Consider the following 115,343-nt stretch of genomic DNA (forward strand, 5'->3'; position numbering starts at 1 on the left):
CATTCCGATGACACTTACAGAGCTTGGAATAGATGAGGAGCATTTTGAAGTAATGGCAGATCATGCGAATGAAGAAGGATATTTAAAGGATGCATATGTGGCGTTGACAAATGAAGATATTATCCAGATTTACAAAGCATGTTTATAAGTGGATGTAGATGTGGTAAAAATTAAAAGTATACTAGGAGAGTAAAAAATGACGGTAACAGAGATTGCAAAGCTTGCCGGTGTGTCAAAAGCTTGTGTGTCAAGATATTTTAATCATGGATATGTAAGTGAAGAGAAGAGAAAAAAAATAAAAGAAGTTATTGAGCAGACAGGATATGTTCCTAGTAAAAAAATGCAGTCGCAGCTACAAACAGTGAAACCAACAATCGGAGTAATTATTCCAAAGATAAATTCGGAGAGTATATCGCGGGTTATTGCCGGAATATCCCAGGTTTTAAATCGTGAAGGATATCGTATGTTGCTCGCAGATACAGAAAATAGTATAGAGAAAGAAATCCAGTATTTGCAGTCATTTAAGCAGGATAATCTGGCAGGAATCATATTTAGTGCTACGATTATTACAAAACAGCATCTTGAATTGTTACAATCGTTGACAGTTCCGATTGTTATTTTAAGCCAGAATGTGCCGGAATTTTCGTGTGTGTATCATGATGATTATGGGGCTGCGGCTGCGATGGCAGAAAAGCTGATCGGGCTTAAAAGAAAGAACTATGGAGCAGTTTTGGTTACTTCCGAAGATAAAGCGGCAGGAGATGCGAGATGCAATGGATTTATGGATACGATGAAGAAAAATCATATTCAGCTCAATGATAAAGCAATTACGTATTCTGACTTTTCGTTGGAGTCAGGGTATGATGCAGCAGAAAAACTCTTTTCACAGGCTCCGGATACAGAGGCTGTTTTCTGCGCAACAGATACGATTGCAATTGGAGTAATACAATATTTAAAAGGAATTGGAAAGCGGATACCGGAAGATGTTGCAGTTACTGGAATCGGGCATTCGCGTATGACAGAAATTATATCACCAACAGTGACAACAGCACATTTATTCTATAAATCTACTGGAATTGAAGGTGCTGATATGTTGATAAAAATAATTGACAGTGGAATAGACATGAAGAACAAATTGAAAATGGGATTTGAAGTGATACAGCAAGAGTCTTGTTGATATGAAACAAAGAAAGATGAAATATAAGCTAAATATGAAACAGCGTTTCATATTTAGCTTTTTTCGTACAATTTTAAAAAGTGCGATTGATTGTTAAAAATCAAGAGGGGCTGTGAAAACATAGTAATGCATCTGTCACAAAGAATATGAATTTGGCATTATGCATAATTTTCGATGTGAAAAATTATGAAATAATTCTAATTGAAAATATGAAACAATGTGGTACAATATGAAATAGATATGAAACAAATATAAAAAATATATAAAACATGAAGGAGGTATTCAGGTGGATTACAGAAAAGCAGCATCAGAGGTTATTCGTTTGATTGGTGGAAAAGATAACATTGTATCAGCAGCACATTGTGCAACAAGATTACGCATGGTAATTGCCGACAACAGCAAAGTTTCAAAAGAAGCACTGGAAGAAGTAGAGGGAGTGAAGGGTGTTTTTGAAGCGTCCGGGCAGTTGCAGATCATTTTCGGGACAGGAGTAGTAAATAAGGTTTATGATGAATTTATTGCAATCGCCGGAATTTCAGCAGCAACAAAAGAAGATGTTAAGAAAGACGCGGCAAGCAAAGGAAATCCTTTCCAGCGTTTTATCAAGACACTCGGAGATATTTTTGTTCCAATCATTCCAGCAATCGTAGCATCAGGTTTTTTGATGGGAATTATGGAATCATTAAATTTCTTGATTAATAATGGATATATTTCTATGTCAAATGAAAGCAGTCTTTTTGTTTTGGCAAATATGTTCTCAAATACAGCTTATGTATTTCTGCCTGTATTGATCGGATTTTCGGCAGCAAAAGTATTTGGCGGGAATTCATTTTTAGGTGCTGTTATCGGTATGATCATGGTTCATCCGAATTTGCAGAATGCATGGACAATGACAGGCGGAGTAGAACAGTATCTGGATGTATTTGGTCTTTGGAAAGTTCCGCTTGTTGGTTATCAGGGACATGTTATTTCAGTAATCATTGCAGTTTTTGTTATGGCAACAATTGAAAAATGGCTGCATAAACGAGTACCGGCAATGTTTGATCTGTTTGTTACACCGCTTGTATCTGTTTTTGTGACAGGATTTTTGACAATGACAGTGATCGGACCTGTTTTCAACTTTGTGGAATCAAGCATTATCAACGGAATTCAGGCATTGATTACAATTCCTTTTGGAATCGGTTCATTTGTAATGGGAACATTATATGCACCGACAGTTGTAACAGGTATTCATCATATGTATACAATTATTGACCTGGGACAAATCAAAGAATTTGGCTGTACATACTGGCTTCCACTTGCATCAGCAGCAAACATAGCACAGGGTGCCGCAGCGTTGGCAGTTGCATTAAAAACAAAAGACCAGAAATTGAAAGCAATGGCATTGCCATCTTCTTTATCAGCATTTATGGGAATCACAGAACCAGCTATCTTCGGTGTAAATATGAGATTTTTCAAACCATTTATCTGCGCTTGTATCGGTGGTGGATGTGGAGCGATGTTTGCATCAATTACATCTCTTGGAGCAACAGGAACTGGCGTAACAGGTATTTTTGGAATCCTTCTTTGTCTGAATACACCTGTTAAATATATTTTAATGTTCTTAATTGCAGCAGGTGTCGCATTTGTTCTTACATGGATCTTCGGATACGAGAATAAAAAAGAGGACGATAAAAAAGTAGAAAAGGATACTTTGAAAGAAACAGTGGTAAATAGCGCAAATGATGATAAACAAGTACTTTCTCCGGTAGAAGGAAAAGTTGTTGGATTATCTGAAACAGGAGATGAAACATTTGCTTCTGAAGTATTAGGAAAAGGAATTGCAATTGAGCCGGTAAAAGGTGAAGTATATGCACCATTCAATGCGACAGTCAGCACACTTATGGGGCATGCAGTTGGTCTTGAAGGAAAAAATGGAGTGGAATTATTGATTCATATTGGGGTTGATACAGTCCAGTTGAATGGAAAATATTATACATCGCATTGCAGTGAAGGTCAGGAAGTAAAAGCGGGTGATTTGCTTATGGAGTTTGATATGAAAGCAATCAAAGAAGCGGGATTTAAAACAATCACACCGGTTATTGTTACAAATACAGATGATTTTGCAGATATAAAGGTGGAACATGAAGGGGAGATTCTCGTGGGAGAGACGCTTCTTGATATAACAAAATAAAAGAGGATTAAAACGTGAAAAAAGATTTATTATATCAGAAAATCAAAGTAGCCGAAGAACTTGCACTTTCCAAAATGAATAACGATAAATTCAGACAAGGGTATCATTTGATGCCTTTGTCTGGATGGATGAATGATCCGAATGGTCTATGTTTTTATAAAGGAAATTATCATGTGTTTTTTCAACATAGTCCATTAGATGCTAATCGAGGCGATATTTTCTGGGGGCATTATACAAGTAAAGATTTATTGAACTGGAAAAAGCATCCGACATTTTTATATCCGGTAGATTCATGGGATATAAATGGAGTATATTCAGGATCTGCACTTGCGGAAGATGATGCACTGTATTTATATTACACAGGAAATGTAAAGCATCCGGGAGATTATGATTATATTTATGAAGGGCGTGGTCATAATGTAGGGCTTGCGATTACAAAAGATGGAATTTTGCCGGATAGTAATCAGTGCATTTTAGAAAATAAAGATTATCCGGATGATTTGAGCTGCCATGTCAGAGATCCAAAGGTCTGGAAAATGGATGGAAAATACTACATGGTACTTGGTGCAAGAACGCGGCAGGACAAAGGTGAGTTATTGATTTTTGAATCAACGGATAAATATAATTGGAAGCATATCAATGTAATTAAAACAGAAAACGATATGGGATATATGTGGGAGTGCCCGGACATTTTTTGCGTAGATGGACAATGGATCGTGATGACATCTCCACAAGGGATGCAGCCTCATGATGATATTGGTCAAAATGTGTATTCTTGTGGATATTTTCCTTTAAAAGGTGATTTTAGAGGAGAATATGAATTGGGAGAATATTATGAAGCGGATATGGGATTTGATTATTATGCACCGCAGACTTTCGAAGCACCGGACGGACGGCGCATTGTGATTGGCTGGATGGGAATGCCGGATGCAGATTATATCAATCCTACAACTGAAAATATGTGGCAGCATTGCATGAGTCTTCCAAGAGAATTACATTGGGAAAACAATAGGCTGATGGCAAGACCTGTTGAGGAATTGAAAGCACTTAGGAAAAATGAATTTAATTTTGTATGTGAAAAGCAAGTTGGGTTAAAGTCAGAAAAATACAGTGAGTTTATTTTTGAAAATCAAGGTGCTGCGTTGGAAATTCAAATCGGTAAAGGTGTTTGTATTAGTTGGAGAGATGGCGTGGTTAAACTGGTAATGGACGAAAAAACAGGTGCCGGACGTACAGAACGCTTTATAAATCTTCCATCGCTGAATAAAATACAGATTTTTATTGATGCATCTTCGATAGAAGTGTTTTATAATGAAGGTGAGTATGTTATGAGCACACGTTTTTATCCTGAGCAGCCGGAAGAGATACAAGTATATGGCTGTGGTAATGGTGTGCTGTATGAACTTGAACCAATGAAAATTCAGTGGAAGGAATGATTGAATATGAAAAAGTATGATGTAACAGCACTTGGAGAATTGTTGATTGATTTTACGGAAAACGGAGTAAGTGGTCAGGGCAACCCTCTTTTTGAAGCTAATCCGGGTGGGGCACCATGCAATGTTCTGGCTATGTTGACAAAGCTTGGACATAAAACAGCATTTATTGGGAAAGTCGGAGATGACTTCTTTGGAAAGCAGTTAAAAGAAGCAATTGAGGAAGTAGGAATTGATTCAACAGGATTGTGTATGGACAAAGAAATTCATACAACACTTGCGATGGTACATACTTATCCGGACGGTGACAGGGATTTTTCTTTCTACCGTAATCCAGGCGCTGATATGATGCTGAAAGAGTCTGAAGTAAAAGAAGAACTGATCAAAGAGTCTAAATTGTTTCATTTTGGAACCTTGTCAATGACACATGAGGATGTGCGAAAGGCAACAAAAAAAGCCATTCAGATAGCAGAAGAAGCAGGAGATATCATTTCTTTTGATCCAAACCTGCGTGAGCCTTTGTGGAATTCGTTGGATGAGGCGAAAGAACAGATTTTGTATGGACTTTCTCATTGTCATATTTTAAAGATTTCTGATAATGAAATTCAATGGCTGACAGGTCAGGAAGATTATACAGATGGAGTGAAGTGGATTTTAGAAAGATACCAGATTCCATTGATTCTTGTATCGATGGGAAAAGAAGGAAGCCGTGCTTATTATGGCGGGAAAATGGTTGAAGTAAAACCATTTATCCAGAAAAATACAATTGAAACAACGGGGGCAGGAGATACGTTCTGTGGCTGTGTATTGCATTATATTTGTGAGCATGGACTGGAAAACCTGACAGAAGAAAATTTATTTGAAATGTTGCAGTTTGCAAACGCGGCAGCTTCAATCATTACAACAAGAAAAGGTGCACTTCGTGTAATGCCGGAAGAAAAAGAAATTGCCGGATTATTAGGATAATGGTTTTGACATTTCTAAAGAGACGTATTATTTTTCGTGTCTTAAAGGAGTTAGATAAATGACAAAATTTACAGAAATGATTCGGGATTTATTTGAAGAGACAGAGCAGAAACAATTGGCAACGTTTGACGAATCCATAACCAACCCGGATAATGTAGTGATATACGAACAAATACAATATGGTGCAGAAAAGCAATGGAATACATTAGATATATACAGACCAAAGGACAGTGTAGGTGAATGCCTTCCAATATTGGTGAATGTCCATGGAGGAGCCTGGATGCAGAGTTCAAAAGAGCGATACAAATATTATTGCTGGAAACTTGTGCAGAAAGGCTTTGCTGTGGTTAATATCAATTATAGACTTGTTCCGCATGCGTATTTTCCGGCACCTGTTGAAGATTTAAATACTGTAATGACCTGGATTTTGGAGCATGCAAAAGAATATAATATGGATCCGTCTCATATTTATGGAACAGGTGATTCAGCTGGCGCCCAGATATTAGGGCAATATGCCGCAATCAGTTCTAATGAGAAGTATGCCGGGCAATTTACATTTCAGATACCGAAAAAAAATGTGTTTGAGGCAATTGTATTAAATTGCGGAGTATACCAGGTAAATTACGAATGCAGACGATCTGACCTTGTTCGAATGATTGCATTTGAATATTTGAATTTAGAAAATAAAAATCCAGAGCAGATAACAGAAGAGGAATACCACTCGTTGTATGAACAGAAAATAGATTTGTTTGAATTTGGCAAATATGTTACATCACAGTTTCCGGATACTTTGCTTGTGACATCTGAGACAGACTTTGTGAAAATGCATAGTCTTGAATTGATGCGCTATTTAATGGAACAAAATGTTAATGCCAGATTGTATATGTGTGTTTCAAAAGAACATGAATTAAATCACGTGTTCAACATCAATTTGAAGCTTCAAGAAGCAGAGCGGTGCAACAATGAGGAAATGGAGTTTTTGATATGTCATACAAAGCAAAATTAATCATAGCGGATGCAGAACATATACTTCAATACGAGAAAAAGATACTCTCTCAGATAGCACCTCAATATGTGAAAAAATACCGGGAGCATAAGATTGAGGAAGATAAAAAACAAGAATTAATGGCAGGATATCTGTTGAAAATGTACTTAAATATTGAGCATGAGGAACAGCTTATCATAAATGAAAATGGAAAACCATTTCTTAAAGCCGGGGAGCCTTTTTTCAATCTGTCACACAGTGGTAACTATGTGGTACTTGCAATTGCGGATTGCGAGATAGGTGTAGATATAGAACATATTATGCAGTGCCATGAAGCAACCGTAAAGAAAGTATACTCACCTCGAATGCAGGAAGAATTAACTGATTTATCGGGAGAAGAAAAAAATGAGAAATTCTCACAGCTATGGACGGAATTTGAAGCAAGATTAAAGTTAAAAGGAATCGGATTTGAAGAAGGCTGGAAAGAGCTTCGAGATATGAATTGTTATATAGATACCAGAAGAGTGGAGAATTATTTTATTAGTGTCGCAACGGAAGAAGAAATATTTCTTGAGGTAATATTTAAATCGATATAGACTATTAAAGGGGAAATCAGTAAATGCAAATTTCCCCTTTTTTCTTCTTATATTTTTATAGTGTTAATTGACAATATCCGCTGTTGAAAATCCTCTTTAAGACTATTCTAATAATATGGGAACAATTTCAACCGATTCTCACCGGAACGATCCGGTTTCTTTAAAGTGACTTCACCGGTAGCGGCCCATTCAACACCGCGTACAAGCATTGTAATGAAGTTAAATCGATCCAGAGCCTCCCAATGACCGATTGATGTGACGAATACACGCCCTTTTCCGTATGTATTTGTCCAGATAACAGGAGTATATTCATTGACTCCAGGCATATTCTCAAGCTTGCCGCCCGGAATTTCAACAGGATGATGAGCAGGTGGAAAACCTGGAATACGATAATTTTCTACGTCATCATAAACAGATGCCAGAACGTGCACATCAGCTTCAGGATGAATGATAAGCTGTGTAAACAGATCATCGAATACATTCATCCATTTATTATCAATTCCTTTGGTGATTGGATGATTTTCATCCATCGTTTCTACATAAAAGTCATCTTTCGGGCAGCGTCTGCAGCCTTTGTCCATAGAACAGTATCCTCCAAGGAGTTTTCGCCATTCATCAGGCCAGTCAGAATCTACCCAGATTGAGGAATGATAGAACACGATACCTTTTCCTTTGGCAACAAAATCATAGATGGTAGACTCTGTCTGTTCACCGAAGCGGCGGGCGTGGTCGGTCGGCCATGTTTTACCATCATAATCAACAAACAGAACATCATATGGCTCTAAAAAAGCCGGAGTGATATTGCGGAATTCTTCTACGATAGCAACGTGGAATCGTCCGGTGGCTTCCATAAGATCGCGTAGGCGCTGTGTGATTTTACGTCCTTGATGCTCGGCTGTAAGCAGGCCGGTTACTAATAATACGTTTAATTTATCCATAAGTACATCTCCTTATAACTGGTAAAATGATTGCTACCACCCTATATTGTTTCATATCATATAGGGTGACAGCAATTGTTTTAGATTATTTATTACTCATCAAGTTCAAAGAAAAGTGTTGTATATCTTCCCATATCGTGAAAAACAGGACGGACTCTTACAGGGAGTTTATCCGTGATTTCTCGAGCTTTCTTTTTGTTGATGCCAAGAATAACGGCATTGATGGAAGGACCTTCGTCTAATTTTACTTCACCACAAACATACTTTAATCCTTGATCTTCAAGCTCAAGTCTTGCATTTAAAGCACCTGTGAATACAAAAGTAATTAATTCGCCTTTCCCGGACAATTCAGTCCATTCTGTCTCGTGATAACCACAAGAATTACATGCATGATGAGGTGGAAATTCAATCGCACCACATTCTTTGCATTTCTTTGCGTATATTTTTCCGTCTTTTAAACCATTCCAGAACTTTTCTACAACATGTTCCGGATTCCAGAATTCTTCTGTGCTGATTCTATTCAAATCCATGATAATCCTCCTTTAGAAATTGGCTCTCAAAATCGTTGCACGGACATTCTGTGCACCGCCGAAACCTCTTAAGAATGTATGCTTAGGCATTTTCTTGACCTGACGTTCTCCGGCTTCACCGCGCATCTGAGTTACAGCTTCGAATACATCGGCCATTCCGGATGCACCAAATGCATGACCATAAGAAGTGCGGCCTCCATTTGTATTCATCGGTTTGTCACCATCAAATGCAAGACGTCCGTCTAACGCATATTTCCATCCTTCACCTTTTGGAAGATATCCAATCTCTTCTGCAGCAAGAAATGCAGATGATCCGATAAAATCATTTACGAATACTAAATCCATGTCATCAGCAGTAAGTCCGGTCATTTCAAATACCTGACGGGCAGCCTCAGCAGTAGCTTTTTTCTCAAGGTGCGGAACGATAGCATCCAGTACAGAAGCACCTGTTCCTAAAACTTCGATTGGTTTGTCCGAAAACTTGTGTGCGATTTCAGTAGGAACTACGATACAGCAGGCAGCTCCGTCGGCTACACAAGAATCACTGGATGTTCTTAAGTATTGAGTCATTTTTGGATTGTGAGGGGATTTCATATACTCCCATACATCATCATATCCTGCATCTTTAGCAAGCTTATCATAAGGTGTTCTGCGGATGGCTCTAGGGCAAAGTTCAGCAGCACGGCGGAAATGATATGCCTGATGATTCAAAACATCATCAATCTGTTCAGCAGACAGATGGTTTTCTTTTGCATAGAAATTAATCCAGTCATCGTGATTCATACCAGGACCGCCACCGAGATATCTTCCGTATGCACGGTCAAAGATAGAATCCAAATCCGGGAAAAGAACTTCTGTGGTAAGTGCTGTACGCATGTGGTCAGGAGTATTTCCGTCAGGCATGCCTGTTCCTTGATCGCAACAGCCTGTAAGGACAACATCATACGTACCACTGGCTACAGCAAACACAGCTTCTTCCAGCGCAATGTATCCGGTGCAGCAGCCTTCTGAGTGGGAGAGAGAACCTTTTCCTCTCATGCCGAACCAGTCAGCAACCTGAAGATTTGGGGTAATACAGTTATTTAGCACATGTGGATTTGCAGAACCATGGAAGAAATACTGCACATCACGTGGCTCAACGTGAGCATCTTTCATTGCATCCAAAGCAGCGTATCCAAATAATTCTCCGTTGGTAAGTCCTTTATATTGAGGATTTGTAACTCCGTTAAAAAATGGTGTTGCACCAACTCCGACAATGGAAACACTTCTCATATTTTTACCTAGTTTTACATTGTGTACCATAATGCCACCTCTTACATCTCTTCAATAACGAAGTCTGCCAGATCGCCGATTGTTTTATACTTTCCGAATCTTGCAACAGGAATCATTACATCAAAATCATTTTCAATGGATGCACTCATAGCTACACGCTGTGTAGAAGCTACACCTAATTCCTCTGCGATATCTGTGTTTTCATTGATTTTGTCTGCATCTGCATGAAAAGCCATTGCAGCATATTCAATTAATTTTGAAATTACTTCTTCTCTTGTCATATTTCGTCCCTCCAAAGATTTAATAGTTTATAGATTTATTTTATAACTGAAAATAGGAGAGATACTAGAACACTATTTTGGAAAGTGTATAAAAATATTATTCGTTATCTTCAGGAATGTTCATTTTAATATCGAAATCCGGTCTGGTAGATTGAAAATAATGAAGATAATTAGCACCGACACGCATCGTATTTAAGAGATTGAGAATATCAGTTGTCGAAAGAACATCCGCCTCATCCTCTTCTTCCAGCCAGTAACGGGCTGCAAGGAAATGCATCTCAATCAGGAGATTTGTGAAATAACGGCGAAGGGTGTCATCAGGCAATCCATCATCATCCATCATTTGATTAATATGTTCAGATAGGATGTTTTTCAATTTCTTCATAAAATAAATATCCGAATGTTTTGGGTCAAGCATGACAGCAATTTCCTTTTTGTTTTTCTTACAGAATTTAAACCAGGCAGTCATAAGCTGCGGTGGAGCATAATCAAAGCTGTCTTCAAATTTTCCTGTGGAACAAGAAGAGGAAGGCTGTGACTTTGAAGCGGCATTATAAAAGCGATTGACGTCATCTAAAAGAGTGTTTTCAATTTGCTCCATTAAATCATAGATGTCGGAATAATATTGATAAAAAGTACCACGAGTAATATTTGCCTGAGCACAAAGCTCTTTGACTGTTATTTTATCCCAGCATTTTGATGGGATTAGCTTTAGATATGTATCGATAATGTTCTGTTTTGTCTGTTCTGATTTTGGCTTTTTGGTAATTATGTCTGCCATAAGCCGCCTCCTTTACAAATTGATTTTTTACAGAAATAAATATGTAAATATTATATCTCAATCGTATTTTTTTAGCAAGGAATGGGAAAGTACGTGGAAAAGTACATTCCTTGTCTTGACATTTTTAAAGCAAACATTCAGAATAGTAGAAGTATAGGAAATATGTAACTAAAATAAGAGAAAATGAGGAGCTAAAGATTATGAGAATTGGAATTGGTAATGATCATTCTGCGCTGGAGCTGAAAGCAGAGATTATTGAGTTCTTAAAAGAGAAAGGTCACGAAGTTGTTGATTATGGAACAAAAACTTCGGAAAGCTGTGATTACCCTGTTTATGGAGAAATCGTTGGAAGAGCGGTTGTTTCAAAAGAGGTTGATTGTGGTATTTTAATCTGTGGAACAGGACTTGGTATTTCACTGGCAGCAAATAAAGTAAAAGGTGTACGTGCAGCTGTATGTAGTGAACCATATACAGCAAAGATGTCACGACTTCACAATGATTGTAATATCCTTGCGTTTGGGGCAAGAGTAGTCGGCGCTGAGCTGGCAAAAATGATTGTTGAGACATGGCTGGATACAGATTTCGAAGGTGGAAGACACCAGAGAAGAGTCGATCTGATCATGGATATCGAAGAAAAGAACGAGTAATTTTACGGCCAGAGTTACGCGGGATTAAAAAACAGAGAAAATTAAGAAAGACTTCATGTATGATGATATGCTGCTTGTCAGGCAGACAAAGCAAATATCATATACATGAGGTCTTTTGCAATTATAAGATGGTATTTAATATATCTTCAAGAACATCTTCTACACAGTCTGTAACATAAGTTGCGTGGTAAGAGACACCGGGAGCACAGTTGGACATTGCATAGCTTGTACCGACATACTGAAGCATCTCAATATCGTTGTACTGGTCACCGAAAGCAATACATTCTTCCGGTTTGATATGAAGTACATCCAAAAGCTTAGAAAGGGCAGTGCCTTTATTTGTGCCAGGAGCAATAAAATCAATCCAGATATTACCGGAAGTGACAACCTTTATCTCAGAACCAAACATATCTTGAAGATATTTGAGATATTTATCAATAATATGAGGCCCATCTATCATATTACAGATTGCGATTTTTAAGATAGGTCCGTCTACAGAGCGAATATCGTCAACGATTGTTGTCGTATTATGCATTACATTTACAATATGATTTACAAAATCAGGATGTACATCTTCAATAAAGCAAGAATCTTCACGGGAAACAACAATATCAAAATGGGCTTCTTTTTTTACTTCGTTCAAGATTCTTGAGCAAAGATCCGGGTCGATTGTGGAGCGGGAAATAACCTCACCGTTATGAATGCATACGGAACCATTCTCTGCGATATAAGAAATATCATCTTTTAAAGCATGAAATACACGGCGTTCATTGTCATATTGACGTCCACTGGCAGCTACAAAGTGGATCCCTTTCTGAGTAAGTTGTGAAATCAAATCAATGGCGCGTGGTGTCAATTCCTGTGCTTCATTTTGTAATAATGTGCCGTCTAAATCACTGGCGATTAATTTTATCATAAATAATTCCTCCGAATTGTAGATTTTTACTTGTGAACAGTAACATTTTACTTCATTTTATATTTTTTGTACACAACATTTTGGGTTGTATCTCGGAAAGAAAAAGAATATAATAAAACATGAACTTGAAAGAGAACCTTAAGAGAAAGATTATAAATGGGGTATTAATTATGGGAAAATATTTCGGAACAGATGGATTTCGTGGAGAAGCAAACGTTGTATTAACAGTAGAGCATGCATTTAAGGTAGGACGCTTCCTGGGATGGTATTTTGGACAGGAGCATCAGGCTCGTATTGTTATTGGTAAGGATACAAGAAGAAGTAGTTATATGTTTGAATATGCACTGGCAGCAGGACTGACTGCGTCAGGTGCAGATGCTTATCTGCTTCACGTAACAACAACACCAAGTGTTTCTTATGTAGTAAGAACAGAAGATTTTGACTGTGGTATTATGATTTCAGCAAGTCATAATCCATATTACGATAACGGAATCAAAGTAATCAATGGTCAGGGACATAAGCTGGAAGCAGAAGTAGAAGCGAAGATAGAGGCTTATATTGATGGAGAAAGCGGTGAAGTTCCACTTGCAACAAAAGAGAATATTGGACGTACTGTAGATTATGCAGCAGGAAGAAATCGTTACGTAGGACACTTGATTTCAATTGCAACACGTTCATTCAAAGATAAAAAAGTTGGATTAGACTGTGCAAACGGAAGTTCATCTGCGATTGCAAAGAGCGTATTTGATGCATTGGGCGCTAAGACATATGTTATCAGTAACGAGCCGAATGGTGTGAATATCAATACAAACTGTGGATCTACACACATCGAACAGATGCAGGCATTTGTAAAAGAAAAACAGCTGGATGTAGGATTTGCTTATGATGGAGATGCAGACCGTTGTATCGCAGTAGATGATAAGGGTAATGTTGTAGATGGAGATTTAATTCTCTATATATGTGGAAAATATTTGAAAGAACAGGGAAAACTGGTTGGAGATACAATTGTTACAACAGTTATGTCTAATTTGGGTCTGTACAAAGCTTGCGATAAGATTGGTATGAAATATGAGCAGACAGCAGTTGGAGATAAATATGTATATGAAAATATGCTTCAGAACGGATTTATCCTTGGAGGAGAGCAGTCAGGACATATTATCTTCAGCAAACATGCGAGAACAGGTGATGGTATATTGACATCTCTTATGATTATGGAAGTAATTATGGAGAAAAAACAGAAATTATCTCAGCTTTGTGAGGAAGTAAAGATTTATCCACAGTTATTACAGAATGTACGTGTGGTAGATAAGAAGACAGCAACAGAAAATCCAAAGGTACAGGCAGCTGTTGAGAAAGTAGCAGAGGAACTTGGAAGCGACGGAAGAATTTTGGTTCGTGAGAGTGGAACAGAGCCAGTGATCCGTGTTATGGTTGAAGCTGCAACAGATGAGATTTGCCAGAAATATGTAGCACAGGTTGTTGATGTGATCAAAGCAGAGGGACTGGAAGCATAAAAACATATTGAGAATGGCTATTTTTAAGTACAAAAAGGATGATGTTCAATCTTGTATCAGATTGAACATCATCCTTTTATTGTTAGTGAACAGTTGATAATCAGAACAAATACGACAAGCTTAATCGATTTGGTTCTTTTATACAGTCACAATCCAGGTTTGATAACCTGCCCGGCGAAGTCTCTGTTCCATTGCGACAGCCTGATCCAGAGTTTCAAAATCGCCGACACGTATCCGGTAGAAACCATCTTTTTCTTCAATTTCTGCAGGAAAGTCCATTTCCAATAACTCGTTTAACATGCGTTCTGCATATGCCGGATTTCGATAAGATGCAACCTGTACATGAAATCTTTTTGGTTTGGCAGAGGCATTGAGCTGATTGAGTGTATCTAAGATACCAGATGCGATTGCCTGTGCAATGTCAGAGAAATTTTCATCAAATAATTGATTGTCAGTTTTTGAATTGATGAATCCAACTTCTACAAGCACCGCCGGCATTTTTGTGCGTTTCAGTACGACCAGATTTGGACGTGCCTTGACTCCGAGATTAACAAATCCCACCATTTCTAATTGCTCATTGATATTTTCAGCCATTTGTAATTTGATTCCAGAGAGACTGTAGACAAGAGACTCGACGCCGGATACGACATTGTCGGTAGGAAAAGAATTGCGATGGATAGAGATGAAAAAATCTACTCCTGCATTGTTGGCTTTCATCGCTTTCTCATATGGCGTTTCGTAAATATCGGTTGTTCTGGTATATTCTACATCGATGCCGTCATTTTGAAGAATTTCTCCGATTGCAAGAACGAGCTGCAGGGTATCGTCTTTTTCCTGACGGCCGTTATATACAGCACCAGGGTCACGACCGCCATGACCGGCATCCAACATAATTGAATAAGGCATAAAGATACCTCATGTGGGAAGTTTCTATTTATAGTATGCAGGGCATAGAAAAAGGTTCGCAATCAAATCACGAACCTTCTTAATTATATGGAATATATTTTATTCTAATTAGATTCTGTATTAGTATCATCTACTGAATCAGATGTCTCGTTCTCTTCTGTGGAAATATCATGAACAATCTCCGGCAAGTAGACATGTACCAACTCTACTCGGTTTTTGTCCAGTTTCTCTACTACCATACGAATACCGTCTTCGGTAGTGAACTCATCGCCGACTTCCGGTAATCGATCCAGATGCTCAATCATAAATCCACCGAGGGAATCAAAGTCTTCGGATTCCAATTCCTGATGTCTGACATCCAGTTTCAGACGATCGTTCAAATCAACGAGACTGACAGAACCTTCAATGATATACTCTAAATCGTTTATCTTACGAATGAAATCTTCTTCGTTCTCATCGTATTCGTCATGAATCTCGCCGACAATCTCTTCCAAAATATCTTCCAGTGTGATAATACCTGCAGTTTCGCCATATTCGTCTAAAACAATCGCAATATTAATGGATGCATCACGCATCTCAACGAGTAATTCAGAAATATTCTTATATTCATAAGTGAAATAAGCTTCTCTCAAAATATCGCGGACTTTGAAATGTTCTCTGTCGTCAAAGAGCAACAAATCCTTCATGTTAATCGTACCGATTACATTGTCTGTTGTATCTTCATAAACAGGAAGGCGGGTAAACTTATCCTCTTTATAAATGTCAATTAATTCAGTGTATGTATTGTTCACATCGGCAAATGTTACATGAACACGAGGAACCATAACATCTTTTGCTTTTGCATCACCTAAGTCGAACACATTATATATCATTTCCTTCTCTTCAGATTCAATGACACCATCTTCGTGGCTGACATCTACGATTGTACGAAGTTCGTCTTCTGTCATTGCCTTATTGGCTTCATCCGGATTGATTCGTAATAATACAAGAATACCGCGTGAAAATAAATTCACAATAAAAATGAACGGTGTCAAGATCGTCATTAAAAAGTGAATGACCCTGATATAAGAGAGAGAAAACTTAACAGCACGAAGTGTTGCCATACTCTTAGGAGTAATCTCTCCAAATACAAGAATCAATACTGTCAGTACAGCTGTGACAATACTGACCATGTATCCACCGAAACTGTAAGCTAATGTAGTAGCCAGAGAAGAGGCAGAAATATTAACAATATTGTTGCCAATCAAGATTGCACTGAGCATCTTTGTCTTCTGGTTTTCAATAACATCCAGAACCAATGCTGCCCGCTTATCTCCGTCATCTGCCATAGAGCGCATAGTAATCTTGCTGACAGTTGTTAATGCCGTCTCAGCAGAGGAGAAAAATCCTGATAAAAATAATAAAATAATAAGTACTATAAATTGTATCGCGTCACTCGAGTCCAATGTTTTAATCAACTCCTTTGAAATCTATTTTTAAATACGAGTACACGAATCTAATATACATCATTTCTATGAGTTTTGCAACACCTGTAGGCTTTGTATAGTTGAATTTCAGCACAAAGTATTGTATTATGTAAACTGTTTAGAGCTCCTCATAGAGCGAAAAATGAGAGGAAGATAATTAGATGAATATATATGAAGAATTATGTAAGATTGTTTCTGAAGATCAGATTTTAAAAGACGAGCCGATGGATAAGCACACAACATTTCGAGCCGGCGGCAAGGCGGATTATTTAGTGATGCCTTCAAATGAAGAACAGGTACGGGATTTGGTGTTGTTATTGAAAAAGGAAAATGTTCCTTATTATGTGATGGGCAATGGAAGTAACCTGCTTGTCAGAGATAAGGGATTTAAAGGTGTGATCATTCAAATCGCACGCAAGATGAATCAGATCCGCGTAGAAGGTGAGACGATTTATGCACAGGCAGGAGCTTTACTTTCAAAAATTGCAGCACAGGCATTGGGAGAAGGACTGACTGGTTTTGAATTTGCATCAGGTATTCCGGGAACCTTAGGTGGTGCAGTGATGATGAATGCGGGTGCATATGGTGGAGAGATGAAGCAGGTTATTGTGAACGCATGTGTGTTAACTTCAGCAGGTGAGATTGCTGTAATTCCGGCAGATTTGATGGAACTGGGATATCGTACCAGTGTATTTGCAAAGAATCAGGATATTATATTGAGTGCTCAGCTGAAACTGGAATATGGGAATGAAGCTGTTATCCGTGAGTATATGGATGAACTAAAAGAACGGAGAGTGAGCAAACAGCCGTTAGAATATCCAAGTGCAGGTAGCACATTTAAAAGACCGGAAGGATACTTCGCAGGAAAATTAATTCAAGATGCAGGACTTAGAGGTTTTCAGGTCGGTGGAGCCCAGGTGTCAGAAAAGCATTGTGGATTTGTAATCAATAAAGATCATGCAACAGCGACAGATATCTTGTCATTGATGGAGCAGGTGTCTGATAAAGTAGAGGCAAAATTTGGCGTACGATTGGAACCGGAAGTAAAGATTATTGGTGAAAAATAAAAGAGGTATGAAGATGAAATTAGTAATTGTGACGGGTATGTCAGGAGCAGGAAAATCAATTGCATTGAAGATTCTGGAAGATTTGGGCTATTTTTGCGTCGATAATCTTCCGATACAGCTGATGCCAAAATTTGCAGAGATTTTGACAACTCCAAATTCAGAATTGAAGCAGGTAGCACTTGGGATTGATGTGCGAAGCGGACAGGCTTTGGATGGATTAGAAGAACAGCTGAATGCGATGGATAAGGCCGGGATTGATTACGAGATACTGTTTTTGGATGCACAGGACGATGTCCTTGTGAAGCGTTATAAAGAGACAAGAAGACAGCATCCGCTTGGAGGAGCCGGTCATATAGATGTCGGGATTGCAAAAGAACGTGAGAAGATTTCGTTCTTAAAGATGCGTGCAACCTATATATTAGATACAAGTAAGATGCTTACAAGAGAGTTGAAAAAAGAGCTGGAGCAGATTTTTGTAGATGGCAAAAATTTTAAAAATCTATATATTACGGTAATGTCATTCGGATTCAAATATGGAATCCCACAGGATGCGGATTTGGTTTTTGATGTACGTTTTTTACCGAATCCATATTATATCAGTGGATTGAAAGAAAAAACAGGAAATGACAGAGAAGTGCAGGAATATGTGATGAACAGTCCGCGGGCAGAAGAATTTTTAAAAAAGTTTACGGATTTGATTCAATTTTTGCTGCCAAATTATATATTAGAAGGAAAAAACCAGTTGGTCATTGCAATTGGATGTACAGGAGGAAAGCATCGTTCTGTTACTGTGGCAAATGCATTGTATCAGGTTGTGAAGCAGGATGAAAATTATGGTGTTCGTATTGAACACCGAGATATTGAGAAAGATGCTATTACAAAGGCAAAATAGAGGTATAACATGTCATTTTCGGGAAATGTAAAAGAAGAACTGTCAGAACACTGGAGCAGTGCAAGACACTGTCAGATTGCAGAACTGGCAGCAATTCTTGGACTATGTGGCTCGATCATTATTAATAGTAGAAATGAATATCGGGTAAAAGTACACACAGAAAACAAAGCGGTTGCAAGAAAAGTCTTTACATTGATTAAAAAAACATTTAATATAGAGTCTGATATATCAATAAGGAGAAACATTCAAAAGCAAAGCGTATCGTATTCGGTTGTTGTAAAACAGCACCAGGATGCACTTCGAGTATTACAGGCGGTTAAGTTGATAGATGAACATTTGGATGGATTTGAAGAGGTCCGGATTGTGAATCCTATCGTGGTACAACAGACCTGCTGTAAGAGAGCATTTATTCGGGGAGCATTCTTGGCAGCGGGTTCCATGAGTGATCCTAAGAAAGCATATCATTTTGAAATTGTGTGTGCTGCAGAACCAATGGCAGAACAGATACGGGAATTAATGAGCAGCTTTTCAATGGATGCAAAGATCGTCCAGAGAAAGAAATCATATGTCGTATATCTCAAAGAAGGCTCACAAATCGTTGATATATTGAATATTATGGAAGCGCACGTTTCGTTGATGGAACTTGAGAATGTACGAATTTTGAAAGAAATGCGCAATACAGTAAACCGAAAGGTGAACTGCGAGACGGCAAATTTGAATAAAACCGTATCAGCAGCGGTTAAGCAGTTGGAGGATATTACATATCTAAGAGATACGATTGGATTAGAAAAGCTGTCAGAGGGATTAGAGGAAGTGGCATTAGCCAGACTTTCGCACCCAGATGCATCATTAAAAGAATTAGGAGCTCTTTTGTCGCCGCCGGTTGGAAAGTCAGGAGTGAATCACAGACTTAGAAAACTGGGAGATTTGGCAGAAAAGGTTAGAAAAGAGCAAGGAGGAGTATTATGATTGAAACACCGGTTATCGTGAAACATGAAAAAGGATTAGATGCAAGACCTATTGCTTTGCTTGTACAGGAAGCAAGTCAGTACGCAAGCAAGATCTTTATTCTGGTTGATAATAAGAAGATTAATGCAAAGAGCATCATGGGTATGATGAGCTTGAATTTATCGGATGGTGAAGAAGTAACTGTTTTGACAGATGGGGAAGATGAAGTGAAGGCAGCAGAGGGAATTAAGACATTTCTTGCAGAAGTAAAATAGAAGGCATCTTTTGTTCGGATAACAGATGTGAACAAAAGTGAAGTATTCACGAAAACAAATAGAATATAAAAAGAGGTTGTGTGTAAAGCACAGCCTCTTTTATCACCTGCAGAAACGTTCGACTTGAACAGATTTCAGCAGGATGTTTTGGCAACTTAAAAAGTGGAAAGGAGCGGATGAATATGAAGAAACTATTATTTATTTACAATCCAAACGCAGGAACCGGTATGTTAAAACCTAAATTGGCAGATGTCCTTGATATATTTACCAAGGCAGGTTATGAAGTTACAGTGTACCCGACACAGCGTTATCACGATGGACTTGCTAAGACTTTATCTTATACAGGCGATTATGATCTGGTAGTGTGCAGCGGAGGAGATGGAACATTAGATGAAGTCGTGACCGGTATGGCACAGAGAGATAAGAAAGTACCGATCGGATATATTCCGGCCGGAACGACAAATGATTTTGCAAGCAGCCTGCATATTTCAAAGGATATGCTTGGAGCAGCCGACACAGCGGTAAATGGAGTACCATTTCCATGTGATATCGGTCATTTTAATGATGATTATTTCGTATATATTGCAGCTTTTGGGCTATTTACGGATGTATCATACGAGACAGATCAAAATATGAAGAACGTTCTGGGACATCTGGCATATGTACTGGAAGGAACAAAGCGTATTTTCAATATTCCTTCTTACCATATTAAAGTGACACATGACGGAGAGACAATCGAAGATAATTTTGTGTATGGAATGGTGACAAACTCCAGATCAGTAGGTGGTTTTAGAAGTATTATCGGGAGAAATGTAGCGTTTGATGATGGTGTGTTTGAAGTGACATTGATTAAAACACCGAAGAATCCGATTGAGTTGAACGAAATCGTAGCGGCATTGCTGGTAAAACAGATTAATTCGGATCATATGTATTCTTTCCGTTCCGGTCATGTTAAGTTTGAATCGGAAGAGGAAATTCCATGGACTTTGGATGGAGAATATGGTGGAAGACATGATGAAGTTATTGTGGAAAATCTGAAACAAGAATTGGAAATTATGGTAAAACCGACTTCAATCGGTCATTTGGAACGAAAAAAAGAGTTGGTCCGCCAGGAAGAAGAAAGCGAAGAACAGTCGTAAATTTACAGGATGATAGCTTCTTCATATTGAAAAAATAAAAAATATAAAAAAATGAAAAAAACACTTGCATTATGTGAAATAGTGTGATAAAGTATATCTTGCTTGCGGGTGAGAAATAAACAAGCAGGCAAGATAATTAAATAAGGCTCCGTGGTCAAGCGGTCAAGACGCTAGCCTCTCACGCTGGAATCAGGGGTTCGATTCCCCTCGGAGTCACTAAAGAGTGGGTTGTTACTCAAAGCAGGCAAAACCGGATTTTTAGACATAGAATATGAGTTCTATTCTGAAAATCTGGTTTTTTCTATTTCTGCGAAATATAGATTTGGGGATTCAAGTCGAACGTCTGTGAGACTTGGCGCGTAGGGATAGAATATGAAGGACTGTATCTGAGGAAAACAAGCTCTGCAATTAAGACTTTTAAAGTATAAGGAGGAATGGGTTATGAAGATTATCAGAACCAAGGATTACGAAGAAATGAGTCGAAAAGCAGCGAATTTAATTTCCGCACAGATTCTGCTGAAGCCTGACTGTGTATTAGGGCTTGCAACAGGATCTACTCCAATTGGTATTTATGATCAATTAGTTGAGTGGTATAAGAAAGGTGATTTAGATTTCTCCACAGTTAAGACAGTGAACTTGGATGAATACAAAGGCCTGACAAGAGACAATGAGCAGAGTTATTACTATTTCATGCATCATCATTTGTTTGACAGAGTAAACATTGACGAAGAGAATACACATGTACCGAACGGAAAAGTTGAGAATGGTGATGAAGAATGTCTTCGTTATGAAGCATTGATCGAATCTATGGGGGGCGTCGATCTTCAGTTACTTGGATTAGGAAGAAACGGACATATCGGATTTAATGAGCCTGCAGCAGATTTTCCAAAGATCACACATTGTGTAGATTTGACAGAAAGCACAATCGAAGCAAATAAGCGTTTCTTTGCTTCAGCAGATGAAGTGCCAAGACAGGCTTACACAATGGGAATTGGGACAATTATGAAAGCAGACAAGATTCTTGTTGTGGCAAATGGAGAAGACAAAGCTGATGCAGTTGCAGCGATGGTACAAGGTAAAATCAATCCGGAGGTGCCGGCATCTATACTCCAGCTTCATAATAATGTAATACTTGTAGCTGATGAAGCAGCACTTTCTAAATTAAAATAAAACAACGAACAGTGTTAAAAAAATAACAAATTGTTAAAAATAAGATGGATTTCGGACATTTTATTGTGAGAATTAGAGATTGTCTTTTTTTACATGATGGGCTATAATGGTTACAGATTTAAAAGAAATAGTACTTGCTGTAATCGGGCAAGCCTTAAGAAGTGGAGGAAAGAAATATGTTAGTATCAGCAACAGAGATGCTTCAGAAAGCAAAAGCAGGACATTATGCAGTAGGACAGTTTAATATCAACAACTTGGAATGGACAAAAGCAATCCTGACAACAGCAGAGGAATGCAAATCACCAGTTATCCTTGGTGTATCTGAAGGTGCTGGAAAGTATATGACAGGTTACAAGACAGTTGTTGGAATGGTTAAAGGTATGATGGAAGAACTTGGAATTACAGTTCCTGTAGCATTACACCTTGATCATGGTAGCTACGAAGGATGTCTGAAGTGTGTAGAGGCTGGATTCTCATCAATCATGTTTGACGGATCACACTATCCAATCGATGAGAACGTTGCTAAAACAACAGAGTTAGTTAAAATTGCTCATGACAATGGTATGTCTATCGAAGCAGAAGTAGGATCTATCGGTGGAGAAGAAGACGGAGTTATCGGTAGAGGTGAATGTGCAGATCCAGAAGAGTGTAAGAGAGTAGCAGATCTTGGTATCGACTTCCTTGCAGCAGGTATTGGTAATATTCATGGTAAATACCCAGCAAACTGGGAAGGACTTAGCTTTGAAACTCTGGATGCAATCCAGCAGAAAACAGGTGATATGCCACTCGTACTTCACGGAGGAACAGGAATTCCGGACGATATGATTAAGAAAGCAATCAGCCTTGGAGTAGCTAAGATTAACGTTAATACAGAGTGTCAGCTTTCATTTGCAGCTGCTACACGTGAATATATCGAAGCAGGAAAAGATCTGGAAGGAAAAGGATTCGACCCAAGAAAACTCCTCAAACCAGGTGCAGACGCAATTGCTGCTACAGTAAAAGAAAAGATGGAACTGTTCGGATCAGTTGGAAAAGCTGAGTAATTTTAGTTCCTGAGTATATGAGATGATTTCTCGTAAATAAAGAAAAAACATCGGTCCCGGCAAATGTCGGTACCGATGTTTTTTATATAATCTTGATATTATCATAATTCTGATAAATTTTAGATAAATTGGAATCTGTCAAAATGATACAGTCTGTAAAATCAGCAAATGTAACAGAAGAAATAACTCCAAATTTTGAACTATCACAAAGAATATAAGATTCTTTGCAATGAGCGAAGGCAGATTCTTTTACCTTTGCTTCTTGAACATCCGGAGTTGTGCAGCCCTGTTGGATTGTCAGTCCGTTGCTGCCAAAAAATCCTTTTGTAAAATGAAATTTTTGTATTGCTTCACAAGTGTCAGCTCCAATTAATGCTTCCGTATGCATCTTTACCATTCCACCCGGAAGATAAACTTCGAACCCACGATTGCAGAGTTTTCGTGCATGGGCAATCGCATTTGTTACAAACACGGCTTTAGAAGCCGAAATATATTCGATAATATATCCGGTCGATGTGCCGGCATCAAGATATACAACATCTTTGTCAGTGATTAGTGAGGCAGCATATTGTGCAATTGTAATTTTAGAATCACGGTTTAGAATTTCGCGTTCAGAGACGGAAATATCCTTCGTGATTTCCTTTGAGGATGCAAGTGCACCACCATGTACCTTTACTAATAATCGTTTTTTATCCAATTCTGTAAGATCTCTTCGAATTGTAGATTCAGATGCATCAAAAAGTTCCATTAATTCTTGTACGGTTGCTTTTCCATTTTCATTTACAAGCTTTAAAATCGCATTTTTTCTTTCATCAATCAGCATAATCTTTCGTCTCCTTCGTTTTGAATGAATGATAATGACAGATTTTGATTCTTATTTCATTATAAAAGAATCAAAAATGAATGTCAAACAAAGCGAAACGAGCATTTTGCACGAAAACAAGGATTAAATTTTGTCTATATTTACATGAATGAATATGACTGGAAGTGATTGACAATGACTGAAAACGAGAATATAATCAAAGCATAAAGCAAATCTCGTCAAAAACATTTAAAAAACGTCATAAGAAGGCAGGAGGGAATAATGAATGGTTTATACAGTAACATTTAACCCATCACTTGATTACATTGTGAATGTTTCTGATTTTAAATTAGGTCAGGTGAACAGAACAGAAAAAGAGGTGATGTTTCCGGGGGGAAAGGGAATTAACGTATCCATCGTTTTAAAGAATCTTGGAATGGAAAGTACAATCCTGGGATTTACAGCAGGATTTACCGGTGAAGAGATTCAGAGAAGAGTCAAAGAAATGGGATGCGTAGAAAAACTGATTCCTATCGCAAATGGCTATTCAAGGATCAATCTAAAACTTCGTTCCAACGAAGAGAGTGAGATCAATGGTATGGGACCGGAAATCGGAAAAGAAGATATCGACAAGCTTTATCAAATGTTAGATACATTAAAAGCAGGAGATGTACTTGTTCTTGCAGGAAGTATTCCGGCATCTATGCCATCTACAATGTACAGCGACATTATGGAATATCTTCAGAATAAAGAAGTTATGATCGCAGTAGATGCAACAAAAGATTTGTTGGTAAATGTACTGCCATTTCATCCATTTGTAATCAAACCGAATAATTATGAGCTCGGAGAGATTTTCAATGTAACATTGAAAGATAAGAAAGATGTCATTGTTTATGCCAAAAAGTTACAGGAACAGGGGGCAAGAAATGTTCTGGTGTCTATGGCAGGTGACGGAGCGGTGCTAGTTGCAGAAGATGGTTCTGTATATGAAAGCGAAGCTCCAAAAGGAAAGGTTGTCAATTCTGTAGGAGCAGGGGATTCAATGGTAGCAGGCTTTTTGTATGGATATCTGACGACACAAAATTATGAGATAGCATTTAAAAATGGTGTTGCAACAGGAAGTGCGAGTGCATTTTCAGAAAATCTTGCAACAAAAGAAGAAGTGGAAGCAATTTTAAACACATTATAAAAAATGGGAGGTTTCAGTTATGAGGATTCGGGATTTACTTGCACCGGAAAGCATTTGTCTGAATGGAGCCGCAGCAGACAAAAAAGATGTACTAAATCAGATGGTCGATCTGATGGCAAAAAGCGGAAAGGTATCTGATAAGGAAAATTATCTGGCAGCTGTATTTGCAAGAGAAGAGGAAGGGACAACAGGAGTAGGAGACGGAATTGCAATTCCTCATGGAAGATGTACAGGAGTAAATAAGCCGGGACTTGCAGCTATGGTACTGCCACAAGGAGTTGAGTATGAGGCTCTGGATGATGAGCCGGTTAATCTGATCTTTCTTATTGCTGCACCGGAAGGGGCTGGAAATGTACACATCACAATTTTGAGCAAGTTGTCGATGATGCTGATGGATGACACATTTACAGAATCTCTTCGCAAAGCAAAATCAGTAGAAGAGTTTCTTAATATTATAGATGCAGCAGAGACAGAAAAGGATGATGCGGATGCTGCAAAGGAAAAAGCGGCAGCCCAGACGGATCTTGCAGCAGATAAAGAGAAAGACAATCAGAAATTAATTCTTGCGGTAACAGCATGTCCAACCGGAATTGCCCACACATATATGGCAGCTGAGAGCATTGAGAAGGCAGCAAAGAAAAAAGGATACCTTGTAAAAGTAGAGACAAGAGGATCCGGTGGAGCTAAAAATGTTTTGACAGAAGAAGAAATCGAAGCCGCAGACGGAATTATTGTAGCAGCAGATACAAATGTTCTGATGGATAGATTTGATGGAAAAGCATTGATTGAATGTCAGGTTTCACATGGAATCAACAAGGCTGATGAGTTAATCGATACAATTGTTTCAGGACAGGCAGAAATTTATAAGGCGGCTGCACCTGCAAAAAAATCAAACGCACAGTCAATGAGCGGCGGTGTGGGTCATACAATTTACAAACATTTGATGAATGGTGTATCTCATATGCTTCCATTCGTTGTAGGCGGAGGTATCCTGATCGCGATTGCGTTTTTGATTGATGGGTTATGTATAGACTTAAATGCTTTGAGTGCGGCAGAGAGAGCAAACTTTGGTACAATCACACCAATCGCAGCAACATTTAAAACAATTGGTGGCGTTGCATTTGGATTTATGCTACCAATCCTTGCAGGATTTATCGCAATGAGTATTGCTGACAGACCGGGACTTGTGGCAGGTTTTGTAGGCGGAGCAATCGCAGCAAACGGAACATCGGGATTTCTGGGAGCATTGGCAGCAGGTTTCCTTGCAGGATTTATTGTAAATCTGATTAAAAAAGTATGTGAAAAATTACCGGATTCACTGGAAGGTATCAAACCGGTATTACTCTACCCTGTATTTGGCGTACTATTGATGGGATTGAGTATGACATTTATTATTGAACCAATCGTTGGAGTTATTAACACTGGATTGAACAATGGTCTGGGAAGCTTAAGTGGAATGAATGCAGTTCTTCTTGGAGCAATCCTCGGAGGAATGATGTCAATCGATATGGGTGGCCCATTCAACAAGGCAGCTTATGTATTCGGTACAGCATCTATCGCAGCAGGAAACTATAACATTATGGCAGCAGTTATGGTAGGAGGAATGGTTGCACCATGTGCGATCGCTCTTGCAACACTCTTATTTAAAAATAAATTTACAGTGGAAGAACGTAAATCCGGACCTACAAACTTTGTTATGGGCCTGTCATTTATTACAGAAGGAGCAATTCCATTTGCTGCATCAGATCCGCTGCATGTACTTCCAGCTTGTATTGTCGGATCTGCACTTGCAGGAGCTTTGTCTATGGCATTTAACTGTACACTGATGGCACCTCATGGTGGAATCTTTGTATTCCCTGTTGTAGGTAATCCGATCATGTATGTGGTTGCACTTGTGGCAGGAACTATTGTAGGAGCAATTTTACTTGGTATATTGAAAAAAACAGTAGAAAATGAGTAGAATTGTAAAAATGTACAGAGTTTTCATAAAAATAAGCGTAATATAAGAAAAAATGAATGAAATTTTACCGGGGGTAAAATTAATGCTTGCCTTTTAAAAAGGTTTGAGTTATATTGAAAGCAGGAAATGAAACAGGGGCGTTCCAAGGATACTTGGAGTGCCTCTTTTTTTTCTGGACATAAATTATTTTGGGAAAAGGAGAAGAACAATGAGCACAGAATTAATTAATGTGGCTGACATTTTTGGAGAAAACGTATTTAACGATACGGTTATGCAGGAACGTTTACCAAAAAAGATTTATAAAAACTTAAAGAAAACAATTGAAGAGGGAAAAGAGCTGGATCTTGAGACAGCAGATGTCATTGCTCATGAGATGAAAGAATGGGCAATCGAAAAGGGAGCAACACATTACACACACTGGTTTTTACCATTGACAGGTGTTACAGCAGAGAAGCATGATTCATTTATTTCTGCTCCACTTCCAAGTGGAAAAGTATTGATGAGTTTTTCAGGAAAAGAACTGATCAAAGGTGAGCCGGATGCATCTTCATTCCCATCAGGCGGACTTCGTGCTACATTTGAGGCAAGAGGATATACAGCATGGGATTGTACTTCACCTGCATTTGTCAGACAGGATGCAGCGGGAGCTACACTTTGTATTCCTACAGCATTCTGTTCTTATACAGGAGAGGCTCTTGATCAGAAGACTCCACTTCTTAGATCAATGGAAGCTATCAATACACAGGCACTCAGACTTCTCCGTTTATTTGGAAATACAACATCAAAAAAGGTAACTCCATCTGTTGGTGTTGAACAGGAATATTTCCTGGTTGATGCAGAGAAATTTATGCAGAGAAAAGATTTAATTTATACAGGACGTACATTGTTTGGAGCTATGCCTCCAAAAGGACAGGAGTTGGACGATCACTATTTCGGAACAATCCGTCAGAGAATTGCATCTTTCATGAGAGATGTTAACATTGAGCTGTGGAAAGTCGGTGTATCTGCAAAGACACAGCACAATGAGGTTGCACCTGCACAGCACGAGCTTGCTCCGATTTATGCAGAAGCGAATATCGCAGTAGATCACAACCAGATCATCATGCAGACATTGAAGAGAGTTGCATGTCAGCATGGTATGAAGTGTCTGCTTCATGAGAAACCGTTTGCGGGAGTCAATGGTTCAGGTAAACATGATAACTGGTCTATCACGACAGATGATGGAATCAATATGTTAGAGCCAGGTAAGACACCTCACGAAAATACACAGTTTTTACTTGTACTTGCATGTATTTTAAAGGCAGTATACAAACATGCAGATTTGCTTCGTCAGTCAGCAGCTGATCCGGGAAATGACCACAGACTTGGAGCAAATGAGGCACCACCGGCAATTATCTCTGTATTCCTTGGAGAACAGCTTGAGGATGTAAGACAGCAGCTGATCAGCACAGGTACAGCTACACACAGTTTGAAAGGTGGAAAATTGGAAACTGGTGTTGCAACACTTCCAGATCTTTCTAAAGATGCAACAGACAGAAACAGAACATCACCATTTGCATTTACAGGAAATAAATTTGAATTCCGTATGGTTGGCTCTCGTGACTCTGTCGCAAATCCAAACATCGTACTGAACACAATCGTTGCAGAAGCATTTGCGGATGCTTGTGACGTTCTTGAGAAGGCAGATGACTTTGAACTTGCAGTACATGACCTGATCAAAGAATACATGGTCGAAAGTGATAAAGTTGTATTTAACGGAAATGGTTATTCTGATGAGTGGGTAGCAGAAGCAGAGAGACGTGGACTTCCAAATATTAAGTCTATGGTAGAGTCTATTCCTGCAATTACAACAGATAAAGCAGTTGCATTGTTCGAGAGATTTAGTGTGTTTACAAAAGCCGAGCTTGAATCACGTGCAGAGATTGAGTATGAAGCATATGCGAAAGCAGTCAATATCGAGGCTCGCACAATGATCGATATGGCAAGTAAACAGTTTATCCCGGCTGTTATGAAATATACAAAACAGCTTGCGGATACAGTGATCGCTGTAAAAGAAGCAGGAGTGGACGCAGAAGTTCAGGCAGAAGCACTTACAGAAGTTTCAGTACTTTTAAAAGAAACAAAAGAAGCACTTGCTACATTAAAGAAAGTAACAGAAGAAGCAGCAGAAAAAGAAGAAGGAGAAGTTCAGGCAACATACTATCATTCAGAAGTTGTTCCTGCAATGGAAGCACTTCGTGTGCCGGTTGACAAGCTGGAAATGATCGTGGACAAAGAAGCTTGGCCAATGCCTTCTTATGGAGATTTGATCTTCGAGGTTTAATACATAAAAAATATATAAGGTCAGAAGTTCTGATAACAAAGAGAAGCGGATTCCGAAATGGAGTTCGCTTTTTCTGTTGCATTATAAACTGACAAAACAACTAAGATTCTGTTATAATGATAAACAGTGACAATTAAACGGAGGAAATGGTATGGAAATGTATCAGGAATTATTAAAAGAGACGGAGAAAAATGGAAGTGCAGCACTGATAACTACATTGGGAGAGTCATTAGAAAAGAATGTGTTTCGAAAAGAAGAGGCATCTGAGATTATCCAAAATGCGGTCGAGGAAGCGAAAATGGAAGGGGAACCGCGTCTTGTAGAAGCCGGCGATAAAAAGTATTTTGTAGAATCATTTTGCCGTGAAGAGCGCCTGATTATTCTTGGAGGGGGACATGTAGGACTGGCATTGGCAGAGTTTGCTGCAAGAACCGGTTTTCAGGTATGTGTGGTGGACGACAGACCATCATTTGCAAACACAGTGCGTTTCCCGTGGGCAGCAGAAGTATTGTGTGAGGGATTTGCAAGTGCAATTGAAAAGCTTCAGATAAATGAATATGACTACATTACAATTCTTACAAGAGGACACAGACATGATGGGGACTGTCTGCGTGCATTGTATAAACAGAAAAAAAGTGCATATCTTGGTATGATTGGTTCCAGAAGACGAGTAAAACAGTTGAAAGGACAGCTTCACGAAGAAGAGAACATTTCACAGGAATGGTTAGATTTTATTCATTCCCCGATTGGATTGAGCATTGGAGCAGTCAGCCCGGAAGAAATTGCGATTGCAATTTTAGCAGAGATCATTCAGGTGAAGCGTACAGAACAAAGAACCGATAAGGTAATGTCGTCAGATGTGGATATGAGAGTGATGGAACGATTGGCTAACCCGGATGAAAAACGAAAAGAACAAGGGAAGGCCGTTGTGACAATTATTGAGACAAAAGGTTCTACACCGAGAAAATCAGGAGCAAAGATGATCGTATATGAAGATGGTACAATTGAAGGTACCATTGGAGGTGGATGTGCAGAAGCAGGTATATCACAGACAGCAAGACAGATTATTCAAAAAGGCGGTTATCTGATCCAGCATATAGATATGACAGGAGCAGTAGCGGAAGATGAAGGAATGGTTTGTGGCGGTGTTATGAAAGTGTTAATTGAGAAGGCATAAAAGACAGCAGTGACAGGATGGAGGAAGTTATAGAAGATGCAGTCAGCAGCAGAATTAAAACAATTATTAGACAGAATTGATCACAGAGGATATCCGGCATATAAAGATACAAAAGGACAATATCAGTTCCAAGGATATGTCTTTTCCATTGATCATGTGCAGGGAGACCCATTTGCATCCCCATCAAAGGTGAGTGTACAGGTGAAGGGGAGTACAGCAGGATTTCCGGAAGAATTATATAAAGGCAGACACCAGAGGGCAGCACTGCAAGATGAGATGACGCGTCAGTTTTATCGTGCAATTCAAAAGTATGCTTTTCGGGCAAAAGGCTCTGGGAAAAGCGGATTGATATCCGTGAGTAAATGTGGTCAGGAAGTGTTGGAACGTACTGCGTGTGAAATAAATCCAAAAAACGGAGATGTTAAGCTTCGTTTTGAAGTAGGATTCCCGGCAAATGGACGTACGATCAATGCACGAGAACTGGAAAAGATTGTATTTGGATTTCTTCCGGAGTGTGTGGAACAGAGTCTGTTTTATAAAAATTGTGATAAGAAACGTGTTCGTTCTATAATTGATCTTGCAGAGGATCAGCAATATATCAGAGACGAATTAGAAAAGAATGATTTGATTGCATTTGTGGCAAATGGAGCAATCCTTCCGAGAGAATCCGGTGTTTCGGATAAACCGATGAAGGGGGCGGTGAGATTTCAGTCGCCTAAGGAAATGGAAGTTACGATGAAATTGCCACACAAAGGAGAGATTTCCGGGATGGGAATCCGGCGAGGTATTACATTGATTGTCGGTGGTGGCTATCACGGAAAATCAACGTTGTTAAAAGCATTGGAACTGGGGGTGTATAACCATATAAAGGGGGACGGAAGAGAGTATGTGATCACGAAAGACGATGCAATGAAGATTCGGGCAGAAGATGGAAGAAGCATCAAAAAAACGGATATTTCGATGTTTATTAATGACCTTCCAAATGGAAAGGATACGAGAGGATTTTACACAGAAGATGCAAGCGGAAGTACGTCGCAGGCGGCAAATGTTATTGAAAGCATGGAAGCCGGGGCAAGTGTGATGCTGATTGATGAAGATACAAGCGCGACTAATTTCATGATTCGTGACGAATTGATGCAAAGAGTCATTCATCGGGATATGGAGCCGATCACTCCATTTATCGATCGAATTTTAGAACTGTATCAGGTATATGGCATTTCTACGGTGATAGTAGCAGGTAGTTCAGGTGCATATTTTCATATTGCGGATACAATCATCCAGATGGATCGTTATGAGCCAAAAGAGATTACAAAGCTGGCAAAAGAGACAGCGAAAGATTTTCCGGCGATGAGCGGGATGGAAAATCCGGCGGAAAAACCGGTTTTCATAAGATGTCCAAGACAAGGCAGAGGATTTAAACCGAATGACAGAATCAAAATGAAAACGATGGGAAAAGAGATGGTTCAACTTAATCGGGAGAACATTGATCTTAGATATGTGGAACAATTGGCAGATACCGAGCAGGTCAGTGCATTAGGATACTGTGTGAGATATGCGGAAAAGCATTTATTCCAGGGGAAAGATAGCATACAAAATGTAGTGGATAAACTGGAAGAAAAGATTTGCAGGGAAGGTCTTTCGAGTCTCTGTGAGAGTAATGCAAGTGTGGCAAATCTTGCAATGCCAAGAAGACAGGAAATATTTGCATGTCTGAATCGATATCGGGGGTTAAATCTATGAGATTTTTTCATTTATCTGATCTGCATATTGGAAAGCAGCTTCATTCATATAACCTGAGGCAGGATCAGGAGCATATTTTGCAGGAAGTAGTATCTTATGCAGAAAAAATAAGACCAGATGCAATTGTATTTGCCGGTGATATTTATGATAAATCGGTGCCATCTGCGGAAGCTGTGAGGATATTTGATGAGTTCCTCACAAAGCTTTCGAGTCTGGAACCTGCGATTCCGATTTTGATAATCGCAGGAAATCATGATTCTGCACAGAGGCTGAATTATGCCAGTCAGATATTGAAACGGCAGAACATTTATATAGCCGGAAATGTACCGGAAACAGAGGATGAATATTTAAAAAAACTGACTTTACAGGATGAAGAAGGCAAGGTGAATTTTTATTTTCTTCCGTTTTTGAAGCCGGGATATGTCAGAGGTGTGTTCGATGAAGAGATTCCGGAGAGTTATGAAGCGGCGGTAAGAAAAATACTGGAGCGGGAACATATTGATTGGAATGAGAGAAATGTATTGATATCCCATCAGTTCTATGCAGGAAGAGGACAGAAGATGGAGCGGTCAGAGTCTGAGACAGCATCAGTGGGCGGTCTGGATCTGATTGATAGCAGTTGCGTACAGAATTTTGATTATGTGGCACTGGGACATTTGCATGGGGCACAAAGAGCGGGAGCAGAGCATATCCGTTATTGTGGAACTTTGTTAAAATATTCGGTCAGTGAAGCGAATCAGAATAAAACACTGCACTTAATTTCACTTGGAAAAAAAGAAGATGCAGTACAGGTAGAAGAACTTCCATTACATCCGCTTCGGGATGTGCGAAAAGTAAGAGGAGAGCTCGAAGAAATCATTGCGGATGCGAAGCTTGAGAATAAAGATGATTATATCAGTGTGACATTGACAGATGAGGTGGATCCTTATAAACCAAAAGAGCAGCTAGAGAGAGTATATTCGCACATTTTAGAAGTACGTATGGATAATACAAGAACCCGAAAAAAACTAGAAGAGTTTGAAGAGGAAGCAGTGGTGTCAGACCCGCTGACTGTATTTGAAGAATTTTTTGAGGAAATGCAGGGAAGAGCGATGAATGAGGAAGAGAAGTCCCTTCTTGTAGAAGTATTAGAAGAAGCAGGAGAGTGAGAAAATGAGACCAGTCAAATTAATAATGTCAGCATTTGGTTCTTATGCAGGAGAGGAGATTGTTGATTTTTCAAAATTAAATACAGGACTTTTTCTCATTAGTGGGGATACCGGTTCGGGAAAGACAACCATATTTGATGCGATCACATATGCGCTCTACGATAAGACAAGCGGTGGAAAGCGTGAAGGAAATATGATGCGAAGCCAGTATGCTGAGGATGATGTGGAGACTTATGTGGAGTTTACATTTTCATATCGAGAGCAGATTTATACTATCCGAAGAAATCCAGAATATCAAAGACTTGGAAAACGGCGTCTGGCAGATGGCTCTCCACGTTACGTGAAAGAAACTTCAAAGGTAAGTCTGCTTATGCCGGATGGAAAAGAATTCAGAGGAAAGAAAAGGGAAATTGATGCAAAGATTGAAGAAATCATGGGATTGGATGCAAATCAGTTTATGCAGATTGCAATGATTGCGCAGGGAGATTTCTTAAAATTATTACATGCTGAATCAAAAGAACGAAAACTGATATTTTCAAAAATATTTCAGACAAATTTGTACTATCGGGTTGAGGAAAAACTAAAAGAGCGTGCAAAGCAGCTTTATATTCAGGTGGAGGAAACCAGAAAAGACATATTGAGAGAGATGGAGCGGGTAGAACTGCCGGACGAAATAGAAGACCGGGAAGAACTGGAAAAGAGATGGCTGCTCTTATCGAGTCTTGATATGCCTCCAATTGAGGAAGTGATGGATTGTCTGAGAGACATTGTGGAAATAGGCAAGAACTGGGAGAAAGAATCCGAGAAGCAGACCAATGCATTGCAGAAAAAAATCGAGACATTAAATCTTCAGATTCAAAGACAAGAGGAAATCAATGCATTGTTTCAGGCATTGGAGAAGGCACAGCAGGAGGAAGAAAAATTAAAGGAAAAAACGTCAGAGATTGTATTGCTTAAAGCCCGGATTACAGAGAGTAAATCTGCACAGAAGATTCTGGTGGAAGAACTGAAATTGCAGAAATTAAAGTCAGAATATGAGAAGGTTGAAAAGGCAGTAGGGGAATTAAAAGAATGGTTTGAAAATGTGATGCAAAAAGAATTAAAGTTGCAGGAAATTTATGAGAAATCACAGGAAATGTGGGAGAACAATAACGATTCACTGCAAGAACAGATTATTTGCCTATCTAATCTACTGCCGCATTATGAGAAAATCCGAAAACTGGAACAGGATAAAGAAAATGCAGTTGTGATTTTGAAAAAACATATGGAAAACAGCAGAACGGCATCTGAGAAATATGAAAATCTATATCAGCGATTTTTTGAAGAGCAGGCCGGAATTTTGGCAGGACAGCTAAAAGAGGGAAGAGCGTGTCCGGTGTGCGGCTCCATGACACATCCACACCCTGCAAGGATTAACCAGGATGCGCCGAATCAGCAGCAGGTAGAGAGCGCAAAGAAGGAGCGTGATGCTGCAGAAAAAAAACGTTCACAGGCGACAGAAGGTTTTCAGCAAATTCAGGGAGAATTAAAATCAGAATATGCACAGCTCGAGGAAGTTCTGGAGATGCAAAAGAAGGATGCAGAAGAAAGATGGGATGAAGAGCGTGTCCGGGAAAAACTAAAGGTCTTAAAACAAGAGCGTAATATTTTGCAATCGGACTATGAAAAAGCACAGAAAAATATGCAAAAGTTCAATGAGGAAAAAACGCATAAGAAAGGTCTGTTAGAGAGTAGGGAAGAGCAGCGCTTTGAGCTTGCGCAGAGTGTATCTGAACAAACAAAAGTGTGGGAGCAGGTATTTAAGGCAGAAAAATTCCAGAGCATAGAACGCTATGAACAGGCAAAGACCGGAATTTCAAAGATAGAAAAGCAGGAGGCGGAAATTCAGAAATATGAACAGGAGTGTGTTCGCGTTCAGACAACGATTCAGAATTTGAAAGAGCAGACGGCGTCAAAACAGCGGATAGATGTGAAAGAAGAACAGGAAACAGCAGCGAAATATCAGACCGAGTGGAAGGAATGGAAAGCAAAGCATCTGGCAAGACATAGTGTGCAGAATAAAAATAAAGAGGCACAAAAGAAATTGAAGAGCTATGCAGAAAAATCCGGCATACTTCAAAAGCGGTATGAGATGGTTGGCAACTTAAGCAGGACTGCAAATGGAAATCTGGCAGGAAGTGCAAAATTAGACTTCGAAACATATGTGCAGCGGAAATATTTCAAACAGATTATTGCAGCGGCAAACAGAAGGCTTGTAAAAATGACTTCCAATGAATTTATTTTACAGTGTCGGGAAGTGAAAAACTTAAGCAGCAGAGGAGAGGCCGGTCTGGATTTGGATGTGTACCATATGGTAAGTGCAACTACAAGAGATGTAAAGACATTGTCAGGAGGAGAGTCCTTTATGGCAGCACTTGCAATGGCATTGGGACTTTCTGATATAATCCAAAATACAGTGGGAGCAGTACAGCTTGAGACGATGTTTGTAGATGAAGGGTTTGGTTCATTAGATGATGAAGCAAGAGAACGTGCAGTACAGATACTCAAAGAGCTGGCGGGAGAAAAAACTCTTGTGGGAATCATTTCCCATGTAAATGAACTGAAAGAAGAAGTAGACTGGCAGCTACAAGTAAGAAAGACCGAAAAAGGCAGCCAGGCAAGATGGAATTTTTAATAGGTGTCAACGGGGAATGCCAACGGGGAGGAGAGTGTGAAACTTTTTCTGTAAAATAGTATTTAGAAGGTTCTTCTATGAGGGGAGTGCCAATCGGGGACGGAGTTTAGTGGCTTTTTTTGCTCGCAAAAAAAGCCACTAAACTCCGTCCCCGATTGGCACTCCCCTCCCCGTTGGCACTCCCGTCCCCTCTTCACTTTCAAAACATCCTCACACTTCTAACACAGAACGTTCACAAAAATCTGTTACCTTTGTATCAGTTTGATAGATTAGGGAGGTAAAGCGTTGATAGAGGTAAAAGATTTAGTGAAAAAATACGGAAGTCATCTGGCTGTGGACCATCTGAGTTTTACATTGGAATCAGGTAAGATTTATGGTTTTCTGGGGCCAAATGGTGCCGGGAAATCTACAACAATGAATATCATGACAGGATATCTGGGTGCAACACAGGGAAGTGTTCTGATTGACGGGCATGACATTTTGAAGGAGCCGGAAGAGGCGAAGAAACATATCGGGTATCTGCCGGAGCTTCCACCATTATATATGGATATGACAGTACAAGAGTATTTGGAATTTGCGGCAGAGTTAAAGAAATTGCCAAAAGAGAAAAGAGAATCCGATATCAGTGAAGTAATGAAATTGACAAGACTTCAGGATGTTTCAGATCGTCTGATCAAGAATCTTTCAAAAGGATATAAACAGAGAGTTGGGCTGGCACAGGCTATTTTAGGGTTTCCGGAGATTATTATTTTGGATGAGCCTACAGTTGGGCTGGATCCAAAACAGATTATAGAAATTCGTGAGCTGATCAGAACACTCTCAGAGAAGCATACTGTTATTTTAAGTTCACATATTCTTGCAGAGGTAAGAGAGGTATGTGATTATATTCTGATTATTTCAAAAGGGAAATTAGTTGCAAGCGATACACCGGAGAATCTGGAACTGTTAAGAAACGGAGCGTCCAGCCTGGAGTTAGAGGTGAAAGCTGCACCGGAGACTGCTCGGGCAATTTTGTCAACAATTGATGACATTGATGCGATGGAAATGCATAGTGAAAATGAAAATCTTACGAGAGTAAAGCTTGAGACAAAAAATGGGGCAGATATCCGTGAAGCAGTATTTTATGCATTTGCAGAAGAAAAGTGCCCATTGTTGGAAATGAAGACTGCAAAGGCAAGTCTGGAAGACATCTTTATGGAACTGACACAGAAGGAGGAATCGAACGATGCTGGCAATTTATAAAAGAGAATTCAAGTCCTATTTCCAGTCTATGGTGGGATGTGTTTTTGTTGCATTTCTCGTTGCATTTACGGGAATCTATTTTACCGCATATAATTTGAACGCAGGATATCCGTATTTTTCTTATACATTGTCTGGCTCGCTGATCGTATTTATTGTAGGGATTCCGCTTATCACGATGAGAAGCTTTGCGGAGGAAAGAAAAAACAAAACAGATCAGTTGTTGTTAACGGCACCGGTGAGTCTTACAAAGATTGTGTTAGGAAAATATTTGGCAATGATTTCAGTTGTCGCAATCCCAAATCTTATCTTTTGTCTCTTTCCGCTATTGATCAAGATGAATGGAACAGCATACTTAAAGACAGATTATATTTCAATCGGAGTCTTTTTCCTTCTGGGATGTGTTTATGTAGCGATAGGGATGTTTATGTCAGCATTGACAGAGAGCCAGATGATTGCATTTATCACAACATTCGGACTTTTATTGATATTATATCTGTGGAACGGAATCATCGGATTTCTCCCATCCTCTGCGATTGGTTCGCTGATCGGCTTGATTGTTGTTTTCACGCTCATAATTGCTTATGTTTATCATATGACAGAAAACTGGATGCTTAGTGCGGTTTTAGAAGCGCTCGGTATTGTAGCGAGTGTTGCTACATACATTGTGAAATCCAGTTTATTTGAAAACCTGTTAACAAAAATACTCGGAAAGCTTGCATTGGCAGACGTATTTACGGATATTACGAATAATCATATTGTTGATATTACAGGAATTGTACTGTATTTGTCTGTAATTGCGATATTTATTGTTCTGACGATACAGGCAATCCAGAAGAGACGTTGGAGTTAGGAGGTTCGGGCTGTGGAAAAGATTAAGAAATTATTTCAGACAACAGGAACGAAACAAGGCTCATTTAGCATAGGAGTAACGGCAATTGTAATAGCGATTGTAGTAGTTACGAACATGATTATAGGCCAGTTACCTGAAAAATATCGAAATATTGATGTGAGCAGCACAAAAATATATGAAATCAGTGATACAAGTAAAGATTTGCTGAAAGAACTGGATCACAAAGTAACATTGACAGTACTGGCTGTGAAGGATGAGACAGATGATCGTATTACAACATTTTTAAGTAAGTATGCAGGACTTTCAAAAAATGTTTCTGTAAAATGGATTGACCCGGTGCTGCATCCGTCTGCATTGACAGAGAATAATGCAGAAAAAGATACAATTGTTGTAAAATGTGAAGACACAGGAAAAAGTACGACAGTAGCATTTAGTGACATCATCGTGCAGGATATGTCATCCTATTATTATACAGGAAGTGCATCGGAGTCAGAGTTTGATGGAGAAGGTCAGCTGACAAGTGCAATCAATTATGTGACAAGTGATGCCAGCCAGACGGTTTATAGAACATCTGGGCATGGAGAGTCTACATTTTCAACAACAATATCAGATTTAATGAAGAAGAACAATTATAATGTAGAGGAATTGAATTTGGTTATGAATACAGAAATCCCGGATGACTGTGACCTTCTTATGATGTATGCACCGACAAATGATCTGTCACAGGAAGAGGCGGACGTCTTGAAGAATTATCTGAAGTCAGGCGGTAAAGTGATGCTGATTCTTGGAGATACAACTTCAGAGCAATTGCCGAATTTAATGGGTATTTTATCTGATTACGGAATGAAAGAAGCTGATGGATATATCGCAGATCCAAAGCGTTGCTATCAGGGAAATGCATATTATCTCTTCCCACAATTATCTGTGTCCGGGGACTTGGCAAATGGAATTTCATCTCAGATGGTTCTTCTTGCAAATACACACGGTCTGGAATTGAGTGACCCTGCAAGAGATACGATTTCAGTAAATGCATTTATGTCTACAACAAATAATGCATATGCGGTGACGGAGGATGCGCAGACAGAAGGCAGTTATACACTTGGAGTTGTCGCGACAGAGAGTATCAGTAAGGATGATGGAGATGATACCAAGGACGAAAATAGTACAGATGACAGTGAGACACGAAAGAGCCGTCTGACAGTGATTTCTTCAGCAAGTATGATTGATTCTCAGATTACAGATGCATTTACGACATTAGAAAATACAACATTATTTATGAATGCAGTGACAGCAAACTTTGATGGTGTCAAAAATATTTCCATTGAGCCAAAAAGTCTTTCCGTAGAATATAATACAGTGCAGCATTCAGGTCTTTTGAGTCTGCTGGTAATCTTCGGGGTTCCAATCGTACTTTTGATTGGTGGATTTTCAGTATGGTATCGCAGAAGAAAAGCGTAATTACAAATTAAAATCTGAATAGAAAGAAAGGCGTGCCGTATGGATAAAAAGAAAAAGCAGATGTGCATACTTTGTGGCGTGTTACTTCTCTTGCTGATAGTATATTTTGGAATTCAGACAATGATAAAGCATCAGGAGAAGAAAACAAAGGAAGAAAAAGAAGCATCGACAATTTATATAACAGATGTAGAAGATGTGTCTCTGATTAATTACGATGTCGGAGAAGGGACGCAAACATTTGAAAAACAGGATGGAAACTGGGTCTATGTAAAAGACCCGGATTTCCCGTTAGACGAGAGCTATCCAGAACAGATTGTAGAAACCTTTGGAAAGTTGAAAGCAGAACGTGAGTTGGAAGACGGAGATGAGCTTGCAGATTATGGTCTGGATGACCCGGCTTATCGGATTCAATTGACAGATGAAAATGGAGATAAGACATCGGTTTATTTTGGAAATGATTCCGGGGATGATTCATATTATGTAACGGTGGATGATACAAAGAAGGTCTATACAGTAAACAGCGAGGTACTCCAGGATTTACAGCATAGTCTGGAAGATATGGCGAAGTTAGATGAATACCCGACGATTGGAAGCGGTAATCTTAAGAAAGAAGTCATTACACAGAACGGACAGACAACCACATATGATTCGGAAAATGATGATGATACCGAGAACATCGCAGCGGTAGCAGGAGGACTCGGAGTAGTGAGTCTGGATAAAGTTGCGGATTATTCCGTGGAAGACGAGCATTTGTCAGAGTATGGGCTGGATGAAAAATCCAGAATTACAGTAGAAGCAACCTATTCAGAAGAGAAAAAAGAAAAGGTGCTGACTCTTTATATTGGAAAAGAGGATGGCAGTGGAAACCGTTATGTGATGATCAACGATTCAAAGATTGTATATTTGATTTCAACAGAAATATGTAACAACATTTTGAATGTAGAGGATTAAGAAACATTTTCAGTGTGTTAAAAAGCAGCGTGGCAAATGTTTTAAGAAACATTTTAGAAATAATTTATTGACTTTCAGTTAAAAAGAGAGGAAAATGTCCTTCTATAGGAAAGCGAGGTTGAAATCAATGAGAGATAAAATGATGCGGTTTTTGCAGGGAAGATATGGAGTGGATGCATTGTCAAAATGCTTACTGGGAATTGGATTGATAGCCGTGATACTGGCAGGATTTTTTGGAGGAAAGGCTGCAGGAAATATATTGTATATCCTTGGCTGGGCTGCAATCATTTATTGCTATTTTCGTATATTTTCAAAAAACATAACAAAACGTTATGCGGAGAATCAAAAATATCTCGCAAAGACATATAAGCTTCGTAGTTTTTTCTACAAGCAGAAAGAACTGATGAAACAGAGAAAAGTTTATCATATTTATAAATGTCCGAGTTGTAAGCAGAAAATCCGTATTCCGAGAGGGAAAGGAAAGATTGAGGTGCGTTGCCCGAAGTGTGGAACGACATTTATAAAGAAAAGCTGATGTATAAGTGAATTATGAGAACATTGGAAAACGGTGCCAAAGATTATTGGTGCCGTTTTCTAAAATTATGATATAATGAGCGAAAAAGAAAAGGAAGCGACGCCGCAGGCGGCATTTACTTTTCTTGAGCCATTAGTGAGCGAACAGTCTGCGAAGCAGACGGTAGAGCGTGTAAGCGCGGGTTCGTGATATAATAAATTACAAATGCGGTAGAAACGGAGAAAAGAGATGATAGATCCATATCAGATACTTGGGGTGTCGCAAGATGCGTCAGAAGATGAGATAAAAAAAGCATATCGTTCGTTGAGCAGAAAGTATCATCCGGATGCGAATATTAACAATCCAAATAAAGAAGAAGCAGAAGCTAAATTCAAGGAAGTGCAGCAGGCATATCAGAAGATTATGGATGAGCGTGCAAGAGGATATTCTGGAGGTGGCACATACGGGAATGGAAGTCCGTTTGGCAATACATATGGGGATCCGTTTGGCGGCATGTATGGCAATCCATTTGGCGGTGCATATCAGGGCAATCAAGGTGGAGCAGGTGCTTCGGGAGAGTCAGAGACAGACATGCATCTTCGTGCAGCGGCAAACTATATTCAAAGCGGACATTTTGCAGAAGCATTGAATGTATTAGATGGAATTAAAGAAAGAAGAGCATTGTGGTATTTTTACAGTGCGTCGGCAAATTCCGGAGTTGGAAATAATGTGACCGCACTCGAACATGCACAAAAAGCGGTAGAATTGGAACCGAATAACCTGCAGTACCAGATGCTGTTGCAGCGTCTCCAAGGTGGCGGAGGCTGGTATCAGCAGAGACAGGGAATGTATGGATATCCTGTCGGTACAGGAGATGCCTGTATGAAGGCTTGCATAGCAACGGCATTGTGTAATCTGTGTTGCGGTGGAGGGTGCTGTTATGTGCCAATTTCTCCGGGCGGAGGTTACGGTGGAAGATTTATGTAACTAATAGGGACGGAGTTTAGAGCCAGTTGGCTTTCTATTTGTATATTTTGCCAAAGAATCTATAGATACTAAATGTGGATTTGTAAGACTTTTTTTGAAGAAAGTATTTACAAACCACATAAAACAATATATAATACAAACATAAACCACATAAAACGATATTGCAAAACAGAATAAACCACATAAAACAACAAATAGCGTGGCTGCATAAATATAAGGAGGAACAGGTACTATGAAAATTTTAGATTCAAAATTCGTACAGGACTTTATTAAAATGGCAAATGATGGTTATCTTCAGGGATGGCATGAGAGAAATGGTGGAAACTTAAGCTATCGTTTGAAACCGGAAGAGGTTGAGATGATCAGACCTCGTTTGAATGCACCGGGAGAATGGACAGCTATCGGAACAGAAGTACCTGGATTGGCAGGAGAATTCTTCCTTGTGACAGGAAGTGGTAAATACTTCAGAAACATTATTGTAGACCCGGAAGTGTGTCTTGCAATCATCGAATTGGATGAGGCAGGAGTTAATTACAGAATTCGTTGGGGATTGGTAGAAGGTGGAAGACCTACAAGCGAGCTCCCGACTCATCTGATGAATCATGAAGTAAAGAAAAAACTGACAAATGGAAGACATCGTGTTATTTACCATGCACATACAACAAATACAATTGCACTGACATTTGTTCTTCCATTGGATGATCAAGTATTTACAAGAGAACTTTGGGAGTCAGCAACAGAGTGTCCGGTTGTATTTCCGGACGGAGTAGGTGTAGTAGGCTGGATGGTTCCGGGAGGAAGAGAGATTGCAGTTAAGACAGCAGAACTGATGAAAAAATACGATGTAGTTATATGGGCTCATCATGGTATGTTCTGCTCAGGAGAAGATTTTGACCTAACATTTGGTTTGCTTCACACAGTAGAAAAATCTGCTGAGATTCTTGTTAAGATTCTTTCTATGTCACCCAAGAAACTTCAGACAATCACACCGGATAACTTCCGCTCATTGGCTAAAGATTTCAAGGTAAGCCTTCCAGAAGAATTTTTATATGAGAAAAAGAAATAATTGATCCAAACAGGGACGGAGTTTTCTGGCTTTTTTCGTAGAAAAAAAGCCAGAAAACTCCGTCCCTATGTGGTATAATAAAATATCAAAACATCTTGGAGGAATAAATGAAAACAAAGAGGTTGGATCAATTACAATTTTTAAGATTTATTGCATTTGGATTTATATTCCTTTTTCACGCATTTGGAACTAATCTGGAACCATACTTATATACAACGAATGCAGCCTATGCAATGGTAAGCTTCTTCTTTATATTATCAGGATTTGGTTCGGGATATTCGTCAGCAGACAGAAGAGAGAAACCGACAGTGAAAGCAGTTTGCTATCATTTGTGGAAAAAAATAAAGAAGATTTATCCATTATTGTTTGTAACAACTATTTACTTTGTATTACAGTCCGACTTGCCACAGGCAATCAATACAGGAAATTTGGAATTGTTGAAAGAAAACGGATGGAATTTAATGAAATGCCTTCTTATGATTCAATCTTGGGGAAATCCGTTTCTTTTTTATAATGGTGTTACATGGTTTATATCTACAATTTTATTTTTGTATCTCTTTGATCTGCCGGTAAGATATTATTTAGATAAGGCTCATGAAAAGAAAAATGAGAAGACAATACTTATATCATTGAGTGTGGTTTTAGCAATTGCAATTTTCGCGATAGCAACCTTAGCAAAAAACAGAGCAGATATCGGATATTGCCTCTATGCATTTCCACCATCACGAGTATTAGAATATTTGCTGGGAATGTGCATGGGAAGATGCTTGTATCGAATAAATAGTGAGAGGAAGTCAGATGGAAATATTGTTGTGTTTACGATATTAGAAGGCATTGCATTACTTTTATGGGTGGTATTATTTACACTTCCAATCCCGGTTAATTCATATAGCATGCAGACATATTGGCTTATACCAAATGTTTTTGTATTAATCATTATGGCAATTGGAATGGGAGGATTCTCGAAGCTGTTTAGCATGAAACTGCTGAAGGGTGCAGGAGATATAAGTATGGAATGCTATTTGCTGCATCAACCAGTATTGATGACATATATGGCATTCGTTCAGATGGAAAATACAGTAAAAGGGACGTTATTTTATATCATATTTAATCTAGGATTTATAATGCTTTTAGCATCGATGATTCATAAAAAGCAGTGAAGCAGATAGAGTGAACCAGATAGGGACGGGGATTAATGGCTCTTTTGCGAGCAAAAGAGCCATTAATCCCCGTCCCTATCTGGTTCATGATATTATGAAAATAAAAAACGGAATTTATAGAGAAAAGCACATGTCAAAGAAGCTTTGCGTAACTGTATATTTCAAATGTATAAAGGGAGGCGAATGAGGTGAAAATTGTTCGAGGAATAGATTTTATAGAAGGAAGCAGAGAAGAAGAATTACCAAATTTTGAATCAAATTTTCCATATCTTGCTTCTCGTGTAGAATTAAATCAATATGCAGAAGATAGTATTCCATGGCATTGGCATAAAAGCGTAGAAGTGTTTTATGTAGAGCAGGGAAACCTTGAATACCGTACGCCTAACGGACATTATATTTTTCCGCATGGCTCAGGAGGCATGGTTAATTCTAATGTTCTTCATACAACGAAGCCACAAGAAGACAATACGGTACAGTTAATTCATATTTTTGATCCATCATTTATTGGCGGTGAAACAGGAAATATAATTGTGAAAAAATATATTATGCCAATTATCACATCTGGAGAATTGGATATGATTCCATTATATTCTAATAATTTGGAACAAAAAGAAATATTAGATCTTATAAGGAATGCATTTAATTTATCAGAAAAGGAATTTGGATATGAACTAAAACTGCGTGAGCGATTAACTGAAATTTGGCTATCACTTTTCAAAATGTCATTTTCTGTGATTGAAAAAAAGAAAACTAATACGAGAGCGAACGACAGAATAAAATTGATGATGGTTTATGTTTATGAAAATTATGCAGATAAAATTACTGTTTCTGATCTTGCAAAAGCTGGTTACATAAGCGAGAGAGACTGCTTTCGAGTTTTTCAAGAGTGTCTTCACATGACGCCGTTAGAATATATCACAAACTATCGGCTACAAAAAGCCTGCTATATGTTAGTACATACCAGAGATACTATTTCTGTAATTAGTCAGGAGTGCGGATTAGGAAGTAGTAGTTTTTTCGGAAAGACTTTTCGAGAACATATAGGAATGTCACCAACGGAATATCGCAAAAAAATGGCAGAATAGTGACATATAATTGCACAAAAAAGATATTTATTCCTTAAAATTGCAGTATAATGATAATTGAGAACAAAACATATCTTTTATGAAAGGATAATGTTTGGATTGGAAGTGGTAGCAATTTTTTGTCTGGAGTTACAATCGGTAAAAATAATGTTGCGGTTAGCAATCCATGTAAAGTAATTCGTTGCATAAGGGAGTAGAAAAGAAATGAATCAGGTAAAAATTATTTTTTTTGATATTGATGGAACATTGTTGGAGATGGGAAAAACAGAGATAACACCGAATACGAGGAAGGCGTTATGTTCATTAAAACAAAATGGTATAAAAATATGTATCGCAACAGGGCGTTCGTTCGCTACCATACCAATGCTTGAGGGAGTTGTATTTGATGCGATTTTGGCATTTAATGGATCTTTCTGCGTTGCAGGTAATCAGGTAGTGGCAAAATGTCCTATTCCGAAAGAAGATATAGAAATAATTATTGAAAATGCAAAGAGAATGGAAAGACCTGTTTCTATTGCAACAGCGGAAGAGATTGTTGCAAATGGAAGCGATAAAGATTTAGAAGACTATTTTGCGATTGCACATCATAGGGTGAATGTATCCGAGAAATTCGAAGAATATGTGGACAAAGATGTGTTTCAAATCATGTTGGGATGTGACTTAGAAGAACGTAAGTATATATTAAAGGGAACGAAAAATGCCAAATTAGCAGCGTGGTGGGATAGAGCCATAGATATTATTCCAAAAGAAGGTGGAAAAGGAGCTGCGATTGAACAGGTTCTTGCACATTATAAATTCTCAAAGGAAGAAGCCATTGCATTTGGAGATGGAGAAAATGATATTGATATGTTACTATCCGTTGGAAAAGGGATTGCAATGGGAAACGCAGCTGAAAAAGTGAAAGAAATTGCGACTGATATTTGTGAAAGCGTGACAGATGATGGGATTTATTATTATCTGAAAAGCCAGAAGATAATAAATGAGTAAAAGGTAGGTGGAAAATGCTCTGGCAGAGTTTTTCGTACATATAAGCACAAATTAATCTGCCAGAGCATTTGGTTTAAGTGTTGTTTCGATTGAAGCATGTCCAAGTTGATTCATGTATTATACATATGCACATCAAACAGCGGAAAGCAGTTCTAATCATAAGAACAGGAAAATCTCTACTTTTTCATTTGATTCCGATATTCACGAGGTGATGCATGATAACGTTCTTGAAATACACGGTTGAAAGTCCTCTGACTCTCAAAACCTGCCTGAATGCAGATATCCAAAACAGTATGATTGCTGTGTAATAACAGGTTACATGCATAATCGAGTCTGGCTTCATTTAGATAACGATTAAAGTTCATATGAAATGTACCAGAAAATACACGGGACAGAGAGGACTGGCTTATTCCAAGATCATGAGCCATCTTTGGTAAAGTCAGTTCTTCTGTATAATGTGCAGCAATATAGGAAACAGTCTGATAGATGATATCATCACTTTCTACAGTGCTTTTGTCAATCAGATGAAATAAAGGAAAGGTGCGGGCAAGAATAATCTGAATAAATGCCTGATGAAGAACATGCTCCTGTGAAAGTGCCGGATAAACCAGCATACTCCGAAGAGCATAATTTACATCAGGATGTACATCAGGAGCTGGAATTACAGGATTCGCAGGGCACATCTGCTGTAAGTCTTTGGTATAGCCAGATCCTAAAATAGGAGAGGCAAGTGCGTAAATTGCTTTGCATGAGTTCTGATTGAAAACCTGATAATGATGGATCAGTTCAGGAAAAATAATTGCAAAATCGCCCTTCTCCATATGATAAAGTTCGGTTCCTATACCAAGTTCCAAAGTTCCCTCTGTTACAGAAACAAGTTCCATAGACTTGTGAAGATGCGGAGAAATATGACTAGAAATATTCTCTGAAATCTCTAAAGTTTCTTCATTTTCTTCATAAATTGGTCTCATTAAAAAAATACCTCGCAGAATTTGGCTACTTTTTAGCCGGATTTGGCAAGAATTATATCGCAAAAAAAACTATAATGCAAGTGTAAAGAAAAAGGAGGTAAAAAATAATGAGCAAAATGAAAAAATGGTTAAACAATTGGTTTAAGGAATCTGTAGAGTTCTATGGTTCAATGTTTCGTTATGGAATGTATTACAGATAGGACAGAGGAAGAAAACAAACTATGAACCGTACAGAGAATCAAAAAAAGCAAGGTATCATGAAATAAAGAGTTGCATCTTGGCAAAAAGGTGTAGCTCTTTTTTTGTGGAAAAATTGACAGAAGATAAGAGAATCGAATTGCAAGATTCTATCCCCTAAAATGCTGATATTTGTTGAAAAATCAGGCTTTTTGCAAGCAAAAATGAAAAGGCTATATATAGGTAGCCTGCGAAACTGGAATTGCCCATTTTGAGCCTGATTTTAAGAATAATGTCCTGACAGAGAGCAATGGAATGATTCTCTGCCCGGGATTCAAAAGGAATGGGAAAAATGCAGGAGAAAATCAAACGAATGCTGGTTACAGAAGCAAGCCGAATAGCAATGTATTTAAAATTAGGTGGATGTAATTGAAGAAAAATATGATATCATATGAGTAATAAAACAGAATTTAAGGAGGAGACTGTAAATGAAATTATCAGATTTAGCAACAGGTTCTGATTGGACAGTGTGGATTGTCTTTGTGATATTTGCTGTACTTTCTATTATTTTACTTTCTGGACACGGAAGCTGGTTCATTTCTGGATATAATACAGCTTCAAAAGAAGAAAAGGAAAAATATAATGAAAAGAAGTTATGCAGAACAATGGGAATTGGAATGTCTATTATAGCAATTCTTCTATTAACTAAGGGCTTGTTTGAAAATATTTTACCTGCATTTTTTGTATATATTGCATCGGGAATTATTTTGGTTGATGTCGTGGTAATTATCATTTTAGGAAACACGCTATGCAGAAAGTAACAATTATTTACTACTCCAGAAACAACGGCTTTATTTGGAAATAAAAAGGCGAGATTTATCGGAAGAATATTAGGTATGATACTTATAGCAGTTGGAATATGGGTAGGGTTTATTTGATGACAATTTCAGTCTTTGGAGCAAATTAATCAGAAGTTGAGAGGAGAACTTTATAATGTTTATATTTTTATCTGTGTGTTCACTTTTAGTACAGCTATCTATGATTATATTGGGATATACGTGGAAAGATAAGCCTCCTAAAGATCGGCAGGGGAGTTCGGGATATCGAACTACTATGTCAAGGATGAATGATGAAACATGGAGATATGCACACAGATGTTGGGGCTGGATAAACTTTGTTTTAGGAATTATCTTGGTGATACTATCGATTTTTATTTTGATTTTAACGAAAGATAATACAAACTTTGAAATGATTTCTGTTTATTTGGTGTTTTTACAATTAGGAATTATGGTGCTTACAATTATTCCGACAGAATTTTTGTTGCATAAGCATTTTACAAAGCAAGGAATGAAAAAATAGCTAACTTCCAATTGGCGAAAATGAAAATCGGAATTTTAAGGAGACTGGAATGGAGTGGTTGAAAGAACAGAAGAAATAGGTAATTTACTGGTAACAGTTGCTAATGTATATCCGAAGGATAAGAGTGTTTCATTCCATGTAACGTCATTTATTAAAATTGTTAATGGTAAGATTATTTCATTGGATGAGTATTGGGCTGATGATAGTGATGCTCCGCAATGGAGATTGGATAAGCATATTGGAACTGTGATAAAATGTGAACCAGATAGGGACGGGGATTTCCGGCTTTTTTCATAGAAAAAAATCCGGAAATCCCTGTCCCTATCTGGTTTGCGATGTTAAGTGGTGTGTTTGATAATTACTGGAATCAGACAGAAACCTACGAGGTATTAAAATCCTATATAAAGTTAAATTATGAGGGTCTGAAAGATGCAGTGGTACGGATGCTTGCAGGAGATAAAGTTCAGATTAATACGGGAACATTTTCTAATGATATGACGAGCTTTCAAGGAAAAGATGATGTGTTGACATTGTTAATTCATCTGAGATATTTGAGTTATCATTGGCCGGATAAGACAGTTACAATTCCAAATAAAGAAGTTTCACAGGAATATATTAATGCAATTAGTACAATGGACTGGTCAGAAGTGACAGCATCTGTTGAGGCTTCAAGATTAAGGAAAAGAAATATATAGATACTTTAAATCATTATCGGGGGAATTTGCTGTTGGTTGGAATCAATTATGATAAAATTACGAAAGAGCATACGTGTGTGATAGAGAAGGAATACAAAGTTGAAATCGGATTTCTTTGGATTTTTCAGACGTTCATCATTAAGGACGAATCCCTATCTGGTTCCTGGATAAAATAAAAAAATCATGCATTCATATGGGTTTCTGCCTAATGCGTAAGAAGAGTCTTGAACCTTGTGCCGCATCGGAAACACTAATAGAAAGGGGATTTCCACACATCATCATGCCCAGATAACCATAGTGGTAACCAAAATATACTAAAAAGATGGGTTTGTGGCGAATTCTGTAAATTTGAGTAAAGGCTTAATCAATAAAATTCCTACGAATGCCAAATTAATAACCTTAAAATTATTAAAAATTAAAGTAACAGAAAAAAATAACTGCACATATTGCATAAAAAAATAGAAAAAATATTGTATAATATGACAAAATGAACAAAACAGATTGACACATATGTTAGATATATGTATTATAAAAATTAGAAAGTGTTATTTTTAAAGAAAAAATGAACCGGTTCACTTTTTGAAAACACGAAAACAAAAGATTCAGGAGGATGTTTATGAAAGCAAAAAAAGTATTAGCTATGACGTTAGCTACAGCAATGACAGTTGGTATGCTTGCAGGATGTGGATCTACAGGAGAGAATAAAGAAAGTGGTTCAGATAGTGAGCAGATCACATTAAATTATTGGACATGGTTCCCAAGTAAGGATCAGATTCAAGAAACAGTTGATGCGTTTGAAAAAGAAAATCCTAATATTAAGATAAATATGACAGTAATGGAAAGTAAAGCTTTCCAAGAGAAAGTCCCGCTGGCATTAAGTACAGAGGAAGATATTGATGTTATTGGAGTTCAGCCATCAGCATTTGCAGAAGAAGTTCAGGATTATCTGGCAAATCTGGATGAATTAATGCCAGAGATTGCTGGTGCAGATTGGAAAGATGCTTATTCAGAAAAATGTCTTGAGCAGGGAAATCAGCTGACAAGTGGAGATACAAAGATGCTTGTGCTTACAAATTCTGGTTCAATGGTAGGATTTTATAATGCAGCCCTGTTAAAGGATATCGGAGCAGAAGTTCCAAAGACATTTGCAGAGTACAAAGCAGTGGCAGAAGCATTTAAAGCTAAATATCCTGATAAGTATGTAAGTGTATTTGCCGGAAAAGACTCTTGGGTTGTAGACGAAATGATGCTGACAGTTCTTGGCCAGCAGGGAGATTATTATAATAAGTGGAGATATGAAGGTGCCCCTGTTGACAGCGAAGAATTTAAACAAGCAATCAATGGATTAAAGAAATATTTTGATGAAGGAATCTTCTCAGCAGATGTTCTTGACCTGGATTATGCAAGTGCAACAGAGGAATTCACAAATGGTGATGCTCTTGTTTACTATATGGGTTCTTGGGAAGCACCATTATTATCTAAGACATTAAGAGAAGGAAATGGAATCGAACTTGAAAATGTTGGAGCAATGGCTCTTCCGACAGCAGAGGATAATGGACAGCTTACAGTACGTTCTTATATCGACTCCGGGATCGGTGTAGTTGATTATTCAGAGAAGAAAGAAGCAGCAGCTAAGTTTGTTGCTTACCTTACATTAGGAGATGGAGCTGACATCTTTGGAAAACAGCTTACAGGAACTTCCGCTAAAAAGGATTTTACAGTAGATGCTTCTTTATTTGATACAGATGAATCCAAGGCTGGATGGGATACAGTTGTTGATCTGATTAATACAGCTACAGCTGACAGAAATAACGTTTCAGGATATTCTGATATTGAAGGTGCTGCAGTACAGAGTGTACTTAACGGATCTGCAACTACAGAGAGTGCATTGAAAGATCTTCAGAAAGAATGGAAAAGTGGAAAATATTAATCAGTAAGACAATTGAGGATCTGATGTTAATATAAAAAGGGGGCTTTCAGCTGCATGACTGGTATGAAAAACAAGTAAAGCAGTTGATGGTCCCTTTTTTTACAGGAATTGAGGATATAAACATGACAAGTAAAAAGACAAAATCAAAGGTGATGAAAAGAAATAACAAGGCGGGATTTTTATTTCTCCTTCCGCTGATTGTTATTTTTATAGGATTATTAGGATATAGTTTTTATTTTCTAATTTCAAATAGTTTTAGAGATGTAACGATAACATTTCGCAGATCCGAATTTGTCGGTTTAGCGAATTATCAAACAATATTCAAAGATAAAAGTTTTTGGAAATCACTTTTAAATACTTTTATTTTATCAACGGCTAATATTTTTTGTGGTTTAACTTTTGGATTTATTATAGCAATCATACTGAATTTTAAAATTAAAGGAAAAAGATTTTTTCATGCATTGTTTTTTATTCCGTCAATGCTTCCGATTGCATTGATGGCAACAGTTTTTGGATCAATGCTCGAGTATAAGAATGGTATTGTGAATCAGATTTTAAGAGGAGTTGGACTTGGTGCACTTGCACAGAGATGGCTTGCAGATCCAAAACTAGCAATGGGAGCTGTATGTTCCGTATCTATTTTTATGATAGGTATTCCGATTATGTATTATACGGCTGATTTAACAACAATCAGCAGAAGCATTTTGGAGGCAGCTACAATTGATGGTGCAGGTATGAAAGACCAGTTATTACTTATTATTTTCCCAGTTTTGAAAAATACACACAAAACAATCATTCTTTCCATGCTTCTTGGTGGATTTAGAGAAATGGAACGTGTTTATTTGATGACAGATGGAGGTCCAGGAGGAAGCACAGAGATTATCGGAACCTATATTTATCGTGCTACACGATCAGCAGGATCAAATATAGGGCTCGTGTGTGCAGCTGCGATTATTGTATTAATTGTTGCATTTATTATTTCATTTATTCAGTTAAAGATGACATCAAAGAATGGGTAGGTGTTGGATATGAGAAAGAAAAAAGAAAAAGACTATGAACTCGAACAAGATTTATTTGCGATTTCAAAAGCGAACAGAAGAGTAATGATCATCTTCCTTATCATAATGTTAGCTTTGTGGTGTGTGCCTATTTATTCTTTGTTGAAAGATTCTTTAAAGGTACATGGAATAGAGAACTACTGGTATGTTCTTACAAATGAAGTAAATGGTGTTCCATTTTACCAATACTTTGTAAACTCCATTATCAATGCAGTATTTGCATCTGCATTACTGGTTCTAATCTGTTCATTTTCAGGATTTGCATTTTCTAAAATTGAATTTGCGGGAAGAAAAGTGATTTATAATCTTGTTTTAATGTGTCTTGCAATTTCAGGACCGATTTTGATTATACCTTTCTTCTATATTTATAAGACTGCACATTTGTATAATACACATTTAGCAATTATTCTTTCAGAGTGTTTGATTACAATTCCGTTTGGTGTACTTATGATGAAAAATTTCTTCGATGGACTTCCGACTGAATTGATGGAATCAGCAAATGTTGATGGTGCGTCTATCCAGCGTTGCTTTTTCAGTATTTATTTACCATTGGCAAAACCAGCGATCATTAACCTTGCTGTATTGCAGATTATGTGGTCTTTCCAGGATTTCCTTTTCCCATTGATGTTCCTTACGAAAGACAAGGCATATACAACAACAGTTGCAGTAAATGCATTTAAGGGAGCTTATGGAATGACACCGCAAAATTTGGGACGATATAATGCAGCTCTTGTATTGATATCTATTCCAAGTATCTTGATATTTACTTTTGCACAGAAATTTATTGTAAATGGAATTACTTCAGGTGCGGTAAAAGAATAGATATGAAAGGTTTAATGCTATGAATAAAACATTAAAATATATTTCACCGGCAAAATCATTTACAGAAGCGCTGCCACTAGGAAATGGATCTCTTGGAGCAATGGTTTATGGAGGCGTTCCAGAGGAAAAAATCACTTTAAATTATGACACATTTTGGTCAGGAACAGGACATAGAGAAGAAAAAGAAGTTGATGCAAGTACACTTGAGCAGGCAAGAAAATTAATCTTTGAAGGAAAATTCTGGGAAGCAGAAGAGTATATGAAGAAGAATATGCTCGGATTTTATAATGAGTCTTATATGCCTTTAGGAAGTCTCAGTTATGTGTTTGAAAAGGTCGATAAACCAGAAGAATATGTGCGATTCCTTGACTTAGAAAATGCTATATTTACTTCAAAATTCAAAAATCATGAAACAGAATATATCTCTAAGATGTTTATATCAAATCCGGCAAAAGCACTTGTAATTAAGATTACAGCCAGCGGAAAGGACAAACTGGATTTAAAAGTGAAGCTTGATAGCGAAGTGCAGCATACAATCAAGACAGAAAAGGATTGCTGTTTGTATGTAAGCGGAAATGCGCCGTCTAATGTACAACCTAATTATGTTGCTTGTGAAAATCCGATTGTATATGATGAGAAGAATCCAGGAATGGCATTTTGTTGTTATTTGCAGGTTACTCATAAAGGTGGAACTGTTAGTGCAGATTTAGACGGCTTGAAAATTCAAGAAGCTGAAGAAGTAGTGTTTTACTTGACAGCAGCGGATGGATATAAGAAGTACAATCAAAGGATTGAAACGAATCCAGAAGTGTGTGAAAAGAGTTGCGGTGATCAGATTCAGAAGTTGAATTCAAAAACATATAAAGAACTTGAAGAAGAACATATAGCAGATTATCAAGCTGTTTATAAAAATGTATCCCTTGAATTAGAAGAAATAGAAAATGATCTACCAACAGATGAACGTTTGAAACATGTTCAGAATGGAAAACAGGATTTGGGGTTGTCATGTCTGTTTTTCCATTATAATCGTTATCTGATGATAGCATGTTCACGAAAAGGAACTCAACCGGCAAATTTACAAGGTATTTGGAGCGAAAGTATAAGACCTGTATGGAGCAGTAACTGGACAGTTAATATTAATACCGAAATGAACTATTGGCTTAACGGCCCATGTAATCTAATTGAAAGCTTTACACCATTTGTAGATTTTGTCGAAGAATTAAGTCATGCCGGAGAAGAAACAGCAAAGAAACAGTGTCATTGTTCAGGTTGGACAGCAAATCATAATGTTGATATATGGAGGCAGACTGGTCCAGTAGATGGCGAGCCTAAATATGCGTACTGGCCGATGGGTGGTGTATGGTTGTGCTCACAAAGTTATGAATACTATAGATATTCAAGAGATTTGGAGTACTTGAAAAATAAAATATATCCATCATTGAGAGGATCTGTTATGTTTTGTCTTGATTGGTTACAACAAAGAGAAGATGGGCTTTATTATACAGCACCTTCTACCTCGCCAGAAAATACATTTAAAGATGGGGAAGGACACGCTTGTGGCGTGAGTTACATGACAACAATGGATTTAGCAATTATAAAAGAATTATTTGCTAACTATTTGGAAACATGTAATGTTCTTGGAATCAAAGAGGATTTGATTGAACAAGTGAATGAGCGCAGTAAGTTATTACCAAATTATCAGATTGGAAGAACAGGAAAGATTCAGGAATGGATTAAAGATTTCGAAGAATTTGATGTTGGACATCGACATTTCTCTCCGGTATTTGGATTCCATCCGGGACACTCAATAAAGAAAACAGATACTGAATTAGTAGAAGCATGTCAGAAGTTCATTGAAGAAAAGGTTGCAAACTATAAACAGCAAATAGGATGGAGTTGTGCATGGCTCATTAACTTGTGGGCAAGATTAGGTGATGGAACAAAAGCTAATTACTATTATGAAGAGTTGTTGCGACAATCGGTTTATAACAATCTTTTTGACCTTCATCCGCCATTAGGTGAAACGGAAGGAGAACGGGAAGTATTCCAGATTGACGGTAATTTTGGAAGTGCAAGTGCTGTTGCTGAAATGCTTTTGAGCAGTGAAGATGGAAAAATTACTATTCTTCCAGCATTACCATGTAGTTGGGAAAGCGGAAAAGTAAAAGGTCTTCTGGCTGTAGGTGGAGTTGAGGTGGATATCGCATGGAAAAATAGAAAACCAATTTCAATTTCACTTCGTTCTTCTTTAGATCAGTCTATAAATATTTTTTATGGAAATAAGAAGTTAACGGAAAAAATAGAATTAAAAAAACAGGAGCAGCAAATCATAGATCTGCACTCCTGTGAATGGATTTAATTATGTTAATTGACGGATGCTTTCCTTATAATGCATGGTTGGTTTGTGCATTATCGTTTTTGGATAATCAGAGTAGTCACCACAAATACGTCTGTAAAGAAGTTTTCCAGCCTCTGTGCCCATGACATTAGTAGGCTGTTCTGCAAAAGACAGAGGTGGATTCACTACATTCGCAAGTGGAAAGTTGTCAAATCCAATAACCGAGATATCATCGGGTATTTTTAATCGTAAATAGTTAATTGCAAGATAAGCACCAATAGTCATATCATAGTTACTGATGAATATGGCTGTTGGTCTTTTTGAGAGTTTACACAAACGCATCATAGCTTCATAACCACCGTCTATACAGTAATCTCCGCATTGAATATAATCATCCGTAATCGGTAAACCAGCGTTTGTTATAGCTTTTTTATATCCGTTTAGACGTCCATTACTGGTATAATGATTCGGACTTCCGGTGATAATAGCAATATCTTTATGCCCTAAATCAATCAAACGTTGGGTAGATTCATATCCAGCCAGTTCATTATCAAGAACGATACAATCAGTTGCATGATCCTGGATTTCCTGGTCAAGTAGAATTAATGGAATATTACTTTTCTGAATCATCTCAATTTGTTTGCCATCGGAGGCATACGGAATCAGAACAATCCCATCAACCATACGATCAATTAGATACTGGGTTTTTCGCAATTCCATTTCTGCATTGTTGTGGCATTCGCATACAATAACACTATATCCTAAAGGTAATAATGTTGATTCGATTGATGAAATCATAGAAGTACAAAAAGTAGAATCTAACATTGGCAACAAAATAGCAACAGAGAAAGATTTTGCATTACGTAATCCTTTTGCTATGTTGTTTGGATGAAAATCAAGTTCTTTGATTGCTTCTTCTATAGCTAAACGAGTATTTTCTTTTACAGTTTTGCCATTAATGTATTTAGAAACTGTACCGACAGAGAGCCCGGCACGAGCGGCAACATCTCGAATTGTTGAAGCCAAAATAATGCCTCCCTTCGTAAATATGATAGTTATATAAAAATTTTAGCATAATTGATAAAAGAAATCAAAGGTTATGAAAAATGCTGTCCGTCTTCATAATATTTCATTTTGCGTAGACGATAGAATAACGGGAAATCACTCGACTATATATACTAGGTGTGTTAGTATATATGAAATAAATAAACTTATTAAAATGGGGAAAATAAAATGAGAAAAAGGCATAGTTTAAAGAAAGAATTAACTGTTTTTATACTGATGGCATCATTAGTAACTTTGTTATCAGTGGCGATAGCAGTATGCTATGTGTTTTTCTCATTTTTTTTCAAAAATACGCAGGAAGATATAGAATATGTACTCAATAATACAACACAACAGTACCAGTCACATATGCAATTTATAGAAGATGGAGCAATTGCTATAAGACATAATAGTCTGCTGGAGAGTTTTTTTCAATGTGATGAATATGATTCAGAAGAAGCCAAAAAACAATTAGTATATAGTATGGAATTGTTTGCGGAAAGAAATAGAGTCAATCAGCAATATCCATTTGTTACGAGTATGTATCTGTTTAATAATCAGGAACAGTGTGTGAAAGAGCATTATTATGCTATAACACTGAACAGTGAAAAGGAAGAGGAAATATATTATCAAAATATGCAACAGTGGTTCAAATTAGAAAAAAATAGATATGCATGTGTTACAGATAGAGAGAATCTGAATATTCTTTTTCGTATCTATGATGATAATATGAAAGAGAAAGGAATCGGCATAGCACAAATTAGTTGTGATGCAATTCGAGAAATATTTAAGGAGGTAGAAGACTATCAGGATTATTCTTGGATTGTATTATCTAATAATGATTTGATGTTGCTATCAGGTGGAGATGAGAAACAAAATGAGCTGATGAAAGAAACATCTGTAGCTTGGACGGGAAATAAGGAAATAGACGGAATAAAAGTAATAGGGAGTGCGGATTCGAGCGGATTTGGAACAAGAACCGTTATTGCTGTGGGACAGAGTAATATTTTAGCAATTTTACGGCCAACGTTATTTATCTTCTTGGCCGGACTTGTTATTGTAATACTCTTTACATTTTGTGTTTCCTACGGACTTAGTTATCGCTTTTCAAAACCAGTGACGAGGATGATCTCAAATATTCGTGCATTTGGAAAGCAGAACCTGGATGTGAGAATGGAGGATTCTACAATACAGGAATTTCATGACATTGGACAAGTGTTTAATGAGATGGCAGATCGAATAGAATATTTGATCACAGAGGTATACGAAAAGCAGTTATTGGCTACTAAATCACAGGTGAAATATCTTCAATCGCAGCTTAACCCTCATTTTCAGTTTAATATACTTGCGATGCTCAGTCTTAAAGCGAAAATGTCGGGCAACGAGGAATTATATGAAAGTTTGAATGCTTTTTCTAAATTAATGCAAGGTAAAATTTTCCGTGATAAGGAAATAAAAATAAAAGTGAAGGAAGAGCTGGAAATTGTTCAATTCTATTTATTTTTGCAAAAAGAACGTTATCAAGATAAATTGATGTATGAAATTAATTTATCAGACGAACAGATAAAAGAGAATCTTATTCCGCGACTTTTGATTGAGCCACTTGTGGAAAATGCTGTCTCACATGGATTGGAACCTCAAAAAGAGAGAGGAATGATAAAAGTATGTTTGTATGAGGAAAGTTCGTCAGAGAAATCTTCAAGGGAAGAAAAAATCAATAATACAGAACAAAAAAAGAGACTTCATATCATTGTTGAGGACAACGGAGTTGGAATGGATTATGAAAAGCTAAATGAGAATTATGAGAAAGAAACTTTGGAGAATGGGGAAATAGGTCATACTCATACAGGATTAAAAAACACACAAAGAATGTTACGGATTTTGTATGGCGAAGATTATGAACTTGACATTGAGAGTAAAAAAGGAAAAGGAACTAAAATTGAAATTATTCTTCCGTCAGAAAGGGGGACAATGTTATGTGGAAAGTAGTTGCGGCAGATGACGAAGGTTATATAAGAGAAGCATTAAAAAAACTCATTAATTGGGAAAAAATGGATTGTAATTTGATAGAAGTGTTAGAGGACGGACAAGAGCTTATCGAATGTATCGAAAAAGAATCACCGGATATTGTTATTACGGATATTCAGATGCCGGAAGTAAATGGACTTGATGTGTGCAAATATTTATATGAAACCAGACCCGAAACACAAGTAATAATATTAACGGCATATTCTAACTTTGATTATGCAAAATCTGCAATCAAATACAGTGCATGTGAATATGTTTTGAAGATTGCGATTATGGATGAACTTCCGGAAGCGTTAGGAAAAGCAATAGGAAAGCTATTAAAACTGAAAAAAGAAGTCGAGAAAGAGGAAGTTGTAATACCAGAGCAAAAGACACTTCTTCAGCAGATTGAACAATATGTAGAGCAAAATTATAAAAGCAAGATTTCTTTGGATGAAATAGCAGATGAATTGCATGTCAATAGAAGTTATCTAAGTAGATTTTATAAAAATAAAACAGGTGTAAATCTTTTTGACGAGATATTAAAGCTTCGAATAGAGTCGGCAAAAGAATATCTCTTAAAAACAGATATGAAAACTTACGAAGTTTCGGAAGCGGTTGGATTTGAAGATGCAGGTTATTTTTCAAAGATGTTTAAAAAAATTATGGGTGTTTCACCGAAGGAATTTAGGAAGCGAGAAAAGGATGAAAAAAAGAATTAGGCAAGTTGCATTTGTATTGGGAATACTGATAAGCTGCTGTTTGCTAGGTGGTTGTGAAGGCGAAGACAAACATAATGTCTCAATTACTTTAATTCATGCCTGGGGCGGTACAGAAAAAGATCATGCTGAAATGAGAGATATTTACGCTGAGTTTCAAAAAGAGTATCCGGAGATTGACTTACAGATTATTTCGATGCCGACGAGTGAAGAGATGATGAGAAAGGTAGAAGATATGGTAATGGTTGGTAATGTTCCGGATATTATCTCTTTTAGTGGAGTTGGTGAAAATTGTCTGTATGATTTTTTAGTTGAAAATGATATGGCATTAGATATTCAGCCATATATAGAGCGAGATAATGATTTTTCCCAAAGCATATCAGATGTGAATAGGGAATATTGGAAAACCAAGAATGGAGAGTTGTATTCTGTGTCAGATGTTCTTATGTTAAGTGGTGGATATTGGTACAATGAGGATATTTTAAATGCAGCAGGAATTGAGCAAGTGCCGAAAAGTTGGGATGAATTTCAGATGATGTGTAACCAGATCAGTGATTGGGCATTGAAAGAAGGAACAGAGATAACAGCACTTCAACCAGCGGCAGAGGGATATTTATATTGTATAGATCATATGCTTTCAGGTAGTGAACAAGCCAGGACAAAGGGACAGCAGTTTGTATATCAAGAGGAAGAGTTCACTACTGCGATAAATCAGCTGAAACAATTGTATAGTTTATCTGTTTCAAAAACTCCAGAGTATAGTTATCGAGATGAAACGAATCTCTTCAATGAAGGAAAACTGGCAATTTACATCAATGGTGTATGGAGTGCTCCAATGATTTCAGATGATATTAATGCAAAGTATGCTTTACTTCCATCATGTACAGAAAAAACTGTATCATGTGAATCTTCAGGTCTTGGATATGTATTAGGAAAGAGTGGAAATGAAGAAAGACAGGAAGCGGCAGTAAGCTTTTTAAAGTATATGCTTAGCAAAGACGTTCAGTTACAGATTCTTGAGAGGACGGAACAAATTCCGGCGAATCCGGATGTTTCGGTAGAGCTATATAAGGAAAATAAAGATAAATTATATCAAGCGGTATCATTGGTTCTTGAAGCTGATGAAAAAATAGAAGTTCCAAGTAACATCTGGTCACTAGAACAAAAAAATTATTTTACTGAATCAATTTTTGATTTATTGGCGGGAACAATCTCAGTACAAGAATTTGAAGAAAATATAAAAATGAAATAGTTGGAGAGAGTGCATATTGACTTAAAGTGAGTTGATGCGCACTCTTTTTTTGTACAAAACATGTAAAATATTGACACGAGGTAAAAATAATCCATGCTTTGTTCGGCAATGTGTAAATAACATGCATGTTATTGTCAATACCATACATTCAAAATGCACAAAAAGTAAGGTAGAATTAATTCAACAAATAAGGAGAAACACGGGAGGAAAAAAGATGAGAAAGAAATTGGTAAGTGTACTTCTAGTAGCAGCAATGGGTGTATCCGTATTAGTAGGATGTGGAAGCAGTTCAGGAAACGAAGGAGATAAGAAAGCTTCCGGTGATGAAAATGTTTTGGAGTTTTATCATGGATATTATCAGGATGAAAGTGAATGGCCGGCAGCACAGGTAATGAGAGATATCTATGATGAATTTGCACAGGAACATGCAGACGGAGATGTAACTTTTAAACCGATTGCTGTTGAGAACAGAGATGATATTGTTAGTGCACAGGTTGCTGGTGGATCATACCCGGATATGGTAGATGTTGGAGGAAATGGAGTACCACAGGCTGCAATTTCACAGGAGCTTGTTTATGATCTGAAGCCATATATTGATGAAAATAATCTTCAGGACGCAGTAGGACTTAACTATACACAGCATGATCTAGATGGTCATATTTATGCTGTACATGATCAGATTGAAAGCCGTGGTCTTTGGTATAACGCAGCGCTGTTTGAAAAAGCAGGTGTTTCTGCAGATGCATTTGCAGACTGGAATACATTCAAAGATGCAATGACAAAGATTGCAGGTTTAGGTGATGAATCTTATGGATATATTGCCGGACAGGGATCTGGATGCATTATAAATGCAATTATGGCATCTACAGACGCTGGAAAGAAGATGGTAGAGTCTGAGTTGACAGAAGATATTATTAATTCTGATGAGTTTGCTAATGCATTCAAGACAACAGCAAAATTAGATCAGGCAAATGGTTCAGAGCATACAACAGATGATAATGGAAATCTGATGGCTGAGTTTAATACAAATGGAAAAGTAGGAGTACTTTTCAATGGTGTATGGAACGCAAGTGGAATTGATGAATCTTTAGTTGATGCTATTGAGCCTGCACTGTTCCCGGGAAATATCTCTATTTCATCAGCAGGTGGCGGACTTACAGTTGCAAACAACATGAGTGAAGAGAAAACAGCACTTGCACTTGAATTTGTTAAGTATATGACAAGTGCGGAAGTTCAGGAAAAAATCTTTACAGGTGTTCAGGCAAACCCATGTAACACAACAGTTGATCTGAATGCACTTGCAGAGGCGAGTGGAGATGCTGCCACAATGAAACTTGCTAAAGCATGTGCTCAGGTTAATGAAGCAGATACAATTGTAATCGACATGAAATATACATGGGGATCTGACGTTAACAAAGCGATTATAAACGCACTTATGGAGTGTGCTGTTTCAGGAACAGACATCGATGCAAGATTTGAGGCACTCCAGAAAGAATTACTTGCATTAATCGGTTAATTATAAATGATCTAGTTTCAATGGGGGAGGGGAGCTATTGTCCCTTCCCATTTTTGTTGGAGGTATTAAATTGAAAGAGAATCTTAGCTATAAGAAGAAAAAAAGTAAATTGGGTATAAGGCGCACAGGATTTATTATTGCTTTTTTGGCACCGACAATTCTGGCGTTTTGTGTGTTTTATCTTTATCCAATTATTACAGTATTTGCGACATCCTTCTGTAAGTGGGATTACAGTAATATTACATCTCCAGAATTTTTTGGGTTTCAGGATTTATGGAATAACTATGAGTATATTTTTAAAAAATATCCATTCTTTTGGGAAGCACTTAAAAACTCTGCAACTTGGGCACTCCTTGGTGCAATAGTTCAGATTCCGATTGCTACCTTAATAGCACTTGCATTATCAAGAAAAGTAAAGGGAATCAAGTTTGTACGAAATGTTTACATCATTCCGAATATGATTTCTACAGCGGCGATGGGAGTGATTTTCTTACAGTTATATAATCCATCTTATGGAATTATCAATCCTATTATCAGATTATTCAATAAAGATTTTACAGATAGTGTGCTGCTGTTAAAAGGACCGGCATTTATAGCTATGACATGTGCATATATCTTCTTTACAGGAACAACAACATTAATGATACTTGGTAATATCATGGCAGTTCCGGAAGAAGTGAGAGAAGCTGCGATGTTAGATGGAGCCAGTGGATTAAAGCAGGATTGGTACATTACAATTCCAATGATTAAAGGAACACTGAAAACAGTATCTGTGCTTGCCGCAACTTCAGGATTCCTTCTTTACAACGAAGTTTATTTCCTGACAAAAGGAGCAGCAGGAACATACAGTATTAGTTATGTGATTCGAGAGTTAGCAATCACAAGTCCGAGAACTCAGTTTGGACGAGCAAATGCGGTGGCTATGATACAGATTTTAGCAGGTATGGTCATTATTCTTGTAATTAATTTCGCATACAGTGTTTCATTCAAAAAAGAGAAACATTAGGGAGGAGCGTGATAAATAATGAAAAAATCTTTACATGGAAAAAAAGTAAAAAATATGCCGACAGGGACTAAAATCGTTACATATATCTGTTTAGCATGGGCACTGATTGTATCACTCGTACCATTAGTATGGTTGGGATTATCAAGTTTGAAAAAAGATCCTATGGCAAGACCAGGATTTCAGCTTCCGGAGTCGATTTGCATTGATGGATATATTTCTACATTTAAAGACCTTCATGTACTTCGTTATTTTGGAAACAGTTTGTTTGTTGCAGGCGTATCTGTATTGATCAGTGTGGTTATGATCTCTATGTCAGCTTATGTAGTGGCAAGAATGGAATTTCGTGGTAAAGCACTGGTAAATATTCTTTTATATTCCACTATGTTTATTCCCGCAACAGCTTTAACATATCCGGTATATAACCTTATTAATAATCTGCATTTATATGATACTCGTGCAGCATTAATTTTAATTTATTCTTGCAGTGGTATCGCAGTCAGCTTCTTTGTTATAAAAAATTATTATGACAATATTCCAAAAGAGTTGGAGGAAGCTGCAAGAATTGATGGTTGTACTTATTTCCAAACATGGGTAAAAGTTATTTTCCCAATTGCACGACCGGGAATTATGACAGCTGCAGTTTTAGCTTTCTTAAGTAACTGGAATGAATATTACTGGGCATCACTTGTACTGATCACAAGAGAAAAATTAACAGTTCCGGCATTGCTGTCAACATTTACAACATCATTTAATACGAACTATAACGGACTGTTTTCAGCAATGGTTGTTATCATTCTTCCACCGGTAATCTTATATTGCGTATTTAGTAAATTCTTTATTGAAGCATTATCCGGCGGTGCTGTGAAAGGGTAATTGTAGATAATTGAAAGACGAGGAGAAAATAAATGAATCAGGAAATTAGAGAACGAACAAAGTGGTTTATGGATGCACGATTTGGAATGTTTATACATTGGGGATTATATTCGATTCCAGCCTGTGGTGAGTGGGTTATGTCAGAAAAAGAGATGACTGTAGAAGAGTATAGAACGTATTTTGAACAGTTTGATCCAGTAGATTATGATCCGAAAAAATGGGTTCGATTAGCCAAAGAAGCAGGAATGAAATATGTAGTATTAACTGCAAAACACCATGATGGTTTTTGCTTGTTTGATTCCAAACTTACAGATTATAAATCAACAAATACAAAAGCCGGACGTGATCTGGTAAGAGAATTTGTAGATGCATGTAGAGAAGAAGATTTAAAGGTAGGACTTTATTTTTCCATTATTGACTGGAAACATCCAGATTTCCCGAAATATGGCGATCGTCAGCACCCGATGAGAAATAATGAAGCATACAAGGAGGAAAAAATCGATTTTGACAGATATTTGGATTACATGCACGGACAGGTAAAAGAACTTGTTACAAATTATGGAAAATTAGATTTATTATGGTTTGATTTTTCTTATGATGATATGACAGGTGAAAAATGGAAAGCAACAGAATTGATCAAAATGGTACGTCATTATCAGCCGGATGTAATCATTGATAATCGTTTGGAAGGTGCTGGAGATAACCATGGAAGTATTGCAACAGATAATCCATTGATTTACAGTGGTGATTTTGCAAGTCCGGAACAGATCATTCCGCCAAAAGGTGTATGTGATATCAATGGAGAGCCAATTCCATGGGAACTTTGCGCAACAATGAATAATCACTGGGGATATTGCAACTTCGACCATCAGTATAAAACACCTGAGATGCTGGTGAGAAAACTTGTAGAGTGTGTTAGCAAGGGTGGTAACATGATTTTGAATGTAGGACCTGATGCGAAAGGAAACATTCCAAAGGAAAGTGTTGAAATACTCAAAGAAGTTGGAAACTGGATGGATAAGAATAAAGAAAGTATTTATGGATGTGGAATATCAGATCTTGAGAAACCTGATTGGGGAAGATATACAGAGAAAGACGGAGTGATTTATGCACATGTTTACGAGACACCTTTAGGAGCACTTCCGCTCTATGGAATCAGTCCTGAAAAACTGGATAGAATTACATATTTAGCTGATGGAAGTGAAGTGAAAAGAGGAGAAGCATGGAATACAGCTCTTTATACAGATGTTGCATTTGTATCATTTGGAGATGATCCGGTATTTACTTATCCATTGCCAGATGAAAAAGACACTGTATTAAAAATTCAACTCAAGAATTGAGAATGAGGAAGGAAGAAAAACGATGAAGCAGGTAACCAGTATTTTGATTGGGGCAGGATTGAGGGGTGGCTATGTATATTCTCAGTATGCATTGGATCACCCAGATGAATTTAAAGTGGTAGCTGTGGCAGAACCAGACCAAGAACGTAGAGAACTTTTTGCAGCAAAACATAATATTCCAAAAGAGCTACAGTATGAATCATATGAAGAATTATTACAACAAGACAAAATTGCAGATTGTGCTATGATTTGTACACAGGATAAAATGCATTATGAACCGGTTACTATGGCATTGCAAAAAGGATATCATGTTTTATGTGAAAAACCGATGTCTCCAAATAAAGACGAAATTGTAAAAATGGGAGCAATGGCAAAGAAATATAATCGAATATTATCAGTATGTCATGTTTTGCGCTACTCACCTTTTTTCTCAAAAATAAAAGAAATTTTAGACGAGGAAAGAATTGGAAGAATGATGTCAATTCAGCATATTGAGGAAGTAGGATATTGGCATCATGCACATAGCTTTGTGAGAGGAAATTGGAGAAATAAAGAAGAATCAAGTCCAATGATATTGCAGAAATGCTGTCATGATATGGATATTATGTTATGGTTAGCTGATAGTAAGTGTAAAAAAATTAGTTCTTTTGGAGAACTTACATATTTTACAGAAGAAAATGCACCTGTAAATGCACCGAGATATTGCATGGACGGATGTGAACATAGAGATAAATGTCCGTTTTATGCACCACGTTTTTACTTAGAACATCCGAAAGCTGTGGAAGACGGACTTGTATATGCAGTAACTGATCAGGCAGATTCAGAACATGTCCTAGAGGAGTTAAAGAAAGGACCTTATGGAAGATGTGTGTTCCATTCTGATAATACAGTTGTGGATCATCAGACAGTAGATATCGAATTTGAAAACCAAGTTACAGCTTCATTTTTGATGACAGCGTTTACAAATCAGTGCGCAAGAAGAATTCGAATTATGGGAACTAAAGGCGAATTAAAAGGTGATATGGAGGCAGGAACAATAGAAATCATAGATTTTGTAAGTGGAACAAATGATTTGATTCAACTTCATACACCTTCAAAGGGACATAGCGGAAGTGATATGAATATGATGCGTGAGTTTGTTCGTATGGTTGGAGAAGGAAAAACAGGAAAAACAGATGCGTCAGTTTCTGTGGCAAGTCATTTGATGGCTCTTGCAGCTGAAGAAGCCAGAATTAGAAAAACTGTGATTGATTTTGAAGAATACAGTGCCTACGAGACAAAATAGAAAATGAAAAACATAAAATGATGAAGGGATTTATCCTCAGCATTTATGGGAAGGGAGTAAGTGATGAATAGAGTATCAGAAGAACAGTTGAAAGAAGCAATTAATGGATTTCAGTTTGAAGGTAATCTTATCAGTATTAAGCCCTATGGAAGTGGCCATATCAATGATACATATTTGTTGATGTATGAGATTGGAAAAATGGGATCAATAAGAGTGATTTTGCAAAGAGTGAATCAAGAGATTTTTACTAACCCAGTTGAATTAATGCGGAATATTGAAGGAGTCACAACATACTTAAAGAAAATAATAAAGAAAAATGGAGGAGATCCAGAGAGAGAAACATTAAATTTGATTCCGGCAAAAGATGAAAAATATTATTTTGTGGATTCCAAGGGAGAGTACTGGAGATCTTATAAGTATATTACAGATGCAACAAGCTATGATCTTGTGGAAAATCCGAAAGATTTTTATGAAAGCGCAGTAGCATTTGGACATTTTCAAAAATTATTGTCAAATTATCCGGCAGAAACACTGAATGAAACAATTAAGGGATTTCATGATACAGAATCTAGATTGAATGCATTTAAGGAGGCTGTTGAAAAAGATAGCTTTGGACGTGCAGCAAAAGTACAAAAGGAGATTCAGTTTGTCCTTGAGCGTGAAGAAATAGCAAGTGTTTTTGGAAAACTATTGGCAAAAGGCGAGATCCCATTACGAGTAACACATAATGATACAAAGTTAAATAATATTATGATAGATTACGCTACAGGAAAAGGACTCTGTGTAATAGATTTAGATACGATTATGCCAGGACTGGCGATGAATGATTTTGGCGATTCTATTCGCTTTGGTGCGAGTACAGCAGCAGAGGATGAAAAAGATTTAGAGAAGGTTACTTGTAGTATGGAGTTATTTGAACTTTATACTAAAGGTTTTCTTGAAGAATGTAGAGAACAATTGACAACAAAAGAAATAGAACTTTTGCCAATGGGAGCTAAGGTGATGACTTTTGAATGCGGAATACGATTCCTGACGGATTATCTTGAAGGAGATCATTATTTTAAGATTCATAGAGAAGACCATAATCTGGATAGATGTCGAACACAATTTAAGCTTGTTGCAGACATGGAAAAGAAATGGGATTTAATGCAGAAGATTGTTGAAAAATACCAATAACAAGGGAAAATATATATGAGAAATATTGTATTTCATAAAGAGACAAAGACATTTCATTTATATAATGATAAAATAAGCTACATTATGTGTGTGTTAGAAAACAGACATATGGGCCAGATTTATTTTGGAAAGAAAATTCATGATAAAAAGGATTTTTCTTATCTGGTAGAGAAAATAGAACGTCCGATGACTTCCTATGTATATGAAGGGAACAAAAGTTTCTCATTGGAGCATATTCGACAGGAATATCCGGTATATGGGACAACGGACTATCGTCATCCTGCGATTGAAATATTACAGAAAAATGGAAGCAGAATCTCAGAATTTAAATATGATGGATATCAGATTTTACCAGGAAAGCCAAAACTTCAGGGACTTCCGTCTACTTATACAGAAACTGAAGAAGAAGCGATGACGCTTAAGATCTTTTTGAAAGATTCTCTTACGGGGATTGTAGTGGAATTGCTGTATACGATCTTTTCTGAATACAGTGCGATTGCCAGAAGTGTCTGTATAAAAAACACAGGGACAATGCCGGTACATTTGCTTACAGCAATGAGTTTAAATCTGGATCTTCCGGATAAAGATTATGTTTGGATGCAACTGTCTGGTGCATGGGCTAGAGAACGGTACGTGAAGATGAGGACTTTGGAACAGGGCATTACGGCAATTGATAGCATGCGTGGAAATTCTTCGCATGAACAGAATCCGTTCATGGTTCTTAAAAGAAAAAATACAGATGAATCTAAGGGAGAAGCAATAGGATTCAGTTTCATTTATAGCGGTAATTTTAGGATTCAGGCAGAAGTAGATACACATGATGTGACGCGAGTTACAGTAGGAATTAATCCAAATGGATTTGACTGGAAATTAGAATCAGGAGAAAGTTTTCAGACGCCAGAGGCAGTGATGCTTTACTCGGATAATGGACTTAATGAGATGAGTCAGAATTTTCATAAATTATATGCAAAGCGTCTTGCACGAGGGTATTGGCGTGATCGCGTCAGACCAATATTGAACAATAATTGGGAAGCAACGTATTTTGATTTCACAGAAGAACGTTTGGTGAAAATTGCAGAGAAAGCAAAGGAATGCGGCATCGAATTATTTGTTCTTGATGATGGATGGTTTGGTGAACGTAGAAATGATAGTGCCGGATTGGGAGACTGGATAGTAAACAAGGAATTGCTTCCGAATGGGATTGAAGGTCTGGCAGATCGCATAGAAAATCTTGGTATGCAATTTGGTTTATGGATTGAACCAGAAATGGTAAATAAGGATTCAGACCTATATCGTCAACATCCAGATTGGATCTTACAAACACCGGGAAGAACGAGTTCACATGGACGTAATCAATATGTATTAGATTTCTCAAGAAAAGAGATTGTTGATTACATCTATACAATGATTTCAAAGATTCTTTCGAATGCAAAGATCTCATACATAAAATGGGATATGAACAGAAGCATTACAGAGTGTTATAGCATTGCTTATCCAGCAGAACGACAGGGAGAAATATTCCATCGTTATATACTTGGAGTGTATGATTTGTATGAAAGATTGACATCGGAATTTCCGAAAATCTTATTTGAGTCTTGTGCAAGCGGAGGAGGACGATTTGATCCGGGAATGCTTTATTATGCACCACAAGGATGGACAAGCGATGATTCTGATGCTATTGAAAGATTGAAAATCCAATATGGAACATCGATGTGTTATCCAATCAGCAGCATGGGAAGTCATGTGTCTGTAATACCAAATCATCAGGTATTTCGAAATACACCGTTACATACAAGAGCAAATGTGGCCTATTTTGGAACATTTGGTTACGAGTTGGATTTGAATAAATTATCTGATACTGAAATTGAAGAGGTAAAGGCACAAATTTTATTTATGAAAAAGTATCGTCAGTTGATACAATTTGGAACATTTTACAGATTGAAAAGTCCATTTGAGGGAAACGAAACCATTTGGATGGTAGTTAATGAAGAGAAAACGACAGCACTTGTAGGATATTATCGAGTGTTGAATGGAGTAAATCAACCATATAGCAGAATTAAGCTTCAGGGTCTTGATTCTAATAAGCTCTATGATAATATATTAGCAAAGACAGAGCATTATGGGGATGAATTGATGAACTTTGGTCTTATTACAACAGATGTTACAGCAGGTCAAGTTCCAGGTGATGCGATACCTTGTACAGATTTTGAATCAAGGATTTATATTTTAAGAGAAAAAAACATATAGAACCAGACAGGGACGGAGATTTCCGGCTTTTTTCATAGAAAAAAAGCCGGAAATCTCCGTCCCTGTCTGGTTATGCAAAATAAAAAACCCATGCATACACATGGGTTTCTGCCTAGTGCGGAAGAAGAGACTTGAACTCTCACAGGATAAACTCCCACTAGAACCTGAATCTAGCGCGTCTGCCATTCCGCCACTTCCGCTCGACATGTGATAGTATATCAATAATTGGATAGTTTGTAAACCCTAAAACTCTAAAAAAATAAAAAAAGTTAATTTGTTCAAATAATATAAAAAATCAGAAAATTTAGAAAAAAAGTAGGAATGTAAAAATTATTGTTATTTTTTTGACCTTTTCAATAAAATGAGGTACAATAACACTTGTAGCAAAAATGAAATCGAGTCAGAATACTTGAATATTTATTAGGAGGGAACAAGTAATGGCAAGAAAAACATTAAAAGAGCAAAAAGCAGCTAAAGCGTTAAAGACAGCAGAACAGACAGCGTTAAAGAATGAGACAGCAGCAGAGGCAACAGCAGAGGCAGCAACATCTTCTATAAAAGAAACAAAGACAACAGAGACAGTAAAAGAAGAAGTTAAAAAAGTTGAGACTAAAAAAGTAGAACCTAAGAAGGTAGAAGCAAAACCAGCTCCAAAGGCAATCTCAACTCAGAAAGATACAACAAAAGGAATTGAGACAAAAGCAGCAGTTCTTGTAGATGCACCGGCAAAAGAAGAGAAAGCACCTGCAAAGAAAACAGCAGCAAAGAAAGCACCTGCAAAGAAGACAACAGCAAAGAAAGCTGAAGTAAAAACAGAGATGTTCCTTCAGTTCGCTGGAAAAGAATATACAGAAAAAGAAATCTTCCAGAAAGTAAAAGACGTTTGGACAAAAGTTCTTAAGAATAAAGTTGGCGATTTGAAAGACGTTAAGATTTACTTAAAACCAGAAGATTCAGCAGCTTACTATGTAATCAACGGAGATACAACAGGTAGAGTTGAACTGTAAGATTAAATAAGAAAAGTGTAAGAACATACATAAAAGGAGAAGTGATATTGACAGGATATCATTTCTCCTTTTTAAGTTGCCATGCATACGACAAAAGGAGTAAGATAGAGTTATTAGAAAAGTAATGGAGGCTTAAAAGATGAATCGATTAGAGAAACAGCTTCAATTTATTTTGGAAATTGATAAAGTGAAAAAGATTATACGTCAGACACCGCTTTCAGATGCATCACGCAAGGAGAATGATGCAGAGCATTCCTGGCATATCGCATTGATGGCATACCTGCTTCAGGAATACGCAGAGGAACCGGTTGAGGTATCAAAAGTAATGTTGATGGTACTGATCCATGATCTGGTGGAGATTGATGCCGGTGATACCTATGCATATGATGAGGAAGGTGCAAAAACAAAGGATGAGCGAGAAAGAAAGGCAGCTGACCATATTTTTGGAATGTTACCAGAAGATCAAGGAATGTATTTAAAAGCCTTGTGGGAAGAATTTGAAGCGTACGAGACAGCAGAGGCGAAGTATGCACATTTGCTTGATAATTTCCAGCCATTATTGTTAAATGATGCCGCTGGTGGAATTAGTTGGACAGAGCATCAAGTGAAGAAATCACAAATTTATAAAAGAAATGAAAAAGTAGAAGAAACATCTGCGACTATCTGGAAGTGTATGCAAGATAAAATAGATAAGCACATTCAGGCAGGTCATGTTTTGGATGAGTAATGTAAGTTGGGCACTTTATAGACGTGCAGGAGATTAATACAAGGGGTGATATGTGATGTATGAGAAAGAAATAGAACAGTTACAGAAGATGATAGATGAAAGTCAGAATATTGTCTTTTTTGGAGGCGCAGGAGTATCGACGGAGAGTGGAATCCCGGATTTTAGAAGTGCGGATGGTATTTATCATCAGTCTTATAAATATTCACCGGAACAGGTAGTGAGTCATTCTTTTTTTATACAGCATACAGAAGCTTTTTACGAATTCTATAAAGAAAAAATGATGATGCTGGATGCGAAGCCGAATGCGGCGCATAGAAAGCTTGCAGAGCTGGAAATGGCAGGGAAGCTGAAAGCAGTTGTAACACAGAATATCGACGGGCTACATCAGGCAGCAGGAAGCAAAACAGTATATGAATTACATGGAAGTATTATGAGAAATTATTGCATGGATTGTCATGAATTTTATGATGCGGAATATGTGAAAAGTTCTGATGGAATACCAAGATGTAAAAAATGTGGAGGGATTATTAAACCAGATGTTGTCCTTTATGAAGAAGGATTGGATTCTGCAACGATCCAGGGTGCTGTAAATGCAATTGGTCAGGCAGATATGTTAATCATCGGAGGCACTTCATTGGTCGTATATCCGGCGGCCGGATTTATTGATTACTTCAATGGAAAATATTTGGCAGTGATCAATAAATCGGAGACCGGAAGGGCTGTGCGGTCGAATTTGACGATTTCAGCCCCGATTGGAGAAGTGATGGAGAAAATTTTTGTTTGAGCTATTTGCATGTGATATTAAAAGCAGTTAAATTTGCAACGTTCTCAATCATGAAAAATAAATTATTTTGTTGTATTACGGCGAATTAATACAGGGGCAATTTGTTTATGAACAGGTTCACCTAATGGTTTGGGAACACGCTTTTTCTGCTCTTCCATCTGTTGGACAAGAAGATCCATGGCAGTCTTTACAATCACATCAATCTGCTGGCCGATGGTTGTGATCGGAAGGATTGCCTCGCTGGCAATCGGAGAGTTGTCAAATCCAACAATCTCATAAGTAGAAGGAAATGTTCCATATTTTTGGAAAATTAAATTAAGAAACATATTAGCATAGGTATCATTCGCAAGAAAGATACCTTTTTTTTGATTGGGGTATTTTGCTTCTATTTTATTGAAAATCTCTCGGATTACGTTTAAAATCTCATGATAAGAATCACCTTCTACACTAAGATCTATATCATATGGAACATGATATTCTTCGCAAGTAGCCTGAAAGGCCCGGATTCGGTCATAAGCCGGGGCGGATTTATTCACATTGACATTTATATGAATTAATATGTCACATTTATCCCGAATCAACAGGGAAGTAGCTTGAAGTGCACCCATATAGTTATCAGTATTGACACTGCTGATATATTTTGCTTCGCGTTCAATCGCGATGACAGGAATCTGATAGGAAGCAAGTTTCTCAGATGGAAGAGTGTGACTTAAAACAATCAGTCCTTCAATCTGATAAGACAGAAGTTCTTCAATGTACTGTTGTTCTTCTTCAGCACCATGTTCACTGGCGAAAACAAGAAATTTATAGTGATAATCACTGTAGCTGGAAAGGAATTGTGTCAGCATCTCAGAATAATAGTGCAGGTAAAGGTTTGGAACAATGATTCCGATAAATTCGCTTTTTCCATTTGCCAGAACCTTTGCCAGCTTATTCTTTTTATATCCAAGTGTATCAAGAGCCTGTGAAATCTTTTCCTGGTTTTCAACCGTCAGTGAATCCGGGTGATTGAAATATCTTGATATTGTAGTTTTTGAAAAATTGGTGTATTCCGCAATATCTGCAAAAGTTACCTGTTTTTTACTCATAAAATTGAATCTCCTCCAATATGATGGCTGATGGTTAATAATATCTTTCAGTATAGCAATTTTCATGGAAAAATGCAATGCTAAAATAACCGGTTGCGTAACCGGTTATTTTAGCGCACAAAAGTGTTGACAGAAAGAGAAGAATATAGTAATATCAAACTACAAAGTAACCGGTTACGTAACCGGTTTTTCATAAAGTTAAAGGAATGGAGGAAGAAGTGCATGAAAAGAATGCAAAATCAAGCAAAGTCCGTAAGCAAACGAACGTGGAGAGAAAAGATGATTTATATGAAGAAAAACTGGCAGTTATATCTTTTCTTCCTAATGCCAGGGCTTTTACTGACAATTATTTTTAAGTATCTCCCAATGGGTGGTCTCCTGATAGCGTTCGAAGACTACAATGTAATAAAAGGAGTTCTAGGTAGTCCATGGGTAGGACTTGAGTATTTTAGGCGATTTTTATCTTCACCAGATTTTATGAATTATCTGATGAATACATTAAAATTGAGTATCTATGGACTGTTGTGGGGGTTCCCGGTTCCGATTATTCTTGCATTGCTTCTGAATCGCATCCGTAAGACAGGGATTAAAAAGAAAGTTCAGCTTTTGATCTATATGCCGAATTTTATTTCAGTCATCGTACTTTGCGGTATGGTTCGTATGCTTTTATCACCTGTAGGACCGTTGAACAAAGCGCTCGGAATTAGCACAAACTGGATGACAATGCCTTCTGCATTCCGAACAATTTATATTGCAAGCGGAATCTGGCAAGCAGCAGGATGGTCATCTATCATGTATACAGCAGCATTGGCAAATGCAAGCAAGGAGCTGGAAGAAGCAGCGATCATGGATGGAGCTAATCTTCTGCAGCAGATCTGGTATGTAGAGTTGCCGGCAATTAAAAATATTATTGTAATTCAGTTTATTTTACAGGCCGGAAATATTATGAGTATAGGTTTTGAAAAAGCATATGCTTTACAGACAGACATGAACTTGCCAGCATCAGAAATCCTGTCTACATATGTATATCGTATCGGACTTCTGAACGGAGATTATGGATATTCGACAGCGGTAGGTCTCTTCAATTCGGTTGTAAATGTTATCTTGTTGATCTTTGTAAACTGGGTTGTTAAGAAACTGAATGACGGAGAAGGATTATAGAAAAGAGGGAGAAGAGATGGAGAAAAAAAAGAAGAAAAAATATTCAAGGACAGACCAAGTAATCCTTGGAATCGGATTTACCATTCTTGGTTTATTCGTCCTTTCTATAGCAATACCGATTATCTATGTAGTACTTGCATCCTTTATGGATCCGACTGTTTTGAATAACCAGGGATTGAGTTTTAATATTAAGGACTGGACATTAGATGCATATCGAAGAGTATTAGAGAATGAAATGATCTGGCGTGGCTTTTTAAATTCCTTCCTGTATTCACTTGCATTTACAGTTATTTCTGTTTTTGTGACATTATTGGCAGCGTATCCGTTGTCCAAAAAAGAATTTGTAGGAAGAAAGATTTTTAATATTATTTTCTTAATTACTATGTTTTTTGGCGGTGGAATGATTCCTACATTCATTTTGATCAATCAACTGCATATGGTTAATACAGTGTGGGCAATCCTGATTCCAGGAGCATTTAATGTATGGAATATGATTCTTGCAAGAACTTATTATCAGTCAATTCCAAAAGAATTAAGAGAAGCATCTGCGATTGATGGAGCGAATGAAATCCAACATTTCTTTAAAATTATGATTCCGGTATGTAAGCCAATCATTGCAGTACTGGCGCTTTGGTCTTTCGTTGGAATGTGGAACAGTTATTTCGACGCAATGATTTATTTGAATGATGCGAATTTGCAGCCATTACAGTTAGTGCTCCGTTCTATCTTAGTACAGAATACACCACAGCCGGGCATGATTGCCGATATTCAGAGCACAGCGGAAATGGCAAAAATAGCAGAACAGCTCAAATATGCAACCATTGTAGTATCAAGTTTACCACTGTTAGTAATGTACCCATTCTTCCAGAAGTACTTTGACAAAGGAATTATGGTTGGATCGGTAAAAGGCTAATAAGAAAGGAATGATACAGATATGAAGAAAAGAAAAGTAAATGCATTACTTGCAATTGTACTATCTCTGACGATGCTGGTGGGAGTTACAGGTTGTGGAAAAGAGCAGCAGCTTGAAGCTGAAATCAACCCGGACACACCTGCAACGGAAGTGCAGTTTCCATTGAAGGAAACTGCAGAACTTTCATTTATTACAAGTGCACCGGCTACATCAACACAGGAGCCAAATGAACGAGTAATCTTTCAGAGAATGGAAGAGCAGACGAATGTTCATATTGATTGGACTTGTTTTGTATCGGATCAGTTTTCTGATAAGAAAAATCTGGCACTTGCTCAATTTGGAAATCTACCGGACGGATTATTCAATGCAGGTATGAGTGATTATGATCTATTGCGTTATGCAAAGCAGGGTATCATTATCCCATTAGAAAATCTGATAGATAAATATATGCCGAATTTACAGGCAGTATTTGATAAATATCCAGAATATAGGACAATGTGTACAGCACCAGATGGACATATTTATTCATTCCCTTGGATTGAACAGCTTGGAGCCGGGAAAGAAGCCATTCAGGCAATCGGAGATATTCCATATATTAACAAAAAATGGCTGGATTATCTAGGACTTGAGATTCCGACAACAACAGATGAATTGGAACAGGTATTGATTCAATTCCGTGATCATGCAGATGAGCTTGAAAAAGAATTTTCAATTGAAGGTAATGTGATTCCAATGTCATTTATTATCAATAATGGGGACCAAGATCCGGCAATTTTAATCAATGGGTTTGGAAAAGGTTATGGAGATACGGGAGATCATTTCGCTGTAACGGATGAAGGAAAAGTTATTTACACAACTGTTCAGGAAGGTTATAAAGAAGGAATTGAATGGTTACATAAACTTGTGACAGAGGATTTAGTTGACCCAGAAGCATTTACACAAGAGTGGTCTACCTATGTAGCAAAAGGTAAGAACCATCGATACGGTCTCTGTTTTACATGGGACATTGCAAATATTGATAACAATGAAGATTATGTGATGCTACCGGCGCTGACGGGGCCGAATGGCATGAGAAATATCACGAGACAGAACAACAGTGAAACAAGTGGATTTGACCGTGGAAGATGTGTTCTTACATCAAGTTGTCGGAATACAGCACTTGCTGCTGCATGGATTGACCAGATGTATGCACCACTTCAATCACCACAGAATAACTGGGGAACTTATGGAGAAAAGGACTCCTTTAACATTTTTGAAATGTCTACAAACAAAGATGGTGGAAAAATGCTAAAGCATATGGATCTTGGAAAACAGTCTCCGGTAGAAGTGCGTGAGGCACAATCGGTAAATGGCCCTCTTGCAGTTTTAAATGAATATTATGATGTATATGTAACACAGCCAGAAGATGCAAAATGGCGTTTGGATAATATGCATGAAACTTATTTACAGGATATGAACAGTAAATATGTTTATCCAAATGTGTTTATGAGCATTGATGATACGAATAAAGTATCTCAGTACGATACAGATATAAAAAAATATGCAGAACAGAAGAAAGCAGACTGGATTCTGAATGGAGGAATTGAAAAAGAGTGGGATTCCTATCTGAAGAAAATGGAACAGTATGGACTTTCTGATTATCTTTCAATTAAACAGAAATACTTTGATCAGTATCAGGAGTCAGTGAGTGAAGAAAAATAACGATACGAACAACAGGAGAATTTGCATGAGTGAGATGTTAGAAAAGGCTAGAAAATATGAAGAAGAACAAGGGAAGCAGATAAAAGCAGAAGACAGACCGGCTTTTCATGTGAGTCCATATGTCGGATGGATGAATGACCCGAATGGTTTTTCATACTATCAGGGAGAGTACCATCTTTTTTATCAGTATTATCCATATGATACACACTGGAACAGTATGCATTGGGGGCATGTGGTTAGTAAAGATTTACTGCATTGGGAATTTCTTCCAGCAGCTCTTGCACCAGATGAAGAATACGATAAGGTTGGATGTTTTTCGGGAAGTGCAATAGAGTTGGATGACGGTAGACAATTGCTTATGTATACAGCTGTAGATCATGAAACATTAGAAGATGGAAGTAAAAGAGATATACAGACACAGGCGGTAGCTGTCGGAGACGGAAGAGATTATGTGAAATACGAGAAGAATCCGGTTTTAACAGAAAAGAATCTTCCGGAAGGTGCAAGTAAAGTAGATTTCCGTGATCCAAAAATCTGGAAAGGAAAAGATGGAAACTTCTATTGTGTGATTGGAAGCAGACCGGCAGATGGAAGCGGTCAGATTCTTCTTTACAGAAGTGAGAATGGATTTGACTGGGAATTTGTCAGCATCCTTGCAGAAAATAAGAAACGTTTTGGAAAAATGTGGGAATGTCCGGATTTCTTTGAACTGGATGGAAAACACATTCTCCTGACAAGTCCGCAGGATATGTTGCCGGAAGGCTTGGAATATCATAACGGAAACGGCACTTTATGTATCATAGGAGAAATGGACAAGGATACATATACCTTAAAAGAGCAGTTCGCTCAGTCTGTGGATTATGGAATTGATTTTTATGCAATGCAGACGGTGAAAGCACCGGACGGACGCAGAATTATGATTGGCTGGATGCAGAACTGGGACACATTGGCTCATCGTGATAATGATTCGAAGTGGTTTGCACAAATGAGTTTGCCGAGAGAATTGTCTGTGAAAAACGGAAGACTTTATCAAACTCCAATCAAAGAACTCGATGCACTGCGCAAAAACAGAGTTGAGTACAACGATGTAGTAATAGATAATGATACGATCACATTAGATCGCGTCGAAGGACGAACCATCGATATGGAACTTGTGATACGTCCGGAAGATAAAGAAAATATGTATAAGAAATTTGGATTACGCTTTGCGAAGAATGAGAAGTTTTATACAGAACTGAGCTTCCGTCCTGATGAGTCTGTACTGAAAATTGATAGAAAATTTTCAGGAACCGAAAGAGCGTTGGTTCATCAGAGAAGATGTCTGGTAAATGGAGATGCCAATGAATTAAAACTCCGTGTGATTTTAGACAGATTCAGCGCAGAGATATTTATTAATGATGGCGAGCAGGTTATGTCTGTAGTTATATTTACAGAACAAGAGGCAAAAGGAATTTCGTTCTTTGCTGATGGTGCAGCTAAAATCGATGTAGTGAAATATGATCTGATTTAGAAAATACATGATTGAACTTACATTGAGATTGAAAATGCATGGATAATGATAGGGGGATTCCTGGAATGGGAATCTCCTTTGTAGTATAGGAGCATAGTATCGATGATAGAAGAAATGTAGTCGTTTTATGACGGCAGAATGGAGAAAGTGATGAAGAAATATGATGTAGTGGCATTAGGAGAATTATTAATTGATTTTACAGAAAATGGAAAAAGTGCTCAGGGAAACCCACTTTTTGAAGCAAATCCGGGAGGCGCTCCGTGCAATGTACTTGCAATGTTGACAAAACTTGGACGTAAGACAGCATTTATCGGAAAAGTTGGGGAAGACTTTTTTGGAAAACAGTTGAGAGATGCGATAACAGAAGTTAGGATTGATGCTTCTGGATTATGCACAGACAAGGAAATCCATACAACACTGGCGATGGTGCATACTTATCCGGATGGGGACAGAGATTTTTCATTTTATCGAAATCCGGGAGCAGATATGATGCTGAATAAAGAAGAAATTTGTGAAGAACTTATCAAAGAAACAAAAATCTTCCATTTCGGAACATTATCTATGACACATGAAGGGGTACGTGAAGCAACAAAAGAGGCAATTCGCATCGCAGAAGAGTCCGGTGCACTTATTTCCTTTGATCCGAACTTACGTCCTCCGCTTTGGAATTCTTTGGATGAGGCAAAGGAACAGGTGTTATATGGATTAGCACATTGTCAGATTTTGAAAATTTCAGACAATGAGATTCAGTGGCTGACTGGTGAAGAAGATTATACTGAGGGTGTGAACTGGATTAGAGAAAGATATCAGATTCCGCTAATTCTTGTATCTATGGGAAAAGAAGGAAGCCGTGCATATTATAACGGAATTATGGTAGAGGTAAAACCATTCCTTCAGAAAGATACAATTGAGACGACAGGGGCAGGAGATACATTCTGTGGTTGTGTATTACATTATATCTGTGAACATGGAATGGAAGGCTTAGAAGAAAATCTGAAAGAAATGCTGACGTTTGCAAATGCGGCAGCATCTGTGATCACAACAAGAAAAGGTGCACTGCGCGTAATGCCGACAAGAGATGAAATCCAGAATCTGCTGGACGAACGGATGTAATATTCAAGTCGAAAGCAAAACCACCAGTGGTCTGGTGGCTGAAAAGTCATTTATATGGTTTCGTGGGAGGCAATCCTGCGGAACCATTTTTGTGGAAATTCAAAAACAAACAAAATACCAAGTACAATTGCAACGGCAATTTTTAAGGTTAGAAATCCGCGGGCAGAAGCTTTGGCAAGCTGGTCTGTCACTGCATAGTAGGCGGTCCAATAGATGCCGGCTCCTGGAACCAGCGGGAAAATGCCGGCAATCAAAAAGACTGTTACCGGACAATGGCGATGAACTGCACTGAGGCGGGAGAGGAAAACGACAAGAACGGTCGCAAAAAAGGTAGAAGCGAAAAGTCCGCATCCAGAAAGAAGCAATTTATAACAAAGCCATCCACATCCGCCGATTATACCGCAGTTTACATAATATTGTTTTGGTACTTGAAAAAGCAGGGCAAACGCCATTGTACCAACAGCAGCGTTAAGAAATTCAAAAAATAAATGCATAGACATAACGCAAAGGTCTCCTTTGTAAATATAAGTGTTGTGTGTCATAATGATTAAATTTAAGGAAGAAGCATACTGCCGACAATCTGGTGATATCCGATTATAATAAGTCCTACTCCCATGGCAATGCTGAAAGTAACAAGAAGAGCATCCAGCATTCGAACAGCTCCGGCGATATAATCTTGGTCTGCAATGTCGCGGATACCATTTGTAAAGGCAACACCGGGAACCAATGGGATAATAGCACCGATGATAATCTCATTTAAATGATGTCCAAGCCCCATTTGGTAAATGAGTACGGCGATTAAAGTTACGACCATACCGCCGGAAATATTTGTTGCGATTTTTGAGAGGCGTCCTTTTACAAGACATAATAAATAGACATATAAAAGCAGTCCGGCTATAAAAGAAACGATACTATCAATAGCATCACCGCCAAACAGATAGCAAAAGCATCCACTTCCGATACCGGAAGCAAGAATCTGGCACCATTTGGCCTTTGCCGGTGTTTTCTGGATTGCCTGGAGCTTCTGATATGCTTCAGTGGGACTGTAAATACCCTGCTCAATTTCGCGTGATAATTGGTTGACGGCTGTAACGCGATCTAATCGTGTCGCACTCAGAGGAATATGTCTTACCCAGGCAAAGTTCTGATCAGAATTACTGTCAGCAGTGAGAAAGAATCCACTGCTTAAGACAAAAGGATCACAAGATTCAATACCATAGGCACGGGCAATTCTGTTAATTGTCTCTTCTACACGAGAAATCTCAGCACCGCTTTCCAGCAGGATATCGCCTGCAAGAGCGGCTGTGTTCAATGCCATTCGATTGTCTTCTTTTTCAAAAGTTTCCAAAATAAATTTCCCCCAGTTATTCTTGTTTTACAAAAAAGCGGATACAAAACGAAAATAGAATCCGAAGTGTATCCGCATCTTTTAAGATTATAGCACATTTTTTACAATTAATCCTGAAATAATTTCATTCCCATCCAACCCTTCATATGTCGGAGCATTTCATCATCAGGATCGAACAAGACAGTACAGAGGGTCTGATTCAATGTAATGATGATAGCATATGTGTTGGCATTTGCATTTCCAGAAGAGAAATCATAGCGTTTTGTTGTGTGGTAAGAGTCCAGTCTGTGAGAGTTTTTCGGCGCTATAATTTCTGCATGCTGAATATCAATAGAAAGCTTGTCTTTTCTATTTGCTTTGCTGTAAATTGCTGCAATATCGAGTTCGTGGTTTAACAAGTCATATTCATATTCCACATTAAAACGAGGAAAGATAAAATAATAGGCAAGAACAGCATATAAAGCAGCTAACATAAATGCAAAAAATCCTAAAAACGGAAATCCAAAGAGGATAAGAATCAGGATTGGGAGAAAGGAAAGTACACGTAAAAGTGCAGTCTTTCCGGTTGGTTTACAAGTTACCAGTTGTTCATAATAAGTGTCATTCATGTTAAGAATTCCTTTCTGAATATAAATAATTTATAACCATACTTGCAAGCTTGAAGGTCATAGCATCTTCAAATTTGCGAAGGTCGAGACCTGTCTTTTTCTCTACCTGGTCAAGTCGGTAAATAAGAGTATTGCGGTGCATATGTAATTGTCTGGAAGTCTCGGCAATATTCAGGTTGTTTTGAAGAAATCTGGTAATTGTTATATCTGTTTCGTTATCAAATGAATCAGGAATATCATCACCAAATACTTCATGTAAAAATCCCTCGCAGATTGAAATTGGAAGCTGGTATAGCAAGCGTCCGACTCCAAGCCGGTTATACGGAAATACTGTTTGTTCTGAATAAAATAAATTTCCAACCTTTAAAGCGAGATAGGCACTTTTATAAGCTTCTGAGCATTCCGTAAGGGAATAAAAGCATCCGCTGTAAGCCACCTGGATAAAAGAGAGAGCCTCCATATTCAGTGTATCGACAATCGTACGTGCAATCTGTAAAAAATCGTTTTCTGTTTCCGAATCCTTCACAGGACGAAGGACGACCATGCTGGATTCAGTTAAAGGAACCAGATAAGAGTGCGTCTGTGGTGGAAACAGATTCTTTAAAATCTCCGGAATTATTTCATCTAGAGGACCTTTGGTCTTTAATAAAAACAGAATGCGTCGTTCCTCAAGATTGATATGCAGTCGAGAAGCTCTTTCTAAAATATCATATATCGGAATCGTTCCGGTTACAAGCCCCTGTAAAAAATAGGTCTTGTTATATTTTTCCTGATAAGCATTACAAAGACAACGTATCTGTGTGAGTGCCTGAATTTCCTCTTCTTCTGTATCAGCTTTTACATCCAGGGTGATGCCTGTAAGCTGTCTGAGATTTTTTAATGCATGTTCAAGTTCTGTGCTATGTTTCATGAAAGCCTCCGTTTATATCTCACTAAGTGTTGCAGATAAAGAGACAAAGGGAGGAGTTGTACAAAAGTACAACCCCTCTCTTATATGTAACCTCGTAATCGCTTGATTCTTTGTGATTACAGGGCGAACTCTTTCTTTTATAATAAACTACTAGTTTGTAATCGTCAACTCAGTATCTTTGTCGAAAAGGTGAATCTTTTCCATATCAAGAGCGAAGATTGCATCATCTCCTGTTCTCAGAGTTGTACGTGGATTAACACGTGCTGTCATCTGAGTTCCTTCTAAGTCGAAATACAAGAATACTTCTGCACCAAGCAATTCATAAACTTTGATCTTAGATTTGATCACGCTGTCAGGAGAGTTGCTGATAAATGCCTGTGAATCATGTACATCTTCAGGACGAATACCAAGAACAACAGTTTTTCCATCATAACCGCCATCGATCAGAGCCTGTTTTTTAGATGCAGGAACTTTTAATACATGCTCACCTACTGTTAATGTAACATCATTTCCATTTACATTAACAAGTGCATCCATGAAGTTCATCTGAGGTGATCCGATGAATCCGGCAACGAACTGGTTACATGGTGAATTGTAAAGGTTCTGAGGAGTATCTACCTGCTGAACAATTCCGTCTTTCATAACAACGATTCTTGTACCAAGTGTCATAGCCTCTGTCTGGTCATGTGTAACGTAGATGATCGTAGCACCTAAATTCTCATGCAGTTTGGAAATCTCGATACGCATCTGAACTCTCAGCTTAGCATCCAAGTTTGAAAGAGGCTCATCCATAAGGAATACCTTAGGATTACGAACGATAGCACGTCCCATAGCAACACGCTGTCTCTGTCCACCGGAAAGAGCTTTTGGTTTACGGTCAAGCAGTTTTTCAAGGTCAAGGATTCTTGCAGCCTCGCGAACTTTTTTATCAATCTCATCTTTTGGAACTTTACGAAGTTTCAAACCGAAAGCCATGTTGTCATATACTGTCATATGTGGGTACAGAGCATAGTTCTGGAATACCATTGCGATATCACGGTCTTTAGGCTCTACATCGTTCATTTTCTTTCCGTCAATTTCAAGAACACCACCGGAAATGTCTTCCAGACCTGCGATCATACGAAGTGTAGTAGATTTACCACATCCTGATGGTCCTACGAAAATGATGAATTCTTTATCTTCGATTTCAAGATTGAAATCTTTTACTGCGTGAAATCCGTTTGGATATATTTTTTCAATTCCTCTTAATGATAAACTTGCCATTTGAAATAGCCTCCTTAAAAATATAGTAATGAGTGTTAAAAGTTTTTGTTTTGTTCTGAGATAAGTATACAAATAAAGCGGGAAATGAACAATGTAACGAGTAACCAAAAAAATAAGAGATGGATGTACATTTTAACCATAAGGAGAAATTGAATGTCCGGATGCAGTAATATTTGACGGAAAGATAAGAATCCGTTACAATGAGCCTTAGAACACCTTATTTTAAGTGTTCAGAGTAAGGTAGAAAAGAGGATGAATGATTATGGCAAATCCAATCGTAACATTTGAGATGGAGAATGGAGACATTATGAAAGCAGAACTGTATCCGGAGATCGCTCCTAATACAGTGAATAACTTTGTATCATTAGTTCAGAAAGGATTCTATGATGGACTGATCTTCCATCGTGTTATCCGTGGATTTATGATCCAGGGAGGATGCCCGAACGGAACAGGTATGGGTGGTCCGGGATATTCAATCAAAGGAGAATTTTCACAGAACGGATTCGAGAATAATCTGAAACATGATCCGGGAGTGCTTTCTATGGCACGCGCAATGCATCCGGATTCAGCAGGATCACAGTTCTTCATCATGCATGAGAAATCACCACATCTGGATGGCGCTTATGCAGCATTTGGTAAGATCACAGAAGGAATGGATATTGTAAATAAGATTGCTGAGACAGCAACAGATTACAGTGACCGTCCACTGGAAGAACAGAAGATGAAGAAGGTTACAGTTGAGACATTCGGCGAAGAATTTCAGGAGCCAGAAAGAGCTTAAGTAAAGTATCAAAGATAAGAAGAGCTGCCGTTTCTATGATGAGAGTTGTAGAACGGGAGCTTTTTTTCGTCTCTTTTCGGAGAATGCTTTACAAAAAAGCCTTCATATTTTAGAATAAGGAACATGAATGTTTACTGATTGCCTTTTGCAGGTAAACAATAAGCATATGTGCCATATAAGGTAAATAAATAATGGAGGTTATGGCCTTATGGAGATGATACAGGCAGAAGAGCTTGTTTATGAATATGAAAAACGAGATGATGAGGGAAATGTAGTCGGAATGCATCGAGCTGTAGATGGTGTGGATATAGATGTCAGACCTGGACAGTTTGTTGCGATTCTTGGACATAATGGCTCTGGAAAATCTACACTCGCAAAGCATATGAATGCAATTCTTGTTCCTACAGGAGGAACGATGTGGGTGAACGGGCGTGATACAAAGGATCCGAATGAGCTGATGAATGTACGTCAATCAGCCGGGATGGTATTTCAGAATCCGGATAACCAGATTATTGGAACTGTCGTAGAAGAGGATGTCGGATTTGGACCGGAGAATTTAGGTGTTCCGACGGATGAGATATGGAAGCGAGTAGAAGACAGTCTCAGGGCTGTAGGTATGTTAGAATATCGTAAAAATTCACCAAATAAATTATCAGGCGGACAGAAACAACGTGTGGCAATTGCAGGTGTAATCGCGATGGAACCACAGTGTATTGTGCTGGATGAACCAACAGCCATGTTAGACCCGAATGGAAGAAAAGAAGTGCTTCGTACAGTGCATGAACTTCGTAAAAGAAAAAATGTAACAGTTATCTTAATTACACATTATATGGAAGAAGTAGTAGATGCAGACTGGGTATATGTAATGGATAGCGGACATGTGGTGATGCGTGGAACACCGAGACAGATTTTTAGTCAGGTCGATGAATTGAAAAAATATCACCTTGATGTGCCACAGGTTACGATGCTTGCAGAGGAACTTCGAAAGAGAGGAATGGATATTCCAAAGGGAATACTGCATCGTGAAGAACTGGTAGAGTATATTATGAAAGCACAGAAAAAAGACGCATAGAAATGGAGAAACCAATGTCAATAAAACTGGAACATATAAATTATATTTACAATCCAGGTGATGCATATGAAAGACATGCATTGAAGGATATTAATTTGGAAATCCCACAGGGACAGTTTGTAGGAATTATCGGACATACGGGTTCAGGAAAATCTACATTAATCCAGCATTTAAACGGATTGATCAAAGCAACTTCAGGACAGCTATATTATGAGGGTAAAAACATTTATGAAGCCGGTTATAATATGCGAACGCTTAGAACACAGGTCGGACTTGTATTTCAGTATCCAGAGCACCAGTTGTTTGAAGTAGATGTACTGACAGATGTTTGTTTTGGACCTAAAAATCAGGGGCTATCAGAAGAAGATTGTATGAAGCGTGCAAAGGAAGCACTGGAGCTTGTACAATTTCCTGAAAAATATTATCGTCAATCACCGTTTGAATTGTCGGGAGGACAAAAGCGAAGAGTGGCGATTGCCGGAGTTCTGGCTATGAAACCGAAAGTTCTTGTGCTGGATGAACCAACCGCAGGACTGGACCCGCAGGGACGGGATGATATCCTGGATCAGATAGCAAGACTTCATAAAGAAACAGATATGACAGTAATTCTGGTATCTCATAGTATGGAAGATATTGCCCGTTATGTGGACAGAATTATCGTAATGAATCATGGAGAGAAGATGTTTGATGGGGAGCCGAAAGCTGTATTTGCACATTATAAAGAGTTGGAACAGATTGGACTTGCAGCTCCGCAGGTGACGTATATTATGCATGACTTAAAAGAAAGAGGGCTGGATGTGCGTACAGATGCCACAACAGTCGAAGAGGCAGCAGACGAGATAATGAGGTGTTACCATGATTAGAGATATTACAATAGGACAGTATTACCCTGCACAAAGTCCGGTTCATCGACTGGATCCAAGGGTGAAGATTATTTGTACGCTGATATTTTTAGTATCGTTGTTTGTACAGAATAGTCTGCTTGGTTATGCAGTTGCAACCATATTTTTAATGATTGTAATCAAAGCAAGCCAAGTTCCGCTCAAATTTATGCTCAAAGGCTTGAAGGCAATCGTTATTTTATTGTTATTTACGGTTGTGATGAATTTATTTTTGACAAAAGGCGGAGAGACACTGGTACATTTCTGGATTTTTACAATTACAGAACAAGGGCTTAGAGTGTCCGTGTTTATGGCAATCCGTTTGATTTATCTGATTGTCGGTTCTTCACTTATGACACTGACGACAACACCAAATTCCTTGACAGATGGGATTGAAAGCGTATTAAAACCGCTTAATAAAATAAATGTTCCGGTTCATGAGATTGCGATGATGATGTCAATTGCACTTCGTTTTATTCCAATCCTTTTGGAAGAGACAGATAAGATCATGAAGGCACAGATCGCCCGTGGTGCGGATTTGGAGAGTGGAAATATTATTCAGAAAACAAAAGCAATGGTTCCGATTTTAGTGCCGTTGTTTGTTTCTGCATTTAGAAGAGCAAATGACCTTGCCATGGCAATGGAATCAAGATGCTACTGCGGTGGTGAAGGCAGAACGAAGATGAAACCACTGGTTTATGAAAAAAGAGATTATCTGGCATATACATTTTCAGTTTTTTATCTTGTGGTTGTTATCATTGTGGGACATTTCATTCCATTTAAAGTATGGATCTTTTAAAAATGGAGTATAAGTAGTGAGAAGAATAAAATTAACAGTTGCCTATGACGGCACCGATTATTGTGGCTGGCAGATACAGCCAAACGGAATTACGATTGAAGAGGTATTGAACAAAAAACTGTCAAAACTGACAGGAGAAAACATTGTCATCATTGGTGCAAGCCGGACCGATTCAGGGGTGCATGCGATGGGAAATGTGGCGGTGTTTGATACTAAATCGCCGATTCCGCCGGACCGGTTTTCTTATGCGTTAAATCAAAAACTTCCGGATGATATCGTGATAGTAAAATCAGAAGAAGTACCATCCGACTGGCATCCGAGATATCAGGACCATATTGTGAAAACGTATGAATATCATATTTTAAATACAGAAGTTCCAGATCCTACAAAGAGACATAACACATATTTTGTTTCTTATAAGCTGGACGTTGCGAAAATGCGTGAAGCGGCAGAATATTTGCTTGGCGAACATGATTTTGCAAGCTTTTGCAATATTAGGACGAATGTGGAAGATACGGTCAGAACAATTTACGAATTGGAAGTTTTGGAATCAGAATGTACATATGCAAGAAACGGGCATGCAGCCGGAAGAGAGTTGACAATCCGAATTAAGGGAAATGGTTTTCTCTATAATATGGTTAGGATTATTGTCGGGACGCTTCTGCGTGTTGGACGTGGGTTCTATACGCCAGAGCAGGTGAAAGAGATCCTGGAGGCGAAAGACCGACAGGCAGCAGGTGTGACAGCACCGCCGCAGGGACTGATGCTGATGCAGATTGAATATCAAGATATCTTATTAACAAAAAAGTGACACTTATCAACATAAAGTTTCTTGAGATAAAGAAGCAGATATTCTACAGTAAATGGGACTATTCTTTTTTCACAGCCCCTTTTGATGATGACTTATATACTAAATTATTGGAAGAAAAAGTAAATGGAAAAGAAAATTGAAAAAATTTTCCATTTTTATATTTGGCTAAATTGTTTTCACAACAAACAAGAGCGATAGATTGAAATTCGAAGTAAAAGAAGTTTCAATTTATCGTTCTATTTTTATATGTAAAACCAATATGGTTTGAAAAAAAGTAAAAAAATAATATATTTTCTGAAAAATAAAGCAAACAAGGAATAATAAACAAAAAAGAAAATGTTTTTCTGTGAAGAGTTACTAAAAAGAAAATATTTTCCAAAAAAGTATTGATTTATATTTTTTTGATGATATGATGAAGATAAATCAAATAAAGACGAACCCTAAAAAACGAAAAAAATGCAAATGAGGAGGTAACAAAAATGAGACCAGAAGAACTGAAAAAAGCACTAGAGGGAATTTGTGCAATTGCTGTAACACCTATGACAGAGGATCGTAAGGTGGATTATGGAAAAGTAAAAAATCACATTCGTTTCTTAATTAATAAAGGAATCAACCGTGATAATAATTGCACATTAGTTGTAGGTGGAAGTACAGGCGAGTGTGGCGCACTTACAATTGCTGAGAGAAAGAAATTAATTGAAACAGCAGTAGAAGAAGCCGGTGAAGAACTTCCGATTATTGCTGGATGTAATCACAGTAATATTGAAGACGTAAAAGATTTAATGGCACATGCAGAACAGGCTGGTGCAGCTGGTGTTATGGTTTTATCACCTTATTATTATGTACCTACAGATGAAGCTGTTTTACGTTTCTATAAGGAAATTTCAAAAGCAGCAAACATCGGAATTCTTCTTTATAACAATCTGGAGGTTACACATAAAGATGTACCAGTTGAAGTTATGGAACAGCTTGTAGGTGCATCCAATGTGGTTGGTATTAAAGAATGTACACCAAACTTTGCAAAAATGGAAAAAGTTGCACGTAAGCTTGGCGATAAGATTACTGTTATCAATGGACATGGGGAATTTCTTGAGCCGTTTGCAGCAGTAGCAGGAACAAAGGGATTTATCTCAAGTACCTCTAACTTTGCTCCGGAAATTGCTGTTGAGATGTGGAAGGCAAGAAGTGCTGGCGATTATGTAAAAGCAAAACAGATTCGCGATAGACTGACACCTTATCTTGATCTGGCAGCAGCTGAGAGTGCTACAGGAGGAGAACCGGTTGTGCTTGCAATTCTGAAACGAGCAGCAACATTAGTTGGATCTGATTGTGGTCCTGGACGTATCCCACTTCCAGATATCAGTGAAGAACTTGATGCTAAGATTAAAGCAATGTTAAAAGAAGTTGGTCTGGTTTAAATAAAAAATAAATTACGAAATCTAGGAGACCAAAGTGTCTCCTAGAAACAAGAGGGAAAGGAGGAACATTTGTGAAGAAAAGAGTATTGGCAATTTTGCTTTGTGCAGCAATGACGATGTCGATGGTAGCTTGTGGTGGTGAATCAAAAAAGGAGGAAACCACTTCAGAAAAAGGAGGAGCAAAGGAAATTTCTGTTTTAAGATTAGGAGATATTGCAAAAGCAGAACCTATTTTTGCTCCAATTATGGAAAGTTATGAGGAAGCAAATCCAGATATAACTGTAAAGTTTGATGCAATGGCATGGGCAGAGGCAACTACAAAACTAAAACTTCTTGGGGCACAAGGAGATTTGCCGGATGTAACCTTTGTTAATATTCAGAATGGTTGGGATCTTGCAGAGTCAGGATATTTGACTGATTTATCGGAGTTGTTTGCTTCTGACTCCTCTTTGTCAGCAGATATTCCACAATCAATTATTGATGTTGCTTCGACAGAAGATGGAAAACTCTACTGGATTCCTTCTGCGACAGGTGCTTTTGGGTTATGGTACAATAAAGAGTATTTTGAACAGGCCGGACTTGATCCAAATTCACCACCTGAAACCGTTGAAGAAATGATATCAATGGCAAAAACAATCACGGAGAAGACTGGTATCCCAGGACTTGGATGGGGGATTACTGCAACAGAAGATTTTGCAAATATTACAGAAAGTTTTTATTCAAGTTATACTGGCGTAGATATTTGGAGTGATGGAGATAAAAAGTTTACTTTTGAAGATAATGAAGAGAATCGAGCGTTGTTTGTAGAAGTGTTAAATGAATTTGCAGCAATTACAAATGATTATGGTATTACACAGGCAAATTCGATTGAGCAGAATCCGTTTGGAATTAGAACATTGTTCAGAGATGGTGAAGTTGCGATGTATCTGGATGGTGTTTGGGCAGTTAAGGAGTTAAAAGAGGAACTTGACAAAGGGAAAGAAAGCAAGTTTAATACTGCATTGTTCCCGGCTGGACCAGCAGGATCTCATCCGATTCTTGGATGTGATGGATGGTCGATTCCAGAAGCATGTGAAGATAAAGAAGATGCTTGGAAAATGGTGCAGCATTTAATGTCAAACGAAAATCAGACAAGACATGCTACAGAGTGGGGACTATTACCAATTCTAGAATCAGAAAAGGAAATGGATGAATTTTCAGGAGAATATTGGAATGCGTTGGTAGAGCAATTAGATACTGTTTCAGCACGTCCAAAGGATAAGAATGTTGCGATGATAGAACAGGCAATTGCAGATGGTGCTCAGGCAGCAGCAACGAGAAAAATGACAGCAGATAAAGCTATTGATTTTATGATTGAGACAGTACATTCAAACTATGTAGAATGATAAAAATGAGGCTGTGCCATAAACTGGTTTTTATCAGCTTATGACCAGCTCTATTTTTATCTCATAGAATATTGAAAGGTGGTAGTTTTAGTTTATGAAACTGAAAAGAAAAAGAAAAGCTCTGCCTTATATATTTTTAATACCTGCAATTTTTATTATTTTTGCGATTTTTGCAATTCCCCTTGTAAATTTACTTTGGTATTCTTTTGCAAAAGTAGATTTGATTGGCCAATTTCAGCGGTGGGCGGGTCTGGATAATTATAAGTATTTATTCACATCAGCATTTGCTGCGACATTGGGAAGAACAATGATCTGGGTTGTTTGTGGTATTGCGGGTATATTTGTGGTTGGAACGACACTTGCACTTGCGTTGAATAAACCAATTCCGGGCAGAGGGATATTTAGAACAATTGTAATTATTCCATGGGTTATTCCGCATGTGTTTGCAGGAACAATGTGGAGTTGGGTGTTAAATTCTACAAATGGGATTGTGAATACAGTACTTTTGGATTTGGGGTTGGTTAGTACGCCAGTCAGCTTTTTGGGCGCTGATTTAGCCCTGGCGACGGTAATATTCATTCGAATATGGAAAGGTGTTCCGTTTCTTGTAATGAGTTTATTATCCGCGTTGCAGACAATACCATCAGAAGTTGAAGAAGCAGCAAAACTTGACGGTGCTTTGGGATGGAAATATTTCGTATATATAACACTCCCACTGTTAAAACCTGTAATGGTTATGAGTGGAACGATTCTAATGGCTTGGTCGTTTACAATCTTTGATTTGGTGTATGTAATTACTGCAGGTGGTCCGTTGAATGTAACAGAACTGCTTAGTATTACAATTTACAAGAAGGCATTTATTAATGGTGATATGGGTGGTGCAGCGGCAATAGCAATATTTACAATGTTATTTGTATCTATTATTGCATTTTTCCTTATGAAACATAATGCAAAGGAGGACAAGTAATGAAGAAAAACAGACGGAATGAAAAAATTAGGAATTATATTGTACGGTATTTTTTCATTATTGTATGGGTTATTATTGCTTTGCTTCCAATATACTCTGCATTGATGACATCATTAACGCCATTTGCAAAGCTGGGAGAACGCATGTTGTATCCGGAGTATTTTCATTGGGAAAACTACATAGAAGTTGCAACACAAACTCCGTTGTGGGAATACTTAAAAGCTTCAATTATTTATGCATTAGGAACGAGCTTTTTTACAATTATTATTTCGATTTTGGCAGCGTATGCACTTTCCAGATTTCAATTTCGGTTTAAAGTGGCATTTATGATGGTTATTGTTGCGATTCAAGTTATTCCACAAATTGTAATTGTGACTCCATTATATGGTCTTTCAAATTCTATGGGATTATATGACACATATCTAATTGTAGTTTTAGCGATGGTTGCATCAGCGATTGCAAATCCAATTTTGTTACTAAAAGGATTTTTTGATAGCATCTCTGTTACATTGGAAGAAGCAGCGGCTGTGGATGGATGTACACGATTTCAAGCATTGGTGAAGATAATATTACCAGTTTCTTTACCTGCATTAACAACAGCATTTGCACTTTCATTTTTTTCCGGGTGGGATGCATATTTGTATCCAATGATACTTACTTCATCACCAGGAAAAGTATCTATGACTGTAGGTCTCTCGAGAATGAAGGATATTGTCACACCATGGAATTGGATTATGGCAGGAACAATAATTGCAATTATCCCGCCAATATTAATTTACTTGATTGCACAGAAATATTTGGTGGGCGGATTAACCGCAGGTAGTGACAAATAGAGAAAGGATGTGCTGTATGGGGGGTTGATTTTCCGTTGGAAAAATTAAAAAAGTACTATGGGGAAATCCTAGACCGGTGGATTTCGAGGAATACTGGAAATCTGCTTTAGATGAAATGCACGGAATAGATCCAAAGGTAGAATTTGTTCAATCAGATTTTCAGACAGGATATGTTGAATGTTGGGATATGAATTGCCCACCGTCTTCGCAGTTTGCAATCTACAACAAAATAAAATCGAAGAAACAACATATTATTTATCCGGATTTTCAACATGAAAATATTCCGGACTTTGAGGATAAGACATATCAATTTTTAAGCAAACTATAAAACAGGAGGTGCAAAATATGAGTGAAGTTTTAAAAATTGGGGTAAGCAGATTTGTTTATGGTGAAGGTGTTATAGACACATTGCCGGACGAAATCAAAAGGTATGGGGCAAAGGCATTTCTGATTGGTGGAAAAACAACGCTTCCTATGATTCGTGAGAAAATCGGAGCAAAAGCAGAATCAGAAGGTGTGGAAGCAGATTGGAATCTGATGGACGAACCTAACTCAGTAGATTTTGCAAAAAGGCTTTCTGCAAAAGCAACTGTTCAGAAAGCAGATGTGATAGTGGCAATTGGTGGAGGAAAATGTATGGATCTGAGTAAGGTCGTTTCAGATATGGCAAAACTTCCGTTGATTACTGTGCCAACATCTGTTGCAACTTGTGCAGGCTCTTCAGCGGTCAGTATTATGTATACGAAAGATACAGGAAGTTATGATTGCTCTATTCCGAAAGAGAAAGAAGTCGATTCTGTGATTGCAGATATTGATATTATCGGAGATTCACCAAAGAGATTGTTTGCGTCAGGAATTTTAGATTCGATTGCTAAATTGCCGGAGATAGTGAATGGAAGAGCAGATATGACATATCCCGGAGTATCTGTCTTCAAGAAAATGGCATATATGAATTCTACGTTTATTTATGACTTTTTGACAAAATATGGAGTTGAAGTATATGAAAATCCAAAGAAGGATCCGATCCTTCTAAGAGATTTGGTACTTGTGAATCTGATAATTACATCTATGGTAAGCGGATTTTCAAGCGGTTCTGATCAGCTTGCGATAGCACATGGTTTGTATGACGGTACAAGAAAATTTTTTCCAATCGAATCAAAAGAATCATTGCATGGGGAAATCGTAGCAGTTGGTGTTCTGATGCAGATGCGTTTTAACAAAGATCCAGAAGAAGAATATCAGAAAGTATATCATATGATGAAAGCGATGAATATGCCGACAAAGCTAAGTGAACTTGGAGTAGAGCCGACAGAGGAAAATATTGCGAAGTTAAAAGAATATAATATTATGAAAAACAATATGACCGCAGCAGAAGATTTGAAACAGTTGGATATTGCATTTGAGGAAATCATCTGATAAAAGCCGACAGCAGTGAGGCAGAAAGGAAGGCGCAGATGGACGAAAGAATATTAGACACTATTAGAGGTGGATTGATCGTATCGTGCCAGGCATTGGAAAATGAACCATTGCACAGTTCCTATATTATGCAGAGGATGGCGGTGGCTGCTATGTACGGAGGTGCTGTTGGCATTCGTGCAAATTCCGTTTCGGATATTTTGGAAATTCGAAAAGAGGTAAAGCTTCCAGTAATTGGAATTATAAAAAGGGTATATGATGATTCTGATGTGTATATCACGCCATCAATGAAAGAGGTAGACGAATTGATGACGGTTCGTCCGGAGATTATTGCATTGGATGCAACAAAGAGGATGAGACCAGGAAAGAGAAGCTTAGAAGATTTCTTTGCTGAAGTAAGAGCAAAATATCCAGAGCAGATTTTTATGGCAGATTGTTCCACTTTGGAAGAGGGACTAAATGCTGCGAAAATCGGGTTTGACATTTTAGGAACTACTTTATCTGGTTATACATCTTATTCAAAAGGAAGTGAACTTCCTAATATGGAGTTGATTCAACAGTTAGTGGAAAGTGGAGAAAAACCGGTAATTGCAGAAGGTGGTATCTGGACACCGGAGCAACTGAAACATATTTTGGGTACTGGTGTATTAGCAGCTGTGGTAGGAACGGCAATTACGAGGCCGATGGAAATTACAAAAAGATTCGTGAATGCGATAGAGTAAAATAGAAATATTTGACGAAAATTTTCGAAAATATTGGACTGTATCGTAAATAGGAGTTAAAATGAAATTAGTAGTACTAGATATTGGCGGAACTTCTATAAAATATGCGAAATATGAAGATGGAATACTAAAGAATTTTTCGGAACGTTCGACAGATGCAAAAAAAAGTGGGGCATATGTGGTACAGAATGCTGTCGAGATTATCCAATCATTAAAACCGTTTGACGGAATTGGAATCAGTACAGCGGGACAGGTGGATTCTGCCAGCGGCTGTATCCGTTATGCAAATGAAAATATACCAGGATATACCGGTATGAAAATAAGAGAAATTCTGGAAAATGAGTTTGGGGTTCCAACAGCAGTAGAAAATGATGTGAATGCTGCAGCTCTCGGAGAAGGATACTTCGGTGCGGCGAAAGGAATGTCGGAATATCTATGTCTGACATATGGAACCGGAGTTGGAGGCGCCGTTGTAATCGACGGAAAGATATTTAAAGGATTTGCAGGATCAGCAGGAGAGTTTGGGAGCATGATCATTCATGGAGAGGAAGTTCGTCAGGGCGTTCGGATCAGTGGATGCTATGAAGATTATGCATCAACAAGTGCTCTTGTTCGAAGAGTTTCAAAAGAGGCAGTACAAGTTGCAAACGGCAGAGAGGTGTTTGAACATATTGATATGCCGGAAGTGAAGAGGGTAGTAGATGATTGGATACAGGAGATAGCACATGGACTGGTAACGTTGATTCATGTTTTTAATCCAAGAAGCGTGATTATTGGTGGTGGTGTTATGGTACAGGAATATGTTGCTGAATCAGTACGAACTGTTGTAAGTGAGCGAATTATGCCGAGTTTCAGAGATGTAGAGATTTCGGTGGCGAGTCTTGGAAATAAGGCCGGGCTTTGGGGAGCAGTTTATATTGCAGAACAGAAACTGAAAATACCGGAAACTACAATTCTGTAAGCTCAGAAGGGAGGATTATGAATCAAGATAATTTTATAACACAGATACGTTTGGAGTATCAGTATTTGACAAAGGCAGAAAAAAAGGTAGCAGATTACATTTTAGAGAATGCACAGGAGGTACTTTTTATGTCCATTACAGATCTTGCGGCAGCCTGCAAGGTCGGAGAGACGACTGTGTTTCGATTTTGTAAAAGTATGAAGTTACAAGGTTATCAGGAATTCAGAATCCAGTTATCTTTAAGTATGCAGAACGAAGAAGAAAAAAGTGAACAAGAGACATTAAACGGAAATATTGGAATGGAAGATTCTTTTTCGATGATGGTTCAAAAATTATTAAATTCAAATATGAGTGTATTGATGGAAACGAATGCACTGCTTAACGAAGATACTATTGAGGCATTAGTCGATAAGATGATAAGTGCAAAACGGATTTTCTTCTTCGGTGTTGGTGCAAGTCAGGTGATGGCGATGTCTTTCACAAATAAGTTCTTGCGTATTTCCAACAAGGTGTACTGCTTTACAGATTCACATATGCAGACGATGGTGGCATCTACACTCGAGCCAGATGATGTTGCAATTGTGGTGTCCTATTCAGGATCCACAAAGGATTCTCTTCTTTTTGCAAAACTGGCGAAGAGCAAAGGAGCGTATGTAGCAGGAATTACCAAACATAAAAAGTCACCACTGACGAATTATGTTGATGTTGTTCTGCTTTGTGGTGCGAATGAAGGACCACTGCAAGGTGGCTCAACGACAGCAGTAATGAGTCAGATGTTTATTATGGATGTGCTATACATAGAATTTTATCGTAAGACATACGATGATAGTTACGAAAACAATCAAAAAACATCTCAGTCAATTATCGATAAGATGTATTAGATCGATTGGGAAAAGAGCAAAAGATACCTCAGGCATAGACAAACATATGGTGAGGTGTTTTTTGTATACCCAAAAAGCAGGTAAAAGTGTAGTGTAGGAGGAAAAACATGAAAATTCTTGTTTGTATTAAGCAGGTTCCGGGAACAACAATGGTTGAAGTGGATGAGGAAACCGGAGTTTTGAAACGGGATGGAGTAGAATCAAAAATGAATCCGTTTGATTTGTTTGCGATTGAACAAGCATTATCACTTCGGGAGATGTATGGAGGAAACGTTGATGTGATTTCTATGGGGCCCGGGCAGGCCGCAGCAGTGTTAAAAGAGGCAGTTTATATGGGGGCTGACAAAGGAATTCTAATCAGTGATCGCAGTTTTGCAGGGGCCGATGTTGTTGCAACGAGTTATACGTTAAGCCAAGGAGTTCAAAAGGCAGGTCAATATGATTTGATTATCTGCGGAAAACAGACAACAGATGGGGATACTGCACAAGTTGGACCAGAGATGGCAGAATGTCTGCATATGGTGCATGTGGCAAATGTAGAACAAGTAGTTGCAGTAGAGAAAAATGATATTATTGTTTTAGAAAATCAAGAGAATTACCAAAGAGAACTACGGTTGGCAATGCCGTGTCTTTTGACAATTGAGAAGGATGCGAATACTCCGAGACTTCCATCATATAAAAGAAAATTGGAAAAAAGAGAATTGGAAATAGAGACAATTACACTTGCTGATTTCGCAGATAAGGATAAAAAGCATTATGGTTTGGCGGGGTCTCCAACTCAGGTAGAACGCATTTTTCCACCGGAAAAAAATATGTCGAGTCAACGTTATGAAGGTGATGCGTCAGAATTAGGGAATGTATTGTTTGGATTACTTCATGAGAAAAAATTTGTGTAAGAATTTGTTGGGGCTACGCATTTATTGCGTTGAACATAACGAAATGTGATGGAGGAAATGAAATGGGATTTTTAAAAGTTCATCAAGAGTCAGTAACTCCTGAAATTGCAGAAAAAATGTGTGAGATTTGTCCGTTCCATGCGATTTCTTATAACGAAGGAAAATTGGAAATCGGTGCAGGATGTAAAATGTGTAAGTTATGTGTAAAGAACGGAGTCTCAGGAGTTGTAACTTATGAAGAAGAGGAAGTAGAAGAAATAGATAAAAGTCTTTGGAATGGGATTGCTGTATTTGCAGAATGGGAAGATGGGAAGATACATCCGGTTGTGTATGAACTGCTAGGAAAAGCAAGAGAACTAGCGAAGGTAAATGCGCATCCTGTATATGCATTGTTAGTTGGGTGTGGGCTAGAAGATGCAACAGAAGAATTGAGACATTATGGAGTAGACTGTGTATATTGTTATGATGCAGAACTGTTGCAAGAATATCAAGTTGATTCTTATGCAAATGTGGTGGGGGATTTTGTGGAAAAAGTTCATCCTTCCGTGATGATGTTTGGTGCTACGGTGAAGGGACGTTCACTTGCTCCGAGAGCAGCGGCAAGATTTCATACAGGATTAACAGCTGATTGTACGGTGTTGGAAATGAAGGATAATACAGATCTTGTACAGATTCGACCAGCATTTGGCGGAAATATTATGGCGCAGATTATTACCCCGAATTCTCGGCCACAGTTTTGTACAGTGCGGTATAAAGTGTTTTCGGCACCCAAAAGAACAGATGAGGTGTCAGGACACATTGAAAAAATGGTATTGACTGAAGAAAAGATGCAGTCAAAGGTTCAGTTGGAGAAGAAAATCGAAAAGCCAAAGACGATTGATATTGCGGAAGCAGACGTAATTGTAGCTGTTGGAAGAGGTTTGCAAAGTCAGAATGATTTGACACTGGTTCAGGAATTTGCAGATAAATTGGGGGCGCAGATGGCGTGTACTCGTCCGTTAATTGAAGCGGGGTGGTTTGATCCCAAGAGACAGATTGGCCTGAGTGGAAGAACTGTAAAGCCAAAATTGATTATCACAATTGGCATTTCTGGATCAGTACAGTTTGTTGCGGGAATGAAAGGTGCAGAGTGTATCGTTGCAATTAATCAGGATAAAAATGCAAGTATATTTGATGTAGCGCATTATTGTTTTGTGGGAGACTTATATGAGATTCTTCCGCAGCTTTTAGCACAGCTGAAAGGAGGTACAAAATGAGTCTGACAAATGAACAGCTATCCTTTTTAAAAAAAATAGTAGATTCTTCTCGTGTATGGATTGGAGAAGAAATAGGTGAAGACTATAGTCATGATGAATTGGGGGGAGTATCAGGATATCCGGATATTCTGATTAAGGTATTGTCTACAGAGGAAATTGCCGCGATTATGAAATATGCATATGAACAGGAGATTCCGGTTGTGGTGAGAGGATCAGGAACAGGTCTGGTTGGTGCAGCAGTTGCTATTAAAGGTGGAATTATGTTGGAAACAACGATGATGAATCATATTCTGGAATTGGATGAAGAGAATCTGACTGTTACAGTTGAACCAGGTGTTCTTTTAATGGAATTGGCCAAATATGCAGAAGATCATCAGTTTTTGTATCCACCAGATCCAGGAGAAAAATCCGCAACTATTGGTGGGAATGTAAGTACGAATGCAGGAGGTATGCGAGCAGTAAAGTATGGTGTTACAAGGGATTATGTCCGTGGAATGACAGTGGTACTACCAAATGGAACAATTGAACATCTGGGAGGAAAAATCGTAAAGAACAGTTCGGGGTATAGTCTGAAAGATCTGTTAATAGGATCTGAAGGAACACTTGCTATTATTACAGAGTTGATTTTGAAGTTAGTTCCGTTGCCGGAGAAAAGTGTTAGCCTGTTAATTCCATACGCAAAAATGGAAGATGCAATTGGGGCGGTACCGGAAATTATTCGATTGAAATCCAGTCCAACAGCGATTGAATTTATGGAACGAGAGGTAATCTGTTTCGCAGAGGAATTTCTTGGAAAGAAATTCCCAGATACAAAAAATCCGGCATATTTATTGTTGACATTTGATGGAAATTCAGAAGCCCAAGTAGAAAGAGAGTATGATAAAGTTGCTGGATATTGTCTGGAACACGGCGCTTTAGATGTTTTTTTGGTGGATACTCCAGAACGAAAAGATGCAGTTTGGTCCGCAAGAGGGGCATTTTTGGAAGCAATTAAAGCATCAACGACAGAAATGGATGAATGTGATGTTGTTGTTCCGAGAAATCGAATTGCTGAGTTTATCAGGTATACACATGAACTTGCAATGAAGTATGATATTCGAATTCCAAGTTTTGGACATGCAGGTGATGGAAATCTGCATATATACATATGCAGGGATAAATTAGATGAACAAGTCTGGAAAGAAAAACTGGAAAAGGTTTTTGAAGAGATGTATGAAAAGGCTGCGGAAGTTGGTGGTGCTGTTTCAGGTGAACATGGAATTGGATTTGCAAAAAAAGAATATTTGAGAGAGCAGATTGGAGAAGAACAGATAAGGATTATGCGTGGAATAAAACAAGTATTTGATCCGAAAGGTCTGTTGAATCCGGGAAAAGTGATTAGTGGAGAATAGATTACGCCGCATCTTCGCCGTTTCCCCAAGGTGTTCTTGTTGTGTGGATTCCTACTGTCTTGGATAACGTAGTGTGTCTAAGACATAGAAATCCCCACAATTGCTAATACATTAAAAAGACACAATTGGAAAAGAAATTCGGGTGATGTAGTTCGTTTCGTCATCCACGGCCAGTTCATCAAATATGGCTTCTTTATAGCAGAATTCTCCTGGTGTGAGACCATTGCTTTCAAGAAAGGCGAACAATGCATGGTACGCCAGAGAAGCGTCATAATAATCCCCTTTTAAATAGCAGACAGCATAAGTGCCCGCCGGTTTGATCATACAGGAATGATGTTCCGATGGGAATGCGATTTTTGTGAAGAAATAGAGATAAGTATCCGGGAGATTGTGGCGGGCTGCATTGACTGAGATAATGGCACCATAAGGATGCTCCGTGGTCAAGTCCTCGTGGCAGCAGTAGCTGATATGCTGGCACAGTGCCGGAAAGAGTTCCGTGTTGTCGCTGGAATTCAGAGCCGGGCTTGTGATCAGATATTCTTCCGGACAGCTCTCCAGTGTCACAGATGAGACAGTTCCGTCAAATTCAAGGCGTTCGCCAATCTCAAGTAATTCCAGTTTTGTCTGGATGACCTGTTCGATTCGTTTCAGATGCTTCAGTTCCAGTCGTACTTTTTCCTGCTGTTCCAACAATAATTGTTTCAGATTTTCAGGATCTTTGGAATCAATGTATTGTTTGATCTCTTTCAGAGGCATTCCAATGTCTTTCAGACATGTGATTGTAAAAAATACATCACATTGGCTTTTTGTGTAATATCGGTATCCCTTGTCGTCAGTCAGAACTGGTGAGAACAGACCGATTTCATCGTAATGGAACAAAGTTCGTTTATTTGTATTGCATAATTTTGCAAAATTCCCGGTTTTTATACATGGTTTGTTTAATTTCCGCATATTTATTCGCTTATCCTATTGACTATACCGTAACGGTATACTTTATTATAGTTGCCGATTTATGGTAAATCAATACAGAAAAAAAACAAAAGAGAGTATGACGGTTCCGTTTGCAGGGAATCGCGAAGAGAGGAGGTAATATTATGCCAGGATTAAGTGACAGAGTTCAAACATTTACAGATTCCGCCATCCGCAGAATGACAAGAATCAGCGACGAATATGGAGCAATCAATTTATCGCAGGGATTTCCGGATTTTGATCCGCCGAAGGAGATTATGGATGCACTTGCGAAAGCTGCATATGCAGGACCACATCAATATTCCGTGACATTTGGTGCGGAGAATTTCAGAGAGGCACTTGCAAGAAAGCAGGGGGGAGCAATCGGAAGAGAGATTGACCCGGAGAAAGAAATCGTAGTGACTTGTGGTGGAACAGAGGCGATGATGTGTGCGATGATGACAATCTGTAATCCGGGGGACAAGGTGATGGTATTCTCTCCGTTTTATGAGAACTACGGAGCGGATGCGATTCTTTCCGGAGCAGAGCCAATCTACATTCCACTCGTACCGCCGGAGTATGGATTTGATATCCGTTTGGTGGAAGAAGGCTTTCGTCAGGGGGCGAAGGCAATCATTGTCTGTAACCCGTCCAATCCGTGCGGAAAGGTGTTTACAGAAGAAGAATTAACTGCAATCGGAGAGCTTGCGGTGAAATACGATGGATTTGTTGTGACGGATGAAGTATATGAGCATATGGTGTATGCACCGAATCATCACACTTGCATGGCATCCCTGCCGGGAATGTATGAGCATACGATTACATGTAATTCTCTTTCCAAAACATATTCCATCACCGGCTGGAGACTTGGTTATCTGATCGGACCGGAAGAAGTGATTGAGGCAGCGAAGAAGGTACATGATTTCCTGACTGTCGGAGCGGCAGCACCATTGCAGGAAGCAGCTGTGACAGGATTGAATTTCCCTCAGTCATACTATGATGATCTGCTGGAGCTTTACACGGAAAAGCGTGCGTATTTCCTTGATGGGCTGGATCGGATCGGTCTGAAGCACAATGTTCCGCAGGGAACTTATTTTGTGATGATCGACATTCAGGAATATCTCAATCTGCCACAGTTTGCAGGATATACAGATCTGGAATTCTGTGAATGGATGATTCGGAATATCGGAGTGGCAGCAGTTCCGGGATCCAGTTTCTTCAAAGAAGAAGTAAACAACTTGATCCGACTGCATTTTGCGAGAGAAAAATCGACGATGGATGAGGCACTGAACCGTTTGGCGAAGTTACAGGAGCTAGTGAAATAATGAATACAGAAAGTATTTATTTTTGCAATTACTCGATTGGAGAGCATGCATATGACAATGTAACGAATGTGTGTGCAAGATACGGAAAGCGGATCCTTCTGTTTGGCGGCGTGAAAGCGTTGTGTGCAGGAAAGGCGCGATTGGAGGCTGCAATAGAAGGAAGCGAATACGCGATCGTGGATATTGTGCTGTTTGAACAGGAGTGTACTTATGAAAAAATACATCGCCTTGCACAGCGGGCGAAAGAAGTGCAGGCGGATATGATCTTTGGAATGGGAGGCGGCAAAGCACTGGATACTGCAAAAGGTGCCGGATCAGTATCTGCAGGCGGGAATGGGAGATACGATCGGAAAATATTTCGAATGTCATTTTGTCGTTCGAGTGGATCAACTGACATACAGTTCAGCACTTGGCCGTGAAATCAGCAATATGTGTTATGCGCCGTTGCTGGAGTACGGGGAACAGGCATTGGCAGATTCTGTTGATCGTACTCTTTGCGAACCTGGTGCTGTAAAAAGTGGAAAACAGAGGAAATGTGGAAACTATCTTGACAAAGCTCCTCAAATCGGTTAGGCTTGTAAACAGATGAAAAATCAAAAGGCTTTGAAAAGAAAAAGTAGCAATCTTTACACCCATACAGAAAGCAGCCGGCAGATGAGAGGCGCATGAAGGAATGGATTGTGAATACCTCTTGGAGCTGCACACCGAACGGGTCCTGATCGGATGCAAGTAGGCTGTGACGGATCGGCAGACGTTAACATGCCACGGCAATCAATGTTTTTTAGAAACGGCAGTTGCTGTTGAGGCAGCAGATGTGAATCTGTTGTGAATAAAGGTGGTACCACGGGAATGATATCTCGTCCTTACGAAATTGTAGGGGCGGGATTTTTTTATTGCTAAGATTTGACAAAAAGAGATAACTTGTCCCTTCGCACAGTATATTTCAAAAAGAAAAACAAGAAGAAAAGGAGAACAAACATGACACTTTACGAAGAATTACAAGCACGTGGCCTGATCGCACAGGTTACAGACGAAGAACTGATTGCAGATTTGATCAACAACGGAAAGGCAACATTTTACATCGGATTTGACCCAACGGCAGACAGCCTTCATGTCGGACATTTCATGGCATTATGTCTGATGAAACGTCTGCAGATGGCAGGAAACAAACCAATCGCATTGATTGGTGGCGGTACAGCTATGATCGGTGATCCATCAGGAAGATCTGATATGCGTCAGATGATGACACCGGAGCAGATTCAGCATAACTGTGACTGTTTCAAAGAGCAGATGAGTAAATTCATTGATTTCTCAGAAGGTAAGGCATTGATGGTAAATAATGCTGACTGGCTGATGGATTTGAATTACATCGAAGTACTCCGCGAAGTAGGTGCACATTTCAGCGTAAACCGTATGCTTTCACATGAGTGTTACAAACAGCGTATGGAAAGAGGACTTACATTCCTTGAATTTAACTACATGATCATGCAGAGCTACGATTTCTATGAGTTATTCCAGAATTACGGATGTAACCTACAGTTCGGTGGAGATGACCAGTGGGCAAACATGCTCGGTGGTACAGAGCTGATTCGTCGTAAACTTGGTAAAGATGCAAGTGCTATGACAATCACACTGCTTCTGAACTCAGAAGGTAAAAAGATGGGAAAAACACAGTCAGGTGCTGTTTGGCTTGATCCAAACAAAACATCTCCATTCGATTTCTACCAGTATTGGAGAAATGTAGCGGATGCTGATGTACTTAAATGTATCCGTATGTTGACATTCCTTCCGTTAGAGCAGATTGATGAAATGGATTCATGGGAAGGAAGCCAGTTGAACAAAGCAAAAGAAATCCTTGCATTTGAATTAACAAAACTCGTTCATGGTGAAGAAGAAGCAGTTCGTGCACAGGAAAGCGCCCGTGCATTATTCAGCCAGGGAAATGCAGCTGATATGCCAACAGCAGAATTAACAGAAGAAGATTTGACAGAAGGAACAATTGATATTCTTACATTGCTTGCTAAGAGTGGACTTGTATCTTCAAAATCAGAAGCAAGACGTGCTGTACAGCAGGGCGGAGTTGCAGTAGATGGTGAGAAAGTGACAGATATCTATGCGACAATTGAAAAAGATAAATTTGCAGGAGAAGGAATTGTCCTGAAAAAAGGAAAGAAAAATTTCCGTAAAGTAGTTGTGAAATAGAACTAGTGCCAAACGGGGGCAGACCAACGGGGACGGGGAGACCAATGGGGGACGGAGTTTTCTGGCTTTTTGTTAACAAAAAGCCAGAAAACTCCGTCCCCCATTGGTCTCCCCGTCCCCGTTGGTCTCTCCCCTTAGTTCATCTTCAAATACTGAATACTATAAGCCGGCATATTGAGTGATCCTGACAGGTTTCCGGTTTCACCTGTGATCAATTCAGTATAATCTCCATTCAACTCACCATTTCCGGCAGTAAAGTCACAATCCCCGGCGTTGATCGCAACAAGAACCCGTTCGCTGTCGCTGCGGCGTTCAAAGACAAGCTGGTGATTTGTAAGAACGACATTGTGGTATCCACCATTACAAAGTGCATCGCTTTCACGGCGGATTACAATGAGCTTTTCGATAAGCTCAGTCAATTCATTTGGTTTCGGAGCATCGAAACATGGACGAAGTGCATAATCATTATCCGGGGCTTTGACACCTTCTTCGCCCCATTCACTTCCATAGTAGATACATGGAATGCCAGGCATACCAAATAAAATACCATAAGTCAGTGGTAAATGATTCTTGTTTGTGAGAATGCTGGCAATACGAGTAACATCGTGGTTGTCAACAAAGTTCATAAGATGCTTTCCTCGATAAATACACCACTGCTCAGGACCGTACTGACGGTTCAGCGAATGTGCAATCTCAAACATGTTCATGCTGTTAAAACTAGAGTAAATGCCTTTATAACATTCATAGTTTGTACAACTGTGAAGCATCTCATCATTTACAATAATATTGTAATCACCAAAGAGCACTTCTCCAATCAATGCAAATCCCGGTTTTAATTCTTCACAGAAATGGCGTAAACGACGCATGAAATTGTGATCCAGACTATAAGCAACATCGAGACGTAGTCCGTCAATATCGAATTCTTCAATCCAGAAACGAACACAGTCTAACAGATAATCTACGACTGCAGGATTCTGTAAGTTTAATTTTACCAGTTCAAAATGTCCTTCCCATCCTTCATACCAGAAGCCATCATTATAACAGCTGTTTCCGTCAAAGCTGATGTGGAACCAGTCTTTATAAGGAGAATCCCATTTTTTCTCCTGTACATCCTGAAATGCCCAGAAGCCGCGTCCGACATGGTTAAATACGCCATCCAGCATAATCTTTACATGATGCTCATGAAGTGTCTGACAAACTTCTTTAAAATCATCGTTTGTTCCGAGACGACAGTCTATTTTCTTAAAATCGCGAGTATCATAACCATGGTTATCAGATTCAAATATAGGATTTAAAATAATAGAACCGATACCTAATGTCTCAAGGTATTCGCTCCATTCACCAATCTTCTTGATCCTCGGAACAGTCACCCCATCATTATGCACCGGCGCACCGCAAAATCCAATCGGATATATTTGATAAAAAGTTTCATTATAAGCCCACATAAAAAACACCTCTTCCTGTTGTTAAAAATCTAGTAAAAATCCTTTTTATTATAACATAAATTGGTAAAAAGTGATAAAAAATATAGAGGAAATTTAAAAAATATGATTTTTCAGTGAAAGGCTTCGGCTTGACATTTTCTAAAGGAAAGGGCAAAATAAAATGCATGAAAAAGAGTTGTAAAATTGAAATAAGAAAGGCGAAAAAATCATGAATTTTGGAAATATTGGAACAATGATGAAATTACAGTCAGCATTAAAAACATTTAACGCAAATCACCCAAGAGTAATGCCGTTTTTTAAAGCTGTTGGAGCAGAAGGTGTTAAAGAAGGCATGGTTATTGAAATGACAGTGCGCACACCGGAAGGCAAAAGCATGACAAGTAATATTAAAGTGCAGCAGTCAGATTTGGAATTGATCGAGTTATTGAAAAATTTAAATATGAATGAATAAGGAAGAAAAACATGAAACGGAATGTTGAGTTGAGTGAGATTTCAGATGGAAGATTATATACAGCAAATGATATGGTAAAAGCAGACTGCTTTGACTGTCAGGGGTGTTCGGCGTGCTGCCATGGGATGGGAACTTCCATAGTATTAGATCCGATGGATATCTGGCGTCTGCAAAGAGGGATTGGATTGGATTTTGCGGCACTCATGGAGGAATATATTGAGCTCAATGTAGTGGATGGTATGATTCTGCCTAATTTAAAATTAGCAGGACAGACAGAGGCGTGTGCATTTTTAAATGCCGAAGGACGTTGCAGCGTACATGAATTTCGTCCGGGAATTTGCAGATTATTTCCGTTGGGACGTTATTATGAAGAGGAAGGATTCAAATATTTTTTACAAATTTATGAATGTAAAAAAGAAAATCGCGGAAAAGTAAAGATTAAAAAATGGCTGGGAATTCCAAATCTGTCAGCATACGAGAAATACATAGCAGACTGGCACCGGTTTTTGCTGGATTGTGAAGCAGGAATACAGACTTTGGATGAAGAGAATACAAGAATTTTAAATCTATATGTTTTGAAAATGTTTTACCAGACAGCATATGAGAGTGAAGAATTCTATGGAGAATTTTATGAAAGGCTTCAGCAAGTGAAAAATACACTTGGAATTTAAGTGAAAATGGAACAAGTGAAAATATATCAGTTGGATGTTACAAAATTCGAAGATCCGCAGTGCTTTCAGAAACATTATGCGATGCTTTCAAAGGGCAGGCAGAAGAAAATCGATGCATATCGGGTGGACAACGCGAAAAGATTATCTCTTGGGGCAGGCGTTTTGCTGGAGCGGGGGCTACGAGAATATAATATTTGCGAGCGTAATGTGAAAATTAAAACAGGAGAGAATGGAAAGCCCTATCTGGAAGAATATCCGGAGATTCATTTTAATTTATCACATTCCGGAAATATGGTTTTTGCAGTGTTTTCAGACCGGGAAGTAGGGTGTGATATCGAAGAAATCGGAAAACCGCAAGAAAAATTGGCGGAACGCTTTTTTTGTCCGGAAGAATATGAGTATTTGATGAAAATAGAGGATGAACATAGACGATGTGAAGAATTTTATCGTTTGTGGACATTAAAAGAAAGTTTTATGAAAGTGACAGGTCTTGGAATGAAATTGCCATTGGATTCGTTTTGCTTTCAATTAGGAGAACGTGTTGAGATAAGACAACATATAAATAAAGAAGAATATGATTTTCAAGAGTTGGAAATAACAGATAAAAAAGGAACAAAATATAAAGCAGCAATATGTTTATGCGTAAAGAAATGAAGTGTAAAAAATGAGACAACATAAGTGGAGAACAGGAAGAATATTAGGAATAGTAATGGCGGCAGCTATGCTGGGCAGTATCGCTACACCGATTTGTGCGGTGGCGGAAGAATCAGAAGCAGTTGAAATGCAAGATGATGGTATTTTAGAGTATGTCGCTTTGGGAGACAGTATTTCAAATGGATATAGTGCAGATCCAGAATCAGAGATTATTAGTTATCCGCAATTGATTGCACATGATTTGGAAGAAATGGCGGGAGAAGATGTTGAGCTGTCAAAAGATACAAAGAACGGATTGACAACAACGAAGCTGAATTCTGTTATTTTGAAAAGAAAACAAGTGCAGGAGTCTTTAAAAAAAGCTGATTTTGTGACGGTGACGATTGGGGCAAATGATCTTATGAATCAGTTTAAAAAGGTATCAAAAGAAATTTTGAACAATAATACCAAGTTTTCAACGGCAAATCAGGCCTTAGCGGCGTTGCAAGACGGAATTAAGGCAAATCCGCTGCTGCTTGTAAAAGTAGTCAGCGCAATCAGCAATTGGGATTACACCTCATTTGAAGACGATTGGAAGCTTACAATGGAAAATATTGATTCGATGCGACCGGCAAATAGCGAGATGATAGTTACAACAATCTACAATCCGGTAGAAAGCATGGAGCTTCCCGGAACATTGAACAGTATTGTTGAAGGTCTGATTTCAAAGATGAATGATATCATTGTATCTTACGCTGATGATTATGATTATAAGGTAGTGGAGCTGTTAGATTCCGGTATAGGAGAAAAAGTGCAGTCAGATGGACTTCATCCAAACCAGGAAGGGCAACAGCTGATATGTGATTTGATGGAAGAAACTGCAACCTCAGAGCCATTTGAGGCAATAAGAGAATACCGGGAAGAACAGGAACGGGAGAAACAGGAAGCTCTGAAAGCAGCAAAACGTCAGAAGGAGCAGGAAGAAGCAGAAAAGAAAGCTCTGGAAGAAAAAAAAGAGAGAAGAAAGACAGTGGTAAGCTGTGTATCACTCGCAGTTGCAGTTGGTCTTATGGCATTATTGCGTAAGAAAACAGAAAATGAAGAAAGAAATAAACAGAGTGGTAAAAAGTGATACGTGATAAAGAGAAAAGGCGGGTATTGAAGTGAGAAAAAAAGAATTGGCGGCAGAGGTAATCGCACGTTTAAAAAAAGAATATCCAGATGCAGGGTGTACATTGGATTATGATGATGCATGGAAACTACTTGTTAGTGTGCGCCTGGCTGCACAATGTACGGATGCAAGAGTAAATGTGGTTGTGGAAGGATTGTTTGAAAAATATCCAAGTGTAAATGCATTGGCGGAGGCAGATGTAGAGGACATTGAAGCGATAGTGCGTCCGTGTGGTCTTGGAAAGAGTAAGGCAAGAGATATTAGTGCCTGCATGAAGATGATAAAAGAAGAATACGGTGGAAAAGTCCCGGATGATTTTGATGAACTGTTGAAACTTCCGGGAGTTGGAAGAAAAAGTGCAAATCTGATCATGGGAGATGTGTATGGAAAACCGGCAATTGTGACAGACACACATTGCATCCGCCTGACAAATCGCATTGGATTAGTTGACGGCATAAAGGAACCAAAGAAAGTAGAGATGGCATTATGGAAAATCATTCCGCCGGAAGAAGGAAGCGATTTCTGTCACAGACTCGTATATCATGGGAGGGAAGTCTGCACAGCACGAACAAAACCACATTGTGATAAATGTTGTCTCGAAGATATTTGCAAGAAAAAAGGTGTTTAAGATTTCGGAATAGTTAGATGAGACAGTTTGGTATAAAGGACACGTTAAATTTAATAGAAGGGCGAATTAAAAGGAAATGAAAGCAGTAAACGAAAAAGACATTGAAATAACAAAAGAATTATTTGAGTTTATAGAAAAAAGTCCAACTGCATTTCATGCTGTAGAACAGATGAAAAACAGATTGGATAAAGAAGGCTATCAGCAATTGCTGGAAGGAAAAAAATGGGAATTGCAGAGCAAAGAAAAATATTATGTAATTCGAAATAGCTCAGCAATCATTGCATTTCGCATACCAGAAACAAAACCACAGGGATTTCAGATTATGGCAAGCCATAGCGATTCACCAACATTTCGTATTAAAGAAAATCCGGAAATGAAGGTGGAACAGGCATATGTGAAATTGAACGTAGAAAAATATGGCGGGATGCTCTGTGCACCATGGTTTGACAGACCGCTGTCGGTTGCCGGCCGAGTAATCATAAAGGAAGGAAATAGGCTTGTGAGCAAGCTGGTTTCGATAGACCGCGATCTTTTGATGATTCCAAATCTCGCCATTCATATGAATCGTGATGCAAATAACAACTATCAATATAATGTACAGAAAGATATGCTGCCATTATTTTCAATGTCAGGTGAAGAGGGTGAATTTGCACAGATGATCGCGGATGAAGCCGGGGTGGAAAAAGAGCAAATCATAGGCAATGATTTGTATTTGTACAATCGCCAGAACGGAAGTATATGGGGTGCAAACCAGGAATTTTTATCAATTGGACGACTGGATGACTTACAGTGTGCATTTGCTTCGTTAAAAGGATTTTTGCAGGCAGAGACAAAGAACAGTATACCGGTTCATTGTGTCTATGATAATGAAGAAGTCGGAAGCGAAACAAAGCAAGGAGCAGCATCTACATTTTTATATGATACGTTGTATAGAATCAATGAGAGCCTGGAAGGAAATGACAGCGACTACCACAGATTACTTGCATCAAGTTTTATGGTGTCAGCAGATAATGCACATGCCGTACATCCAAATTATGCAGATAAAGCCTGCCCGACAAACCGTCCGTTGTTAAACGAAGGTGTTGTGATTAAAATCAGTGCAAATCAAAAATATACAACAGACGGAATGGCATTTGCTGTATTTAAACAAATCTGTGAAAAGGCAAATGTTCCGACACAGGTTTTCCATAATCGTTCAGATATACTGGGAGGTTCTACGCTTGGAAATATTTCCGGTAATCAGGTGGCTGTGAACAGTGTTGATATCGGACTCCCACAGCTGGCAATGCATTCACCATATGAGACTGCGGGAATAAAAGATACAGGATATCTTGTAGAGGCGGCAAAAACATTTTTTGAAACATCGTGTGTAGAGACGGAATATGGAGTGTACGAGCTGCAATAATGCAGGGAAATGAATTGAAATTTGATGTTCGAAGAAGAATATTTTTCAACAAAGAATAACATAGAGGTTAGGATAAAATGTTATATACAAGACCGGATTATTATAAAGAATTTACATGTACAGCGGAACAATGCGAAGATACTTGCTGTGCCGGCTGGCAGATTGTAATTGATTCTGCATCGATGAAAAAATATCGAGGCGAAAAAAGTGCGTACAAAAAGAAACTTCACCGTTCCATACACTGGCTTCAAAAAACATTTAAACAAGATAAAGAAAAAAGATGTGCTTTTTTAACAGAAGAAAATTTGTGTGATATGTATTTGAATCTTGGAGAAAAAAGCTTATGCAGAACATGCAGACAGTATCCAAGACATATGGAAGAATTTGAAAATGTAAGAGAGGCGTCCCTGTCGCTTTCCTGTCCGGAAGTCGCAAAGCTGCTGCTTTCAAGGAAAGAAAAGGTGAAATTTCAATATCGTGAAACAGAAGAAGAGGAAGAATGGGACGATTTTTCACCATTTCTCTATTCCCAGTTAGTGGATGCCAGAGAGCTGATGATCGAGTTGCTGCAGAATCGGAAATTGTCGATTGAAAATAGAATCGTTTTATGCCTTGGGCTGGCCTATGATATGCAAAATCGCATTGATGCAGATGAGTTGTTCGGCTGCGGAGATGTAATTGAAAATTATCGCAAGCAGGCATATTTTTCATCGGCTGGCAGAAAAGTTGATAGATATAGAAAAAATATAAAAGCACAATATCAGTTTGCACATAGAGTGATAGAAGATTTATATCAATTGGAGCTTTTGAAAGAAGAGTGGGATATGCTTCTTCAAGAGGCACAAGTCCGCCTGTTTGGAAAAGGTGAAGATGTGTATGCAGAGATTATGGATGAATTTAGCGAGTGGATTCAGACAGAGTATCAGTGGGACTGGAACATTCAGTGCGAACAATTGATGGTGTATTTTATTTACACATATTTTTGTGGAGCTGTTTATGATGAACGCATTTTGGTAAATGCAGAGATGGCGGTGGCGGCAGTCAGTGTTATCTGGAATTTGATGGCGGCAACCTGGCTGAAAAATGAGAAGCAGCTTGATCTGGAAGATGTGTGCAGTATTGCGTATCGATATTCAAGAGAGTTAGAGCACTCGGATGAGAACTTGAAACGATATTGGAATATATTAGATGAAGAAAAATTGTTATTCAGGTAGTGAGAATAGGAGAAAGCGTTGCTGGTCACAGGTACTGTGAACAGTAACGTTTGTCGTGAATAAGGGTAAGAAAATAAAAAATATATATTGACAAGCAAGGTTTTACATAATATAATAGTACAGCATGAAAAAAGGAGAAACAGCATACACCAAAGCCCCGGAGTAGGCTGATTTCATATAAAAAAAGTAAAAAACGATGTTATATGATGATTATTAGTAGGAGGAATACCCATGAAAACTTATATGGCTAACCCAGACAAGATTGAAAGAAAATGGTATGTGGTTGACGCTGAAGGTCAGACATTAGGACGTATGGCTTCAGAAATCGCAAAAGTGTTAAGAGGTAAAAACAAACCAGAATACACACCACACGTTGATACAGGTGATTATGTAGTAGTTGTTAATGCAGAGAAAGTTAAAGTTTCAGGAAAGAAACTTCAGCAGAAAATCTATTACAACCACTCTGATTATGTAGGAGGAATGAAAGAGACTACATTAGCAGAGATGATGGCTAAGAAACCTGAAAAAGTTATCGAACTCGCTGTTAAAGGAATGCTTCCAAAAGGACCTATGGGAAGAGACATGATTAAGAAACTTCACGTATATGCTGGACCAGAGCACAAACAGCAGGCTCAGAAACCAGAAGTATTGACATTTTAATGAGAGGTTGAAAGGAGGACATTACAGTGGCTAATACAAAATATTATGGAACAGGAAGAAGAAAAAAATCTATCGCAAGAGTTTACCTTGTACCTGGAACAGGAAAAATTACAATTAATAAAAGAGATATCGACGAGTATTTAGGACTGGAGACACTGAAAGTAGTTGTTCGTCAGCCACTCGTTGCTACAGGAACAGTTGATAAATTTGACGTAATCGTTAACGTTCACGGTGGTGGATACACAGGACAGGCTGGAGCTATCCGTCATGGTATCTCTAGAGCACTTCTTGAGGCTGATGCTGAGTACAGACCAGTTCTTAAGAAAGCTGGATACTTAACACGTGACCCACGTATGAAAGAACGTAAGAAATACGGTCTCAAAGGAGCTCGTAGAGCACCTCAGTTCAGCAAACGTTAATCGTTGTTGTTCAATATTGTATTTTCTATCCCGGAAGTATTTTGCTTCCGGGATTTTTCTAAAAATATCTAAAACGATCTATTATCAAAAATAAATTAAAATTCAGATTAGAAATCAAAATAAAAATTCAGTAAAAATCCAATTAAAAACATATATTAAGTTTATATATTAAATTTAGAATTTAAAACTAAAAGAAAAAGCAAGTTGCGGCTGGAGATTTTTTGAATCAAACAGGCAAAGTATCTGCACGCTATCGGAAAGGCTAGTTGTGGATGCAAATTTTTAAAGGGGAGTATCTGCAAGATAGAGAAAAGGCAGTTTGAAGATGCAAAATTTTGAAGAGGAGTATCTGCAAGATAGAGAAAAGGCAGTTTGAGGATGCAAATTTTTAAAGGGGAGTATCTGCAAGTAGAAAAAAAGCAAGTCGCAGATGAAAATTCTCGCATATTAACGGAAAAAAGCATCTGCAAAGGTGCTTTATAAGCCGATGCAGATACAACAGTTCTAAAAAAAGCATCTACAAGAGTATTTAACAAGCTAATGCAGATACAGCAGCTCTAAAAAAAGCATCTGCAAAGGTATTTAACAAGCCGATGCAGATACAACAGTTCTAAAAAAGGCATCTGCAAGAGCATTTAACAAGCTAATGTAGATACAGCTGTTTATAAAAAATTATCTACAAGAGAACTATATGGGCTGGTAAAGATACCCCAATATTAGAGTTAAGTAACTAAATCAAGAATAAATTAAGAACCAGAAGTAGGAGGCGAAATTGCTTATGCACAATTTTAAAGAATCACTGATTGAAGAACAACAGCGTTTAGAGGAGATTATAGCTAGGGCAAAAATGGAGAATGCTCATATGCCGGAAGGATATTTAAGAATATCAAAGCACAAGAATAGATGTCGTTATTATCATTGTCTGACAGATCGGAATGGGACTTACATTCCAAAAAAGAACATAATATTAAGTAAACAATTGGCTCAGAAAGCATATAACAAATCAATTATAGATAAAGCAGAAGAGCAACTTAGTCAAATAAATAAAATATTAAAAGTAGATACAGACGAAGAAATGAAAAAGTTGTATGATTCCCTACATCCTGATCGGAAAAAATTGATTATTCCATTTGAGGAAAACTGGGAAGACAAGTTGCAAAAATGGTATGAAACATCCTATCAAGGAAAAGAATTTAGAGAAGGCACACCAGTTCTTCTGACTGAAAAAGGAGAACAAGTACGATCAAAATCAGAAAAAATATTAGCAGATTATTTTTACAGAAAGAAGATTTTATATAAATATGAAAAACCATTATATTTAAAAG

The 115,343-nt window shown here is 38.1% G+C and carries 108 protein-coding genes, 2 tRNA genes and 1 other annotated feature (2 of these 111 only partly in view); of the genes, 90 read left to right on the top strand and 20 right to left on the bottom strand.

Annotated features, from left to right (window positions below):
- From H8S40_RS02510 to H8S40_RS02540, 7 genes are all read left to right on the top strand, one after another.
- On the top strand, window positions 1–148 hold the 3' portion of the coding sequence (locus H8S40_RS02510) for an iron-containing alcohol dehydrogenase (RefSeq protein ID WP_186864470.1). 1,025 nt of this gene lie to the left of the window's left edge; 148 of the gene's 1,173 nt are visible here — the last part of the coding sequence; its start codon lies beyond the left edge, outside the window; it ends in the stop codon at window positions 146–148.
- 48 nt (window positions 149–196) lie between these two features.
- A complete protein-coding gene (locus H8S40_RS02515) occupies window positions 197–1,177 on the top strand; it encodes a LacI family DNA-binding transcriptional regulator (protein WP_118737640.1) in 981 nt (326 codons plus the stop codon).
- Window positions 1,178–1,463: 286 nt separating this feature from the next.
- On the top strand, window positions 1,464–3,350 hold the full coding sequence (locus H8S40_RS02520; RefSeq protein ID WP_186864471.1) for a sucrose-specific PTS transporter subunit IIBC: 1,887 nt from the start codon (window positions 1,464–1,466) through the stop codon (window positions 3,348–3,350).
- 14 nt (window positions 3,351–3,364) lie between these two features.
- A complete protein-coding gene (locus H8S40_RS02525) occupies window positions 3,365–4,786 on the top strand; it encodes a glycoside hydrolase family 32 protein (protein ID WP_243116240.1) in 1,422 nt (473 codons plus the stop codon).
- Between the two features lie 6 nt (window positions 4,787–4,792).
- Entirely contained in the window at window positions 4,793–5,749 is a 957-nt protein-coding gene (locus H8S40_RS02530; RefSeq protein ID WP_186864472.1) for a carbohydrate kinase family protein, read from the top strand.
- A gap of 58 nt (window positions 5,750–5,807) precedes the next feature.
- Window positions 5,808–6,755: an alpha/beta hydrolase gene (locus H8S40_RS02535; RefSeq protein ID WP_118724753.1), complete on the top strand. Its 948-nt coding sequence runs from the start codon at window positions 5,808–5,810 to the stop codon at window positions 6,753–6,755.
- A complete protein-coding gene (locus tag H8S40_RS02540) occupies window positions 6,734–7,330 on the top strand; it encodes a 4'-phosphopantetheinyl transferase family protein (protein WP_118688313.1) in 597 nt (198 codons plus the stop codon). Before H8S40_RS02535 ends, H8S40_RS02540 begins: the two co-directional genes overlap by 22 nt.
- A gap of 107 nt (window positions 7,331–7,437) precedes the next feature.
- Here the strand turns inward: H8S40_RS02540 and H8S40_RS02545 are convergent, their stop codons facing one another.
- The 5 genes from H8S40_RS02545 to H8S40_RS02565 form a co-directional block, all read right to left on the bottom strand.
- The gene (locus tag H8S40_RS02545) at window positions 7,438–8,268 is read right to left on the bottom strand and encodes a ThuA domain-containing protein (RefSeq protein ID WP_118724754.1); all 831 of its coding nucleotides are present in this window, start codon (window positions 8,266–8,268) and stop codon (window positions 7,438–7,440) included.
- Window positions 8,269–8,360: 92 nt separating this feature from the next.
- Window positions 8,361–8,798, bottom strand: coding sequence for a Zn-ribbon domain-containing OB-fold protein (locus H8S40_RS02550; RefSeq protein WP_117990236.1), 438 nt, complete (start codon window positions 8,796–8,798; stop codon window positions 8,361–8,363).
- A 12-nt stretch (window positions 8,799–8,810) separates the two neighbouring features.
- Complete coding sequence (locus tag H8S40_RS02555) at window positions 8,811–10,100, bottom strand: thiolase family protein (RefSeq protein ID WP_186864473.1); 1,290 nt, start codon at window positions 10,098–10,100, stop codon at window positions 8,811–8,813.
- Between the two features lie 11 nt (window positions 10,101–10,111).
- Window positions 10,112–10,351, bottom strand: coding sequence for an acyl carrier protein (locus H8S40_RS02560; protein ID WP_186864474.1), 240 nt, complete (start codon window positions 10,349–10,351; stop codon window positions 10,112–10,114).
- Window positions 10,352–10,448: 97 nt separating this feature from the next.
- Window positions 10,449–11,132: a TetR/AcrR family transcriptional regulator gene (locus H8S40_RS02565; protein WP_186864475.1), complete on the bottom strand. Its 684-nt coding sequence runs from the start codon at window positions 11,130–11,132 to the stop codon at window positions 10,449–10,451.
- A gap of 200 nt (window positions 11,133–11,332) precedes the next feature.
- Here H8S40_RS02565 and rpiB point away from each other — a divergent pair, with 200 nt between their 5' ends.
- Complete coding sequence (gene rpiB, locus H8S40_RS02570; RefSeq protein WP_022074512.1) at window positions 11,333–11,779, top strand: ribose 5-phosphate isomerase B; 447 nt, start codon at window positions 11,333–11,335, stop codon at window positions 11,777–11,779.
- A gap of 121 nt (window positions 11,780–11,900) precedes the next feature.
- Here the strand turns inward: rpiB and H8S40_RS02575 are convergent, their stop codons facing one another.
- Complete coding sequence (locus H8S40_RS02575) at window positions 11,901–12,695, bottom strand: HAD family hydrolase (protein WP_186864476.1); 795 nt, start codon at window positions 12,693–12,695, stop codon at window positions 11,901–11,903.
- A gap of 170 nt (window positions 12,696–12,865) precedes the next feature.
- Between H8S40_RS02575 and glmM the strand changes: the two genes are divergently transcribed.
- Window positions 12,866–14,209 (top strand): phosphoglucosamine mutase, encoded by a 1,344-nt coding sequence (gene glmM, locus H8S40_RS02580; RefSeq protein ID WP_118688309.1) that lies wholly within the window; start codon window positions 12,866–12,868, stop codon window positions 14,207–14,209.
- 138 nt (window positions 14,210–14,347) lie between these two features.
- Here the strand turns inward: glmM and H8S40_RS02585 are convergent, their stop codons facing one another.
- Window positions 14,348–15,115, bottom strand: a complete 768-nt coding sequence (locus tag H8S40_RS02585) for an N-acetylmuramoyl-L-alanine amidase (RefSeq protein ID WP_118738247.1) — start codon at window positions 15,113–15,115, stop codon at window positions 14,348–14,350.
- A 104-nt stretch (window positions 15,116–15,219) separates the two neighbouring features.
- A complete protein-coding gene (locus tag H8S40_RS02590) occupies window positions 15,220–16,560 on the bottom strand; it encodes an HlyC/CorC family transporter (protein ID WP_186864477.1) in 1,341 nt (446 codons plus the stop codon).
- A 182-nt stretch (window positions 16,561–16,742) separates the two neighbouring features.
- On the opposite strand from H8S40_RS02590, the gene murB reads away from it, so the two are divergent.
- From murB to fba, 8 genes are all read left to right on the top strand, one after another.
- Window positions 16,743–17,648, top strand: a complete 906-nt coding sequence (murB, locus tag H8S40_RS02595; RefSeq protein ID WP_186864478.1) for a UDP-N-acetylmuramate dehydrogenase — start codon at window positions 16,743–16,745, stop codon at window positions 17,646–17,648.
- 13 nt (window positions 17,649–17,661) lie between these two features.
- Entirely contained in the window at window positions 17,662–18,540 is an 879-nt protein-coding gene (gene rapZ / locus H8S40_RS02600) for an RNase adapter RapZ (RefSeq protein ID WP_022074503.1), read from the top strand.
- 9 nt (window positions 18,541–18,549) lie between these two features.
- The gene (whiA, locus tag H8S40_RS02605; protein ID WP_022074502.1) at window positions 18,550–19,509 is read left to right on the top strand and encodes a DNA-binding protein WhiA; all 960 of its coding nucleotides are present in this window, start codon (window positions 18,550–18,552) and stop codon (window positions 19,507–19,509) included.
- Window positions 19,506–19,763 carry an HPr family phosphocarrier protein gene (locus H8S40_RS02610; RefSeq protein WP_118738243.1) on the top strand — a complete coding sequence of 86 codons (258 nt, stop codon included), beginning with the start codon at window positions 19,506–19,508 and terminating at the stop codon, window positions 19,761–19,763. Before whiA ends, H8S40_RS02610 begins: the two co-directional genes overlap by 4 nt.
- 182 nt (window positions 19,764–19,945) lie before the next feature.
- On the top strand, window positions 19,946–20,902 hold the full coding sequence (locus H8S40_RS02615) for a diacylglycerol/lipid kinase family protein (RefSeq protein ID WP_186864479.1): 957 nt from the start codon (window positions 19,946–19,948) through the stop codon (window positions 20,900–20,902).
- 144 nt (window positions 20,903–21,046) lie between these two features.
- A tRNA-Glu gene (locus tag H8S40_RS02620) sits at window positions 21,047–21,118 on the top strand.
- A 225-nt stretch (window positions 21,119–21,343) separates the two neighbouring features.
- Entirely contained in the window at window positions 21,344–22,072 is a 729-nt protein-coding gene (nagB, locus tag H8S40_RS02625; RefSeq protein ID WP_118738241.1) for a glucosamine-6-phosphate deaminase, read from the top strand.
- A 176-nt stretch (window positions 22,073–22,248) separates the two neighbouring features.
- Window positions 22,249–23,115: a class II fructose-1,6-bisphosphate aldolase gene (fba, locus tag H8S40_RS02630; protein WP_118738240.1), complete on the top strand. Its 867-nt coding sequence runs from the start codon at window positions 22,249–22,251 to the stop codon at window positions 23,113–23,115.
- A gap of 82 nt (window positions 23,116–23,197) precedes the next feature.
- Here the strand turns inward: fba and H8S40_RS02635 are convergent, their stop codons facing one another.
- Window positions 23,198–23,938: a DeoR/GlpR family DNA-binding transcription regulator gene (locus H8S40_RS02635; RefSeq protein ID WP_186864480.1), complete on the bottom strand. Its 741-nt coding sequence runs from the start codon at window positions 23,936–23,938 to the stop codon at window positions 23,198–23,200.
- A gap of 265 nt (window positions 23,939–24,203) precedes the next feature.
- On the opposite strand from H8S40_RS02635, the gene pfkB reads away from it, so the two are divergent.
- The 17 genes from pfkB (at window position 24,204) to H8S40_RS02720 (ending at window position 46,428) form a co-directional block, all read left to right on the top strand.
- Window positions 24,204–25,106, top strand: coding sequence for a 1-phosphofructokinase (pfkB, locus tag H8S40_RS02640; protein ID WP_118688302.1), 903 nt, complete (start codon window positions 24,204–24,206; stop codon window positions 25,104–25,106).
- Between the two features lie 19 nt (window positions 25,107–25,125).
- The gene (locus H8S40_RS02645) at window positions 25,126–27,066 is read left to right on the top strand and encodes a PTS fructose transporter subunit IIABC (RefSeq protein WP_186864481.1); all 1,941 of its coding nucleotides are present in this window, start codon (window positions 25,126–25,128) and stop codon (window positions 27,064–27,066) included.
- 208 nt (window positions 27,067–27,274) lie between these two features.
- Window positions 27,275–29,389 (top strand): glutamine synthetase III family protein, encoded by a 2,115-nt coding sequence (locus tag H8S40_RS02650; protein ID WP_186864482.1) that lies wholly within the window; start codon window positions 27,275–27,277, stop codon window positions 29,387–29,389.
- Between the two features lie 151 nt (window positions 29,390–29,540).
- The gene (locus tag H8S40_RS02655; protein ID WP_186864483.1) at window positions 29,541–30,566 is read left to right on the top strand and encodes an XdhC family protein; all 1,026 of its coding nucleotides are present in this window, start codon (window positions 29,541–29,543) and stop codon (window positions 30,564–30,566) included.
- Between the two features lie 36 nt (window positions 30,567–30,602).
- Complete coding sequence (locus H8S40_RS02660) at window positions 30,603–32,306, top strand: ABC-ATPase domain-containing protein (RefSeq protein ID WP_186864484.1); 1,704 nt, start codon at window positions 30,603–30,605, stop codon at window positions 32,304–32,306.
- Window positions 32,303–33,454: an exonuclease SbcCD subunit D gene (locus H8S40_RS02665; protein WP_118724763.1), complete on the top strand. Its 1,152-nt coding sequence runs from the start codon at window positions 32,303–32,305 to the stop codon at window positions 33,452–33,454. Before H8S40_RS02660 ends, H8S40_RS02665 begins: the two co-directional genes overlap by 4 nt.
- A 4-nt stretch (window positions 33,455–33,458) precedes the next feature.
- Complete coding sequence (locus H8S40_RS02670) at window positions 33,459–36,128, top strand: AAA family ATPase (protein ID WP_186864485.1); 2,670 nt, start codon at window positions 33,459–33,461, stop codon at window positions 36,126–36,128.
- A gap of 285 nt (window positions 36,129–36,413) precedes the next feature.
- Window positions 36,414–37,370 carry an ABC transporter ATP-binding protein gene (locus tag H8S40_RS02675; RefSeq protein ID WP_186864486.1) on the top strand — a complete coding sequence of 319 codons (957 nt, stop codon included), beginning with the start codon at window positions 36,414–36,416 and terminating at the stop codon, window positions 37,368–37,370.
- Window positions 37,354–38,220 carry an ABC transporter permease subunit gene (locus H8S40_RS02680; protein WP_186864487.1) on the top strand — a complete coding sequence of 289 codons (867 nt, stop codon included), beginning with the start codon at window positions 37,354–37,356 and terminating at the stop codon, window positions 38,218–38,220. The genes H8S40_RS02675 and H8S40_RS02680 overlap by 17 nt, the downstream gene beginning before the upstream one ends.
- A 12-nt stretch (window positions 38,221–38,232) precedes the next feature.
- Window positions 38,233–39,678 carry a Gldg family protein gene (locus tag H8S40_RS02685; RefSeq protein ID WP_186864488.1) on the top strand — a complete coding sequence of 482 codons (1,446 nt, stop codon included), beginning with the start codon at window positions 38,233–38,235 and terminating at the stop codon, window positions 39,676–39,678.
- Window positions 39,679–39,717: 39 nt separating this feature from the next.
- On the top strand, window positions 39,718–40,629 hold the full coding sequence (locus tag H8S40_RS02690) for a DUF4340 domain-containing protein (protein ID WP_186864489.1): 912 nt from the start codon (window positions 39,718–39,720) through the stop codon (window positions 40,627–40,629).
- A 127-nt stretch (window positions 40,630–40,756) separates the two neighbouring features.
- The gene (locus H8S40_RS02695) at window positions 40,757–41,164 is read left to right on the top strand and encodes a zinc ribbon domain-containing protein (RefSeq protein WP_022075090.1); all 408 of its coding nucleotides are present in this window, start codon (window positions 40,757–40,759) and stop codon (window positions 41,162–41,164) included.
- A gap of 228 nt (window positions 41,165–41,392) precedes the next feature.
- The gene (locus tag H8S40_RS02700; RefSeq protein WP_186864490.1) at window positions 41,393–42,130 is read left to right on the top strand and encodes a DnaJ domain-containing protein; all 738 of its coding nucleotides are present in this window, start codon (window positions 41,393–41,395) and stop codon (window positions 42,128–42,130) included.
- Window positions 42,131–42,362: 232 nt separating this feature from the next.
- A complete protein-coding gene (gene rhaD / locus H8S40_RS02705) occupies window positions 42,363–43,196 on the top strand; it encodes a rhamnulose-1-phosphate aldolase (RefSeq protein ID WP_186864491.1) in 834 nt (277 codons plus the stop codon).
- A 107-nt stretch (window positions 43,197–43,303) separates the two neighbouring features.
- Window positions 43,304–44,356, top strand: a complete 1,053-nt coding sequence (locus H8S40_RS02710; protein ID WP_186864492.1) for an acyltransferase family protein — start codon at window positions 43,304–43,306, stop codon at window positions 44,354–44,356.
- Between the two features lie 188 nt (window positions 44,357–44,544).
- Window positions 44,545–45,441 (top strand): AraC family transcriptional regulator, encoded by an 897-nt coding sequence (locus H8S40_RS16415; protein WP_186864493.1) that lies wholly within the window; start codon window positions 44,545–44,547, stop codon window positions 45,439–45,441.
- Between the two features lie 204 nt (window positions 45,442–45,645).
- Window positions 45,646–46,428 carry a Cof-type HAD-IIB family hydrolase gene (locus tag H8S40_RS02720; protein ID WP_186864494.1) on the top strand — a complete coding sequence of 261 codons (783 nt, stop codon included), beginning with the start codon at window positions 45,646–45,648 and terminating at the stop codon, window positions 46,426–46,428.
- A 176-nt stretch (window positions 46,429–46,604) separates the two neighbouring features.
- On the opposite strand, the gene H8S40_RS02725 is transcribed toward H8S40_RS02720, so the two are convergent.
- Window positions 46,605–47,399 (bottom strand): AraC family transcriptional regulator, encoded by a 795-nt coding sequence (locus H8S40_RS02725; RefSeq protein WP_186864495.1) that lies wholly within the window; start codon window positions 47,397–47,399, stop codon window positions 46,605–46,607.
- A gap of 665 nt (window positions 47,400–48,064) precedes the next feature.
- Here H8S40_RS02725 and H8S40_RS02730 point away from each other — a divergent pair.
- The 8 genes from H8S40_RS02730 (at window position 48,065) to H8S40_RS02765 (ending at window position 55,799) form a co-directional block, all read left to right on the top strand.
- Entirely contained in the window at window positions 48,065–48,397 is a 333-nt protein-coding gene (locus tag H8S40_RS02730) for a DUF3784 domain-containing protein (protein ID WP_186864496.1), read from the top strand.
- Between the two features lie 172 nt (window positions 48,398–48,569).
- Window positions 48,570–48,935 (top strand): SdpI family protein, encoded by a 366-nt coding sequence (locus H8S40_RS02735; RefSeq protein ID WP_243238168.1) that lies wholly within the window; start codon window positions 48,570–48,572, stop codon window positions 48,933–48,935.
- 54 nt (window positions 48,936–48,989) lie between these two features.
- Window positions 48,990–49,232, top strand: coding sequence for a hypothetical protein (locus tag H8S40_RS02740; protein WP_186864497.1), 243 nt, complete (start codon window positions 48,990–48,992; stop codon window positions 49,230–49,232).
- Between the two features lie 38 nt (window positions 49,233–49,270).
- Window positions 49,271–49,630 (top strand): hypothetical protein, encoded by a 360-nt coding sequence (locus H8S40_RS02745; RefSeq protein ID WP_366482180.1) that lies wholly within the window; start codon window positions 49,271–49,273, stop codon window positions 49,628–49,630.
- 616 nt (window positions 49,631–50,246) lie between these two features.
- Entirely contained in the window at window positions 50,247–51,560 is a 1,314-nt protein-coding gene (locus tag H8S40_RS02750) for an ABC transporter substrate-binding protein (protein ID WP_186864498.1), read from the top strand.
- Window positions 51,561–51,682: 122 nt separating this feature from the next.
- Window positions 51,683–52,579, top strand: coding sequence for a carbohydrate ABC transporter permease (locus H8S40_RS02755; protein WP_186864499.1), 897 nt, complete (start codon window positions 51,683–51,685; stop codon window positions 52,577–52,579).
- Window positions 52,580–52,588: 9 nt separating this feature from the next.
- Window positions 52,589–53,440 (top strand): carbohydrate ABC transporter permease, encoded by an 852-nt coding sequence (locus H8S40_RS02760; protein ID WP_118688824.1) that lies wholly within the window; start codon window positions 52,589–52,591, stop codon window positions 53,438–53,440.
- A 19-nt stretch (window positions 53,441–53,459) separates the two neighbouring features.
- A complete protein-coding gene (locus H8S40_RS02765; RefSeq protein ID WP_186864500.1) occupies window positions 53,460–55,799 on the top strand; it encodes a glycoside hydrolase family 95 protein in 2,340 nt (779 codons plus the stop codon).
- Here the strand turns inward: H8S40_RS02765 and H8S40_RS02770 are convergent, their stop codons facing one another.
- A complete protein-coding gene (locus H8S40_RS02770) occupies window positions 55,800–56,804 on the bottom strand; it encodes a LacI family DNA-binding transcriptional regulator (RefSeq protein ID WP_117990864.1) in 1,005 nt (334 codons plus the stop codon).
- A 207-nt stretch (window positions 56,805–57,011) separates the two neighbouring features.
- Here H8S40_RS02770 and H8S40_RS02775 point away from each other — a divergent pair, with 207 nt between their 5' ends.
- The 10 genes from H8S40_RS02775 to H8S40_RS02820 all read left to right on the top strand — a co-directional run bounded on the left by H8S40_RS02775 (window position 57,012) and on the right by H8S40_RS02820 (window position 70,243).
- Window positions 57,012–58,811, top strand: a complete 1,800-nt coding sequence (locus H8S40_RS02775) for a sensor histidine kinase (RefSeq protein WP_117990866.1) — start codon at window positions 57,012–57,014, stop codon at window positions 58,809–58,811.
- Window positions 58,799–59,551 (top strand): response regulator transcription factor, encoded by a 753-nt coding sequence (locus H8S40_RS02780; protein WP_117990869.1) that lies wholly within the window; start codon window positions 58,799–58,801, stop codon window positions 59,549–59,551. Before H8S40_RS02775 ends, H8S40_RS02780 begins: the two co-directional genes overlap by 13 nt.
- Entirely contained in the window at window positions 59,535–60,800 is a 1,266-nt protein-coding gene (locus H8S40_RS02785) for an ABC transporter substrate-binding protein (RefSeq protein WP_186864501.1), read from the top strand. The genes H8S40_RS02780 and H8S40_RS02785 overlap by 17 nt, the downstream gene beginning before the upstream one ends.
- A 214-nt stretch (window positions 60,801–61,014) precedes the next feature.
- On the top strand, window positions 61,015–62,316 hold the full coding sequence (locus H8S40_RS02790; RefSeq protein ID WP_186864502.1) for an ABC transporter substrate-binding protein: 1,302 nt from the start codon (window positions 61,015–61,017) through the stop codon (window positions 62,314–62,316).
- A 70-nt stretch (window positions 62,317–62,386) separates the two neighbouring features.
- On the top strand, window positions 62,387–63,322 hold the full coding sequence (locus H8S40_RS02795; RefSeq protein WP_186864503.1) for a carbohydrate ABC transporter permease: 936 nt from the start codon (window positions 62,387–62,389) through the stop codon (window positions 63,320–63,322).
- Window positions 63,323–63,340: 18 nt separating this feature from the next.
- Window positions 63,341–64,195, top strand: coding sequence for a carbohydrate ABC transporter permease (locus H8S40_RS02800; protein ID WP_186864504.1), 855 nt, complete (start codon window positions 63,341–63,343; stop codon window positions 64,193–64,195).
- A gap of 32 nt (window positions 64,196–64,227) precedes the next feature.
- The gene (locus H8S40_RS02805) at window positions 64,228–65,535 is read left to right on the top strand and encodes an alpha-L-fucosidase (RefSeq protein WP_186864505.1); all 1,308 of its coding nucleotides are present in this window, start codon (window positions 64,228–64,230) and stop codon (window positions 65,533–65,535) included.
- A 22-nt stretch (window positions 65,536–65,557) separates the two neighbouring features.
- The gene (locus H8S40_RS02810) at window positions 65,558–66,820 is read left to right on the top strand and encodes a Gfo/Idh/MocA family protein (protein WP_121056914.1); all 1,263 of its coding nucleotides are present in this window, start codon (window positions 65,558–65,560) and stop codon (window positions 66,818–66,820) included.
- Between the two features lie 63 nt (window positions 66,821–66,883).
- Window positions 66,884–67,996 (top strand): phosphotransferase enzyme family protein, encoded by a 1,113-nt coding sequence (locus H8S40_RS02815; RefSeq protein ID WP_118688827.1) that lies wholly within the window; start codon window positions 66,884–66,886, stop codon window positions 67,994–67,996.
- Between the two features lie 15 nt (window positions 67,997–68,011).
- Complete coding sequence (locus H8S40_RS02820; RefSeq protein WP_186864506.1) at window positions 68,012–70,243, top strand: alpha-galactosidase; 2,232 nt, start codon at window positions 68,012–68,014, stop codon at window positions 70,241–70,243.
- Between the two features lie 116 nt (window positions 70,244–70,359).
- Here H8S40_RS02820 and H8S40_RS02825 read toward each other — a convergent pair.
- A tRNA-Leu gene (locus H8S40_RS02825) sits at window positions 70,360–70,443 on the bottom strand.
- 237 nt (window positions 70,444–70,680) lie between these two features.
- Between H8S40_RS02825 and H8S40_RS02830 the strand changes: the two genes are divergently transcribed.
- The 3 genes from H8S40_RS02830 to H8S40_RS02840 all read left to right on the top strand — a co-directional run bounded on the left by H8S40_RS02830 (window position 70,681) and on the right by H8S40_RS02840 (window position 72,761).
- Window positions 70,681–71,250 (top strand): DUF6465 family protein, encoded by a 570-nt coding sequence (locus H8S40_RS02830; RefSeq protein WP_207723245.1) that lies wholly within the window; start codon window positions 70,681–70,683, stop codon window positions 71,248–71,250.
- Window positions 71,251–71,389: 139 nt separating this feature from the next.
- On the top strand, window positions 71,390–71,977 hold the full coding sequence (locus tag H8S40_RS02835) for an HD domain-containing protein (RefSeq protein ID WP_186864507.1): 588 nt from the start codon (window positions 71,390–71,392) through the stop codon (window positions 71,975–71,977).
- Between the two features lie 55 nt (window positions 71,978–72,032).
- Entirely contained in the window at window positions 72,033–72,761 is a 729-nt protein-coding gene (locus tag H8S40_RS02840; protein WP_117990894.1) for an NAD-dependent protein deacylase, read from the top strand.
- Between the two features lie 62 nt (window positions 72,762–72,823).
- On the opposite strand, the gene H8S40_RS02845 is transcribed toward H8S40_RS02840, so the two are convergent.
- Complete coding sequence (locus tag H8S40_RS02845) at window positions 72,824–73,849, bottom strand: LacI family DNA-binding transcriptional regulator (protein ID WP_118724978.1); 1,026 nt, start codon at window positions 73,847–73,849, stop codon at window positions 72,824–72,826.
- Window positions 73,850–74,071: 222 nt separating this feature from the next.
- On the opposite strand from H8S40_RS02845, the gene H8S40_RS02850 reads away from it, so the two are divergent.
- From H8S40_RS02850 to H8S40_RS02870, 5 genes are all read left to right on the top strand, one after another.
- On the top strand, window positions 74,072–75,010 hold the full coding sequence (locus H8S40_RS02850) for an ABC transporter permease (RefSeq protein WP_117990900.1): 939 nt from the start codon (window positions 74,072–74,074) through the stop codon (window positions 75,008–75,010).
- The gene (locus H8S40_RS02855; protein ID WP_118688832.1) at window positions 74,991–75,923 is read left to right on the top strand and encodes a carbohydrate ABC transporter permease; all 933 of its coding nucleotides are present in this window, start codon (window positions 74,991–74,993) and stop codon (window positions 75,921–75,923) included. Before H8S40_RS02850 ends, H8S40_RS02855 begins: the two co-directional genes overlap by 20 nt.
- A gap of 21 nt (window positions 75,924–75,944) precedes the next feature.
- Window positions 75,945–77,624 carry a type 2 periplasmic-binding domain-containing protein gene (locus tag H8S40_RS02860; RefSeq protein ID WP_118724977.1) on the top strand — a complete coding sequence of 560 codons (1,680 nt, stop codon included), beginning with the start codon at window positions 75,945–75,947 and terminating at the stop codon, window positions 77,622–77,624.
- A 25-nt stretch (window positions 77,625–77,649) separates the two neighbouring features.
- Window positions 77,650–79,134 (top strand): glycoside hydrolase family 32 protein, encoded by a 1,485-nt coding sequence (locus H8S40_RS02865; protein WP_118724976.1) that lies wholly within the window; start codon window positions 77,650–77,652, stop codon window positions 79,132–79,134.
- 150 nt (window positions 79,135–79,284) lie between these two features.
- Window positions 79,285–80,247 carry a carbohydrate kinase family protein gene (locus H8S40_RS02870; protein WP_118724975.1) on the top strand — a complete coding sequence of 321 codons (963 nt, stop codon included), beginning with the start codon at window positions 79,285–79,287 and terminating at the stop codon, window positions 80,245–80,247.
- A 50-nt stretch (window positions 80,248–80,297) separates the two neighbouring features.
- On the opposite strand, the gene H8S40_RS02875 is transcribed toward H8S40_RS02870, so the two are convergent.
- The 5 genes from H8S40_RS02875 to H8S40_RS02895 form a co-directional block, all read right to left on the bottom strand.
- Window positions 80,298–80,747, bottom strand: coding sequence for a threonine/serine exporter family protein (locus H8S40_RS02875; RefSeq protein ID WP_243238169.1), 450 nt, complete (start codon window positions 80,745–80,747; stop codon window positions 80,298–80,300).
- A 53-nt stretch (window positions 80,748–80,800) separates the two neighbouring features.
- Window positions 80,801–81,595 (bottom strand): threonine/serine exporter family protein, encoded by a 795-nt coding sequence (locus H8S40_RS02880; protein ID WP_022074633.1) that lies wholly within the window; start codon window positions 81,593–81,595, stop codon window positions 80,801–80,803.
- Window positions 81,596–81,702: 107 nt separating this feature from the next.
- Window positions 81,703–82,203, bottom strand: a complete 501-nt coding sequence (locus H8S40_RS02885) for a DUF6106 family protein (RefSeq protein ID WP_118724974.1) — start codon at window positions 82,201–82,203, stop codon at window positions 81,703–81,705.
- A 1-nt stretch (window position 82,204) separates the two neighbouring features.
- Window positions 82,205–83,113 (bottom strand): PucR family transcriptional regulator, encoded by a 909-nt coding sequence (locus tag H8S40_RS02890; RefSeq protein ID WP_118724973.1) that lies wholly within the window; start codon window positions 83,111–83,113, stop codon window positions 82,205–82,207.
- Window positions 83,114–83,263: 150 nt separating this feature from the next.
- The gene (locus H8S40_RS02895) at window positions 83,264–84,376 is read right to left on the bottom strand and encodes an ABC transporter ATP-binding protein (RefSeq protein ID WP_118724972.1); all 1,113 of its coding nucleotides are present in this window, start codon (window positions 84,374–84,376) and stop codon (window positions 83,264–83,266) included.
- Between the two features lie 262 nt (window positions 84,377–84,638).
- On the opposite strand from H8S40_RS02895, the gene H8S40_RS02900 reads away from it, so the two are divergent.
- From H8S40_RS02900 to H8S40_RS02980, 17 genes are all read left to right on the top strand, one after another.
- Entirely contained in the window at window positions 84,639–85,157 is a 519-nt protein-coding gene (locus H8S40_RS02900; protein WP_118724971.1) for a peptidylprolyl isomerase, read from the top strand.
- 208 nt (window positions 85,158–85,365) lie between these two features.
- The gene (locus H8S40_RS02905) at window positions 85,366–86,229 is read left to right on the top strand and encodes an energy-coupling factor transporter ATPase (RefSeq protein WP_118724970.1); all 864 of its coding nucleotides are present in this window, start codon (window positions 85,366–85,368) and stop codon (window positions 86,227–86,229) included.
- 14 nt (window positions 86,230–86,243) lie between these two features.
- Window positions 86,244–87,092 carry an energy-coupling factor transporter ATPase gene (locus H8S40_RS02910; protein ID WP_117990923.1) on the top strand — a complete coding sequence of 283 codons (849 nt, stop codon included), beginning with the start codon at window positions 86,244–86,246 and terminating at the stop codon, window positions 87,090–87,092.
- Entirely contained in the window at window positions 87,085–87,909 is an 825-nt protein-coding gene (locus H8S40_RS02915) for an energy-coupling factor transporter transmembrane component T family protein (protein ID WP_117990926.1), read from the top strand. Before H8S40_RS02910 ends, H8S40_RS02915 begins: the two co-directional genes overlap by 8 nt.
- A 16-nt stretch (window positions 87,910–87,925) precedes the next feature.
- On the top strand, window positions 87,926–88,720 hold the full coding sequence (truA, locus tag H8S40_RS02920; protein WP_186864509.1) for a tRNA pseudouridine(38-40) synthase TruA: 795 nt from the start codon (window positions 87,926–87,928) through the stop codon (window positions 88,718–88,720).
- Between the two features lie 479 nt (window positions 88,721–89,199).
- Window positions 89,200–90,138, top strand: a complete 939-nt coding sequence (locus tag H8S40_RS02925; RefSeq protein ID WP_118724967.1) for a dihydrodipicolinate synthase family protein — start codon at window positions 89,200–89,202, stop codon at window positions 90,136–90,138.
- A 71-nt stretch (window positions 90,139–90,209) separates the two neighbouring features.
- Window positions 90,210–91,523, top strand: coding sequence for an ABC transporter substrate-binding protein (locus H8S40_RS02930; protein WP_118724966.1), 1,314 nt, complete (start codon window positions 90,210–90,212; stop codon window positions 91,521–91,523).
- A 94-nt stretch (window positions 91,524–91,617) separates the two neighbouring features.
- A complete protein-coding gene (locus H8S40_RS02935; RefSeq protein WP_118724965.1) occupies window positions 91,618–92,490 on the top strand; it encodes a carbohydrate ABC transporter permease in 873 nt (290 codons plus the stop codon).
- On the top strand, window positions 92,490–93,323 hold the full coding sequence (locus H8S40_RS02940; protein ID WP_186864510.1) for a carbohydrate ABC transporter permease: 834 nt from the start codon (window positions 92,490–92,492) through the stop codon (window positions 93,321–93,323). Before H8S40_RS02935 ends, H8S40_RS02940 begins: the two co-directional genes overlap by 1 nt.
- 43 nt (window positions 93,324–93,366) lie before the next feature.
- On the top strand, window positions 93,367–93,651 hold the full coding sequence (locus tag H8S40_RS16420; protein WP_118724963.1) for an acetylxylan esterase: 285 nt from the start codon (window positions 93,367–93,369) through the stop codon (window positions 93,649–93,651).
- Window positions 93,652–93,668: 17 nt separating this feature from the next.
- The gene (locus tag H8S40_RS02950; protein WP_022074645.1) at window positions 93,669–94,739 is read left to right on the top strand and encodes an iron-containing alcohol dehydrogenase; all 1,071 of its coding nucleotides are present in this window, start codon (window positions 93,669–93,671) and stop codon (window positions 94,737–94,739) included.
- Window positions 94,740–94,777: 38 nt separating this feature from the next.
- On the top strand, window positions 94,778–95,461 hold the full coding sequence (locus H8S40_RS02955; RefSeq protein ID WP_022074646.1) for an N-acetylmannosamine-6-phosphate 2-epimerase: 684 nt from the start codon (window positions 94,778–94,780) through the stop codon (window positions 95,459–95,461).
- Window positions 95,462–95,522: 61 nt separating this feature from the next.
- Window positions 95,523–96,422 (top strand): ROK family protein, encoded by a 900-nt coding sequence (locus tag H8S40_RS02960; RefSeq protein ID WP_186864512.1) that lies wholly within the window; start codon window positions 95,523–95,525, stop codon window positions 96,420–96,422.
- A gap of 17 nt (window positions 96,423–96,439) precedes the next feature.
- On the top strand, window positions 96,440–97,303 hold the full coding sequence (locus H8S40_RS02965) for a MurR/RpiR family transcriptional regulator (RefSeq protein WP_118724961.1): 864 nt from the start codon (window positions 96,440–96,442) through the stop codon (window positions 97,301–97,303).
- Between the two features lie 107 nt (window positions 97,304–97,410).
- Window positions 97,411–98,199 carry an electron transfer flavoprotein subunit beta/FixA family protein gene (locus H8S40_RS02970; protein WP_118724960.1) on the top strand — a complete coding sequence of 263 codons (789 nt, stop codon included), beginning with the start codon at window positions 97,411–97,413 and terminating at the stop codon, window positions 98,197–98,199.
- Between the two features lie 62 nt (window positions 98,200–98,261).
- Window positions 98,262–99,455: an electron transfer flavoprotein subunit alpha/FixB family protein gene (locus H8S40_RS02975; RefSeq protein WP_118724959.1), complete on the top strand. Its 1,194-nt coding sequence runs from the start codon at window positions 98,262–98,264 to the stop codon at window positions 99,453–99,455.
- On the top strand, window positions 99,452–100,846 hold the full coding sequence (locus tag H8S40_RS02980; RefSeq protein WP_118724958.1) for an FAD-binding oxidoreductase: 1,395 nt from the start codon (window positions 99,452–99,454) through the stop codon (window positions 100,844–100,846). Before H8S40_RS02975 ends, H8S40_RS02980 begins: the two co-directional genes overlap by 4 nt.
- Window positions 100,847–100,957: 111 nt before the next feature.
- On the opposite strand, the gene H8S40_RS02985 is transcribed toward H8S40_RS02980, so the two are convergent.
- Complete coding sequence (locus H8S40_RS02985) at window positions 100,958–101,797, bottom strand: MerR family transcriptional regulator (RefSeq protein WP_118724957.1); 840 nt, start codon at window positions 101,795–101,797, stop codon at window positions 100,958–100,960.
- 143 nt (window positions 101,798–101,940) lie between these two features.
- Here H8S40_RS02985 and H8S40_RS02990 point away from each other — a divergent pair, with 143 nt between their 5' ends.
- The 3 genes from H8S40_RS02990 (at window position 101,941) to tyrS (ending at window position 105,321) form a co-directional block, all read left to right on the top strand.
- A complete protein-coding gene (locus H8S40_RS02990) occupies window positions 101,941–103,119 on the top strand; it encodes a pyridoxal phosphate-dependent aminotransferase (RefSeq protein ID WP_186864513.1) in 1,179 nt (392 codons plus the stop codon).
- A complete protein-coding gene (locus H8S40_RS02995) occupies window positions 103,119–103,538 on the top strand; it encodes an iron-containing alcohol dehydrogenase (protein WP_118724955.1) in 420 nt (139 codons plus the stop codon). The genes H8S40_RS02990 and H8S40_RS02995 overlap by 1 nt, the downstream gene beginning before the upstream one ends.
- A 175-nt stretch (window positions 103,539–103,713) precedes the next feature.
- Window positions 103,714–103,987, top strand: a binding site (T-box leader).
- Between the two features lie 110 nt (window positions 103,988–104,097).
- Window positions 104,098–105,321 carry a tyrosine--tRNA ligase gene (gene tyrS / locus H8S40_RS03000; protein ID WP_117990932.1) on the top strand — a complete coding sequence of 408 codons (1,224 nt, stop codon included), beginning with the start codon at window positions 104,098–104,100 and terminating at the stop codon, window positions 105,319–105,321.
- A gap of 134 nt (window positions 105,322–105,455) precedes the next feature.
- Here the strand turns inward: tyrS and H8S40_RS03005 are convergent, their stop codons facing one another.
- On the bottom strand, window positions 105,456–106,766 hold the full coding sequence (locus H8S40_RS03005) for an alpha-amylase family glycosyl hydrolase (RefSeq protein ID WP_186864514.1): 1,311 nt from the start codon (window positions 106,764–106,766) through the stop codon (window positions 105,456–105,458).
- 208 nt (window positions 106,767–106,974) lie between these two features.
- Here H8S40_RS03005 and H8S40_RS03010 point away from each other — a divergent pair, with 208 nt between their 5' ends.
- From H8S40_RS03010 to H8S40_RS03055, 10 genes are all read left to right on the top strand, one after another.
- Entirely contained in the window at window positions 106,975–107,217 is a 243-nt protein-coding gene (locus H8S40_RS03010; RefSeq protein WP_186864515.1) for a hypothetical protein, read from the top strand.
- Between the two features lie 11 nt (window positions 107,218–107,228).
- Window positions 107,229–107,888, top strand: coding sequence for a YkgJ family cysteine cluster protein (locus H8S40_RS03015; protein WP_118725364.1), 660 nt, complete (start codon window positions 107,229–107,231; stop codon window positions 107,886–107,888).
- A 6-nt stretch (window positions 107,889–107,894) separates the two neighbouring features.
- Entirely contained in the window at window positions 107,895–108,542 is a 648-nt protein-coding gene (locus H8S40_RS03020; protein ID WP_186864516.1) for a 4'-phosphopantetheinyl transferase family protein, read from the top strand.
- A gap of 10 nt (window positions 108,543–108,552) precedes the next feature.
- A complete protein-coding gene (locus tag H8S40_RS03025) occupies window positions 108,553–109,653 on the top strand; it encodes an SGNH/GDSL hydrolase family protein (protein ID WP_186864517.1) in 1,101 nt (366 codons plus the stop codon).
- A gap of 31 nt (window positions 109,654–109,684) precedes the next feature.
- A complete protein-coding gene (locus H8S40_RS03030; protein ID WP_022076328.1) occupies window positions 109,685–110,320 on the top strand; it encodes an endonuclease III domain-containing protein in 636 nt (211 codons plus the stop codon).
- A gap of 76 nt (window positions 110,321–110,396) precedes the next feature.
- A complete protein-coding gene (locus H8S40_RS03035; RefSeq protein ID WP_186864518.1) occupies window positions 110,397–111,725 on the top strand; it encodes a M18 family aminopeptidase in 1,329 nt (442 codons plus the stop codon).
- A 77-nt stretch (window positions 111,726–111,802) separates the two neighbouring features.
- Window positions 111,803–112,939, top strand: coding sequence for a flagellin lysine-N-methylase (gene fliB / locus H8S40_RS03040; RefSeq protein ID WP_186864519.1), 1,137 nt, complete (start codon window positions 111,803–111,805; stop codon window positions 112,937–112,939).
- A 231-nt stretch (window positions 112,940–113,170) separates the two neighbouring features.
- Window positions 113,171–113,599, top strand: coding sequence for a 50S ribosomal protein L13 (gene rplM, locus H8S40_RS03045; RefSeq protein ID WP_022076325.1), 429 nt, complete (start codon window positions 113,171–113,173; stop codon window positions 113,597–113,599).
- 26 nt (window positions 113,600–113,625) lie between these two features.
- On the top strand, window positions 113,626–114,018 hold the full coding sequence (gene rpsI, locus H8S40_RS03050; protein ID WP_022076324.1) for a 30S ribosomal protein S9: 393 nt from the start codon (window positions 113,626–113,628) through the stop codon (window positions 114,016–114,018).
- A 778-nt stretch (window positions 114,019–114,796) separates the two neighbouring features.
- Window positions 114,797–115,343, top strand: partial view of a hypothetical protein gene (locus H8S40_RS03055; protein ID WP_118738519.1) — the 5' portion only. It continues 239 nt past the right edge of the window; only the first 547 of its 786 coding nucleotides appear in the window; it begins with the start codon at window positions 114,797–114,799; its stop codon lies beyond the right edge, outside the window.

Source organism: Ruminococcus hominis (assembly GCF_014287355.1).
GTDB lineage: Bacteria > Bacillota > Clostridia > Lachnospirales > Lachnospiraceae > Schaedlerella > Schaedlerella hominis.

Bases quoted from the DNA above. Each gene is read 5' to 3' on its own strand.
- H8S40_RS02515 (WP_118737640.1), top strand. From the start codon at position 197: ATGACGGTAACAGAGATTGCAAAGCTTGCCGGTGTGTCAAAAGCTTGT.
- H8S40_RS02530 (WP_186864472.1), top strand. From the start codon at position 4,793: ATGAAAAAGTATGATGTAACAGCACTTGGAGAATTGTTGATTGATTTT.
- H8S40_RS02535 (WP_118724753.1), top strand. From the start codon at position 5,808: ATGACAAAATTTACAGAAATGATTCGGGATTTATTTGAAGAGACAGAG.
- H8S40_RS02540 (WP_118688313.1), top strand. From the start codon at position 6,734: ATGTCATACAAAGCAAAATTAATCATAGCGGATGCAGAACATATACTT.
- H8S40_RS02545 (WP_118724754.1), bottom strand. From the start codon at position 8,268: ATGGATAAATTAAACGTATTATTAGTAACCGGCCTGCTTACAGCCGAG.
- H8S40_RS02550 (WP_117990236.1), bottom strand. From the start codon at position 8,798: ATGGATTTGAATAGAATCAGCACAGAAGAATTCTGGAATCCGGAACAT.
- H8S40_RS02555 (WP_186864473.1), bottom strand. From the start codon at position 10,100: ATGGTACACAATGTAAAACTAGGTAAAAATATGAGAAGTGTTTCCATT.
- H8S40_RS02560 (WP_186864474.1), bottom strand. From the start codon at position 10,351: ATGACAAGAGAAGAAGTAATTTCAAAATTAATTGAATATGCTGCAATG.
- H8S40_RS02565 (WP_186864475.1), bottom strand. From the start codon at position 11,132: ATGGCAGACATAATTACCAAAAAGCCAAAATCAGAACAGACAAAACAG.
- rpiB (WP_022074512.1), top strand. From the start codon at position 11,333: ATGAGAATTGGAATTGGTAATGATCATTCTGCGCTGGAGCTGAAAGCA.
- H8S40_RS02575 (WP_186864476.1), bottom strand. From the start codon at position 12,695: ATGATAAAATTAATCGCCAGTGATTTAGACGGCACATTATTACAAAAT.
- glmM (WP_118688309.1), top strand. From the start codon at position 12,866: ATGGGAAAATATTTCGGAACAGATGGATTTCGTGGAGAAGCAAACGTT.
- H8S40_RS02585 (WP_118738247.1), bottom strand. From the start codon at position 15,115: ATGCCTTATTCAATTATGTTGGATGCCGGTCATGGCGGTCGTGACCCT.
- murB (WP_186864478.1), top strand. From the start codon at position 16,743: ATGAATATATATGAAGAATTATGTAAGATTGTTTCTGAAGATCAGATT.
- rapZ (WP_022074503.1), top strand. From the start codon at position 17,662: ATGAAATTAGTAATTGTGACGGGTATGTCAGGAGCAGGAAAATCAATT.
- whiA (WP_022074502.1), top strand. From the start codon at position 18,550: ATGTCATTTTCGGGAAATGTAAAAGAAGAACTGTCAGAACACTGGAGC.
- H8S40_RS02610 (WP_118738243.1), top strand. From the start codon at position 19,506: ATGATTGAAACACCGGTTATCGTGAAACATGAAAAAGGATTAGATGCA.
- H8S40_RS02615 (WP_186864479.1), top strand. From the start codon at position 19,946: ATGAAGAAACTATTATTTATTTACAATCCAAACGCAGGAACCGGTATG.
- nagB (WP_118738241.1), top strand. From the start codon at position 21,344: ATGAAGATTATCAGAACCAAGGATTACGAAGAAATGAGTCGAAAAGCA.
- fba (WP_118738240.1), top strand. From the start codon at position 22,249: ATGTTAGTATCAGCAACAGAGATGCTTCAGAAAGCAAAAGCAGGACAT.
- H8S40_RS02635 (WP_186864480.1), bottom strand. From the start codon at position 23,938: ATGCTGATTGATGAAAGAAAAAATGCGATTTTAAAGCTTGTAAATGAA.
- pfkB (WP_118688302.1), top strand. From the start codon at position 24,204: ATGGTTTATACAGTAACATTTAACCCATCACTTGATTACATTGTGAAT.
- H8S40_RS02645 (WP_186864481.1), top strand. From the start codon at position 25,126: ATGAGGATTCGGGATTTACTTGCACCGGAAAGCATTTGTCTGAATGGA.
- H8S40_RS02650 (WP_186864482.1), top strand. From the start codon at position 27,275: ATGAGCACAGAATTAATTAATGTGGCTGACATTTTTGGAGAAAACGTA.
- H8S40_RS02655 (WP_186864483.1), top strand. From the start codon at position 29,541: ATGGAAATGTATCAGGAATTATTAAAAGAGACGGAGAAAAATGGAAGT.
- H8S40_RS02660 (WP_186864484.1), top strand. From the start codon at position 30,603: ATGCAGTCAGCAGCAGAATTAAAACAATTATTAGACAGAATTGATCAC.
- H8S40_RS02665 (WP_118724763.1), top strand. From the start codon at position 32,303: ATGAGATTTTTTCATTTATCTGATCTGCATATTGGAAAGCAGCTTCAT.
- H8S40_RS02670 (WP_186864485.1), top strand. From the start codon at position 33,459: ATGAGACCAGTCAAATTAATAATGTCAGCATTTGGTTCTTATGCAGGA.
- H8S40_RS02680 (WP_186864487.1), top strand. From the start codon at position 37,354: ATGCTGGCAATTTATAAAAGAGAATTCAAGTCCTATTTCCAGTCTATG.
- H8S40_RS02690 (WP_186864489.1), top strand. From the start codon at position 39,718: ATGGATAAAAAGAAAAAGCAGATGTGCATACTTTGTGGCGTGTTACTT.
- H8S40_RS02695 (WP_022075090.1), top strand. From the start codon at position 40,757: ATGAGAGATAAAATGATGCGGTTTTTGCAGGGAAGATATGGAGTGGAT.
- H8S40_RS02700 (WP_186864490.1), top strand. From the start codon at position 41,393: ATGATAGATCCATATCAGATACTTGGGGTGTCGCAAGATGCGTCAGAA.
- rhaD (WP_186864491.1), top strand. From the start codon at position 42,363: ATGAAAATTTTAGATTCAAAATTCGTACAGGACTTTATTAAAATGGCA.
- H8S40_RS02710 (WP_186864492.1), top strand. From the start codon at position 43,304: ATGAAAACAAAGAGGTTGGATCAATTACAATTTTTAAGATTTATTGCA.
- H8S40_RS02720 (WP_186864494.1), top strand. From the start codon at position 45,646: ATGAATCAGGTAAAAATTATTTTTTTTGATATTGATGGAACATTGTTG.
- H8S40_RS02725 (WP_186864495.1), bottom strand. From the start codon at position 47,399: ATGAGACCAATTTATGAAGAAAATGAAGAAACTTTAGAGATTTCAGAG.
- H8S40_RS02730 (WP_186864496.1), top strand. From the start codon at position 48,065: ATGAAATTATCAGATTTAGCAACAGGTTCTGATTGGACAGTGTGGATT.
- H8S40_RS02735 (WP_243238168.1), top strand. From the start codon at position 48,570: ATGTTTATATTTTTATCTGTGTGTTCACTTTTAGTACAGCTATCTATG.
- H8S40_RS02745 (WP_366482180.1), top strand. From the start codon at position 49,271: ATGTTAAGTGGTGTGTTTGATAATTACTGGAATCAGACAGAAACCTAC.
- H8S40_RS02750 (WP_186864498.1), top strand. From the start codon at position 50,247: ATGAAAGCAAAAAAAGTATTAGCTATGACGTTAGCTACAGCAATGACA.
- H8S40_RS02755 (WP_186864499.1), top strand. From the start codon at position 51,683: ATGACAAGTAAAAAGACAAAATCAAAGGTGATGAAAAGAAATAACAAG.
- H8S40_RS02760 (WP_118688824.1), top strand. From the start codon at position 52,589: ATGAGAAAGAAAAAAGAAAAAGACTATGAACTCGAACAAGATTTATTT.
- H8S40_RS02765 (WP_186864500.1), top strand. From the start codon at position 53,460: ATGAATAAAACATTAAAATATATTTCACCGGCAAAATCATTTACAGAA.
- H8S40_RS02775 (WP_117990866.1), top strand. From the start codon at position 57,012: ATGAGAAAAAGGCATAGTTTAAAGAAAGAATTAACTGTTTTTATACTG.
- H8S40_RS02780 (WP_117990869.1), top strand. From the start codon at position 58,799: ATGTGGAAAGTAGTTGCGGCAGATGACGAAGGTTATATAAGAGAAGCA.
- H8S40_RS02785 (WP_186864501.1), top strand. From the start codon at position 59,535: ATGAAAAAAAGAATTAGGCAAGTTGCATTTGTATTGGGAATACTGATA.
- H8S40_RS02790 (WP_186864502.1), top strand. From the start codon at position 61,015: ATGAGAAAGAAATTGGTAAGTGTACTTCTAGTAGCAGCAATGGGTGTA.
- H8S40_RS02800 (WP_186864504.1), top strand. From the start codon at position 63,341: ATGAAAAAATCTTTACATGGAAAAAAAGTAAAAAATATGCCGACAGGG.
- H8S40_RS02805 (WP_186864505.1), top strand. From the start codon at position 64,228: ATGAATCAGGAAATTAGAGAACGAACAAAGTGGTTTATGGATGCACGA.
- H8S40_RS02810 (WP_121056914.1), top strand. From the start codon at position 65,558: ATGAAGCAGGTAACCAGTATTTTGATTGGGGCAGGATTGAGGGGTGGC.
- H8S40_RS02815 (WP_118688827.1), top strand. From the start codon at position 66,884: ATGAATAGAGTATCAGAAGAACAGTTGAAAGAAGCAATTAATGGATTT.
- H8S40_RS02820 (WP_186864506.1), top strand. From the start codon at position 68,012: ATGAGAAATATTGTATTTCATAAAGAGACAAAGACATTTCATTTATAT.
- H8S40_RS02830 (WP_207723245.1), top strand. From the start codon at position 70,681: ATGGCAAGAAAAACATTAAAAGAGCAAAAAGCAGCTAAAGCGTTAAAG.
- H8S40_RS02835 (WP_186864507.1), top strand. From the start codon at position 71,390: ATGAATCGATTAGAGAAACAGCTTCAATTTATTTTGGAAATTGATAAA.
- H8S40_RS02840 (WP_117990894.1), top strand. From the start codon at position 72,033: ATGTATGAGAAAGAAATAGAACAGTTACAGAAGATGATAGATGAAAGT.
- H8S40_RS02845 (WP_118724978.1), bottom strand. From the start codon at position 73,849: ATGAGTAAAAAACAGGTAACTTTTGCAGATATTGCGGAATACACCAAT.
- H8S40_RS02850 (WP_117990900.1), top strand. From the start codon at position 74,072: ATGAAAAGAATGCAAAATCAAGCAAAGTCCGTAAGCAAACGAACGTGG.
- H8S40_RS02855 (WP_118688832.1), top strand. From the start codon at position 74,991: ATGACGGAGAAGGATTATAGAAAAGAGGGAGAAGAGATGGAGAAAAAA.
- H8S40_RS02860 (WP_118724977.1), top strand. From the start codon at position 75,945: ATGAAGAAAAGAAAAGTAAATGCATTACTTGCAATTGTACTATCTCTG.
- H8S40_RS02865 (WP_118724976.1), top strand. From the start codon at position 77,650: ATGAGTGAGATGTTAGAAAAGGCTAGAAAATATGAAGAAGAACAAGGG.
- H8S40_RS02870 (WP_118724975.1), top strand. From the start codon at position 79,285: ATGAAGAAATATGATGTAGTGGCATTAGGAGAATTATTAATTGATTTT.
- H8S40_RS02875 (WP_243238169.1), bottom strand. From the start codon at position 80,747: ATGTCTATGCATTTATTTTTTGAATTTCTTAACGCTGCTGTTGGTACA.
- H8S40_RS02885 (WP_118724974.1), bottom strand. From the start codon at position 82,203: ATGAATGACACTTATTATGAACAACTGGTAACTTGTAAACCAACCGGA.
- H8S40_RS02890 (WP_118724973.1), bottom strand. From the start codon at position 83,113: ATGAAACATAGCACAGAACTTGAACATGCATTAAAAAATCTCAGACAG.
- H8S40_RS02895 (WP_118724972.1), bottom strand. From the start codon at position 84,376: ATGGCAAGTTTATCATTAAGAGGAATTGAAAAAATATATCCAAACGGA.
- H8S40_RS02900 (WP_118724971.1), top strand. From the start codon at position 84,639: ATGGCAAATCCAATCGTAACATTTGAGATGGAGAATGGAGACATTATG.
- H8S40_RS02905 (WP_118724970.1), top strand. From the start codon at position 85,366: ATGGAGATGATACAGGCAGAAGAGCTTGTTTATGAATATGAAAAACGA.
- H8S40_RS02910 (WP_117990923.1), top strand. From the start codon at position 86,244: ATGTCAATAAAACTGGAACATATAAATTATATTTACAATCCAGGTGAT.
- H8S40_RS02915 (WP_117990926.1), top strand. From the start codon at position 87,085: ATGATTAGAGATATTACAATAGGACAGTATTACCCTGCACAAAGTCCG.
- H8S40_RS02925 (WP_118724967.1), top strand. From the start codon at position 89,200: ATGAGACCAGAAGAACTGAAAAAAGCACTAGAGGGAATTTGTGCAATT.
- H8S40_RS02935 (WP_118724965.1), top strand. From the start codon at position 91,618: ATGAAACTGAAAAGAAAAAGAAAAGCTCTGCCTTATATATTTTTAATA.
- H8S40_RS02940 (WP_186864510.1), top strand. From the start codon at position 92,490: ATGAAGAAAAACAGACGGAATGAAAAAATTAGGAATTATATTGTACGG.
- H8S40_RS02950 (WP_022074645.1), top strand. From the start codon at position 93,669: ATGAGTGAAGTTTTAAAAATTGGGGTAAGCAGATTTGTTTATGGTGAA.
- H8S40_RS02955 (WP_022074646.1), top strand. From the start codon at position 94,778: ATGGACGAAAGAATATTAGACACTATTAGAGGTGGATTGATCGTATCG.
- H8S40_RS02960 (WP_186864512.1), top strand. From the start codon at position 95,523: ATGAAATTAGTAGTACTAGATATTGGCGGAACTTCTATAAAATATGCG.
- H8S40_RS02965 (WP_118724961.1), top strand. From the start codon at position 96,440: ATGAATCAAGATAATTTTATAACACAGATACGTTTGGAGTATCAGTAT.
- H8S40_RS02970 (WP_118724960.1), top strand. From the start codon at position 97,411: ATGAAAATTCTTGTTTGTATTAAGCAGGTTCCGGGAACAACAATGGTT.
- H8S40_RS02975 (WP_118724959.1), top strand. From the start codon at position 98,262: ATGGGATTTTTAAAAGTTCATCAAGAGTCAGTAACTCCTGAAATTGCA.
- H8S40_RS02980 (WP_118724958.1), top strand. From the start codon at position 99,452: ATGAGTCTGACAAATGAACAGCTATCCTTTTTAAAAAAAATAGTAGAT.
- H8S40_RS02985 (WP_118724957.1), bottom strand. From the start codon at position 101,797: ATGCGGAAATTAAACAAACCATGTATAAAAACCGGGAATTTTGCAAAA.
- H8S40_RS02990 (WP_186864513.1), top strand. From the start codon at position 101,941: ATGCCAGGATTAAGTGACAGAGTTCAAACATTTACAGATTCCGCCATC.
- H8S40_RS02995 (WP_118724955.1), top strand. From the start codon at position 103,119: ATGAATACAGAAAGTATTTATTTTTGCAATTACTCGATTGGAGAGCAT.
- tyrS (WP_117990932.1), top strand. From the start codon at position 104,098: ATGACACTTTACGAAGAATTACAAGCACGTGGCCTGATCGCACAGGTT.
- H8S40_RS03005 (WP_186864514.1), bottom strand. From the start codon at position 106,766: ATGTGGGCTTATAATGAAACTTTTTATCAAATATATCCGATTGGATTT.
- H8S40_RS03010 (WP_186864515.1), top strand. From the start codon at position 106,975: ATGAATTTTGGAAATATTGGAACAATGATGAAATTACAGTCAGCATTA.
- H8S40_RS03015 (WP_118725364.1), top strand. From the start codon at position 107,229: ATGAAACGGAATGTTGAGTTGAGTGAGATTTCAGATGGAAGATTATAT.
- H8S40_RS03020 (WP_186864516.1), top strand. From the start codon at position 107,895: ATGGAACAAGTGAAAATATATCAGTTGGATGTTACAAAATTCGAAGAT.
- H8S40_RS03025 (WP_186864517.1), top strand. From the start codon at position 108,553: ATGAGACAACATAAGTGGAGAACAGGAAGAATATTAGGAATAGTAATG.
- H8S40_RS03035 (WP_186864518.1), top strand. From the start codon at position 110,397: ATGAAAGCAGTAAACGAAAAAGACATTGAAATAACAAAAGAATTATTT.
- fliB (WP_186864519.1), top strand. From the start codon at position 111,803: ATGTTATATACAAGACCGGATTATTATAAAGAATTTACATGTACAGCG.
- rplM (WP_022076325.1), top strand. From the start codon at position 113,171: ATGAAAACTTATATGGCTAACCCAGACAAGATTGAAAGAAAATGGTAT.